The following is a 113,895-nucleotide window of genomic DNA, read 5'->3' as shown; positions in this document are numbered from 1 at the left end:
TGAGCGAATGGTGCGACGCCGAGGTCCTCCGCAAGCTGCGCCGCCGCTCGCTCGCCGCGCTCCGCGCCGAAGTCGAGCCGGTGGACGCCGCCGCGTACGGCCGATTCCTACCCGCGTGGCAGAACGTGCGGACCCCGGGCGGCCGCGGGCAGTCCGCGCTCCGCGGCCTGGACGGCATCATCACGGCCATCGACCAGCTCTCCGGCGTGCCCATTCCGGCCTCGGCATGGGAGCCGCTTGTCCTGGCCAGCCGCGTCTCCAATTACCAGCCGGCCATGCTGGACGAGCTCATGGCCGCCGGCGAGGTCCTCTGGTCCGGTGCCGGCTCGCTGCCCGGCAACGACGGCTGGGTGAGCCTGCACCTCGCCGATTCGGCCGAACTGACGCTGAACCCGTCCATCGACTTCGAGCCCGGCGACGCGCAGCGACGGCTCCTCGAGCACCTGCAAAACAACGGCGGCGGCTACTTCTTCCGGCAGCTGACCGAGGTTGCCGGTGGCATGGATTCGGTGCTGAGCGACCAGGATGTGGTGGCCGCACTCTGGGATCTCGCCTGGGCGGGCCGGATTACCGGCGACACGTTTGCCCCCGTCAGGGCCCTGATCGCCGGCGGCCACACCGCGCACCGGCAGGTGGGGCGCGCCCCGCGGGCCCGCGCGCCGCGGCTCAGCCGGCTCGGACGGGCGCACACCGGCCTGCTCGGATCACCGGGACTCACCGGCGGCCGGTATGGGTCCGTGACCGGCACCGCGCCCGCTCCCCCGCTCGCCGCGGGGCGCTGGTCCGCGCTGCCGTCCCCGGAGCTCGATCCCACCATCCACGCCCGGGCCACCGCGGAGCTGCTCCTGGACCGTTACGGCGTAGTCACCCGCGGCTCGGTCATGGCAGAAAACATCCTCGGCGGCTTCGGCCTCATGTACAAGGTCCTGGCCCGGCTCGAGGAAGCCGGACGCTGCCGCCGCGGCTACTTCATCGAACACCTCGGCGCGGCGCAGTTCGCCGTCCCGGCCACGGTGGACCGGCTGCGGTCCTACGTCGAGGACGCCGAGCTGCACAAGGCCGAGCCGGTGGCCCTGGCCCTCGCCGCCACCGACCCCGCCAACCCGTACGGCGCCGCGCTGCCGTGGCCTGCGCTCAACGTCGACGCCGGCACCGGCCACCGCCCGGGCCGGAAGGCCGGGGCCCTCGTGGTCCTGGTCGACGGCGCCCTGGCGCTGTACGTCGAGCGCGGAGGCAAGACGCTGCTCGCGTTCAGCGACGACCCCGAAGTCCTGGCCGCGGCCGGTTCGGCCCTGGTGGGTGTGGTGACCCGCGGGGCCGTGGACAAGCTGATCATGGAAAAGGTCAACGGCCACGGCATCCTGGACACCCCGGTGGCGGCCGCCCTCGCCCATGCAGGTGCCTACTCCACGCCGAAGGGACTGAGGATCCGTGCCTGAGGGCGATTCGGTCTTCCGCGCCGCCGCACAGCTGCACGCGGCCCTGGCCGGGAAGGAACTGGTCTCGTCCGACTTCCGGGTCCCGCGCTTCGCCACCCTGAAGCTCGGCGGCTGGACCGTGGCCGAGGTGGTGCCCCGCGGCAAACACCTGCTGATGCGCGTCCAGGGCCCGACGCCGAGAGACCGGCTCACCATCCATTCGCACCTGAAGATGGAGGGCAGCTGGCAGGTCTACTCGCCCGGGGGCCGCTGGCGGAAGCCCGGCTTCACGGCCCGCTGTGTGCTGCGCACCGCCACGGCCGACGCCGTCGGGTTCTCCCTGGGCATCCTTGAGGTGGTCCGTACCGACCAGGAAGACACTATTGTGGGGCACCTCGGCCCGGACCTGCTGGGCCCGGACTGGGATGCTGCCGAGGCCGAACGCCGGCTGCTCGCGGCCCCGGACGTTCCGATCGGCGTGGCCCTGCTGGACCAGAGCAAGCTGGCGGGCATCGGAAACATCTACCGGTGCGAGGCCTGCTTCCTCGCGGGCGTCCATCCGGCGTCGCCCGTCTCGGCGGTGCAGGATCTGGCCTCCATCATCACCGATGCCCAGGTTCTGCTCTCCGCCAATCTCGGGCCGGGCCGTCGGACCACCGTGCTGAACTCGCGCGGCGTGCCGGTGGGCCGCACCGCCGGGCGGCCCGGTTACTGGGTTTACCGCCGCGAGCACCAGCCGTGCCTCAAATGTGGCACCCCGATCCGCCGCGGCGTCCTTGGCAAGGACAACGGTACGGGCACCTTCACCGAGGAACGGGACATCTACTACTGCCCCGCCTGCCAGCCCCTGCTGGGCCCGGGAACAGAAGGCGCCAGCTGACGGGGCCCGCTGGAATCAATCGGCCGGTCCGCTGGCCGCCGCCGCAGGGACGGCCGTCCGGGCAACGGCAGCTTCCGTTGCAGCACCGGCCGCTTCAGTTCCGGCCGTTTCAGTTCCGGCCGCTTCAGTTCCGGCCGCTGAGACGGGACGCGCTTCCGGAACGGTGAACCGCGGCAGCAGCAACTGCACCAGGGGGCCGATGGCCAGCGCGTAGAGCACCGTGCCCACACCGACCGAGCCGCCCAGCAGCCAGCCCGCGCCTAGGACCACCACTTCAATGCCGGTGCGGCAGACCCGGACCGGCCAGCCCGTCCGCCGGGCGAGGCCCGTCATGAGCCCGTCCCGTGCGCCGGGACCCAAGCGGGCGCCGATGTAGCAGGCGGAGGCGACGCCGTTGAGCAGCACGGCCCCGACGAGCAGGCCGATCTGGCCGCCCAGATGCGAAAACCGTGGAATCAGGGCCAGCCCGACGTCCGCGAAGACCCCCACCAGCACGGCGTTGCACAGGGTTCCAACGCCGGGCCACTGCCGGAGCGGGATCCACAGCAGCAGCACCAGGAAGCTGACCACGACCACCACCGTACCGAGGCTGAGCCCGGTCCTGGCCGCCAGCCCCTGATGGAGCACGTCCCACGGCGCCGTGCCTAGGCTGGCACGGATGACCATGGCGAGGGAGATGCCGTACAGGGCGAGGCCGATGAGGAGCTGGAGGAGTCTGCGGGTCAACATGGTCTCCATCCTCCACGAAAACTGGCCTTGCAATCCATAGCCAGTTTGAAATACTGGCTCTATGTCCGTCTCACTGACTCCGGGGACGCTGGCCCGCCTGCTGGGCGAGTGGAACGTCGGCGCCGCCCCCGCCTACCGCGAGCTGGCCGACGTCGTCCGCCTCCTCATCCTCGACGGCCGCGTCGGGCTCGACGTCGCCCTGCCGAGCGAGCGCTCGCTGGCGGCGGCCCTTGGCATCAGCCGCACCACGGTGACAGCGGCCTACGCCCTGCTGCGCGAGCAGGGTTTCCTCAGCAGCGGCCAGGGCAGCCGGAGCCGAAGCCGCATCCCGAGCCAGGGGCCCGCGCATTCCGGCGGCCACGACGGCGCCCTGCGGCTGAGCGGCGCGCCCGGACTGGCCGTGCCGGACGGCATCCTGGACCTGGCCTACGCCTCGCTGCCCGCCAGCGGCGAAGTGGTGCACCGGGCCTTTGCGGCGGCCCTGACCGAATTGCCGGCCCTGCTGCCGGGCTTTGGCTACGACGCCCTGGGCGTGGGCCCGCTCCGGGAAGCCATAGCGGCCCGGTACACCGCTGCCGGGGTCCCGACAACGGCCGCACAGATCCTGGTCACCTCCGGCGCCCAGCATGCGCTTAACATTGTGCTCCGCACGTTGGCCGGGCGGTCCGGGACCAAGGTGCTGGTGGAGCATCCGAGCTACCCGAATGCCCTCGACGCGATCCGGGCCGCGGGCTGCCGCCCGGTCCCGGTGGCCATGCCTGCCGCAACCGCCAGCGGCGCAGGCCCCGGCGGCAGAGTCCACGGCGGCCGGGTCCACAGTGGCGCAGGCCGCGGCGCCCCTGCCCGCAGCGGCACGGGCGGCTGGGACCTCGAGGCCATGGAAACGGCGCTGCTGCAGCAGCGGCCCGCGATGGCCTACGTGGTGCCGGACTTCCACAACCCCACCGGCCGGCTGATGCCCGACTCCCAGCGGCGCCGGCTTGTGAAGGCGGCCGCGGCGTCGGGCACTGTGCTGGTGGCGGACGAGACACTGCGGGAACTGAACCTCGACGGCGCCGCCTCGACCCCCATGGCCGCTTTCAGCCCGGCGGTCGTCTCCCTCGGGTCGCTCAGCAAGTCACACTGGGCAGGGCTCCGCACCGGCTGGATCCGCGCCAGCGAGCCCCTCATCCAGCGCTTCGCCGCTGCCCGCACCACCCTGGACCTGGGCGGGCCGGTGGTGGAACAGCTCGCCGCGGCACATCTGGTCAACGCGATGACGGAGCCGCTCCCCGCCCGGCTGGCCGCGCTGCGCGAGAACCGGGACGCACTGATGGAACTGATGCGGACACACCTGCCGGGCTGGGAGCCCGAATGGCCCGACGGCGGCCTGTCCGTCTGGTGCCGACTCCCGGCGCCGATCAGCACGGCACTGGCAGTGGTGGCCCCCGACGTCGGGATACGGCTCGCCGCGGGGCCACGGTTCGGCGTCGGCGGCGCGTTTGAGCAGTACTTGAGGTTGCCGTTCACCCTGCCCCCGGAGCAACTGGAGACGGCCGTGCTGGCATTGCGTTCGGCACAGGACCGGCGGGGCGCCCCCAGGGCAGGTACGCGTCGCCAGACGGGATCCGCGTCGCAGGACCTAGGCGTAGACCTTCGCCAGGAAGCCGGACCAGGCCTGGGCCGTCGCCCCGGCGTCCCCGCTGCCGCTGAAGTCGTGCACGGTCATGCCCACGGGCGCGCCAAAGGCGTTGCGCCCGAAGAAGCGGTACATCGTGTCCGCGGTCCGCAGGCCGAGGAAGTTCTCGTTGGCGAAGTCGATCTCGCCGGTGAGCGGCCCGACGCCGTCGAGCTGCAGCTCCACCGTCTCCCCCTGGGCGGCAGTGTCGACGCCAAGGGCCCTCTTGAGCCGGTCGAAGCCGTCCGGGGTCTGCGAAGCGGCGGGTGCCTGGATGTCCGTGAAGACCACGGGCTTGCCGTCGAAGTACTTCAGGTACTGGCCCAGGGTGTGCAGGTAGAACGCCGTGTGCTTGCTGGCGCCGTCGTACTGTTCATCCCAGTTGTCCGCGAAGATGCCGCTGTGCACATAGTGCAGCCGGGCCCGGCCGCCGTCGAGCGGTTCCAGGACGTGCTCCAGTTGGTTGAACCAGCCGTCCGGACCGTCCATCCGGGACACCAGCTGGGAGGGGTATTCGTCCACGGTCCTGACCGCCGGCCATTGGTCAGTGGGGAACATCCAGGCCGGGGTGTCCTTGGTGACGGCCTCCCATACCCGTTCCGGAGTGCCGGGCAGTTCGGTGTCGTAGACGATTTCGAATTTCCGTTGGTCAGTCATTGTCCTGCTCCTTGGCTTGTCGGTTTGTTTGTGGGTTTGTTTGTGGGCTGGCTGTTTGTGGGTCTGCGTGCGCTTCCTTGCGTTGCGGCGCCTTCAGCGACGGGTGCAGCGCGACGACCAGCCGGTGCTTGCGTCCCTCCGGCCGGCGACCTTGCGGCGCCCCCGGCGAATCTGCCGGGGGACCAGCCGGGAAACTTGCCGGGAGGTCGCGTCCGCCGTCGTGGTACTTGTCCACGAGACGGGTCACGGCGACGCCGAGCTCCTCGGCGAAGGCTGCCCGGTCCGCCGCTGAACGGAAGGTGATCTCGCCGTCGATGGCAAACGTGGCGAGTTTCTGCCTTGCCGCGGCCGCCCCGGCGATCAGTTGCCCCATCTCCTGGACCATGCGGGCGGCGAGCGCCAGCAGCCAGAAGGCGGAAAAGCGGTCCGAGAACCGGTGCGGGTCCGGCGCCACCGAGGCCAGCGCCGTCGGCGAAATCAGGTACGACGCCGCCGTCGCCTGCAGGATGCGTTCGGTCACGTTGCCGCGCCGCCGCTCCTCGACGAGCTCGACGAGCCCATGCCGCTCGAGTGCTTTGAGGTGGTAGTTCACCTTCTGCCGCGGCAGGCCCACCTTCGCGGCGAGCTGCGTTGCGGAGCCGGGCTCGGCCAACTCGCGCAGGATCCGCGTCCGGATCGGATCCAGCGAGGCCTCAGCTGCGGCCGGATCTTCAATCACTCCAATGTCCAACATGCTTCAAGTCTGCCTGCCGACAATTTTATTTGTCAAGAACTTTTTTCTCGTCGGCTCTCTGGGTGGTGGGTGGGTGTCATCCCGCGAGTTCGCCGTAAGCGTGCGAGTTCGCCGGAAGCGTGCGAGTTMGCCGGACGTTTCCGGCGAACTCGGACGTTGGCAGCGAACTCACGCACGGGCCCGCGGCGGGAGAGGGCGGCGGGTAGGCGAGGGACGCGGACACCGGCGGCGCGCGGGTCGCAGCGGTGGGCGCGCGGGTCGCAGCGGTGGCAGGCGGGTGGGCTGGGGTGAGGCCTCGCGAGTTCGCCGGAAGCCTGCGAACTCGCCGGACCTTTCCGGCGATCTGGCACGGGTCCGGCGACCTGGAGCTGCCGGAGTCCGCGGCCCGGGGGTCGGGGCGGGCTCGCGGGCACGGGAGCGGGGGCGGGGGCGCGGGGGGCGGGGCACGGGCTCGGGGGCGGGGCGGAAGAGGCCGGGCCCGTAGAATGGTCGGGTGATGCAATCCCCCCTTCCCGTGCGCGACGGCGTCAACGCGACGCGCCTGCGCCTGCCGGACGAGGGACCCTGGGAAACCGCGCTGGACTACATGATGCACCGCTGGGGTCACATTGATCCGCAGGGCATCGAGGACCGGTTCGACGCCGGCGAGATCGTCGGCGAGGCGGGGATCGCCCTGGACCGCAGCACGCCGATGCAGGACCACACGTTCATCTGGTACTACCGCACCCTGCCGCCGGAGACCCGGATCCCGGTGGAGCTGGACATCCTGCACCAGGACGATCACCTGCTGGTGGTGGACAAGCCGCACTTCCTGCCCACCACCCCCGGCGGGACGTACATCCAGGAATCGGCCCTGGTCCGGCTCCGGAACCAGCTCGGCCTCCCGGACCTGATCCCCATGCATCGCCTGGACCGCATGACCGCCGGCATCCTGCTGCTCTCCACGAACCCCGAAACCCGGGGCAAGTACCAGATGCTCTTCGAAAAGCGCCAGGTCCAGAAGGAATACGAGTGCGTCTCCGCCGCGGAGCCCGCACCGGGCCATCCCGCGGTGGACTTCCCCGTGGTGGTGCGGAACCGGATGACCAAGTCCCGCAGCTACCTGCTGGCCGAGGTGGTCGACGGCGAACCCAACGCGGAAACCCGGATCGAGCGGCTGCGCACGTTTGACGCTTCCGACGTCGACGGCGGCCCCCACCGCCGCGCGCTGTACCGGCTGGAGCCGCACTCCGGGAAGACCCACCAGCTCCGCGTGCACATGGCCTCACTGGGCCTCGGGATCGTCAATGATGCGTTCTACCCGGAACTGCTGGACAAGGCCCCGGACAACTACGCCAAGCCGCTGCAGCTCCTGGCCCGCGGGATCCGCTTCGTGGACCCCATCTCCGGGAGCCCGGTGGAATACCGCAGCAGGCTGGAACTCAGCGAGGCACGCTAGCAGCTGGAAGTGCGGTACCTTGTGCCCATGGACTTCGGAAATGCGGACAGCTGGGGCGCCGCGATCTATTTCTGGATCTTCCCCTTTGTGATCGGCGATGCGATTTTCCCGCCCGTCCCCTCGGAAATGCTGGTCATCACCGGCGGCGCACTGTCCGCGGAGGGCCGCATCAACGGCTTCCTCGTCGTGCTCCTCGCCGCCGCGTCCTCCTGGCTTGGTGACCTTCTCGTCTTCCAGCTCTTCAAGCGCCGGCTGAGCCACGTGCTCGACCGCTGGAAATGGGGCCTGGGGTTCCACGCGGCCGTGCACGCGGCGATCGCGAAAGCCGGCCGGTCCTCCACCTACGGTGCGATCATCGGCCTCCGCTTCATCCCCGGCGGGCGGCTGGCCACGACGGCCGCGGCAGGCATCGCCAACGTCTCCACCCGCGGGTTCAGCCTCTGCGCGGCCCTCGGCGGCCTGCTCTGGGCAGCCTGGTCCGTGGCACTGGGCTATTTCATGGGCTCCGCCACCGGGCTGCCGTTCTGGGCGAGCTCCCTGATCGGCGTCGGCGTCGGGCTGTTGATCGGAGCGGTCGTGGGCGTGATCGTGACGCGGCGCCGGGGCAGCCCCTCCCCCGTGGAGTCCGCCGCGGTCGACCCGGACGAGGAACTGGACTTTTAGACGCCCGACTTTTTAGACAGGCGCCCAGCGGCCGCGGCTGCGGCGCAGCACGGTCAGCGCACCGGTGAGCGCAACGCGTTCGACGGCGTCGCGCATCATGGCTGCCGACTCCAGCGCCTGGCTGTTTTCGGCGCTGTAGGCGGTGGCATCGACCAGGAAGCGCAGGTTCAGCTGGGGTACGCCCCCGGCGAGCTCAAGCTGGTGCGATTCGACGTGGTGCCGCGTCCCAAGCGCCTCGATGGCCGCGGCCATGACGGCTTCAGGAGCGGTGCCCGGCTTGAGCCCGGTGATCTTCAGTCTGGTCTGGAACGACGGCATGGAACAACCCTAGCCGCCGCCACACCCTCCCGTTGCGCTATCACTTTTGGCTGTCAAAAAGCCGAAATGGCCGCCATAGGTGATAGGGCAACAGAGGGGTGGGCAGAGGCTGGGCGCGCGGGAGCCAGGCGCAGGCTACCCGGTGTTGCGCAGCCCGGCGGCGACTCCGTTGACCGTGATCAGCATGGCGCGCTGGAGCCGTTCGTCGATCTCGGCCCCGGTCATGCCCTCCGCGGCCTCGGCCCGGACGCGGCGCAGCAGTTCCACCTGCAGGTAGCTGATCGGGTCGAGGTACTGGTCCCGGATCTCGAGGGAGCGCTTCAGGGTGGGCTGGGCATCGAGGATCACATGCTCGCCGGTGAGGTTCTGGATTTCCTCGACGGTGAGCTCATATTCGGCCCGGATGGCACGGAACAGGTGGTGCAGTTCCGCCGGCACCAGGGTGGAGACGTAGTAGCCGGCAATGTCCATGTCCGTCTTCGCCAGGGTCATCTCAACGTTGGAAAGCACCGAGCGGAAGAAGTGCCAGCCCTCGATCATCTCCTTGAGCTGGGCCGAGTTGCCGGCCTCGCGCGCGGCTTTGAGGCCGGAGCCCACACCGAACCAGCCCGGCACGATCTGCCGCGACTGCGTCCAGCCAAACACCCACGGGATGGCCCGCAGCCCCTCCAGCCCGGCGCCCGAATCGGGCCGCTTGGACGGACGCGACCCGATGTTCAGGGACCCCAGCTGCTCCACCGGGGTGGAAGCCATGAAGTAGGCGGGCAGGTCGGGGTCATCAATCAGGGTGCGGTAGCGCGCAAACGCGGCGTCGGAGACGGTTTCCATGACGTGGCCGTAGCGCACCCGCTGGTCCTCCGAGGTGCGCGGCGTGCGGTGCAGGGCCGAGCCCTGCAGCACCGCGGCCAGGGAGAGTTCGAGGTTTTCCCGGGCCAGTTCCGGCAGGGAGTACTTGTCCGAGATGACCTCGCCCTGCTCGGTGAACTTGATCTCGCCCTCGAGCACGCCGTTGGGCTGGGCCATGATGGCATCGTAGGTCGGCCCGCCGCCGCGGCCCACCGAGCCGCCGCGGCCGTGGAAGAGGCGCACGCGGACGCCGTGCTTGGCGGCCACGTCGCGCAGCTTGCGCTGGGTCTTGTAGATTTCCCACTGGCTCGTCATGACGCCGGATTCCTTGTTGGAGTCCGAGTAGCCGAGCATGATCTCCTGCACGTCGCCGCGGAGCCGGACGAGTTCGCGGTAGGACGCATCAGAGAGCAGCCGGTCCACGATCTCGGCCGAGGCGCGGAGCTCGTCCACGGTCTCCAGCAGCGGCGCGAAGCCGATCTTGGCGTAGGGCGCCTCGCCGAAGAGGCTGACCAGGCCGGCCTCGCGGGCCAGTACGGCCGCGGCCAGGACGTCGTCCGCACCGCGGGTCATGGAGATGATGTAGGTCTCGATCACGTCGGGACCGTAGGTGCGCAGGGCCCGCCGGATCTCCCGGAAGACGTCGTAGGTGCCGTCGGCGACGCCGTCGAGCTTGATCGGGTGGCCGGAGAGCGGGCGCCGGGACGCGAGTTCGGAGCCCAGCACCTCGAGCCGCTCGGCGCGGCTGAGTTCCGCGTACCGGACACCGGGCCCGCCGAGGCGGTCCATGAGCTGCCCGACGGCGTCGTGGTGGTGGTCGGCATGCTCGCGGATGTCGAGGGTGGCCAGGTGCAGGCCGAAGGAGGCGATGGCGCGGCGGACCCGGGACAGGGCGCCGTCGGCGGCGAGGGCCGCGTGGTGGTTCCGCAGCGACCGTTCCAGCAGGCCGAGCTCGGCGAGCAGCTCCGCGGTGGCGGTGTAGTCGCGGCCGGGCTCGTGCGCGGATCCGGCCGCGACCCGCCGGCCGGTGTTGATCAGCTTGGCCTTGATGCAGGTGAGTTTGAGCCGGTAGGGCTCCTGCGCGTTCAGCTCGAGGACGCGGCGGTCCAGGCCAGGCAGGTTCCCCAGGTCGACGTCGATCGAGTCCAGGAGCTCCTGGTCCGCCCCGGCCAGCGCGGTCGAGTTCGACAGGATGGAGATGAGCCCGTCGATCAGGCCGATGCTGATCCGTATGGCGTGCTGGTTCTGGATCTGGAGGATTTCGCGGGTGACGGCGGCGGTGACGTTGGGGTTGCCGTCCCGGTCCCCGCCGATCCAGGAGCCGAAGCGGATCGGGGCCTTCTGCGCCGGAAGCGTGACGCCGTGCTCGGCGAGCAGCTCGGAGAGGTCCGAGAGCATTTCCGGCATGGCGTCGCTGAGGATGCCGGTGAGGTAATAGATGGCGTTCCGGGCCTCGTCCACGGGGGTGGGCCGGACCTGGCGGAGCTCGTCCGTCTGCCACATCTGGTCGATCACTTCGGACAGGTGGCGGTCCTGGCGGCGGCGGGCGGACGTGCCCTCCCCCGTGGACTCGGACAGGATGTCCGAGAGCCGGCGGATCTTATCCAGCACGGAGCGGCGCGAGGCCTCGGTGGGGTGCGCGGTGAAGATGGGGCGGACGTCGAGCTCGTTGACGACTTCCTGCAGCACGGAGCTGCCGGCCTGGTCCGCGATCTCCTCCACGGCCTTGGCGAGCCAGCCGTCCTTCTCCTGCCGGGTGCGCAGCCCGCGGACCCGGTGGACCTGCTCGGCGGCGTTCGCCAGGTGGAAGTAGAACGCGAAGGCGCGGACCAGGTCGGTGGCCTGCTCCAGCGGCAGGGAACCGAGCAGTTCGCGGACCTGGGCGACGACGTCGTACGAGCTCCAGGGCCCGGTGGCGTCGGCGCCGCCGCGGGCGGCTTCCTTGGATTCCTTGGTCAGCAGGCGCACCTGCTCCACCAGGTCCAGGAGTTCGGGGCCGTGCTGGCGGACCAGGGATTCGCCGAGGAGGGTGGAGACCCGGCGGACATCGGCCCGGAGTTCGGCGGCAAGATCGGTGTCGGAATGCATTGCAGTGTCAGCCATGGAAACTATCTTTCGAGGGTTCGACGTGGCTCGTACACTGCGCTGGATACTGTGAGCCTGATTACTTCTTCCCATGGGATGTTACCCGCAGGCACTCCCGGCCGGAATTCCGTCTCAGATAGTGTCAGGCCCCGCCGCGGCGCCCCGACGTCTATTCCCCTGGCCCCCAACCAGCCCGCAGCAGGGGCCGTTCTGAACACTCAGAACGGCCCCTGCTGCGAGCTTGGCGGATGAAGCGGTTAGCGCGCGATCTTGAAGTTGAACTCGCCGGTGGCCAGCGCGCCCCAGATCCGCAGCCAGATCGGCAGGATCATTTCCGCGCCGCGGGCACTCGTGATGTCGCCGAGGTCGATCACGTCGCGGTGGCCGAAGCCCTTGAGGATGTCGGTCACGGCTGCCTTGGCGTCGGCGTCATTCCCGGAGACGAACACCGAGTGCTCGCCGCCGGCCACGCGCGCCGGGTCCACCATCACTGACGCCGTCATGGTGTTCAGCGTCTTCACCACCTTGGCCTCCGGGAAGGTCCGCTGGATCTGCTCGCCCAGGCTGTCCGTGTTTACCGGGTTCAGCGACGGCGGCATCCCCTGCGAGAAGTCCAGCGGGTTGGAGATGTCCATGATGACCTTGCCGGCCAGGTTTTCGGTGCCAGCGGCGGACAGGGCCGCCAGCGAGCCGCCGCCGTTGGTGGCGTTGACGATCAGCTCGGCGCCGGCCGCGGCGTCGGCAAAGGCGGCGACACCGACTCCGGTGTTCGCGGCGTGCCACTGGGCGAACGGCCCGGTGCCCATCATGTCCGGCTCGGTCCGGGCCAGCGTTGCCTGCGGGTCGCGGGTACCGATCACGACGTCGTGACCCAGACCCGCCAGTGCGCCGGCAATTGTGCGCCCGACCATGCCGGTTCCCAGTACTGCAATCTTCATGGTGTCCTCGTTCTGAAGTCGTGGAGTAGACAGGTTCGTCTACGTGTGGCCTCGACGTTATCAGACAGATCTGTCTACGGCAATAAGCGCAGTCCCGCGACCTCTCGGGCACCAACGACTGACAAAGTTTGAAATCTGTCAGTTGATTGTTGTATCGTCATTCCATGACAACTTCTACTCTCGGCACCACCCGCACCCTGGGCTCCACCGGCCCCAGCACCGCCGCCATCGGCCTCGGCCTGATGGGCATGTCCGATCTTTACGGCCCCGCCGACGACGCCGAGAGCGTCGCCACGATCCAGGCCGCCCTCGACGCCGGCGTAACCCTGCTGGACACCGGGGACTTCTACGGCATGGGCCACAATGAAATGCTGCTGCGCGACGCGATCCGCGGCCGGCGGCGCGAGAACGCCCAGATCAGCGTGAAATTCGGGGTCCTGCGCGATGCCCGGGGCGGATGGAACGGCGTGGACACCCGCCCCGCGGCCATCAAGAACTTCCTGGCCTACACCCTCCGGCGCCTCGGCACCGACTACGTGGACATCTACCGGCCGGCCCGCCTGGATCCGTCCGTCCCGGTGGAAGAAACGGTGGGAGCGCTGGCCGAGCTCGTGCAGCAGGGCCTGATCCGCCACATCGGCCTCTCGGAGGTCGGCGCCGACACGCTGCGCCGCGCCAACGCCGTCCACCCGGTCTCGGACCTCCAGATCGAGTACTCCCTCCTCTCCCGTGGCATCGAGCAGGACATCCTGCCGGCGGCCCGCGAACTGGGCATCGGCATCACGGCATACGGCGTGCTGTCGCGCGGCCTGGTGTCCGGCCACTGGCCGGCCGCCGGAACTGGGAACCGGCGCGACTTCCGGGCCCACCTGCCCCGCTTCTCCGGCGAGAACCTGCAGCGGAACCTCGAGCTCGTCGAACGGCTCCGCGAGATTGCCGACCGCAAGGGCGCGACCGTCGCCCAGCTCGCCATCGCCTGGGTCCTGTCCCGCGGCGAGGACATCGTCCCCCTCGTCGGCGCCCGCCGCCGCGAACGGCTTGCCGAGTCCCTGGGCGCGATCGACCTGCTCCTCTCCGCCGAGGACCTGGCAGCAACCGAGGCCGCCGTCCCCGCCGACGCGGCCGCGGGCACCCGCTACGACGCCGGCCAGATGGCCATGCTCGACAGCGAACGCCGGTGACCCCTGTGGCCGTCGTCCTGACCGAGGAGCGCATCCTCGACGCCGCCGAGGACGTGCTGCGGCGCTTCGGACCCGCCAAGGCCACGGTGGTGGACGTCGCGAAGTCCCTGGGCGTCAGCCACGGCAGCGTCTATCGGCACTTCCCCACAAAGGTGGCGCTGCGGGACGCGGTGGCCCGGCGCTGGCTGGACCGCCTCGCGAAGCCGCTGGATCCTGCCCGCGATACGGACGGCCCGGCCGCGGAACGCCTGCTCCGCTGGCTCGAACGCCTCGCGGCCATCAAGCAGGGCATGGCACTGAACGATCCCGAGCTGTTTGCCACGTTCGGCCAGCTGACCGCCGAGGCGCGGGAAGTGGTGGCGGCCCACGTTGACCACCTGGCCGCAGCGCTCACGGAGATCATCGCCGACGGCGTCAGCAGCGGCGAATTCGCCGCCCCGGATCCGGTGCCGGCCGGCCGCGCCGTCCTGCACGCCACGGCGCGGTTCCACCACCCGCTGCACGCCGCGGAATGGGCGGACCCGGCCATCGGGTCCGAGTTGCGGGAGGTCTGGCGGCTGCTCGCGCGGGGCCTGGCCGCCCGCCCGTAGCCGCCTGATCAGCCGGGGGCGGGCCGGAGGTACGTCATTGACGGGGTACCAAGCGAATGACAAAGCGGCATAGACAGACTTGTCTGTGTAGGATTGAGCCATGACCTCGCCAGCAGCCACCGCCGCCCCGGCTGCCCGCACGCCCGCCGGGCACGCCCGGGAGAAGATCCTGGCCACTGCCTTCCGGCTCTTCTACGCGCAGGGCTTCCGGGCGGCCGGCATCGACACCATCATCGCGGAGTCCGGCGTCGCGAAAGCCACGTTCTACAAGTACTTTCCGGCCAAGGACGACCTCATCCTGGCCTACCTGGAGAAGGTGGACGGCGTCTGGACCGGGCAGCTGCACGCCGCCGCCGAGGCAGCCGGCGAGGACCCGGCCGCGCAGCTCGTGGGTCTGTTCGATGCCCTGACAGCCGCCTGCCGGCGCGACGGCTACCGCGGCTGCGCCTTCATCAACGCGGCCGCCGAGTCGGCCGCCGGCACCCGCGTCCACGACCGGACCGTGGCCCACAAGCGGCAGATCCGCGCCTGGATCCGGGACCTGGCCGCACGCGCCGGCGCCCGGGACCCGGACCAGCTCGCCCGCAGCCTGACCCTGCTGCTCGACGGCGGCCTGGCCAGCGGGGTGCTCGACGGCGACCCGGACGCGGCCGCCGCAGCCGGAACTACCGCGGCCCAACTCGTGGCGGCCAGCCTCAAAACACCGCCCGCCCCCAACTGATCCCCTGGAGGTGCCCATGACCACGCCTGAACCCGGCACTGGTTCGAAGCCCACACCCGATACAGCGCAGAACCCGCAGCTGGCCCGCTGGCAGCGCTTCCGGAACAGCCGCAACACGGCCCTCGCCAGCGAGCACGGCTGGCTCACGCTGACCTCCTTCCAGTGGCTCGAAGGCGAGCCGGCCGCCGTCGAGCTCGCCCCCGGCCTCTGGTCCACGGACGGCACCGCGGCGGTCCTCACCGCCGTCGCGTCCGACGGTCTGACCCTCGTGGAAACCGGCGAACCCGTGGACGGGACCATCAGCGCCGTGCTCGCCGACGAGGAATCACTGATGTGGGTCCAGTACGGCGGCGACGACGGCCGCCAGGTGGTGGTGGAGCTCGCCATGCGGGCGGACAAGTACGCCATCCGCACACGCGACTCCCAGTCGCCGGTGTTCACGGAGTTCGACGGCGTGCCCACCTTCGACTTCCGCCCGGACTTGGTCATCGAGGCCCGGTTCATGCCCTATCCCGAGCCCGTGGATGTCCCGATCGGCACGGCCAACCCGCTCGTGGACGGGGTCCACCGCTCGGTCGGCGAGCTGGTCTTCCGGCTGCCCGGCACGGACCACGAGTTCCACCTGCAGGCCGAGGAGGAGCAGCTCGGCGCCCTGACGGTGACGTTCCACGACGAGACCAACGGGGAAAGTACGGATGAGTGGCGGAAGGTCTCCACGGCAAGGCCGCGGCCAGATGGCTCCGTCATCCTGGACTTCAACCGGGCCATCAACTACCCCAGCGCCTTCACCCCGTACGGCACCTGCCCCATGCCGGTGCGGAACAACAGCCTCGATGCGAAGATCGAGGCCGGCGAGAAGGAACCCGGCCTCTTCTAAGCGGTCTTCATAAACGGACTTCTAGACGATCGCGGACACCCCGGTGACGGCGCGTCCCGTGATCAGGGTGTTGATCTCGAACGAGCCCTCGTAGGTGTAGATCGCCTCGGCGTCAGAGAAGATCTTGGCCATCCGGTAGTCGGTGACGATCCCGTTGCCGCCCAGCAGGGACCGGCCCATCGCCACGGTTTCGCGCATCCGGGCGCTGACGTAGGACTTTGCGAGGGCCACCTGCGGCATGTCCGCGGCGCCGGCGTCCTGCAGCTGGGCGATCCGGACCATCATGCCCATGCTGGCCACGGCGTTGCCGAGCATGGTCACCAGCTGCTGCTGGACCAGCTGGAACTTGGCCAGCGGGCGGCCGAACTGCTGGCGTTCGACGGCGTACTGCCGGGCGACGTCGAACGCCGCGAGCTGCTGCCCCACGCTCTGCCAGGCCACCATGATCCGGGAACCGCGCAGGAGCTCGTTGGTGTCCTCGAAGCTGCTGATCCCGGCGAAGCGGTCCGCTTCGGCCACCCGGACGTCGGTGAAGACGATGTCAGCGTTCTGCACCGTGCGCAGGGCAATCTTGTTCTCGATCCGGCTCCGGCTCACGCCCGGCAAGGTGGCGTCCACGATGAAGCCGCGGATGCCGCCGTCGGCCTCGTCCCGGGCCCAGACCAGCATGTAGTCGCAGAACGTCCCGTTGCCGATCCAGCGCTTGGCGCCGTTGAGCACCCAGGCGTCGCCGCCGGCCGCGCCGCCTGGGACCCGCCGGGCCCGGGTTTCCATCCCGCCGGCAACGTCCGAGCCGTGGTCCGGTTCGGTGAGGGCAAAGGCGCCGGTGGTGCGCAGGTTTGCCGCGTCCTCGAGCAGGCGCGCCTTTTGCTCCTCGGAGCCAAAGCCGTAGAGCGATTCCACGAAGAGGTCATGGTGGACCAGGAAGAATGTGGCGAGCGAGGTGTCCACTCGGGTCATCTCGGCGATGACGATCCCGGCGAACAGGTTGCTGTAGCCGCGCTGGGCCGGGGCGCTGAGCTCCAGGGCGGCCAGCTTGGGCAGGATGTGAGCCGGGAATTCGGCCTTGTTCCACCAGTCCGTGGCGAAAGGGGCGACCTCGGCGGCCAGGAACTCGCGCAGCTGCGCCAGTTTGGCCCGCTCCGCCGTGCTGAGCAGGGCCTCGTAATCGAAGAAGTCCGCCGTGGGCAGCCCCGCCGCAGGCGGTGTAGACACTGTCGGTGCGGCCGGCCCTGTCGCGGTCATTTCGGGCCCATCCGGATGGCACCGTCGAGGCGGATCGTCTCGCCGTTGAGCATGGCGTTCTCCACAATGTGCGCGGCGAGGTTCGCGTATTCGGCCGGCCGCCCCAGCCGCGAGGGGTGCGGCACCTGCTGGCCCAGGGAGTCCTGCGCCTCCTGCGGCAGGCCGGCCATCATGGGGGTCTCGAAAATGCCCGGCGCGATGGTGACCACCCGGATCAGCGAGCGCGCGAGTTCGCGGGCAATCGGCAACGTCATGGCGGCGACGGCCCCCTTGGAGGCGGCGTAGGCGGGCTGGCCGATCTGGCCGTCGAACGCGGCAACGGAGGCGGTGTTGATGATGACGCCGCGTTCGGGGCCGCCGAGGTCCGTGGCGGCGGGCTCGCTGGCTGCCATGGCAGCCGCGGCGAGGCGGATCACGTTGAAGGTGCCCACCAGGTTGATCTGGATGACGCGGTTGAAGGCCTCCAGCGGGAGCACGCCGTCGCGGCCCAGGACCTTGCCGGGGGTCGCGATCCCGGCGCAGTTGACCACGATGCGCAGCGCGCCGAGGGCGGCAGCGGCGTCGACGGCGGCCTGTACCTGCGCCTCGTCCGTGACGTCGGCAGGGACAAAGACGGCGCTGCGCCCGTCCCCGGCGGCAGCGCCGGCAGCGGCTGATGCGGTCAGTTCGGCGGCAAAGGCATCCCCGGCGGAACCCGGCAGGTCCACGAGCACCACCGACGCGCCGGCGTCGAACAGGCGCCTGGCCGTGGCCGCTCCGAGACCGGAGGCCCCGCCCGTGATCAGCGCGACAGTACCCTTGATGTCCATCCATCCTCCTTGATGTGGAACCGAACCCCGGCCGCGAAGCCTCGACGCGGGCGGTGCCTGCAGAGGCGGCCCGCGGGGAACATTAGTTAGTGAATGTTAACTGGAATGCGGCCAATGCGCACCTTTGGGCCGCACCCGCCGGAGGCGCGGTCACGGTCGCGGTCCGGACGGGCTCCCGCGATTAGGCTGGAGCCATGACCCGAGCCGACGCCTCCGCCCCCAACTGGTCCTTCCGCGCGGACGAGGCCGCCCGCTCGGTGACCAGGCTCTTCGGGCAGCGGCTCTTCTTCCTGCCCGGCACCCACATCGCCGCGATCCTCCGGCCCTCGGGCCGGCTGGAGAACCTCTCCCGGCCCTGGCACTACTGGTGGCAGGCACACTACCTGGACTGCCTCGTGGACGCCGGCCGCCGGGAACTGGGATCCCCCGGGAATCCGGGGGCCAAGTTCGACGGCGAGAACCGGCCCAGCGCCGGCCGGCTCGCCTCCCGGCTCGTCACGGGCATCCGGCTGCGCAATTTCCTCACGGTGGTCAACAACTACTACGACGACATGGCCTGGCTGGCCCTTGCCACACTCCGGCTGGACAAGCTCGCCGAGGATACCCGCAAGCACACCGGCCGGGGGCGCAACGCCAAGGTCCTGCAGAGCCTGACCCTGCAGTTCGACTCCGCCTCCACGGACGACCTGGGCGGCGGCACGTTTTGGAGCACGAAGCGCGACTTCAAGAACACACCCGCAACCGCACCCGTGGCCCTCTACTACGCGCGGACCGGCAACCGGGCCAAGGCGCAGTCCCTGCTGGACTGGCTGGACGCCAGGCTTTACGAGCCCGAACAGGGCCTCTACCGCGACGGCCTGCGGATTTCCGGGACGGGCGACGCGGTGCTGGAAGAGACGATCTACACCTATAACCAGGGACCTGTCCTCGGCGCCCTGCTCGAACTCGGGGGCGAGTCGAACCTCGGGCGCGCGGCCGCATTGGTCGATGCCGTGGCGCGCAACCTGACGCAGCCGGCACCGCTGCTGGGCCGCACCGCCGCGGTGCTGCGCTGCGAGGGAACCGGCGACGGCGGACTCTTCACCGGGATCCTCGTCCGCTACCTGGCCCTCGCCGCCGTCGACGAACGCCTCCCGGCCGAAACCCGGGCCACGGCGGCGGCACTCGTGAACGATACGGCCGAGGCCCTCTGGGAAGGCCGCCGGATCCTCCCCGCGCACGACCGCCTCGCCCGCCCCGGCAGCCATCTGGTCTTCTCCGACCGCACCGACGCGCCGGCACGCCGCAGCTACCCGGAAGGCGCCGCCGTCGAACTCTCCACGCAGCTCCAGGCCTGGATGGTGCTGGAGGCGGCCGCATCGATCGTCCCTGCGCTCGCCCCGTAACCTGGCGACAATTACGTCACGCAACAGTATCGTAATTCATGTGATCCTCATCACTTAAACCAGCCTCAGGTTGGTCGCTTAGGTTTGGCTAACCTACAGTCTTTCTTAGTGAGCATGCCCTAACTTCCCCGCTCACGGGGGGCAGGGCACTACGACGACTTCCTTGAAGAAAGTAGCCCCATGAAGATCCGCACCAACGCGCTGGCGGGCATCGCCCTGGCCGCCACTGCCGCCCTGGGCCTGGCCGCCTGCGGCTCCGGTTCCTCCGCCCCGGCCGGCAGCAGCGCAGCCGGCAACGGCTCCTCCGCCGGCGAGATCACGGTCTATAACGCCCAGCACGAATCCCTGACCAAAGAGTGGATCGACGCCTTCACCGCCGAAACCGGCATCAAGGTGACGGTGCGCCAGGGCGACGACACCGAGATGTCCAACCAGATCGTCCAGGAAGGCCAGGCCTCACCGGCGGACGTCTTCCTCACCGAGAACTCCCCCGCCATGGCCCAGGTGGAAAACGCCGGCCTCTTCGCGGATGTGGACAAGGCCACCGTGGACCAGGTCCCCGCCGAATTCCGCCCCTCCACCAACAAGTGGACCGGCATCGCGGCCCGTTCCACCGTGCTGGTCTACGACAAGAACAAGATCAGCGACGACAAGCTGCCCAAGTCCATGCTGGACCTGGCCAACCCCGAGTGGAAGGGCAAGTGGGCCGCCTCGCCGTCCGGCGCCGACTTCCAGGCGATCGTCTCGGCCCTGCTGGAACTCAAGGGCGAAGCCGCCACTGAGGCATGGCTCAAGGGCATGAAGGAAAACTCCAAGCCGTACAAGGGCAACAGCACGGCCATGAAGGCCGTCAACGCCGGCGAAGTCGACGCCGCCCTGATCTACCACTACTACTACTACGGCGACCAGGCCAAGACCGGCGAGAACTCCAACAACGTCACGCCGTTCTACTTCAAGAACCAGGACCCGGGCGCCTTCGTCTCCATCTCTGGCGGCGGCGTGCTGAAGTCCTCGAAGAACGCCGCAGCGGCCCAGTCCTTCCTGAAGTTCATCACCGGCAAGAAGGGCCAGGAAGTGCTCCAGAAGGGCACCTCCTTCGAATACGCCGTCGGCTCGGACGTCCCGTCCAACGACAAGCTGGTTCCGCTCAAGGAGTTGCAGGCCCCCACCGTGGATCCCGCCAAACTCAATTCCGCCAAGGTCACCGAACTGATGACCCAGGCAGGACTGCTGTAGCAGCAGTGACTAACAAGCTGGCGGTCCCCGATCCCTCTGCGGATTTGACGACTGACACGACGACGGCGGGCAGGGGCAAACGCCCCCGCCCGCCTTTCGGCGTCTCTGTGGTGTCCATCATCGCGGTCCTGATCGCCCTGTTTTCCCTGGTGCCCCTGGCCTACGTGGTCTTCATGACAGCCTCCACCGGCTGGGACACCGCCATGGCCCTGATCATCCGCCCGCGCGTGGGAGAACTCCTGCTGAACACGGTGCTGCTGACCGTGGTGACCGTGCCGCTGTGCCTGGTCCTGGGCGTCGGCGGCGCGTGGCTCGTCGAACGCACCAGCCTTGTGGGCCGGAAGTGGTGGGCCGTGCTGCTCGCCGCCCCGCTGGCCATCCCCGCGTTCGTCAACAGCTACGCGTGGGTTTCCGCCGTGCCGTCCCTCGGCGGGCTGTGGTCCGGGGTCCTGATCGCCACCCTGTCCTATTTCCCCCTCGTGTACATCCCGGCCGCCGCGACGCTCAGCCGCCTGGATCCGGCGATCGAACAGTCCGCCGCCTCCCTCGGCCTCGGCGCCTGGCGCGCGTTCTTCCGCGTGGTGCTCCCGCAGCTGCGCATCGCCATGACCGGCGGCGGACTGCTGGTCGCCCTGCACCTGCTGGCCGAATACGGGGCCTTCGCGATGATCCGCTTCGACACCTTCACTACCGCGATCATGGTGCAGTACCAGTCCACGTTCAACGGCACCGCCGGGAACATGCTGGCCAGTGTCCTGGTGTTCCTCTGCCTCATCCTGCTGCTCGTGGAGGTCCGCAGCCGCGGCAGCGCCCGGTACGCGAGGATCGGCTCCGGGGCCCAGGCGCGCGCCTTGCGCCTGCCCTTGCACGCCTACCAGCTCCCCGCCCAGCTGTCCCTGATCGCCCTCACCGGGCTGGCTTTCGGGCTGCCGCTGACGTTTGTGCTGCGCTGGATCGTCGCCGGCGGCCCGGAAATCTGGGCTGCCGAAGAATTCATGCCGGCCCTCCTGCAGACCTTGGCCTACGGCCTCGCGGCGGCCGTCGCCACCACCGTGGTCGCGTTCCCCATGGCTTATTTGGCCGTGCGGCGTCCCGGCTGGTTCAGCAAGTCCCTGGAGCTGTCCAACTACATCACCAGCTCCATGCCCGGGATCGTGGTGGGCCTGGCCTTCGTGACCGTGAGCATCCGGATGGTTCCCAGCATGTACCAGACCTCAGCGCTGCTCATCGCGGCCTACGTGCTGCTGTTCCTCCCCCGGGCCCTCGTGAACATCCGCTCGGGGCTGTCCCAGGCACCGAAGGAACTCGACGAGGCCGCCCAGGTGCTCGGCAAGCCGCCGCTGCTGGCCTTCCTGCGCGTGACGCTGCGCCTCACGGCCCCCGCCGCGGCAGGCGGCGCGGCCCTGGTGTTCCTGGGGATTGTCAACGAGCTCACCGCCACCCTCCTGCTCTCGCCCAACGGGACCCGCACCCTCGCCACGGAGTTCTGGAGCAAGAGCAGCGAGATCGACTACGCTGGCGCCGCCCCCTATGCGCTGCTGATGATCCTGATCTCGGCACCCATGACCTATCTCCTCTTCCAGCAGTCCAAGAAAGTAGCCGGACAGTGACCGATATCTACCCGTCGCGTGAGGCCCCCTCCCGTCTCCCCGAGCCGCGGGTCGCGGCTTCCGTGGCCACCAGCACCAACAGCCACCTGGAAATCGACGCGGTCACCAAAAACTTTGGGCCCCAGGCCGTCCTCAAGGGCGTCAACCTCTCCGTCGCCAAGGGCGGGACGACGGCGATCGTGGGACCCTCCGGCTCCGGCAAGACCACGCTCCTGCGCCTGATTGCCGGCTTCGAACACCCGGACACCGGCAGCATCTCGCTCAACGGGATCAAGGTGGCCGGGGAGAACGCCTGGGTCCCGGCCCACAAGCGGCACGTCGGCTACGTCGCCCAGGACGGCGCCTTGTTCCCGCATCTGACGGTCGGGCAGAACATCTCCTTCGGACTGGACGCCGCGCAGCTCCCTGGCGGGCGCCGCGGGGTCAAGGCTCGGGTGGGCGAGTTGCTGGAAATGGTTTCCCTGGACCCGGCGATGGCCAAGCGCCGCCCGCACCAGCTCTCCGGCGGCCAGCAGCAGCGGGTCGCCCTGGCCCGGGCGCTGGCCCGCAAGCCCGCGCTCATGCTGCTGGACGAGCCCTTCTCCGCCCTGGACGCGGGCCTGCGCGTGGCCACCCGCCGCGCCGTGGCCCAGGTCCTGAAGGACGCCGGCGTCACCACGATCCTCGTCACGCATGACCAGGCCGAGGCGCTGTCCTTCGCCGACCAGGTGGCCGTGATGCGCGGCGGCAAGCTGGCCCAGATCGGCAACCCGTTCGTCGTCTACACGCGCCCGGCGGACCGTGCCACCGCCGAGTTCCTGGGCGACGCCGTGATCCTGGATGCATGGATGGAAGGTTCCCTGGCCACGTGTTCGCTCGGCGGGATCCCCGTGCGCCGCCCGCCGGCCCAGGGCCGGGTCCAGCTGATGCTGCGGCCTGAGCAGATCCGCATTTCCGAGGACGGCCCCATCCGCGGCACGGTGGTGGACACGGACTACTTCGGCCCCGAGACCACGGTGCGGCTCCAACTCCCCGTCCCGCCGGTCCTCGCCGCCGGCGCCATCCCGGACCACCGCTACCCCGGCGGCGGGGAAATCATCACCATCCGGCACTGGAACGCCTCGATCGCCCGCCCCGGCACGGAGCTGCGGCTTCGCGTGGTGGGCGAGGCCGTCGCGTTTCCGATGGATGAGCAGCAGTCCCAATAGTCCGCTGCTTTAGGGAGTCGTGGTCGTACAGGTCAACGAGCCTGGCATCGTCATCGCTCACAGCTAGGCCCAACCCACGAGCGACATACATCCGGAGCTTGCGTCCGATAGTCGATCCGCCTGCACATTACGTGCGCGGCGCCGCCCTCGGCGGTCCCCGCCTCCGGCAATAGACGTGCATGGAAGAATCGCAGCATGAATGCGGAGCAGCGGAGGCGTGCGGAGGACACCCTGAGAATCGTGGGCGCCATCGTGAAGGCGATGGATCGGCGGGAGGAAGTCTTCCACGTGGTCGAGGATTCAGAGGACCCAGACGAAGCGATCCGTCGTCTGATGGAACTCTTGGAGCTGGACGAAATGTCCTGCCGGGCAATCCTGGACACGCAAGTCAGCAGGTTCACTCGCGAACAGCGCCGGGCTTTGGCTGCTCAAGCGGAAGACATCAGATCGAGCCTGTCGTCTGGCGGGGAGCCATAGAGCGTTGTTATGCAGGGTTGTCTCACAACCCTAGGGATACGAGGCGTCTCGTCGCCCCGGCGGACATGGCGGCCCGTGCCGTGCGAGGGGCGGGGCTGAGGCCCCGCGGGAATAAGAACCGCCGCCACCATGTTCGTTTCCGGTGTGAAGAACATCGGATTCCTGTCCTTCGGCCATTGGACCGACCACCCGGATTCCGGCACGCGCACCGCGTCGGACGCGCTGTTGCAGGCGATCGACCTCGCGGTCGCGGCCGAGGAGCTGGGTGCGGACGGCGCCTACTTCCGAGTCCACCATTTCGCGCAGCAATACGCCTCACCGTTCCCGCTGCTCGCTGCGATCGGGGCCCGTACAAGCCGCATCGAGATCGGCACCGGCGTGATCGACATGCGCTACGAGAACCCGCTCTACATGGCGGAGGACGCCGGCGCGGCCGACCTGATCTCGGGCGGCCGGCTGCAGCTGGGCATCAGCAGGGGTTCCCCCGAGCAGGTCATCGACGGGTGGCGTTACTTCGGCTTCGCCCCCGCCGAGGGCGAGTCGGACGCCGACATGGGCCGCAGGCACACCGAACGTCTGCTCGAGGTGCTCACTGGCAAGGGCTTCGCGGCGCCGAGCCCCCGCCCGATGTTCCCGAACCCTCCGGGCCTGCTGCGCGTGGAGCCGCACGCGGAGGGCCTGCGCGAGCGCATCTGGTGGGGGTCCGGCTCGAACGCCACGGCCATCTGGGCGGCGAAGCTCGGCATGAACCTGCAGAGCTCCACGCTTAAGGATGATGAGAGCGGCAAGCCCTTCCACGTCCAGCAGGCCGAGCAGATCGAGCACTACCGGCAGGCCTGGAAGGAGGCGGGGCACGAGCGGGAGCCGCGCGTCTCGGTCAGCCGCAGCATCTTCGCGCTGACGGACGAGCGCGACTGGCAATACTTCGCCCGCGACCGCCACAGCTCCGACCAGGTGGGCAACATCGACGAGAAAACGCGCGCGATCTTTGGCCGCTCCTACGCCGGTGCCCCGGACGAGCTGGCCGCGAAGCTGGCCGAGGACGAGGCGATCGCCGCGGCAGACACCCTGCTGCTCACCGTCCCGAACCAGCTCGGTGTCGACTACAACGCCCACGTCATCGAGTCGATCCTGAAGTATGTGGCGCCGCAGCTGGGCTGGCGCTGACCCCTCGCGACAGATTCCCCGGGCACTGCGGTCGCGGTTAATTTCGGCCGCCCGGCAGCAGGCGGACCTTCTGGCCGCCGGCGGCCGACGCCATGACCTCTTAGGCGGTCGGCAGCGGGCTGTGGCGCATTGAGACCGCCCAGTGCCCGGCATAGGGTAGGCGGATGACTGTTCAGCCAGGCCTGCACCGCCAACACTGCTCCGTTGCCGCCCCCACCCAGCTGTGGCTCGATCCTGACGGCCGCCTGGCCGGCGAGGTCAAACCGCCCGGCGCCGGCGACCCTGCTGAGCCGGCCGGGTTCACCGGGCTGCTCCACGGCGACACCCGGATGCTCTGCCGGGCGCTCGTCCGCGTCAACGGCCTGGAACCCGAACCAGCGGCCGTCGAGACCGAGCCCGGCGGCGTCCTGCGCGTCCGGGGACTGGTCCGGGGCATCCCGGGACCCACGGAGGATCCCGCCGTCGAGCTCCTCCAGACCTGGACTGTGACACCGGGTCTGGTGCGGCACACCCTGCAGCTGCGCACCTCCCTGGATTCCCTCGACGTCGAAGTCGACGTCGAGCTCGCCGCCGACTTCACCGACATGGCCCAGATCCGGCTCAGCCGCTTCCGTGACGTGTCCGGGCCGGTCTCCGCCGATGGGTCCACGCTGCGCTGGCAGGAGGGCGGCAAGACCCTGGCGGTCGCGGCCGCCGGCGCCGTCACCCCGCAAGGCCACCTCGCCTGGCGCGGAACCCTAGGCCGGGGCCGGCCGTTCGAGGCCGAATGGCAGGCCGTCCTGACCGACCATGACGACGCCGTGGTGGCTGCCCGCCCGCCCGCGGCCCGGCCCCCGCGGACCGGGCCGGTGGGGGCCCTGGGCCAGCTTCTGGATAACTCCCTCGATGACGTGGCCGGGCTCCGGCTGGCGACCCGCCAGCTGCCGGACGCCCCGTTCATCGCCGCCGGGGCGCCGTGGTACTTCACGCTGTTCGGGCGGGATTCGCTGTGGGCGGCGCGGCTGCTGCTGCCCTTGGACAGCGGCCCGGACAACGGGCTGGCGGCGGGCACCCTGCGCGCGCTGGCGGCTTTCCAGGGCACCCGGACGGACGCGGCGGCCGCCGAGGAACCCGGCAAGATCCTGCACGAGCTGCGGTCCAAGGAACTGGTGCTGGAGAGCCAGAACCTGCGCCTGCCGCCGGTGTACTTCGGGGCCGTGGATTCGACCCCGCTGTGGCTTTGCCTGCTCGGGGAACTCTGGCGCACCGGCCGGGACGAGGACGCCATCCGTGCGCTGCTGCCGAACGCGGCACGCGCCGCGGAATGGCTGCTCGCCGCCGGCGCCACCGGAACGGACGGCGCAGCGAACGGTTCAGCGGACGGCGCAGCCGGCAACGGCGGGTTCCTCAGCTACCGTGACTCCACGGGCCACGGCCTGAGCAACCAGGGCTGGAAGGATTCCCGCGACGCCATGCAGTTCCGCGACGGCCGGCAGGCCGAGGGGCCGATCGCCCTGTCCGAGGTGCAGGCCTACGCGTACCAGGCAGCCATGGAGACGGCCGAACTGTTCGACGCGTTCGGGGAACCGGGCGCTCAGGCGCTGCGCGACTTCGCCGCGGCCCTCCGGCTCCGGTTCCGGGAGCGCTTCTGGGTTGAGGACGACGGCGGGCCGTTCCCCGCCATGGCCCTGGACGGGCACGGGGTCCCCTTGGACATCCCGGGCTCGAACATGGGACACCTGCTGGGTACGGGCATCCTGGACGAGGCCGAAGCCCGGATCGTCGCGGACCGGCTGGTGAGCCCCGAGCTGTTCTCCGGCTACGGCGTGCACACGATTTCGCGGCGGGCCGCAGGGTTTTGGCCCTTCAGCTACCACTGCGGCTCGGTCTGGAGCCACGACACCGCCATCGCGATCCGCGGCCTCCTGGCCGACGGTTTCATCGCCGAGGCACGCACCCTCGCCGACGGCCTTCTCGTGGCGGCGGCCTCCTTCGGGCACCGGTTGCCGGAGGTCTTCGCCGGGGTGCGGGCCGAAGACTCGGGCGTCGCGGTACCGTATCCGGCGTCCTGCCACCCGCAGGCGTGGTCTTCAGCTTCGGCGGTGGTGATCGCCCAGGCGATGGGCGTCGGGCTCTGACGCTCCCGCTGCCGCTGCGGGTTCCCCGGACGGGGCCGCGGCGGCGCGCAGCCCGTCGGCCAGGATGACGGCGCCGGTTACGGCGAGCGCCAGGCCCATGGAGGCGAGCACGTCGGTCAACCAGTGGTACCCCAGGTACAGGCAGCTGAAGGCGACCACCAGTGTCCCGGCAGTCGCTGCCGCGAGGCCGGGCACCGACGTCGACCGTTTGCCCGTCCGCGTGCCGCGGGCCGCCAGCAGCAGGTAACTGAGGACGCACAGGAAGACGCCGGCCCCGAAAGTATGGCCGGAGGGAAAGGACAGGGCGTCGTCCGGTCCCAGCATGAAGCCGCTGGCGGCGGGCCGGCTCCGGCCGACGTCGTGCTTGACCAGCGTGGACACCGCGAAGGTCGCCGCCATGGCGCCGACCAGCAGGGCGGGCCGCCAGACTTCACGCTTGAAGACCGCCCAGGCCAGTGCCACGGCGCAGCCGATCACCGTCATCCACAGCGGCGACGTCACCGTGGTGACGGCCGCCAGGACGGCGGTGGCCAGGGGGTCCCGGGACGCCACGAGCCCGTCGTGCACTGGCGCGTCCAGGTCGGCCACGCCGCTGTTCGACTGCACGGCGGCGAGCACGGTCCAGAAGATCGCCTCCCCGGCGATCAGCATGCCCGCAGCCACGAAGAAAAGTTGCCGCTGGGATGGAAGCGGCAGGCGGGCAGGGGGTCGCGGAGCACGCTGGGCAAGGAGCATCGCCTCATTCTGCCACCGGCAGCTACCTGCAGCCCGGAGGGCCGCTGGGAATTCTCTGGGATGCGCGCCGGGGCGGCCGCTACGGCTCTCTGCTACGGTTTTCCGGGCCGCCTGGTCTGCGGGTACGGCGTTTCGAACCGGGCCAGCATCTCCACGAACCCGGCGATCTTCCGCTCCCGGGTCGAGGCCTGCTTGACCGAGTTGGTGCGGTAGATCAGGGCAAACCGGTTCACGGACGTCAGGACCTCGAACATCGCCTGCGCCCGCGGGTCCGCCGCGATGGCGGCGGCGAGGTCATCCGGGACCTCCGCCGTCGCCGCGCCCGAATAGGCGGCCTCCCAGCGCCCGTCCGCCTTGGCGGCGGCGACGGCCGCCTGCCCGGCGGGGGCCATCCGCCCCGCCGCCTCCAGGCGGTCAATCCGTTCCACGTTCCGGGCCGACCACACGCTCTTAGGTCCCCGCCGGGTCATCCGCTGGAAGGAGCTTTCCTCGTCCCGGCGCCGCCCCTGCCCGTCGATCCAGCCGAAACACAGCGCCTCCTGCAGCGCGGCCTCGTAGTCCAGCTCCGTCACCGATCCGCCCTTCTTGTGCAGCACGAGCCACACGCCGGGACTCTGCGCGTGGTGCTGCTCCAGCCAGGCGCGCCACTCGGCGGCGTCCTTCACCAGCAGTTCCTCCAGTTCAACAGCCATGGGCCCATTGTGCCCTGCTGGGCTGACCGGAGGGGTGCTTTGGTGGCACCATGTCAGGAGGAGCCAAAAACCGTCCCTCGCAAGGAGATCCCATGCTGCGCGTCCGCCCGATCCACTACACCTCCCGCATGGACCAGTGGGAGGGCCTGCTGTCCGCCCTCGGCATGGTACGGACGGTCGACGACGGCGACTGGCAGGAGTTCGACGCCGGCTCGGGCCGCCTCGCGCTGCACCGGGTAGCGGCGGTCGCCGCCGGGCCGGATGCCGGAGACGGAGCTGTTCAGGACGGCACTGCCCTCGATGGAAAGACGGACTTCGGCGTCGAGGTCGGGGACCTGGCGGAGTTCGCGCGCCGCACCAACGCCGGCGCTGGGGAGGACGGGACCGCCCCGGCCGAGCTGGTCAGCGCCCGCCACGGCGATACCTGCCGCATCACGGGCGCGGACGGGTTCGCTTTCTTCGCGGACAAGGCCGCCCACGGCGCGCAGTGCGCGGACGCGGACCCTGCCCTCGCCGTCGTCGAAGTCTGGTTCACGCCCGACGCGGCCGCCGCCGCGCAAACCCTGCGGAACATGGGCGCCCGGCTGCGGCCGGCCCCGGACGATGACGAAACGGCGGATTTCACGGCGAAGAACGGCGGCGTGCTGATGGTCCGGCCCGCCAGCGGCGCCGCCCGGACCGGCCTGGGGTTTGAATACACCGGCGACCTCGCCGGCCTGCGGGACCGCCTGGCGGCCGCCGGCCACCGGGTCAGCCTGACGGAGGAGGCCTTCGGGCGGACCCTGCACGTGGCCAACCCGGACGCGGCCGACCTGCCGGAGAACCCCCACGGGGCGATGCTCTGGATCTCGCAGAAGCCGGAAGGCGCCTGAGGCTATGGCATCCAGATCATTGCCGTTAGAGTGGCGCTTTGAGGGACAGGATGCTGCTGATCATGTGCGGGACAACAGAGGTTCCCGCGCCGTGCTCGTCTAAGAGCTGGAGACCGACTGACGGAAGGCTGGCGCCATGCGGAAACTGATCTACGGCATGAACCTGACCCTGGACGGCTACATCGCCGCGGCCGGCGACGACATCGGCTGGAGCGGGCCGAGCGACGAACTGTTCCAGTGGTGGCTCGAGCAGGAGCGGGCTAGCAGCCTGTCGCTGTACGGCCGGAAGCTCTGGGAGACCATGAGTTCCTACTGGCCGACCGGCGACCAGCAGCCCAACGCCACCCCGGCGGAGATCGAGTTCGCGCGGAACTGGCGGGACACGCCGAAGGTGGTGTTCTCCTCGACGATCGACAAGGTCGACTGGAACACCCGCCTGGTCACCGGCGACGCGATCGCCGAGATCACGCGGCTCAAGGCCGGGGACGGCGGACCGATGAGCATCGGCGGCGCAACGCTCGCCGGGGCGGCCATGCGGGCCAGGCTGATCGACGAATACGTGCTAGCCACCCATCCGGTCCTGGTGGGCCGCGGCACTCCGTTCTTCACCTCGCTGGACAGCTGGGTCAACCTGAACCTGGTGGAGACGCGGACGTTTCCCGGCGGCGTGGTCCTGACCCGGTACGAGACCCGGCGCTGAGAGCGATTCCTCCGCACGGTCGGGGCACCACCAGCCACCCCACGGCGGTGGCCAGCAGATAGTCCGGCACTGTCGTGAACGAACTGGTCGATCCGGGCGAGAAGACCTACGTGATGCAGGCCTACAGCCAGATCGTGAACTCAAAGTTGACGATCGACGATCTGCCCAACCTGGCCTACAGCCTGAAGCTGCCAAGCGGGTGGAAGTACCAGACCCTAGTTCTGGCGCAGAATCTGACCACCAAGACCGACCCAGACGGAATCGCTCACGTGATCCAGGATGACCTGCAGAACAGCTACCAGGTGATACAGACGGGCTGACCCCGCGATGGCGGCCAGTGGATGTTGGACCACGCTGAAGCCGCCACGGCCGCGGTCATGCCCCTGCGATCAGGCTGTTTCCTACGGGGGCTTCCACTCCCGCTTTCCGGTTACTCCACAGCTGGCGGGAGGGCGCGGGCGCACTGGGCCGTGCCGCTCCTTCGAACGGGATGAGGCGGCCGGGACCCCGTCCCTGCAAGGTCAACGGGGTGATACCTGATTTGACCAGTACGTTCTAGCGGTCCCGGGCGGAGGGCGGGTGGCCGCACAGCGGAGGGATGCTGCAGATGTCCACGACGAACAAGCGACCAGTGCCCGGGCCCACGAGCAGCGCTTCAAGTAGATCGTTCGTTGGGGATGAGCCGGATATCCAGAAGCGGCTGCCATGCTTGTCCCATGGATGACCAGGTTGGTGCCGGGCAGCCGCAACCTCGGCCGTCTGCCTATCGGACCGGGCGGATGGAAGCATTCAGCGACGGCGTGTTCGCCATCGCGATAACGCTCCTCATTTTAGAGATCTCGGTCCCTGCCGGCTCCCACGAGAACCTGGTCGGCGCGCTGGTTGACCTGTGGCCGTCGTACTTAGCCTATTTGGTCAGCTTCTCGACGATTGGGGCGGTCTGGTTTGCCCACACGGTTATCACCGAATACCTCGACCATGCCGACTCGGTGTTCGTGCGGCTGAACCTGTTGCTGCTCCTGGTGGTGTCGTTCCTGCCGTTTCCGACGAAGTTGCTCGCCGAATTCATCCATGAAGCCGGGCCCGAGCGGATCGCGGCGACCGTCTACGGCATCAATCTGCTCCTGTCGATGATCATGATTTCGGTGACCTGGCGATATGCGGTCCGCGCGCATCTCGTGCGCCCGGATCTGGCTGATGAGGATGTGAAGACCCTCACCAAACGGCTCACGCCCACGCTGGGCGTGTACGTCGCAATGATCCTGATTGGGCTGGTCCAGCCAGTCGTCGCCGTGTTCGGCTACCTGGCACTCGCCCTGTTTATCCTCCTGCCGTTCAGCGCCATCCGGCGCCGGTCCCGTTCCGTTTGACCGGCGGGTCTGCAGATTTGGGGGCTTCGCATTCAAGATTCCTGCCGATGCGCTACGGTGCCACGGCGGGCTGGGCATCGGTTCATCCCATGGGGGTGATGTCGTCCTCCGCTTTCGCGGGTTACGTTGATGTCGAGTCGCAGCGACCGGTCCTGGTCGCGCCACTCGGCACACAATCCCCGCAACCAGATGGAGACATGGCCATGGCCGAAGAAGAAACCCCGATCCTGGACGCCCTCGCCGACATCACCGCGGTATCGGTTGAACGCTCGACCCTTGACCCTCGCGAGTTGATGCTGGCCCGGATCGCTGCCCTCGCCGCCGTCGACGCCCCGGCCGCGTCCTACTTTTTCAATGCCAGCACCGCGATGGATGTCGGCATCACCAGTGAGGACGTCCAAGGCATCCTGATCGCTGTTGCCCCCATCGTCGGCACCCCCCGAATCGTGGCGGCAACCGGCAACCTCGCCAGCGCGCTGGGCTTCGCCCTCGAATTGACCGAGGCTATGGCCGAGGCGGAAGCAGAGTCCGAGGGCTAAACCAGGCCGGACCGCGGCGCGGTGGCGCACGGGCTCGTGGACCTGAACAGGCGGCATAGCGCCTTCGCCACAGGGGTCACCGAAGTTGCGTTGGCCGATCAGGACGAAGCGGCTTCGATGATCTTCTCGTCGCCCTTGTTCACGGCCTTGACCGCTGCGTCGTCGTCACCACTGTCGATGGCTTTGCTGACCTTCTTGGCGCCCTTGCCGACCGCCTTGTCGACGCGGTCCAGGTAGAGGTCCTCGACGACGGCAACCATAGCCGAGGAGCCCGGCGGCAGCCACCCGTCCGCGTTGACGCCGGGGATGCCCCGGCTAGGTTGGCTCGGTGAGCAACTTTCTGATCTCGGTGAGCTTGGCTTCGGACTCTTCCAGGCGCAGGCGGAGTACTTCGACCGTCGCGCTGGTGTCGGCCGCGTCGACGGGCGGTGCGGGTTCCTTCTTGTGGGGAGCCAGGAAGAAGTTGGCCAGGTAACCGGTGAAGGTGCCGAAGATGCCGACACCGACGACGATGATGCCTGCCCCGATGCCACGTCCGGCGCCGGTCACCGGATATTGGTCACCGTATCCAACTGTCGATATCGTGACGATCGTGTACCAGATGGCGTCCGAGGCGGTCGTGATGTTGGCCCCCGGGGCGTACTGCTCGACACCGAGCATGACGAGGCTTCCGAATTCCAGCACGAGAATTCCCATGAGCAGCAGGACGTACAGGGAGCTGCCGGCCCGGTCCTTGCTCAGCGCGCGGCCGATTGTGCGGATGCCGATATCGCGGAGCAGGCGGTAGACCCGGATCAGCCGGAAGATGCGCAGGAACTTGAGTTGCGCAAAGGGCATGCTGGCCAGCAGGTCGGCCCAGCCGAAGTGCTTGAAGAAATAGGTGCCGGCCGAGGGCGCGGTGAGGATCCGGTAGAGGAAGTCGGCGAGGAAGATCACGCTGAAAATGGCGTTCATCACCTCGAGCACGGTGTCGAGCGACTGCTCCTGGGCGGCATACACGAGCACGAGATTGACGATCGACAGGAGCGAAAGGATACCGATGAAGATCTCGTATCCGATACTCTTCAGTTCATTGCGTTCCTTGGTCATGTGTGGATTCTGGCATATCAGCAGCTAAGTGGCCGGACACTTTTTCACCCCGGTCTGACCGGACTGCAGCCCCCGGTTCACTCAAATGAACCCGCAGGGAAGGGGTGCCTTCTGGTTGAATCCGTGTATTCACCGTTAATTATGAGACACATCGGAGCAACCCATGACCGGCGTCCGAGGCGATGACCTCTACGAACACCGCCAAAGAGCCAACCGAATCCGCGGAAGTACAGCCGGGTCCGCGGTCAGTCCTCCAGCGCCCCGTTGCAGAGCCGGTTCACTACCTCGGTGAGCATCGTCAGGCCGGCCACGATGTCCTCGTCCGTGGTGTATTCGTGCTCGTTGTGGGAGATCCCGTCCACGCTGGGCACAAACAGCATCACCGTCGGGACGAGGTCCTTCATATTGGTCGAATCGTGCCCGGCCAGGGTCATGACCTGCTTGTTCGCCAGGCCCAGGTCCGCCGCCACCTTGGCCGCGAGTTCCACGCCCTCGGGCTGGTAGGGGGTCACGGGCCAGGTGTGGGCGTGGTTGCGCTCCACCGTGACGTTCGCCAGCCGTTCGATCCCGGCGATCCGCTCGTCCAGCAGGGCGTCGGCCTCGGCAAGGACAGCTTCGTCGGCGCTGCGCAGGTCCAGCAGCAGGCTCACCCGGGACGGCACCACCACGGGCGAGTTGGGGTAGACGTTCAGTTGCCCCACGGAGGTGTGCAGCACACCGGGGAAGGTGTCGGCGAGTTCCCGGGCGGCGACCACCATCATGGACGCCCCCAGCAGTGCGTCCTTCCGGTCGGCAATCACGGTGGAGCCGGTGTGGGCCTGCTCGCCGTGGACCACGAACTCGTACTTGTTGGCCGCCCAGTTGGAGTTCACCAGGCCGATGGTGATGCCTTCGCGTTCCATGCTCCGGCCCTGTTCAATGTGGATTTCGGCGCAGTACGCGGCTTCGGGGCCCTCGTAGCTGCCCCGGCAGCCGACAGCGTCCAGGGCCTCGCGGACCGTGACTCCGGCCGCGTCCGTGGTGGCCAGCGCGGTTTCGAGTTCGAGCTTTCCGGTGTAGACGGAGGAGCCCATCATGGACGGCTTGAACCGCGAGCCCTCCTCGTTGAACCAGTTGACCACCGCGATGTTGAACCGGGGCTGCCCGGCGTCTCCGGCCGCGGCCCACTGCTCCACGAGCCGGAACGCCGCGTGGGCTGCCGCGAGCACGCCGTACGCGCCGTCGTAGCGTCCCGCCGTCGGCTGGGAATCCATGTGGGAACCCACCACGACGAACGGGGCACCCGGCACGGCCTCGTACAGGCCCCACTGGTTGCCGGCCCGGTCGAACCGGACGGTGAAGCCGTTGGCCTCCAGCAGGCCGGTGAGCCATTGCCGCTGCTGGCCGTCCGGCACGCTGGCGGCCTGGCGTTCCACGCCGCCGTTCTCGGTGGCGCCGAATTCGCTCATGATGTGGAAGTCCCGCACGAACGCGGCGTCGCGGGTGCTGAAAGAGGGCTGAGTGGTCACGGTGTTCCCCTATGAACGGTTGGTGGCTGTGCTGAAGAATGGACCGGTTGCGGCCGAATCGACCGCAACCGGGGACGTGAGGCCGGGGCTCCGGAACGTGAAGTTCCCCCCGACGGCGGTGGCCAGCACCTGGAGTTCGGCGATGCTGGCCGCGGTGAGCGGGGACCCGGACAGGACGGTGAAGTCGGCGAGCTTCCCGGCGGTCAGTGAACCCTTGGCGCCGGAGGCGCCAGTGGCTGCTGCGGCTCCGGTGGTGTAGGCCGCCAGGGCCTGGAGCGGGCCCAGCCGCTCGTCCGGGTTCCCGAACACGGCCCCGGAGGCGGTGCGCCGGTCCACGAAGGCCTGCATCCCGCGGAGCACGTTTCCGTCCGCCACGGGCCGGTCGGAGCTGCCGGCGAGGGTCACCCCCGCGGCGAGGAACGACGCCGCACGGTAGGCCCAGCCGAGCCGTTCCGGGCCGAGGGACAGCGTCATGCCGTCCCCGCCGTCGGCGAAGAAGCTCGCCTGCGGGGTGACGGCGATGTCCGCGGCGGCCAGCCGTTGAAGCTGTTCCGGCCGGGTCATCGAGGCGTGTTCGATCCTGTTGGGCACGGCCCGGGGGCCGTATTTGGCGGCGCAGGCGGTGATGATGTCGATCGCGAGGTCAACGGCGCGGTCGCCGATGGCGTGCGCCGCGATCGACCAGCCGGCCGCGTAGGCGGCCTCGATCTTTGTCCGCAGCGCGTCCGGCTCGGCCTGGAAGTAGCCGGTGTTCCCGGTGTTGTCCGTCCCGCCGTGGCTGCAGTAGTCCTGGCTGACCGCCGCTGTTTCGCCCAGCAGTGACCCGTCCAGGAACACCTTCGCCGGGCCCAGGGACAGGAAGTCGCCGCCGAAGCCGCTGGCGATGCCCAGGTCCAGTCCGGCCGGCGCCGCGTCCTGTGGGTGCCGCCCGCCGAGCGGGTGGAGCACATCAAGGACGGGCATCAGCTGGGCCCGGGCGTGGAGCCTGCCCGCGGCCGCCGCCCGCTGGTAGGCGGCCAGCTCGACGGGGCTGTGGCCGATCCAGCCGCCGCCGATCCCGGCCTCGGTGAAGCTCGTGATGCCCTCTGCGGCGTAGTGGCTGGTGGCCCGGTCCAGTGCGGCTTCGATCGCCTCGGACGAGTACGGCAGGATCAGCTGCTGGATCAGCTGTTGCGCGGTTTCCTGGACCAGCCCGGTGGGGCGGCCGTCGGCGTCGCGGACAATCACGCCGCCGTCGGGGTCCGGAAACGACGCCGGTTCGGCGCCGGCCAGCCGGAGCGCGGCAGTGTTGACCAAGGCCATGTGGCCGGAGTTGTGCCGCATGAACAGCGGCCGGCTCCCCGTGATCCGGTCCAGGACGGCGATGTCCGGAAACTCGCCGCCGTGCTGCTGCTGGCTGAAGCCGGTGGCCAGCAGCCAGCCCGGCGCCGGTCCGGTCCCGGGCTCCGACTCTGGCCCTGGCTCTGCATTGCTGTCTGCCGCCATGCCGGCCTCCAGCAGGGCGTAGAGCTGGTTCAGTCCGCGCGCGCCGGAGACGTCCAGTTCACCCAGGCCCGCCGAGGTCCAGGACCTCGGCGGCCTCCAGCCCGTCCAGGTCATCGTCGAGGCCCACAATCCGGCCCTGCCAGACCCCCAGTGACGTGGCATGCGGGCGGCGGGCGTCCATGGTGATGATGTACGCGTTGCGCAGCAGCAGATCGAGTTTCATTGGTTACCTAGCGTGGTTCTTTAGCGGTGGGAGGTGGTGACCGACTTGATCCGGGTGTAGTCCTCCAGGCCGAAGACTGAGAGGTCCTTGCCGGTGCCGGAGTGCTTGAAACCGCCGTGCGGGGCCTCGGCCGGGATCACTTGGTGGCAGTTGATCCAGACGGCGCCGAAGTCCAGTTCGTTGGAGACCCGGGTGACCACTCCGTGGTTGTTCGACCAGACGCTGGAGGCCAGCGCGTACTTGGTCCCGTTGGCGAGTTCCACGGCTTCGGTCTCGTCCCGGAAGGGCTGGATGGTGACGACGGGTCCGAAGATTTCCTCGCAGACCACCTCGTCGGCCTGGAACACGCCGTCGATCACGGTGGGTTCGAAGTGGAAGCCGGCGCCCGTCCGCTTGCCTCCGGCCAGGACCCTGGCGTTCGCGGGCAGCCGGGACATGAAGCCCTCCACCCGGTCCAGCTGGGCGGCGCTGTTCAGCGGACCCAGGTCCGCGGCGTCGCCGCCGACCTGCAGCGCTGCGGCCGCCGCGGCGAGCGTGGCACCGAATTCCTGGTGGATGGATTCCTCCACGAGCACACGGGTCACGGCGGTGCAGTCCTGCCCGGCGTTGAAGAACGCACCGAGCGCAATCTCCCTGGCGGCCAGGTCAATGTCCGTGTCGGCGAACACGATTGCCGGCGCCTTGCCGCCGAGTTCCAGGTGGACGTCCTTGAGGGTCTTCGACGCCGCGGACATCACCTGCGCCCCGGCCCGGGTGGAGCCGGTGATGGACACCATTTCCGGGATCTCGTGATCCACCATGGCGGCGCCGGTCCCCCGGCCGCCGCAGATGACGTTGACGACGCCGGCGGGGTAGGCCTCCTGCGCCAGTTCGCCCAGCACCAGGGTGGACCAAGGCGTGGTGTCGGCCGGTTTCAGGACCAGCGTGTTGCCGGCGGCGAGCGCCGGTCCGATCTTCCAGATGGCCATCATGAACGGGTAGTTCCACGGGGTGATCTGGGCGACCACGCCGAGGGGTTCGCGCCGGACCGTGGAGGAAAAGCCGCGGACGTATTCGGTTTGGGCGGTCCCGGACACCACGCGGCAGGCGCCGGCGAAGAAGCGCAGCTGGTCGGCGCCGCGGAGGATCTCGATCTCGCGGGTGATCTGGCGGGGCTTGCCGGTGCAGGCCACCTCGGCGTCCAGGAGCCTGTCGACGTTGGCCTCGATGAGGTCGGCGAGTTTGAGCATCATGGCCTGGCGTTCGGCCGGGGTGGTCCGCTTGTAGCTCTGGAAGGCGGTGTGGGCGGCCTGGAAGGCGCGGTCCACGGTGGCGGCGTCGCTGTCCGGGGCGGTGCCGAGCTGGACTCCGGTGGCGGGGTCGAAGAACGGCAGGGTGGCCGCGTCCGACCCGTCGGCGGCACTGCCGGGGACGATCTCACCGTTGATGATGTTGTGCAGGGTGATCATGACGGGCTCCGGTCAGTTGCTGGCGGTCTTGGGTGAGCGGGTGGCGGGGTCCTGCGGGAGGTGTAGGACTGCCGGCAGCCCGGAGTCGACGGCACGGCGGAAAGCGGCACCGAAGTCCTCTGCCTTCTCGACGCGTTCGCCGTAGCCGCCGTAGGACCGGGCCAGTGCGGCGAAGTCCGGGTTGGTCATGTGGGTGCCCGAGGGCCGGCCCGGGTAGTGGCCTTCCTGGTGCTCACGGATCGTGGCGAAGATGCCGTTGTCCACCACGAGGGCGATGAACTTCCCGCCGTGGCCCATGGCCGTGGCCATTTCCTGGCCGTTCATCATGAAGCAGCCGTCGCCGGCCACGGAAATCACCTGGCGGCCGGGGTAGGCCAGTGAGGCAGCCACCGCCGCCGGGATCCCCATGCCCATGGCCCCGTTGCGGGGTGCGGCGAGTGAGTTCGCGGTGTTGTGCTTCAGGTAGCGGGCCGGCCACAGCGAGTGGTTCCCGGCCCCGTAGGTGATGACGGCGTCGTCGTCCATTTCCTGTTTGAGGATTTCCATGACGACGTCGAGGTCCACATATTTTGAGTCCACTCCGTTGCCGCTGTCCGGCTGCGCGGTGGAAAACTTCTCGTAATCGGCGCGGGCCCCGGCCAGCCAGCCGGCCTCGGGATCCACCGCGGAATCGGCGGCGGCGAGTGCCGTGGCGAAGGACGCGACGTGGGCCGGGATGTGCTGGTCCAGCCGGCCGTAGTGGCCGAGCAGATCGGCGCCGGGGTGGACGACGACGGTGACGGCATCCAGTCCGCGCTTGTAGCCGTCGGAGAGCACGTCGGCGCGGACGCAGCCGACGAAGATCAGCAGGTCGGCCGCGTCGAGGCGGCGGGCGTTGGCGTCGCTGCGGGCGTAGCCGAGGTAGCCGGCGTAGGCGTCGCTGTTGTGCGGGACCGCGTCGTAGGCGCGGAAATCCGCGAGGACGGGGACGCCGTGGCGGGCGGCCCAGCCGGCCAGCGCGTCGGAGGATGCCTGGTCCCAGCCTTCGCCGCCCACCACGATCAGCGGCTTGCTGGCGGCGGCGAGCCGGGTTCCGAGTTCGGCCAGGGCCGCGGCCGCAGGTGCCGGTCGGGAGACGATGCGCGGTTCCACGGTGCCGGATTCAATGGCGTGGACCAGCACGTCCTCGGGGAGGCCGATCACCACGGGACCCGGCCGGCCGCTGAGGGCTGTGAAGATGGCGTCGTCCACCACGCGGGCGGCGGAGGCGGCGTCGTCGAGCGTCACGACCTTCTTGGCGGTGCTGCCGAACCAGGCGTTGATGTCGAATTCCTGGAACGACTCCCGGCCGCGGTCCGCGACCGGGATGAGGCCCACGAACAGGATCATCGGGGTGGCGTCCTGGTGCGCGGTGTGGATGGCGATGAAGGCGTTGGCCGCACCCGGGCCCCGGGTCACCATGGCCACGCCCGGAAGCTCCGTGAGCCGGCCTTCGGCGAGGGCCATGAATCCGGCGCCGCCCTCGTGGCGGGTCACCACCGTTTCAATTGAGGATCCGTGCAGGCCGTCCAGCACATCGAGGAAGCTCTCCCCGGGGACGCCGTAGACGCGCTGGATACCGGCTCGTTCCAGCTGGGCAACAATCAGGTGCCCGGCGGTGGTTGTGGTGCTCAATGCTTCATTCCCTTTTCTTCGATGCTCAGTGCGGGGAGGAATAGGCCGGACAGCGCGGTCAGTGCGGAGACCACCAGCAAGATGATGGCGCCGGGCCAGAACGAATTGCCGTTGGCGGCCACGAGGGCCGTCGCGATCAGCGGCACGAAACCGGAGATGACGCCGGCGCTGTTGGAGGTGATGGCGACGCCGGTGTACCGGACCTTAGTGGCGAAGAGTGCGGTCAGGGCCGTTCCGGAGACGGCGTACGGGACGGACAGGGTGGACACTCCGACGATCATGGCCAGGATGACCAGGACGGGGTTGGCGGTGTCGATGGCCAGGAAGACGGGCACGGCGATGACGGCGGAGGCGATGCCACCCCAGAGGATGACCTTGCTGGCGCCGAATTTCTCGCCCATGCGTCCGGCCCAGACCAGCGCGAAGATTTCCACGACGGCGGCCAGCAGCGAGCCGAGCAGCAGCGTTTCGTAGGGCATCTTGAGCACCTTGGTGCCGTAGAAGACCACGAAGCTGGTGATGAGGTAGAAACCGCCGATGCCGAGCAGCGCGGAGCACATGCCCACCAGGATCTGGCGCCAGCTCTTCGTCAGGACGCCGCGGATGGGGGCGTGCTCGGTCTCGCCGGACTCCATGAGGGCTTCGAACTCCGGGGACTCGCTGAGCTTGCTGCGGATCCACATCGAGACGGCCAGCAGCGGGATCGCCGCGATGAACGGTATGCGCCAGCCCCACGCGTCGAAGTTGGCCTGGCCCACCAGGTACAGCATTCCGAAGAACCCGCCGGAGGACAGGATGGTGCCGATCGGCGAGCCGAGCTGCGGGAGGGCAGCGTAGCGGGCGCGTTTGGCGACCGGGGCGTTTTCGACGGCGATAATCACCGCGCCGCTCCACTCGCCGCCGACGGCGAGGCCCTGCAGGATGCGCAGCGCGACCAGCAGGATGGGGGCTGCGACGCCGATCGTCATGTAGTTCGGCAGCAGGCCGATGAGACCGGTCACGAGGCCGATGCCCACGATGGTGACCATCAGGATCTTCTTGCGCCCCACCTTGTCGCCCAGGGCGCCGAAGATGAAGCCGCCGATCGGGCGGGCCACGAAGCCCACGGCCAGGGTGGCGAAGGAGCTCATGGCCGAGACGAAGGGGTCCTGGGACACGAAGTACTGGGCGTTGAACACGAGCGCCGCGGCGGTGGTGAACAGGAAGAAGTCGTACCACTCCAGTGCGGTCCCGACGAGGGCCGCGAGGGCGACTTTCTTGGCCACGCTCTCATCGACAACCCCGGGCAACTGCGGACTGGCGGTGGTAGTGGCGTTGCTTGCGCTGCTTGCCATGATTACTCCAAAGAAATGTGACTGGTCTTGACGGTGGCCCCTGTGCGGTCACCCCCATCCGGGGACAGTTCCGTTCGTGACGATTCGGGCCGAGACGATTCGGGAGCCGACGCTTCCGGCGGGTGTGAGTGGGCTCACGCCTGGTGCTTCATTCCATTCTGCCAGTAGCTTTTTCCAAAATAACTAGCAGTGCGCCACGCTTTGCAGACCCTAGAATGTGAGAATGCACAATTTTGAATCGCCGGACGACGCTTTCCGCTGGAGTGAGCTGGTGGACCAGCTCGAAGGCCGGCTGGACCTCCTGGCCCAGGCGTTCACCGCCCGGGTCCGGCAAATCCCGGAATACGGCGACAGCCAGGTGACTGTCCTGGAAATCCGGGACACTGCGCGGGAAACTTTCCGCCGGCTCATCCATGGGCTCCGGGGCGGCCCGGCGGACACTGCACGGGACGGGCTGCTCGCCTTTGCCTCGGATCTCGGGTCCAAACGGGCGAGGGCCGGGATACCGCCAGAGTCCCTGACGTCGGCCGTGCGGCTGGACTTCAGCATCCTGTGGGCAGACCTCTTGGAGATCGCCGCACCGGAGGATGCCGGGCTGCTGGCCTCCCGGGTGGACCAGGTCTGGCGGGTCGTCGACGAGTTCGCCACCCGCACCCACATGAGCTACCTGACCGAGCGCGTGCGGATGGCCCAGGAAGAGTCCAGCATCCAGCACGAATTCATCGCCCGGCTGTTCAACCAGAGCACGCCCTCGGCCGAGACGTCCGCGCAGGTTGGCTCCGCCCTGGGCATCGGGCCGGATGCCCGCTGCGGCCTCGTGGCTGCCAGCGGCGACGCCGGCGCACGCCTCCGTGCGGCCGCAACCCAGTTCGGCGCCGCCCAACGCCGCCAAAAGATCTTCCTGCACGAATCCGGCGGAAACACGTACCTGTTCTGGCCGCTCCTGTCGTGGACACCGTCGGGGAGGTCCGGAGAAGCGCGGAACGTGCCGCAGCCGCCGCCGCTCGTGGCGGATATTCCCTCCGGCTATGTCCCGGAGGTGCACGGGCTGCGCGGCCTGCCCGCCGCCGCCCGGACCGCAGAGAGCCTTGCGGCCCTGTTGCGCCCGAGCGACGCCGGCCCCCTGTCCGCGGATGCCGCGTGGGCCCGGTTTGCCCAGCAAAGCCTCCAGGACGCCGGGCTCGACCTCGCCGCCCAACTGGAGGATGCCATGGAGGAATGCCGCGGCGGGGAACGGGAGCGCCTCCGGGAAACGGTGCAGCACTATCTCTCCACCGGCAACATCACGGCCACGGCGGAACAGCTGTTCTGCCACCGGAACACCATCCTGAACCGGCTCAACCGCTTCCAGGAACTGACCGGGATCGACCTGACCATTCCGGCCCAGGCCGCGCGGCTGGTGGTCGCCTGGGCCTGATAGTTGTGTGAACACACACTGCGGGGCCATTTTTGGTGGGGTTTTCGCCATTGAGCTGTGATCCCGAACACAGAATAGTGGGCTACTACCTTGCACTGGACATTCGTCCCCGCACCCCCATCTGGAGATATTGATGGCTCAATCGGTAGAAACCACCTCACACGCGGCTGCCCGTCTGGACTTGGCCAAGATGCGTAAAATCGCCCTTGCCAGCGTCATCGGCACCACCGTCGAGTGGTACGACCTCTTTGTTTTCGGCACAGCGTCCGCGCTGGTGTTCAATAAGATCTTCTTCCCCAGCTTCGACCCCATCGTGGGCACCATGCTCGCCTTCGGAACCTTCGCCTCCGCGTACATTGCACGCATGGTCGGCGCCATCATCTTCGGCCACTTCGGGGACCGCCTGGGCCGAAAATCCATGCTCCTGATTTCACTGCTGACCATGGGCGCCGCCACCTTCGCCATCGGCCTGCTGCCGGACTACAACAGCATCGGGATCATGGCGCCGCTGCTGCTGCTCTTCCTGCGCGTCATCCAGGGCCTGGCCCTGGGCGGCGAATGGGGCGGCGCCGTCCTGATGACGGTGGAGCACGCTCCCGCGTCCAAGCGCGGGTTCTACGGCTCGCTGGTCCAGGTGGGCGTGCCCGCCGGAACCCTGATCGCCAACGTGGCGTTCCTCATTGTCGCCTCGACGGTCAGCACCGAAGAACTCCTCGCCTGGGGCTGGCGCATCCCGTTCCTGGCCTCCGCGCTGCTCGTGGCCGTGGGCATCTACATCCGGCTGCACATCGAAGAAACCCCGTCCTTCCAGGCGGTCAAGGACGCCGGCGCCAAGGCCAAGCTGCCGTTCGCCGCCCTCATGGCCAAGTACTGGAAGCAGGTCATCCTCGGCGGCGTTGCCACCCTGTCCACCGGCAGCACCTTCACCCTGCTCGTGGCATCCGGCGTCTCCTACGGCAAAAAGGAACTGGGCCACTCGGAGGCCCTGATGCTGTGGGTCGTGCTGGCCGCCTGCGCCCTGTGCTTTGTCCTGATCCCCTTCTTCGGCCGGCTCTCTGACAAGCACGGCCGCAAGCCGATCATCTACGCAGGTGTTGCCGCCGAGGCAGCCCTGGCGTTCCCGATGTTCTGGCTCATGGACACCAAGTCCGTGCCGCTGCTCTTCGTCGCGTACCTCGCCATGATGACAGCCTTCGCCGCGAACTACGGCCCGATCGCCACGTTCCTCGCCGAGCTCTTCGGTTCCAAGGTCCGCTACTCGGGACTGTCCGTGGCCTACATGCTCTCCGGGCTCCTCGGCAGCGCCGCGACGCCGTTCATCACCACCTGGCTGCTGGGCATGACCCACCAGAGTTCCTCCATCGCGTGGTACATCATGGCCGCCGCCCTCGTCTCGCTCGGTGCCTTGTTCGTCCTGACCGAGACCCGCCACGGCAACATCGACGCCGTCGACTCCGCCCCGACTGACGCAGTCACCGACGCGGCTACCGACGCTAGCACCGGCCCGTCCGCCGAAGCGGTGGCTGCCAAATGACAGCGCCGCAGGCCGTGCTCCCCACTGTCGATCCCACGGTTCATCCTGTAACCGGGGCGGTCCGCCGGATCGCTCAGATCCCGGGCGGCGCGGCCGCCGTCGGCCCCTTCTCCCAGGCGGTCGTCGCCAACGGGTTTGTGTTCACCGCCGGCCAGATCCCCGCGATCAGCGGGCTGGATGACCAGCCGGACACGTTCGAGGACCAAGTCCGCCAAACCATCATCAACCTCCGGTCCGTGCTTGAGGCGGCCGGGTCCGGCCTGGAGCACGTGGTCAAGGTCAACGGCTACCTCACGGATCCCAGCCAGCTCGAGGCTTACAACCGGGTCTACTCGGAGTTCTTTGGCGCGGCCAAGCCGGCGCGGACCACCGTCTGCGTGAGCCTGTGGGGCGTCGCACTGGAGATCGAGTGCGTGGCCGTGGTTGCCGGCGCCACGGCGCCGGACGCTCCGTGAACGCGGTGAACGCCGGGCTTGCCGGCGCGCTCCGCGAGCGGCTCGCCGCCGTCAGTTATCCCACGATCGGGCACTTCCTGGAGGACGGGTTCGTGGAGCCTGCCATCCGGTCGCTGCTCGACGGCGTCAAGGTGGCCGGACCCGCGGTCACGGTTCGCGTCGCGGACCACGACGCCTACGCCATGAACCGTGCCCTGCTGGAGCTGTACCCCGGCGCGGTGCTGGTGGTGGACATGTCCGGTGACCACCGGCACGCGCCGGTGGGCGCAGTCACCGCGGCAGCGGCCACCGCGCAAGGCGCCGCCGGCGTCGTCGTCGACGGCGTGGCCACCGACATCCTGGAGCTCCGCGCGACCGGCCTGCCGGTCTTTGCCCGCGGGACCTCGTGCCTGACCACCAAACGGGTCCGCAGCGCCGGCTCCGCCGTCAATGTCCCGGTGCGGTGCGGCGGCGTCCAGGTCAATCCGGGCGACTGGGTGCTCGGTGACGACAACGGCGTGATCGTCCTATCCGCGGAGGCGGCAGCCGCCGTCCTGGGCCTGGCCCTGGACTCGGACGCCGCCGAGCCGGCGCTGCTGGCACGGATTGCCGCCGGCGAACCGCTGGAATCGGTGCTGGCGATCTGAGTGACGGCGCGGGGTTCGGGGACGGGATGGGGTAGAACTTAACCATGAATGTGCGCACCCCTGACCCGAATCCCGGCTGGCTCTCCGACGACGACCTGTTCGAAGCGCGGGGCAGGCTGCCGATGGTCTACGTCGAGGCCGTTCCGGTCCGGCTGGACCCCCTCGGGTTCGTGAACGAGGTCGGCACCCTCCTGCAGGCCGACGAGGACGGCACCATGGTCCGGTCCCTGGTCTCCGGCCGCGTGCTCTACCGCGAGACCATCCGCGCCGCCCTGCTCCGCCACATGGAGAAGGACCTGGGCCCGCTCGCCTTCCCGCAGCTCCCGGTCAGCCCGGTCCCGTTCACCGTGGCCGAGTACTTCCCGTCTCCGTCCCATACCGGCTTCACGGACGACCGCCAGCACGCCGTTGCCCTGGCGTACATCATTCCTGTCACCGGCGAATGCTCCCCGCGGCAGGATGCCCTCGAGCTGACCTGGATGACCCCGCAGGAGGTCATGAGCACGGACGTGCAGCTGGAATTCAGCGGCGGCCGGGGGGCCCTGATCCGGCAGGCGCTGGCCTTCGCGGGAGTTGGCAACTAGCCGGTCCCCTTGGGCCAGGTTCCGGCCGGGGACTCTCGGGGCCTCCCCTGCGTCCCCGACTTCACGCAACCGATTTTGTAGACTGTTGGGCGGACCGCAAGAGAACTCTAAGGACTCCCGATGACCCACCCCCCAGCCTCCCGGAACTACAGTGAACAGCAGGCTGGATCTCTGCGGGCCGGCGACCACCTGATTCTGCCCGACGGAAACCGCTCCGCCGAGATCCATCGCGTGGATGTCGAAACCGACGATTTTGGTACTCCCGCCATGGTCCTGGCGACCCTCAGCGGCGGCGGTGTGCTGCGGATCGCGGCGGGGTCACTGGTCCGCGTCACCGACGACGCCGGGCCCGGCACTCCAGTTTCCGACGGCGGCGCGCCCGGCACGCCAACGCCTTCCGCCGCGGACGCCCCCGAACCCACGGCGCTTGGCGCCCCCGAACTTCCGGCCTCCGAACCGGACGAGGCCGCCCCCGAACCGGACGAGGCCGCCCCCGACGCAGCCAGGGCCGACGCACCCGGGCCCGACGCAACTGGGCCCGACACAACTGGGTCCGCAAAAACTGAGCCCGACAACACGGCGGCCGCCGCCGTCGTCGTCCCTCCCCAGCCTGTTGCGCCGCCCGCGGTGAGTGGACCCAGCGAAGCGGACCTGGCGCTCATCCCGGCACCCGACGGCACGCCGGAGTCTGTGGTGGAGGCCGCGGCCGAGGCTCATCCGGGCGCCGTCGGGGTGCTCCTGCTCAGTGAACGGCTCGCCAAGGGCATCAACACCAAGTCCGGGAGCTGCCTGAAGGATCTCAGCGACCTCGCACATGAACTCTTCGTCACCCTCAAGGACCCCGACAACGCCCTGGCGGTCGCGGACCTGCTCAACGTCCTGCCGTTCGACGGCAACCCAGACCGCTGGGCTTCGGTGGAGGCAGCCCTGGCGCTCTCCAGCTACATCTGCCGCCAGCTGGGGCAGGACCAGCGCGCCGGGATCTACGAGAAACTGCTGCGGGCGCCCGAGGCCATGGAAACGGACCCGTTCAAGGCCAGGATCAACGCCAAAGTGCGCCAGCGCTCGCTCAACGAGCCCAACCTGTACGACAAGGAAATCTTCCGCTCGATCGACAACGCGAACCCGGACGCGGAACGCGACTGGCGCCTGCTGCGGCTCGAGGCGCTCCTGTTCCTGCGCGCGCACGGCGGCTCCGAAACGATTGGTGCGGCCGAGCTGGAACGCCGGATCGGCAACGAACTCGAATCAGTCCGCGCCTGAGGTCTTGCGTTGGGCCCTACCCGTGGCGGGCACGGAGTTGTAGATTCACCCCATGACGAACAATCTGAGCGTTGTGATCAATTCCGACGCGCAGCAAGTTTGGACCATGCTGCGCGAACCCGCCAAGATCGCCCAATGGCACGGCTGGGTGGCCGATGACCAAGAGGCCGAAATCAACGAAATCTACTTCGGCCCCAATGTGGTCGAAGGCGCCGACCACACCTCCCTGGTGGTCGACGGCGGCGACGTCTTCACCTTGAAACCTGTCCCCACGGGCACCGAGGTCAGCGTCACCCGGGCGGCAATCGACCACAATTCCGAGTGGGCGGCCTGGGACGAGGACATCACCCAGGGCTGGCTGACGTTCCTCCACCAGTTGCGCTTCGCCCTGGAACGGCACCCGCACGGCAAGCGCCGGACCTTCTTCTTCTCCGTGCCCGGCTCCGGCGGGTCCGCGATAGAGAAACTGGGGCTCAGCGATGTCCCGTCGCAGGGGGACCCGTATTCGCTCACCCTGCCCACCGGCGAGGAAATCTCCGGCAAAGTGTGGTTCCGCAGCAACCACCAGGTGGGTCTGACGCTCCACAACTACGCCGAGCACGGGGACGGCCTGCTGATCGTGGCGGACCAGCCCGCCATCGCCGACGTCCGGCCCGACGGCGGATCACTTGCGATCGTCTCCACCTACGACCTCGGAGCCCACCAGCTGGAGGCAGTCCGCAATTACTGGGACAAGTGGCGGGCTGAGAACTACCCCACATCGGATCCCGTCCACTGAGTCTTGGGCAGCGTTAGCTGGCACACTTGAACCGTGCCAGCCAATCCTGACTTCGCGTCTTCGTCCCCCGCGCCTGCCCGGCAGTCCGAGTTCTCCTTCCGCGTGGGCAAACGCCTGAGCGAGGCGTGCCCGCCGTCGGCCGGGCAGATTGCCGCCAACGGCGGTGAGTTCCTGGGCCGGACCGGCACCATCGCCACCCCGCACGGTGAGATCCAGACCCCGGCGTTCATCGCCGTCGGCACCAAGGCCACGGTCAAATCCGTGCTGCCGGAATCCGTCGCCGAACTCGGTGCGCAGGCGGTGCTGGCCAACGCGTACCACCTGTACCTGCAGCCGGGCGCAGACATCCTGGACGAGGCCGGGGGCCTGGGTGCCTTCATGAACTGGCGCGGTCCCACGTTCACCGATTCCGGCGGTTTCCAGGTGATGAGCCTGGGCTCCGGGTTCAAGAAGGTCATCGACATGAAGTCGGTCGACAATTCGGGGCCGGACGACGCCGTCGCCCCCGGCAAAGAACGCCTGGCCCACGTGGACGAGGAAGGCGTGTGGTTCAAGAGCCACCTCAACGGCGACCGGCACCGCTTCAGCCCCGAGATCTCCATGAACGTCCAGCACCAGATCGGCGCGGACATCATGTTTGCGTTTGACGAACTCACCACACTGCAGAACTCCCGCGGTTACCAGGAGGAGTCCCTGGAGCGGACCCGGCGCTGGGCCGAACGGTGCATCACCGAGCACTTCCGGCTCACGGACGAGCGCGCCGGCAAGCCCTACCAGGCCCTGTTCGGGGTGATCCAGGGCGCCCAGTACGAGGACCTGCGTCGCAAGGCCTGCCGCGACCTCGGCGCCATGAACTTCGACGGCTTCGGCATCGGCGGAGCGCTGGAGAAAGAGAACCTCGGCACGATCGTGCGCTGGTGCAACGAGGAGCTGCCGGAGAACAAGCCGCGGCACCTGCTGGGCATCTCCGAACCGGACGACATCTTCACGGCCATTGAGAACGGCGCGGACACCTTCGACTGCGTCTCCCCCACCCGGGTGGCCCGGAACTCGGCGTTCTACCACCCCACCGGCCGGTACAACCTCTCCGGCGCCAAGTACAAACGCGACTTCGGCCCGCTGCAGGAAGGCTGCGACTGCTACGCCTGCTTGAACTATTCGCGGGCCTACATCCATCACCTGTTCAAGGCCAAGGAGATGGTCTCGGCCACCCTGATCTCGATCCACAACGAACGCTTCGTGGTGAAGATGGTCGACGACGCCCGGCTCGCCATCGACCCCCCCCCCCCCCACTTTTCCGGCGACCTCGAGTTTTCCAGAGTACGACGGCGCAGAAGTCGGTTGCCGGGCCGGCGGGCCGTCAGGTGGTGAGGTGCAGCGACGCCGCGAGTGCCGAATCGGCGTCGCGCAGGACCTTGGCCGCCACCTGGAGGCCCTCGATCCGGCCCAGGGAGACGTCCTCGTGCTCGATGTTGACCAGCATGTCCGGGTCCACCTCGTAGAGCGCGCGCAGGAACTCGGTCCAGTAGGCGGTGTCATGCCCTCGGCCCAGGGCCACAAAGTCCCAGGCGGAGTCCTTGGGCCATTCATTGGCCCACTCGTCGCCGCCGAGGTTCGTGCGGTTTTCGTCCGGGGAGAGCCGCCGGAAGCTGTTGTCGAGGACACCGTAGAGCGCTGCGTTCGCGGTGTTGACGCGGACGTCCTTCGCGGCCGCCTGGAAGACCAGCGGGCCGAGTTCGCGGACCACCGCGACCGGATCCATCTGCTGCCAGAACAGGTGCGAGGCGTCCAGCTCGACGCCGACGTGGGTCGCGCCGGTGAGCTCGATGAGCTTGCGGACATCGGCGGTGTTGAACACGATGTTCTGCGGGTGCAGCTCGAGGGCCACCTTCACGCCATGGTCGGCGGCCAGGCGGTCGGTCTCCTTCCAGAAGTCGGCCGCGATGCCCCACTGGTAGTCGAGTACGTCCAGGGCCGCCGAGTTCCAGGCGTTGACGACCCAGTTGACCGTGGTGGCCCCGGGTTCGCCGCCGGGCAGGCCGGACATGGTCACCACACGGTCCTGTCCCAGCCGCTGCGCCAGCCGGATGGAGCGGCGGATGTCCTCGGCATGCTTCTCGCCGATCTCACGCTTGGGGTGCAGCGGGTTGCCATTGCAGTTCAGGCCGGCAATCGAGACGCCGGTGCCCTCGAAAATCGCGAGGTAGTCATCGCGGGCCGCATCGCTTTCCAGGATCTGGTCCATGGTGGGGACGTGGACGGCCGGCAAGAACCCGCCCGTGTTGATTTCGATGCCGGTCAGTCCCAGGTTGGCGATGACCTTGAGGGCCTCGGGAAGGGGCCGGTCGTGCAGGATTGCGTTGTAGACGCCGAGTTTCATAGCGTGATTTTCTTTCCGTTGTTGAGGGCGGATTCGGTGACTGCGCCGAGCAGCTCCATGTTGCGCACGCCCTCGTCGAACGTGGCGCAGCGGGGCAGGGAGTCCGCCTCACTGAGGCCTGCAATTTCCTCGAGGAAGGCCCGGGCCTGGTAGCCGAAAGCGTCGTTCTGGCCGAAGCCGACGCTGGGCGCGTCCATGGCCAGCCCGCCCGCGATGTAAGGGTGTCCGGGGCCGAGGATGACCTGGCGGTAGCCGTTTTCGTTGGCCGGGCCGTCGTTGAGGAACAGCTCGATCTCCGCGGGGCGGCGCTGGTCGAACCGGGCGGCGCCGTTCTCGCAGAAGACCTCGAAGATGAGGCTGTTGGCGTGCCCTGCCGCGACCCGCGAGACCTCGAAGCCGCCGGCGCCGTTCTCGAATTCGGCGGAGAACACCGCGTAGTCGTCGTTTTCGACCGGCTCGAACGTGTCGCTGACCGCGGCGTGGTCGTGGCCCATGACGGCGCCCAGCGGCAGCGGGCGCTTGCCGATCACGGTGCTGAGCCGTCCGCCGCTGATGGACTTGATGTCGCCGCAGAGGAACTCGGCGACGTACGTCAGGTGGCTGCCGACGTCGGCCAGCGCACCGGAACCGGGGCCGCCCTTGTAGCGCCAGCTCATGGGCGCCGAGGGGCTGAATCCGTAGTCGGTCCAGTAGCGGCCACTGAAGTGCAGGACGTTGCCCAGGACCCCGGTACGGATGAGGTCGCGGATGTAGGCGATGCCCGGCGTGCGGCGGAAGGTGAACCCGATGCGGGCAATCGAGCTGGCGTTGCGGGCCGCCTCGGCCATGGCGCGGGCATCCTCGATCGAGTCGCTCAGCGGCTTCTCACACAGCACATGCTTGCCGGCGGCCAGCAGGCCTTCCACGACTTCGCGGTGGAGGGAGTTCGCGATCACGACGCTCACGACGTCGATGTCATCGGCCTCGGCGATCGCCTGCCACGAGGTGTCATTGCGTTCGTAGCCAAAACGCTTCGCGGCCAGGGAACCGAACTCGGCGTTGACGTCGCCGATGGAGACCAGCCGGATAGGAGGAAGAACCGGGCTGTAGAGCGCGGACGCCGTACGGTATGCGGCCGCATGCGCTTTTCCTGCCATTCCGGCGCCGATTACGGCAACTCCCAAACTGTCAGCCATCGATTTCTCCTTTGAAATTCGGCCAGGCCGACGGCCCGACGCTAGAAAATTGGAGCGCTACAAAAACTGGCGCTGAAGAAAAGCGTAGCTATGTGCATATGTCCTGTCAATGGTTGACCGGTTATCCTCGGATGAGACGTGAAAGGCTCTGCAGATGTCGTTGAATACCCCTCGAACCCGCCGCCCGACGATCTACGACGTCGCCAGGAGCGCCGGCGTCTCGCCGTCGCTGGTCTCGCTCGTGCTCCAAAACCCCTCAAAGGTCAGCGAGAAACGTCGGGAAGCCGTCCGGGCGGCAATGTCGGAGCTGGGGTACCGACCCAGCCGGGCGGCGACCACGCTTGCCAGCAGCCATACGAAAAGCATCGGGCTGGTCATTGACGACTTCCGGAACCCCTGGTTCGTGGACCTCCTGCGGGGCATGGAATCCGTGCTCGCGGCCCACGGTTACCAGGTCACCCTGGCCGATTCCCGCCCGGGCGAGAACCGCATCACGGAGGCCGTGGACGGCCTGCTGTCCATGCACGTGGAGGGCCTGGTCATCGCCGCCGAGCCGAGCGAGTCGATGATGGCCGGGACCTGGGTTCCCGCCGTCGTTGCAGGCTGGCGGAATGGGGTTCCCGCCGGCGCCGGGCTCATCACGAACGACGACGACGACGGCGGCCGCATGGCGGCGGAGCACCTGCTGGGGCTCGGCCACACGCGCATCGGACACCTCTCGGGCTCCGGCGGCGCCGCTGCCCACCGGCGGGAGGGCTTCCGCGGCCGCATCCTGGAGGCCGGCGTCGAGGTCCGGGTCGCCGGCGAGTCCCACGGGACCTCCGAGGAGGACGGCTACGCGGCAGCCTGCTGGGTCCTTGACCACCACCCCGACACGACCGCCCTGTTCGCCGCCAATGACACCATGGCCCTGGGTGCCTTAGCCGCAGCCAAGGCCCGGGGCCTGTCCGTCCCGGAAGAGTTCTCCGTGATCGGCTACGACAACTCCCCGCTGGCCAAGTCGCGATACCTGGACATGACCTCGGTGGACAACCGGAGCGACATTGTGGGGTCCGGCGTCGCAAGCGCCCTGCTGGCACGGATCCAGGACCCCACCCTCGAACCTGAGCGCAAGCTGATCGAGCCGGATCTCATCGTCCGCGGCACCACGGCCCGCGTTTCCGGCTGACGCCCCGCCCCCTCCTACCGTCGAAATCGCGGGAAACCACCGAGTTCGCCGTAAATTTGCGGCGCTTCCGCCGCGTTCCGGCGAAATGGGCGCTGTCCAGGGCAGCCGTCCCCCAAAAACCCAAGGTGCGGCCTCGTGTTTTCCACATAGCGACGGCGGGGCCTCCCGCCCGCTCCTACGGGGGCCGAAGCTGGTGGCATGACGCATAACCCCCTGCTGGATCTGCCGCCGACCGGCAACCTCTGGCGCACCGAACAGCTCCTGGATCTCGGCTTCGGCTCGCGCGCCATCCGCTCGCTCCTCGATTCAGGCACCCTCGTCCGGCTCCGGCACGGCTGCTACATCCGCGCCAGCCTCTGGAACGCCCAGTCCCCTCCTGTCCGGAGCAGGCAGCTCATCTACGCGCATGCCCACGGCACACTTACGACGTCGACAGGCGCCTTCCTGTACAGCCACACCTCCGCAGCGCGCCTCCGCCTCCTGTACCTGTGGGATGTGGATGACAGGATCCATGTCCGCCAGAAGGTGCGCCCGTCGAGCGAGCGTCACGGCAGGGACGTCCGCTGCCACACGCGTCCCTTCGCCGACCACGACGTCGCCGTGGTGAACGGTCTCCGGACCACTTCCCTGGAGCGCACGACGGCCGACTGCGCCATGCTGCTGCCCTACCGGCAGGCGTTGATCCTCACCGACCACGCGCTTCGACTCGGCGCGGACCCGGGCGCCCTGCAGGTCCTGGCAGATGGTCTGGACGGCCGCCGGGGCATTCGGACTTTCCGCCGCGTCCTTGCCGCGGCCGATCCGCGCTCCGAATCTCCCGGCGAGACCTTGGCACGCGACCTGATCCTGCGGCTGCGGATCCGACCCCCTGAGCCGCAGGTGGAGGTGTCGAGCCGCGCCGGGCGCCATCGCCTGGACTTTGCATGGAAGGAGGAGAAGGTCGCCCTCGAGTTCGACGGCAAAATCAAGTACTTCGACTACAGTCCCACGGCCGAGGTGCTCTTCGAGGAACGGCGCCGGGAGAAGGCCTTGGTTGAAGAGGGCTGGCGGTTCGTCCGCGTGGAGTGGAAGGACCTCTTCCGCGAGCAGGAATTCAAGAGCCGCCTGCTTCGTGCGCTGGCCGGCCGCCGGCACCCCTGAGCGTTGATTGCGCTGCGGCGGCCGGCACCCCGCACCCCACACCCCCGACCCCGCGCCTCCTGCGTCGAATTCGCCGGGAGGCTGCCACGTCGTCTGAAACTTACGGCGACCCCGCAGGTTTCCGGCGAATTGGGCGGCTGCTGGCTCCGAAGCCGACGGCGGCAGGAGGAGGCGGAGGAGGAGGAGTCCTAGGCGCCGTAGCTTGGTTCGCGCTTCTTGACCCAGCCGATGGCGAGCGTGGTCAGCGGCACGAAGGCGAACTCCACGAGGGTCTTGTAGAGGAAGCCGACGAGGACGTAGTTCACGAACATCGCGGCGTCGGTAATTCCGATCACGGATGCGGCGATGCTGCAGAAAATCAGGGTGTCCACGAACTCACCCGCCACGGAGGAGCCCATGATACGCGCCCACAGGGACCTTTCCCCGGTCCGCGCCTTCATCTTCACGAGGATCCACGAGTTGATGGTCTGGCCGGCGAGGAAGGCCAGCAGCGATGCCAGCACAATCTGCGGGACCGGTCCCAGTGCGCCTTCCAGGGCTGCCTGCTTGGAGGAACCGTATTCGTCATTGAATCCCGGCAGGGCGATGATGACCCAGTAGCAGAGCGACGCGAAGACGGACAGCGCAAAGCTAGTGATGATGGCCTTGCGGGCCACCCTGAAGCCGTAGACCTCGCTGATGACATCGCCCAGGATGTAGGCCAGCGGGAAGAGGAAGAAGCCGCCGTCGGTGATGACGGGGCCGATCGCCACGCCCTTGGACGCACCGATGTTGGACAGGATCAGCACCACGGCCATGACAGCGAGCATGATGCCGAAATATGGGGAGCCGATCGAGGCGAACCTCGGCGCGGCTGACGCCGGGAAGGTCTTGGCGGAAGTCATGGGCATTCCATTCATAGTGGTTCGCTCGGCGGCCCGCACGCGCAAGGGGAGCACGCTGGGCGGCCGGCTGTATTAGCACTGGACGGCCCCGGTGACACAAGCCGCCGGAACCGTCTCCATTCTCGCACCCGACGGTGCGGGCACGGCGGTCTGGGGTGGCGGCACGGGCTGAACGGAGGGGATGCCGGCCCGGCGGAGCGTGCCCGGCGGCCAGGAGCCGCGAGTTCGCGGCAAGCCCTCGAGCTCGCCGAAAATGTACGGCGACCCGGCGCGCTTCCGGCGAATTCGAAGTCGCAGGGCTTCCGCACTGCCCATCCTATGAAGCTTGCCCGCACCCTGTGAACGCTCCGGGCGTGGTGGCAGGATGGGGCCATGGTGGAGCACATGCCTGATACCGCGGTTTCCACGCGCGACCTCGTCAAGTTGTACCGCGACGTCACCGCCGTCGACTCGCTCAACCTCGACGTCCGCCGGGGCGAGATCTACGGGTTCCTCGGCAGGAACGGGGCGGGCAAAACGACCACCATCCGCATGATGCTCGGCCTGATCCGGCCGAGCAGCGGGGAGGTGACCGTCCTTGGCCGGCGCATCATCCCTGGCGAGACCGGTGTCTTCGCCCGCGTCGGGTTCCTCGTCGAGACCGCGACCGCATACCCCAATCTCACCGTGCGTGAGAATCTGGACATCCAGCGCCGGCTCACCGGTTCGCCGCCGCGGTCGGTCGCCGACTCGATCACGCTGCTGCGTCTGGATCCTTATGCCGATCGGCGTGCCGGGCAGCTCTCGCTCGGCAACAAGCAGCGCCTCGCCCTCGCCCGCGCACTGCTCCATTCCCCCGAACTGCTCGTGCTCGACGAGCCCGCCAACGGCCTTGATCCGGCCGGCATTGTCGAGATCCGCGAGCTGCTCCGTTCGCTCGCCGACGAGCGCGGCACCACCGTCTTCATGTCCAGCCACATCCTCGCCGAGGTGGCTCACCTGGCCGACCGCATCGGCATCGTCCACGACGGCCGGCTCATCGAGGAGTCGTCCCGCGACGAACTCGCTGCGAAGGCACGTGCGTTCGCGGCCGACGCCTACACCCCGGAAGAGCGCGAGCAGGCGCTGCTGACACTGGATCTGGAGCGCTACTTCCTGGCGCGCACAGGCGATGCGCGCAGTGGCGATGGCCGGACGAGCGACGCTTCGTCCGAGGGCGGCGCGGCTTGATGTTCGGTCAGGTCCTTGCCACCGAGTTCATGAAACTCCACCGTGCCAAGGCGACGTGGGCCACGCTGGCGGTGCTCGCGATCACGCCGCTCGGTATTGCGCTTTTCATGTGGATCGTGCGCGAACCGGGGCGGGCGGCCCAGCTGGGACTTCTGGGCACCAAAGCGAACCTCGCCGGGCTTGAGGCGACGTGGCCTCAATACTTTTACATGCTCACGCTGGTCTTCGGTGTCGGCGGGATGCTGCTGCTGGCGTTCATCGTCGCCTACCTGTTTGGCCGGGAATACGGTGATGCCACCGCCAAGAACATGCTCGCGCTGCCCGTGGCCCGTCATTGGTTCGCCGTCGCCAAGCTGGCGGTTGCAGCGGTGTGGTGGATGGCGCTCATCGTCATAGTCGTCCTCGAGGCCATGGCGATCGGACTAGCCTTGGGGCTGCCGGGGTTCTCGGCAGAGTTGGCCGCGACCGGAATCGCACATGTGCTGCTCGCCGCGACGATCTCGTTCCTGCTCGCGCCCGTGGTCGCCTGGATCGCCGTGTGGAGCCGTGGCGAAGTGGCCCCCATCGCCTTCTCGCTCGTGATGCTGGCCCTGGGCAATCTGTTCGGCAAGACCGGCTGGGCGGACTGGTTCCCTTATTCGATCGTCCCGCTGCTGATCGGCATGGTGGCCGATCCTGTCGGCTCGCTCCCGGCAGGCAGCTACGTGGTGCTCGCGGGAACGTTCGTAGCGGGCACCGCCGCCACGATCCTGCAACTGCGGTTCGCAGACAACGCCCAATAGCCCGGGCCCGGCGCCAGCGCCAGCAGCACCACCAGCCTTAACGACGACGGCGGGTCGCCGGCCCCGGAACGCACTTTCCCTAGCCGGCCACCCGCCGTCGCTCTCCTCCGCGGTATTCACCGCGGTGGCCCTACCGGCGCGAGGCGTCGATGAGGTCCTTGTCCTCGTCCCTGCCGGCGTCGCCCGGACGAGCAGCCGCGCCCGCATCCGGCGCCCAGGCGTGGCCCTGTTCGTGGTCCAGGTGCGTGGACTTCTTGTTCTTCAGGGCGAAGATGTAGACCAGCAGGGAGATGCCGATGGCCACGGTGACGTAGGTGAAGAACAGCTCTTCCTGCCCGGCCTTCTGCAGCGCCGCGCCGATGAGCGGGACGGTGCCGCCGAAGAGCGAGTTGGCGATCGCGTAGCCCAGGCCCACGCCGAGCGCGCGGATGGATGCGGGAAAGAGCTCGGCCTTCACCAGGGCGTTGATGGAGGTGTAGCCGCCCACGATCAGCAGACCGCCCATCATGAGCAGGAACGCGGTCATCGGATCCTTGGTCCCGGCAAGGGCGGAAAGGAGCGGCCAGGTGAACAGGACGCCGGTGATGCCGAACCACAGCAGCAATGGTTTGCGGCCCACCTTGTCCGAGATGATGCCGTAGACCGGCTGGAGCAGCATGAAGATGAACAGCGCCCAGAAGTTGATCACCGACGTGTCGGTCTTGGCGATGCCCGAGGTGTCATTCATGAACTTCAGGATGAAGTTGGTGTACGTGTAGAACGCCACCGTGCCGCCAAGGGTGATCCCGATGCAGATCATGAGCGGCTTCCAGTAACTGGTGAACAGCAACTTCATGGTCCCGGGCTGAGCCTGGCCCGCAACGGCAGGGGCCTTTGCGGCCTCGATCTGTTCGGTCGAGACGGTTTCTTCCATGGAACGACGCAGCCACAGGACCACAAGGGCCGCGACGCCGCCGATCGCGAACGGGATCCGCCAGCCCCATTCGCCCAGGTCTGCCTTGGGCATGACGTTCTGCAGGATGACCAGGACCAGCAGCGCCAGCATCTGGCCGCCGATCAGCGTGACGTACTGGAAGCTGGAGAAGAAGCCGCGGCGCTTGGTGGTGGCAGCCTCGGACATGTAGGTGGCGCTTGTGCCGTACTCGCCGCCCACCGAGAAACCCTGGATCACGCGGATGAGCACCAGCAGGATCATCGCCCACAGGCCGATCACGTCCTGGGTGGGGAGCACCGCAATGGCGAAGGAACCGGCGGACATCATGGTCACGCTCAGCGTCAGCGCGGCCTTGCGGCCCTTGCGGTCCGCGTAACGGCCGAAGAACCAGGCGCCGATCGGGCGCATCAGGAACGAGGTCGAGAAGACTGCCATCGCCTCAAGGCCGGCCTGGAGCTCGTCCTTGGAGTTGAAGAAGTGCGCCTGGAAATACGCCGCGAAGACGGTGTAGACGTAGAGGTCGTACCACTCGACAAGGTTGCCGGCCGAGCCTTTGAGGATGTTGCCGACGGCTTTCCGGGTCTGGGCCGCTTCGGTCAGTTGGGTGCTCATCAATGAACCTTCCTGGATCCGGCGCCGCCTGTAAGCAACACCGTCCGCCACCCTAGTCCGCGTGATCCGGAACACTCAGGTTTTGTTCATACTGTTCATGGAATGCTTGTTCACGAGCACAATGCGGGCGGTTTCGACGGAATGGCAGGATGGGACCATGACTTCTACCGCATTCGATTCCGCCGCCTTGATTGCTTCCGATACAGTTGCCGACCCCGCCTCCGACGCCGTCTCCTCCCCCGCCGTCGCGCTGACCATCGCAGGCTCCGAAGCGACCGGCGGCGCCGGCGCGCAGGCTGACCTGAAGACGTTCCAGGAACTCGGCGTCTTCGGGATCGCGAACCTGACCTGCATCGTGTCCTTCGACCCCAAGGACAACTGGAACCACCGTTTCGTCCCGGTGGCCCAGCAGGTTATCGCGGACCAGCTGGAAGCAACGACGGCGGCCTACGGTGCCGCGTCCGGCGCGGCCGCTGTGCTGGACACCGTCAAGATCGGCATGCTGGGCAGCCCCGCGACGATTTCGACCGTGGCCGCGGCGCTGGCGGACGGGCAGTTCGCCAACGTGGTGCTGGATCCGGTGCTGATCTGCAAGGGCCAGGAGCCGGGCCACGCCCTGGACACCGACCAGGCGCTGAAGGCCCACATCCTGCCGTTGGCCACCTTCGTCACGCCGAACCACTTCGAGGCCGAGTCGCTCTCCGGGCTGGAGATCACCGACGTCGAGTCCCTCAAGGCGGCCGCGGTCCGCATCCATGAGATCAGCGGCGCCGCGGTGCTCGCCAAGGGCGGCGTGCGCCTGGTTGGCCCCGACGCCGTCGACGTCTACTACGACGGCGAAACCCTGGAAGTCCTCTCAGCCCCGAAGGTGGGCGAGGTGGCCGTCTCGGGCGCCGGGTGCTCGCTGGCCGCGGCGGTGACGGCCGAACTCGCCAAGGGTGCGACGCCGCTGGCCGCCGCCCGGACAGCGAAGGCGTTTGTGACCGCCGGCATCCGGAACCGCGTGGCCTCGGGCGCCCCGTTCGATGCCCTGTGGCAGGGCGGCCCGCGCTAACTCGTTGCTGGGATCGTTGGAGGGAAAAGCAATGGCACAGCACTTTGAGTCCGTGGAGGAATACATCGCCTCGTTTCCTGCTGACGTGCAGGAGGCGCTGCAAGAGATCCGGCGGCATTGCCATGCCGCGGTACCCGGATCAGGGGAGATGATCAGTTACGGCATCCCGACGATCACGCTCGGGGGCAAATACGTCGTATATTTTGCCGGCTGGGCGCACCACATCTCCGTCTACCCCGTGCCCGACGGCGACGAATCGCTGAGCACGGAACTCGCCCCCTACCGTGCAGCGAAGGGCACCCTGAAGTTCCCGTTGCGGAAGCCTGTCCCGTACGAGCTGATTGGAAAAGTGGCGGCGGCCCTGGCCCGGGAACGCAGGGCTTCCTGACCTCAAGGTCGCCGGAGCGGCACGCTAAGGCGCCGAGTTCGCCGGAGTCCCTCCAATTCGCCGGAATATTGCGGCGAGTTGGAGGGCTTCCGGCGATGTGGATCCCGGTGGGCCACCCGTCAGCGCGGGTCCGAGACCTTCCCCATGAAGAGCGGGAGCCCGGTCTCGGTGTGCACGATCTGATAGTGGAACGGCCGGTCGAAGTCGATGGTCTGTTCCGGGAGCGGCGGTGCGCCGGTCACGGCACCGTTAATCTGCGTCACTGCCGCGGCCACCGTTCCCTTCTCCGCAACGGTGATGTTGGCGGCCTGCGCGGCCTGGGTGATTCTGAGCCTGCTCTGGATGGCGTCGAAGTCTTGGGTGGTGTCCAGGGTCTTGGCCAGCGCCAGCGATTCGAATACCTTCCGAAGCTCGAAGCTGCTCGTGTGGTCCCATCTGGGCAAGGAGATCGATGCGGAGACCTCCGGGGCCGTGTCCAGGGCCGCCGCAATCTCCGCCAGCTGTGCGGCTGTCAGGGTCTCCGGCCCTTCGCCGGGCGCGGGCAGCACCAGCCGCATGGCAAAACCTTCTGCGTACGGCAGCTCCACCGCCCGCCAGCCGGTACCCTCCGCATAGGCCAGCTCCAGCATCTGGTGCATCGTTGGCACGCTGATTTCCTCGCCGCCTGGCGTGGAGAAGGGTCCGTCCGAGGTGTTGTTCGGATCGAAGGGCGACTGCCACGCCGCGGCGAAGTACAGGGCGTTGAGGAGGCTGAACGTGTTGTCGCGATCGTACTTCGCGGGTGCTTTCTTGATCCGGCCGCCGGTGTTCCTGTCCACCCAGGCATCCAGGGCAGGCCGCGTGGCGTCCTCATCCCGGAAGTCCACGGGGTACACGCCGGTGCCATAGTGCCTGGCCAGGGTTTCCAGGTACCCCTTCCCCGTCGTTACGTCCTTGTCCACAAACAAGCCGTTGGCCGCATGCATGACCGGCTTCCGGGGCGGATTGCTTTCGTCGACCGAGCCGGGATCACCGTCGTACGCCGCCAGCGACTCGAGCAGGGCGTTCATGGCCTCGTCTCTGTTGCGGTCCGGGAGACCCAGCACCTGGTCCATTTCGACGGCGGTCTCCCCGGAGGCCCCCGCCCGCAGCATGGCGAGCGCGATCAGCAGGCTGCCGGGGGATGAAACCACGTTCCCTTCGGAACCTTCGCCGCCGTCGGCCAGCAGGGCGGAGCCCAGCGTCAGGGCGGATGCCCGGAATGCCCTCAGTTCGGCAGCGTAAGCGGCGCGGTCCACCGCGACCCGTTCAACGCCGTCGGCCTTCAAGAGCCCTGGTTCCGGGGGCGAACAGGCCGTGAGCGCCACGATGGTCCCCGCCGCCACGATTTTCGCCATGCGGTGATTTTTCATGGCCACTCCCTTCGCCTCATTTGGTGTGCAGTTCGCCGGAATGTCTCCGGTTCGCCGGAAATGTCCGGCGAACCGGGAAGCTTCCGGAGACTTCGCCGGGTTTCAGCGCCAGCCCCTAGCGCCGGGGGACGTTCCGCAGGTTGCTCCGTGCCATGCTGACGGCCTCGCCGGCGCCCCGGTTCAGGACCACTTTGGACATGGCCGTGGCGAAGCCCAGGACCTGGGCGCCCTTGATCTTCGGCGGCAGGGACAGCGCCTTGGGGTCCGTGATGAGTTCCACGAGCGACGGGCCGGGGTGGGCGAAGGCTTCCCGGTACGCGGCCTCGATGCGGGACGGATCCGTGACGCGCTCGGCGTGGAAGCCCAAGGCCCGGGCAACGTCCGCGTAGTTGGCGTCCGGGACGTCGACGCCGAAGTCGGGGAGCCCGTCCACCAGCATTTCGAGTTTCACCATGCCCAGGGTGGAGTTGTTGAAGACCACCACGTTTACGGGCAGCCGGTGCGCGGCGACGGTGATGAGCTCGCCCAGCAGCATGGACAGGCCGCCGTCGCCGGAGACCGAGACCACCTGCCGGCCGGGGTAGGCCAGTTGGGCGCCGATCGCGTGCGGCAGCGCGTTGGCCATGGACCCGTGCAGGTATGAGCCGATCAGCCGGCGGGTGCCCAGCGGGTTGATGTACCGGGCGGTCCAGACATTGCACATGCCGGTGTCCGCCGTGAAGATCGCGTCCCTCGCCGCCACCTGGTCCAGCAGCGAGGCCGCGTATTCCGGGTGGATCGGCTGTTTCGTCCCGACGTTGCGGGTGTACGCCCCCACGGCCTTGTTCATGAGCCGGTCGTGCTTCTTCAGCATGGCATCCAGGAAACGGCGGCTCTTCTTGGCCTTGACCAACGGCATGAGGGCGGAAAGGGTGGGGAGGACGTCGCCGTGCACGGCAATGTCGACGTCGGTCCGCCGCCCGAGTTTGTGCGCGGCCCGGTCCACCTGCGCCGTCCGGGTTCCGGGGAGGAACTGGTCGTACGGGAAGTCGGTGCCCAACAGGATCAGCAGGTCCGCGTCCTCGATGCCCTCGGCCGCGGCGCCGTAGCCCAGCAGCCCGGTCATGCCGATGTCGTAGGCGTTGTCGTATTGCATGAAGTCTTTGCCGCGGAGGCTGTGGCCGATCGGCGCCGCGATCAGCCCGGCGAGCGCAATCACCTCGTCGTGCGCGCCCTCGACGCCGGCACCGGCAAAGATGGCCACCTTGCCGGCGGCGTTGATGGCGTCGGCCAGTTCCTGCACACTCGCGGGGTCCGGCATCAGAGTCGCCGGCCGGAAGGTAGCCGGGGCCGGCGTTGCCGCCGTCGCCTCCAGGCCCGCGATGTCGCCCGGAAGGGTCACGACGGCGACTCCGCGGAGTCCGACGGCGTGCTGGATGGCGCTGTGCATGACCCGGGGCGCCTGCTCCGCCGTGCTGATCAGCTCGGAATAGACCGAGCATTCATTGAAGAGCCGGTCCGGGTGGGTTTCCTGGAAGAAACTGCTGCCGATCTGCTTGCTGGGGATGTGCGAGGCGATGGCCAGCACCGGCGCCCCGGAACGGTTGGCGTCGTACAGGCCGTTGATCAGGTGAAGGTTGCCCGGCCCGCAGGATCCGGCGCACACCGCGAGCCGGCCGGTCAGCTGGGCTTCCGCCGCCGCGGCAAACGCGGCCGCCTCCTCATGCCGGACATGGATCCAGTCAATACCGCCCTGTTGCGAGCCGCCGGTCTTGCGGACGGCGTCGACGATCGGGTTGAGGCTGTCCCCCACAATCCCGTAGATCCGCTGCACGCCGGCAGCCTGGAGTTGTTCGATGAGCTGGGTGGCAAGTTCCTTGGCCATGGGCGCACGCTCCCGCGAGATGGATCGATGAGCTGACACAGGCCAATATAGTCCGCCCTGCGCTCAGCCACGCCCATGGAACGCCCAGGGAACGCCGCCTCAACTCCGGCAACGGATCCCGGGCAGGCCCTAAGGGAGGTCAGTTCCCCGAGTGCGCCTGCAGGAAGGAGTAGACCTCGGTCTCGTCCACGCCCGGGAAAGCGCCCGGCGGCATGGCGGCCAGCAGGTGGGAGTGTGCCCGGGCCGAGGGCCAGGCGTTCCCGGCCCATTCGGCGGTCAGCGACGCCGGCGGCCGGCGGCAGCAGCTTTCGTCCGGGCAGGTGGACTTGGACCGCTCCGTCGTGTCCCGGCCGCGGAACCACTTCACATGCGCATACGGGACACCCACGGAGAGCGAGAACTCCCCGTTCGCGGAGCGTTCCGTCCGGGCCGTGCACCAGTACGTCCCGGCCGGGGTATCGGTGTACTGGTTGTAGGCGCTGAACTTGTCCGCCACGTCGAACACCACCCGGGACGTCCAGTTCCGGCACGAGAACTGGCCCTCGATCGCGCCGGTGTGGTCCTGCGGGAACGTCACGCCATCGTTCTCGTAGGCCTTGTAGATGATGCCGCTCTTGTGCGTCTTCTGGAAGTGGGTGCGGATGCCCAGATGCTGCGTGGCGAGGTTGGTGAACCGGTGGGCGGCGGTCTCGTAGGACACGGCAAAGGCGTCCCGGATGTCCTCGACCGCGATTTGCTTGGCCTGCTTGGCCTCCTGCAGGAATGCCACGGTGGCCTGCTCGGGCAGCATCAGTGCCGCGGCGAAGTAGTTTGTGGCCACCCGCTGCATCAGGAAGTCCCCGTAGTTGTTGGGGGTCTGGTGGCCCAGGACGTAGTGGCCCAGCGCCTGCAGCAGCACCGAACGGGGGTCGTGGTCGCTGCGTGCGTTCTGCGTGAGATAAATTCGGCGGTTCTTAAGATCCGTCACCGAACGCGTGGAATGGGGGAGGTCACCCACATGGTGGAGGCTGAATCCGAGGTGCCCGGCAATGTCCGAGATGACATGATGCGACAGCGGACCGCTCGTGTGGCCCACCGAGGCCAGGACCTTCTGCGCTTCAGCCTCGTACTCAGGGAAATAGTTGTTCCGCTCACGCATCATCGCCCGCAGTTCACCGTTCGCGCGGCGGGCCTCCTCCGGCGTCGCCACCTGCTCGTTGAGCCGGCGTTCAAGCTCATGCTGCAGCCCCACCATCGACTCCAGCACATCCATCGGAAGCCGCGAGCTGATGCGGATTTTCGGCAGGTTCAGGGACTCGTAAATGGGGCTGCGCTGGTACCGTTCCAGCTCGATTTCCAGCGCCGCGCGGCGGTTGGGCGGCTCGGCGCCGAGGAGCTCGTCGATGCTGACCCCAAGGGCCGCGGCGAGCTGCTGGAGCAGACCGAGCTTGGGCTCCCGCTTGCCGTTTTCGATCAGGCTCAGCTGGCTCGGGGCGGTCCCGACGGCGGCGCTCAGGTCATCGAGGGTGAGGCCTGCCGCCTTGCGCAGGTGGCGGACGCGGCGGCCCATGCTGATGACATCCACCTCCGGCGCTGCGGGCGCGGACGGAGAGAGAGCTTGGCGGTTCCAGCTGGTTGAGTGCATTTCTTGAGAATACGCGAAGAAGTGCGTTTCTTTCCATAGCTTTGGTCTAGTAACCCCTTGGAAAGTGAAGAAAAGTAGATCTCACGGAAAGATTCACCATCCGGGAACAACCGGCCAGGCTCTGCAGAGACGCAGACTGGCCGGGCCCGGCCCCCACCAAGGAGACAAAGATGACTGCAGCATTTGAGCCCACCCAGCAGACGCCCGAGCAGCAGGCCGCCGCACTGGAGCTCGAGTGGGCCGCCAACCCGCGCTGGGAAGGTGTGACCCGGGACTACAAAGCAACGGATGTCATCCGCCTCCGCGGCCGCGTCTCCGAAGAACACACCCTCGCCCGCCGAGGCTCCGAAAAGCTGTGGAAGCAGCTCACCGAAGAGCACAAGACCGGCGGCTACACCAACGCCCTGGGCGCCCTGACCGGCAACCAGGCCGTGCAGCAGGTCAAGGCCGGTCTCCGCGCCATCTACCTCTCCGGCTGGCAGGTCGCCGCCGACGCCAACAACTCCGGCCACACCTACCCGGACCAGTCGCTCTACCCCGCTAACTCGGTCCCCACCGTGGTCCGCCGCATCAACAACGCCCTGCTCCGCGCCGACCAGATCGAGTTCTCCGAGGGCATCCAGACGGTCGAGGACTGGATGGTTCCGATCGTGGCCGACGCCGAGGCTGGCTTCGGCGGCCCGCTGAACGCCTACGAGCTGATGAAGTCCATGATCCAGGCCGGCGCCGCGGGCGTGCACTGGGAGGACCAGCTCGCTTCGGAAAAGAAGTGCGGCCACCTCGGCGGCAAGGTCCTGATCCCCACCCAGCAGCACGTCCGGACGCTGAACGCCGCCCGGCTCGCCGCCGACGTCGCCGGTACCCCGTCCGTCATCATCGCCCGGACCGACGCCGAGGCCGCCACCCTGATCACCTCCGACGTCGATGAGCGTGACCAGGAATTCATCCTCCGCGAAGGCGGCCAGCCGGTCCGCACTCCGGAAGGCTTCTACAAGGTCCGCAACGGGATCGAACCCTGCATCGCCCGCGCCAAGGCCTACGCCCCGTACTCCGACCTCATCTGGATGGAGACCGGCACCCCGGACCTCGAGCTGGCCCGCAAGTTCGCCGAATCCGTCAAGGCCGAGTTCCCGGACCAGATGCTCTCCTACAACTGCTCGCCGTCGTTCAACTGGCGCAAGCACCTGGACGACGCCACGATCGCGAAGTTCCAGCGCGAACTCGGCGCCATGGGCTTCACGTTCCAGTTCATCACCCTGGCCGGCTTCCACGCCCTGAACTACTCGATGTTCGACCTCGCCCACGGCTACGCCCGGGAAGGCATGAGCGCGTACGTCGAGCTGCAGGAGAAGGAATTCGCCTCCGAGTCCCGCGGCTACACCGCAACCAAGCACCAGCGCGAAGTCGGCACCGGCTACTTCGACGACATCGCCACCGCGCTCAACCCGAACGCGTCCACCCTGGCCCTGGTGGGATCCACCGAAGAAGGCCAGTTCCACTAGACATCCGACGCCGGCAACTCCGCCAGCGGACCGAACACTCCTCCGCGTGCTAATCCCCATTGCCGCCTTCGCCGCTACCCATCTCAGCGAGGCGGCAATGGGGCCCCTTTTACGCACGCTTCCGGAGCATCCGTCCCGCCGTCTCCAGCGCACGTCGCCAACCGCCGTCGAACCCGCTTCTTCCTGATTAGGAGAGATTGAAATGAACAGCTTCACTGACAACTTCACTATCAACGGGATCACGTTGACCGCGCAGCCGATTTGCCGGCAGAGCGAGGTCCTGACGCCGGACGCGCTGGCGTTTATTGCCAAGCTGCACAAGGCCACGGCCGGGCGCCGTCGGGAACTGCTGCAGGCACGGCAGGAACGCCGCCAGCAGATCTCCAAGGGCCAGGACCCTCGGTTCCTGCGCGAGACCGAGTCCGTCCGCAACGACCCGAACTGGCGCGTCGCTCCCCCGGCCCCGGGTCTGGAGGACCGCCGCGTGGAAATCACCGGGCCGGTCGATAAGAAGATGACCATCAACGCGCTGAACTCAGGCGCCAAGGTGTGGCTCGCGGACATGGAGGACTCCTCCACCCCGTCCTGGCGCAACGTGATCCAGGGCCAGCTGAACCTGACGGACGCGCTGGAACGCCGGATCGACTTCACTTCACCGGAGGGCAAGGAGTACAAGCTGCGCGCCGCAGAAGACCTTCCGACGATTGTGGTCCGCCCGCGCGGCTGGCACCTGCCGGAAAAGCACATGCTCATCGACGGCACGCCCGTTGCCGGCGGGATCGTGGACTTCGGGCTGTACTTCTTCCACAACGCCCGCCGGCTGATCGCCCAGGGCAAGGGACCGTACTTCTACCTGCCGAAGATCGAGAACCACCTCGAGGCCCGGCTGTGGAACGACATCTTCATCCTGGCCCAGGACCTGCTGGGCATCCCGCAGGGCACCATCCGCGCCACCGTGCTGATCGAGACCATCACCGCGGCGTTCGAGATGGAGGAGATCCTCTACGAACTCCGCGACCACGCCGCGGGCCTGAACGCCGGCCGCTGGGACTACATCTTCTCCCTGATCAAGAACTTCCGCACCCGGGGACCGCGCTTCGTGCTCCCGGACCGCGGCCAGGTGACCATGACCCAGCCGTTCATGCGCGCCTACACCGAACAGCTCGTCCGGGCCTGCCACAAGCGCGGTGCCATGGCGATCGGCGGCATGGCCGCGGCTGTCCCCAACCGCAAAGACCAGGCTGCCAACGCGATCGCCTTCGAGAAGGTCCGCGCGGATAAGACCCGCGAGGCCGGCGACGGCTTCGACGGCTCCTGGGTGGCGCACCCGGACCTGGTGCCGGTCTGCCGCGAGGTGTTCGACGCCGTCCTCGGCGAGCGTCCGAACCAGCTCGAGCGCCTCCGCGAGGACGTCACGCCGGACGACCGCGCGCTCCTGGACATCTCCGCTACCACCGGAACCATCACCGAACAGGGCATCCGGAACAACATCGAAGTGGGGATCCGCTACATCGAGTCGTGGCTGCGCGGGAACGGCGCGGTGGCCATCCACAATCTGATGGAGGACGCCGCCACCGCGGAGATCTCCCGCTCGCAGCTGTGGCAGTGGATCTTCGCCCGGGCCATCACGGACCACGGCGATGTGGTCACCCGGGAGTGGGTGGAGGACATGCTGGACGAGGAATTCGCCAAGCTGGAGCGCTTCGAGGGGGACCGTTTCGCCGACGCGCGGGACATCTTCGAGGAAGTTACCCTCAGCAGCGAGTTCCCGGCGTTCCTGACGCTGCCGGCCTACGACCGCTTCCTGCATGAAGGGCGCGACGGCGCCGACGTCGCCGCTGGGGACACCGCGCTGGTTCCGGCGTAGGACTCCGCGTCCCGGGCAACCGGGTCCGCAAAGATTTCCGTTGGCTGGGCTGCCAGGCCCTTCGCAACAGGCACCCCGAAATCCGGGTGGCAGCCCAGCAACGGAAAACCCCCACGTACTCGACAACGGCGTCGAGACGACAGGTAAGGCCCATGTTCCTCGCGAACATGGGCCTTACCTGTCGTCTCGATTGAAATCATCCCGACGCGCGCGACAGCGAATCAATGTGGCTTCGGTACCCGGCGCAGGGACAGCGCGGTGCCCAGGATGAACGCGGCCACGGAGCACAGGATCATCAGCAGCGGTCCGGTCCAGGCACCGGTGGTCCCGTGGACGTAGCCCAGCAGGGTCGGTGCCACTGCCCCGAAGGAGTATCCCGTGCCCTGGACGACCGCGGACATCCGGGCCGCCGAGGCCTGGTCCCGCGCCAGCCGGATAATGGCCAGGAAGATCAGGGTGATGCCGCCGCCCTGGGCCACACCTCCGAAGGAGCACCACAGCCACCACAGCTCCGGTGCGAGCAGCAGGCCCACGGGTACGGTGAGCCACAGCAGCCCAAGGGTGAGGCCCACCGCCGTCGTACTGGCGAACCGGGCCGCCAGCGGCACGCCCAGTCCGCCCACGATGGCCAGGATCTGGAAGAGCGATGACCCTGCCCCGGCGGCCGCGGGCGCCATGCCGAGTTCGTCCGAGAGCAGGCTCGGCAGCCAGGCGGTCACTCCGTAGTAGGAGAACGCCTGCCCGGCGAACCCGAAGGTCAGCGCCGCCGTGATCCACCGGGAGGTGAGCTTGCCGGGACGCCGCGGGTCCGCCGCGGGGACGGCGGCAGGAATGAAGGCCCGCCGGCCAACCGCGATCACCCAGACGGCGGCGGCCGCCACCGCGAAGAGGCCACTCGCGGCAATCGCGGGCCGCCAGCCCAGGAGTTCAGCCAGCGGCGCCGACACCATGGAGGTCAGGAACGAGCCGATATTCAGCGCCGCAGTGTAGGTGCCCATTGCCGCGCCCTGCCGGGCGGGGGTGAAGTCACGCCGGATGATCAGCGGGACCACGATGTTGCCGATCGTGATGGCGACGCCGAGGATCACGGTGCCCAGCATGACCAGGGCTCCCCCGCCGGCCGAGCGGACCACGACGCCGAAAAGCACGCCGAGCAGGGTCAGGGTGATGGCGAACTCGGGCCCCAGCTTGCGCCCGGCCAGCGAGGCCAGCGGCGCGGCCAGGGCAAAGCACAGCACCGGGATGCCGGTCAGGAATCCCAATTCCACCGGGGTGAACCCGAGATCGTCCTCCAGTTGGGCGATCACCGGGGCGACGGCCACCAACGGGCCGCGCATGTTCAGCGCGATCAGCCCGATCGCGAGCATGAGGAGCCAGCCGCGCGGCGCCCGGGTCACGCCACTCACGGGATGGGCCGTCGCTCGGCGGGCGGGCTGAAATATGATTTCATCAGTCCCATTGCTATCACGGGCCCCCGCCGCGGCCGCGGAATGTGACGCTGCCGGGGCGGCTATTGGCGTGGTTATTGGCCCGTGAAATAGATCTTGCGCAGCGTCTCGGTGACGGTCCACGACGTCCGTTGCCCCTGGCGCAGCCGTACGACGTCGCCAGTGGCGACGTCCAAGGTGCTTCCGTCGTCGAGGAACACGATCCGGGCCTTCCCGCTCAGGACTACAAAGACCTCCTCGGTCTCCGTATCAATGGCAGTGCCCGGGGTCATTTCCCATACACCGACGCCGCATCCCGCCAGGTCCTCCAGCTCGTGAACCGCGGTGCGGGGATTCCCCAGGACAACCTGGTCGGCGGGTAGCGGCTGGTGCTTCAGGTCGAGGCCGAGTGCCGCGGTGTGTGCCGATGTGTCCGTCATTGATGCTGCGCCTCCTCTGTTGGGGTGAACCGGGGTGTCTAGGAGTCGAAACCCAGCCCCACGGCGTCGAGCGTTTTGAGGATCAGGTTCCGTTTGCCCGCGTTGTGATCGGCCCGGTCCATCGACCAGCGGGTCAGGTTGATCCCAATCGAGGCGAAGGGCTCGGGCGGGAACGGGAGCGGGCGTTTGCGCACCATCTCAAGGCGCGTGCGCTCGGTTTCCTGGCCGGCCAGCAGATCCAGCATGACGTCCGCGGCAAAGCGGGTGGATCCGACACCCAGACCCGTGAAGCCTGCGGCATAGGCCACCCGGCCCTTTCGTGCCGTACCGAAAAAGGTGCAGAACTGCGTGCTGGAGTCGATGGCGCCGCCCCACTTGTGGCTGAACCTCAAGCCCTCCAGCTGGGGAAAGGTCGTGAAGAAGTGGCTGGCCAGCTTCCTGAACGTTTCCTCGCGGTCCTCGTACGCCTCCTTGACCTCCCGCCCTGCGTAATAGATGGCGTCGTAGCCGCCGAACAGAATGCGGTTGTCCTTGCTGAGGCGGTAGTAGTGGAATTGGTTGGCCATGTCGCCGATGCCTTGGCGTTCCTTCCAGCCAATGGCTTCGAGCTGTTCGTCCGTGAGCGGCTCGGTCATGAGTGCGTAGTCGTAGACCGGCACGGTCATGAAGCTGTTCCGTTTCAGGAGGGAGGGGAAGACGTTGGTGGCCAGGGCTACTCGCTTGGCACGCACGCCGCCCGATCCCGTGTGCACGCGGACGCCGTCGGATAGCTCCTCCAGCCCGCTGACGCGGGACTCTTCAAAGATTTGCACGCCCAGCTCTGTCACTGCACGGGCCAGTCCCGCGGCCAGTTTGGCGGGATGGAGCATCGCGGCCCCGTCCTTGTGCCACCGGCCGGCGAGGTAGGTTGGCGAATTCACCGACGCGCGCATGGCATCCGTGTCGAGGAACACCCCACCCCCGCCTTCGCCCTTGAGCCATTCAACGTGGTGCGGCTCCACGGCCACGTTGAACTCGCCTGTGCGCTCGAAGTCGCAATCGATCTGATAGCGCTCCACGGTCTCTTGGATCCCGTCCAGGTTTTCCATTCCCAGTCGCTCCAACTGGTCCAGTTCCTTGGGCCAGCGGTTTTTGCCGTTCTCATAGCCATGCGTCAGACTCGCAACGCAGAACCCGCCATTGCGGCCGGACGCCGCCCAGCCAACGCGTTGCGCCTCGACGACGATCACGTCCAGTTCCGGGTTGCGTTCTTTGGCCCGCAGGGCCGTCCACAGGCCGGTGTAGCCCGCGCCCACTACTACCAGATCGGCCTGAAGCTCACCATCAAGCTGGGGGTACCGGACTACGTCAGCGCCCAGGTCGTCGATCCAGAATGGTCGGTGCACGGTGTCCGCCAAAGCCTGCTCAACAATTGCCGAACCCGGGAAGTTCCGCTCAAAAACGGTTGTATGCACTTGAATCTCTCCTATATGTGGGTGCCCGGGGCACCCTGTTGTGGGTGCCCCGGGCACCGCCTGCGGCGCAGGGCGCCGGGCATTGATGTCGAATTAAACGGGTTGCTCTTCCCAGAGGGCCCGCGGCCTTGAGCCGATGAGCGTGCGGGTGTAGTCGTGGGCGGGCGCCGACAAGATCTTCGCCGTGGACCCTTGCTCCACGATCTGACCTTGCTGCAGCACGAGAAGCTCCGCGCACAGCCTGGAGACCACGGCAAGATCATGGGTCACGAAGAGAATGGTCAGGCCCAGCTGCGCACGCACCTCCTCCACGAGCTCCAGCACTTGCGCCTGGACCGAGACGTCCAGGGCACTGGTGGCCTCGTCCAGGACCAGCAGCTTGGGCCGCGCAGCGAGGGCCTTGGCAATCGCCACGCGCTGCCGCTGCCCGCCCGAAAGTGCCCGCGGTTTGGAGTCGAAGCGCTCCGGGCCGATGCCCACGCGTTCGAGAAGCTCCCGGGCGCTCTGCACGGCGTCTGCCCGCCCCTGTCCCTGGTGGAGCCGGAAAACATCCGCCACCGCCTTACCCACGGCAATCCTCGGATCCAGGGAAAGGTAGGGATCCTGGAAGACAATCTGAACGTCTTTGGCCAGGAGCTTGCGTTCACCCGCCCGGAGGGGGCGTTGCGGACGGACCCGGCCGTTGATCACGAGTTCGCCCTCATCGGCCGTCTCGAGCGCAACAATCATCCGAGCCAACGTGGATTTGCCCGAACCTGACTCGCCCACAACGCCCACGGAACCGCCACGGGCAAGGGTGAACGTGGCATCGTTCAGGGCGGTCAGCATTTCACCGCCCGGCAACTCATAGTGCCGGCCCAGGCCCTTGACCGAGAGCAGCGGCATGGTGCCGTCGGCCGCGGGCGCTGTCGGGACCTTGTCGATCTCGATGCGCGGCGTGGCGCCGACCAACTGGCGGGTGTAGTCCGCCTGCGGGCTCAAGAACACGTCGCATGCCGCGCCATGCTCCACAACTTCGCCCTTGCGCAACACGTAGACCCGATCGCACAGGGAGGCGGCGAGGTTCAGGTCGTGCGTGATGAACAGCATGCCCATGCCCCGCGCCTGTTGCTGTTCGCGCAGCAATTCGAGAATCCCGGCCTGAGTGGTGACGTCCAGGGCCGTGGTCGGCTCGTCGCACAAGAGCAGTTCGGGCGAATCGAGCAGCGCGGCCGCAATCATGACACGCTGGAGCATGCCCCCGGACAGCTGGTGCGGATACTGCCGCATCATCTCTTTGGTCCGCCGCAGGCCCACCTGTTCCAGCTGCGTGATGGCCCGCTCGACCGATTCTTCCCGGCTCAGGCCACGCCATCTCACCAGCGTCTCGGTGAGGAAATCCCCCACCGTGCGTACCGGGTTGATGCCGGCGCGCGGGTCCTGGAAGATCATGGAGGCGTGGTTGCGGCGCAGTTGCAGCAACTTGGCCGCCGGGGCACTCGTCGTGTCCAGGCCCTGTACCTTCACGGACCCGGAAAGCCTGGAGGTTTCCGGAAAGAGCCCCAGAGCGGCCCGGGTGGTGAGCGATTTCCCGGAACCAGATTCGCCCACCAGGGCGACGGCCTCGCCGTCGTCGACGTGCAGTGAGACCTCGTTCAGGAGCGCCCCGCGGCCGGGGAAGTGCAGCGTGAACTGGTCAATTTCAAGGAGCTTGCTCATGAAAGCTTGCCTCCAATCCGGTCGGAGAGTTCCTCACCGATGACGTTGATGGACACGACAATAAGAACGACGACGAGCGCGGGCAGAAGGGCCGGCAGCACATGGCCGCCGAGCAGTGCGCCCCGGGCCTCCTCGATCATGGCTCCCCAGTCGGAGGTTGGCGGCTGGATGCCGAGGCCAATAAAGGACAGTGCCGCGAGGTCGGCGAGCACATAGCCGAAGTTGAGCGTGGACTGGGCGCCAACGGTGGGCACCAGGTTTGGCATCACCCGTCCCAGCACCACCCAGGGAGTCCGGAATCCCAGCACCCGGTAGGCCTGGACATATGGCCGGCTCCGTTCGGCGACCACCAACTGCTGCGTCAAACGCGCTACGTACGGGATGTAGCTGATGGTCATGGCCAGGATCGGCGCCATGAGGCCCTTGCCGAAGATGGCAATGGCCAGCATGGCGAGCAGCAGTGCGGGGAAGGCGAAGAGCAGGTCGAAGACGCGGGTCAGGATCCTGCTGATCCAGCCGTCCGTCCATCCGGCTGCCAGGCCCAAGAGCAGGCCCAGGACCGTGGACGCTGCCACCACAATCAACGGGCCGACGAGCGAGGTACGCCCCCCGAACATGAGGCGGCTGAGCAGGTCGCGGCCCAGGGCATCGGTGCCGAGCAAGTGGGCGCTGCTCGGCCCGCTCAGCACGCTGGAAAGATCGACGAAGTCCGGATCGTACGGGGCCAGGACCGGGGCGAGCAGGGAGAGAAGCACGACGACGAGCGTTACCGTCACTGCCACCCAACCCGTGACCGACAGGAGGCTTCCGTAGCGGCGGGTCCTCAGGAGGGGAAGCGTTCCTGTGAGAGTCATCGGGACTCCGTTCCTGCGGCGATCCGCGGGTCAATGAGGGGTTGGATGAGATCGACTACCGTGTTGGCCAGGACGAATGCCGTGACAATGATCATGACGATCGCCTGAACCACCGCGAAGTCGAGCCGGTCGATCGACTGGACCAGAAGCTGGCCGATCCCGGTCAGGCCGAATGTCTGTTCCACGATGGCGCTGGAGACCAGAAGGCCGGCGATCAGTACACCGCTCACTGTCAGGATGGGGCCGAGGGCGTTGCGGAGCACGTGCCGGAACACCACGGAACTGCGTGTGAGGCCGCGGCTGGTGGCCACCTCCACGTGTTCGCGGGTGAGTTGTTCGTTCATTGAGGAACGCGTCACCCGGGCCATGAAGGCAATGAAGGTCACGCCCAGCGCCAGGGCAGGGAGTGTCAGGTGCCAAAGCCGGCTCGGCCCTTCATCACCGCTGCCGAAGGAAGGAAACCACCCCAACTGGACCGCGAAGAGGGCGGTCAGGGCAATCGCCGCAACGAACGGGGGTATGGCACCGGCTGCCGTGACCGTGATGAGGATGAAGCGGTCCCAGCCGCCCTTGTTCAAGCTTGCGAGCATGCCGGCAATGAGGCCCAGGACTGTGATGAAGACGGCGGCCAGGGCCACGAGTTCCAGCGTCACAGGCAGGCGGTTGAGCAGCACATCGCTCACGCTCTGGCGGTAGGTCAGCGAGCGGCCCCAGTCACCGTGGAGGATGCCTCCGATCCACGTGAAATACTGCTCGATCGGAGGCTTGTCCAGGCCGAACTGCTTGGTGATCTCCGCGAGGGCCTCCGGTTTGGGGCTCCGGCCGCGCAGGAGGAAGCGCGCCGGGTCGCCCGGCAGGACAAAGCGTGAGAAGAACACGATCAGTGAGGCGAAGAACATGGTGATCAGCAGCGTTCCTACCTTGCGGAGCACCAGGGCTAATGGTGCCGCCGTCGGGCTTTTCTTCGTTGCGGGGGTCGGCGGGGCGGGTGGTGCTGCCAGTTGGGTCACAGCCACGGCTACCGGCCTCCAATCGTTGCTGCCCAGGGGTAGTACATGTAGTTGATCGACGGCGTCACGCCCGTGATGCGCTTGCCGAGCCACAGTGCGGTGACGGTCTCATAGAGCGGGGACCAGACCACGTCCTGGCTGGCGATTTTCGCCGCCTGGGCCGTGAGCCGGTTTCGCTCGGCGTCGTCTTCGGTGCCGACCGCGCTGTTGATGAGTTGGTCATACTCGGCGTTGGACCAGCCACCGTAATTGCTGAAATCGCCGGTACGCAGCACGGAGTACATTTCAAGGGGTTCGGCGCTGGAGAGGTACCAGGACGTCTCGAAGAGATCGACACCCTTGCGGGCCTCGGGGTCGGAGAACAGCGTCGTGTACTTGTCATTTGACATGGTCTGAATCTCCGGTGCCAGGCCGATTTCCCGGGCAGCCGAAGCAACGGCACGCGAGGTGATGTCGAAGGCCGCGGTGAGGGACGCCGTCGCGTAGACGAACTTCTTGCCTGTAGCGCCGGCTTCCTTGATGAGGCGCCTGGCCTCATCAAGGTTGTATTCCTGTTTGTCGAGCGATTCGAAGGCCGAATTGACCGTGGAAGGCTGGGCACCCACCCATACGTTCTTGGTGGTCAGCGCATCGGTCGTCGTTCCGTAGCCCTGTTCTGCCGCCTGTAGGAGCGCTTCACGGTTGATGGCCATCATGAGGGCCTTGCGGACCCGGACGTCACCGAAGACGCCGTTGAGATTTGATGTGACCAGGCTTTGCACCGAAGTGTCGTTGCCAAAGTAGACGTTTCCGGCGTCTGTGTTGGCTTTGAGGATGTCCAGTGCGTTGGAGGGAACCTGCCAACTGCCATCGATCTCGCCGGTCTGCAGGGCGTTAACCCGTGCGTTGGCGTCGGGGAGGATCTTAAAGGTCATCTCCTTCGCCTTGGCCCTGAGGCTTTGGTCCCAGTAGTCGTCGAAGCGCTTGAGCGTGATGCCCTCCCCGGCGTCCCAGTGGTCAAATTCAAAGGGGCCCGTGCAATTCACGCCTGTGGTGGCGTTGCCGTAGTCCGCGCCGTCCTTGGCGAGGGTCTTGGCGGATTCCACGACGCCGGGCGCCCCGACCAGCGCGGAGTTCAAGGCGTAATCCGGGACACTGGTGGTGATGGTGACCTCGTAGTCGCCGGTCTTCTGGATGTCGGCCACTCGTTCAAAGGAGGAAGCCCAGAAGGAACCGACCTTCTCATCGACATGCCGCTTGAGCGAGGCCACCACGTCCGCGGCCGTCAGGAGGCTGCCGTCGTGGAAGTGGACTCCCTGCCGGATGGTGTACACCCAAGTCAGGTCGTCAGGGTGCTCAAATTTGGTTGCCAGCCCCGGCGCAGAGGTCAGGTCGGGGTTCCAACGGAAGAGCGATTCGCACATGTTTGCGAGGACCTGGTTGTCCGGGTAGTCGAACGCGTAGGCGTAGTCGAGCGAAAACGGCTCGGCGTAGAGCGCCCAGCTGAACTGGTCAATTTCCTTGTTGGGTTTGGGCGTCGAATTGCTCAGGGTGAATTTGGCGGCGACGGTGCCGCCCGCAGTTGTGCCGCACCCGCTGAGCATGAGGCCAATGGCCGAGCAACCAGCGACGACGGCGCCCAGCCGTCGACGCGATGTGCGTGTGGGAGCCATGCGCTTCCTTCCTCTAATCATGAATGGCGTCCCGGTTCTATGACGGATCCAGCCGGGCAAAGACGCGCTCGCCGGCAATCCAGGTTTCGTCCACTTGGGCGGTGTGCAGTTCCTCCGCGGGGATGTCGAAGAGGTTCCGGTCAAGGATCGCCAGGTCGGCGAGGGCCCCGGGGCGGATGATGCCGGTGTCGGAGTCCAGGTGGTTGATCCATGCGGTGCCCTGGGTGTAGGCATCAAGGATCTGCTTGAGGGAGAGTTTGTGGTGTTCCGGGCCGAGCGGTTGCTGCGCGCCACCTGGCTCCACTCTGTTTACGGCAACGTGGATGGCCAGGACGGGGTTGGGCGACGAGACTGCCCAATCACTTCCCGCGGCAAGATGTGCCCCTGCCGCCGCGAGTTCGCCGAAGGGGTAGTGCCTTTCCTCAGCATCGGCCTCCAGGAAAGGCAGCGTCAGTACGTCCAATTGTTCTTCGTGGCAGGCCCAGAGTGCTTGGAGGTTGGCTGCTGCCCCGAGGGCCGCGAAACGCGGCACGTCCGCCGTGCGGACCACCTGAAGGTGGGCGAGATGGTGGCGGTTAGTGCCGGGGCCATTGACAGTGCGTGCCTGCTCGACGGCGTCGAGCGCATTGGTGACGGCGCGGTCGCCCAGTGCGTGGAAGTGGACCTGGAACCCGTTGGCGTCGAGGTCTGTGACGAACTCCCGCAACTGCGCAGGGTCAAAGAACTCGATGCCGTGGTTGTCCGTGTGGTGTCCGTGGCGATCGCGGTACGGCGTGTGCATGGCGGCTGTGAAGTTCTCCGCCACCCCATCCACCATGACCTTCACCGTTGCCGCGGACAACCGCAGCGGATCGCAGGCGTCGGCGACACGATCGCGGCGCGCCAGGATTTCCGCGAGCTGTCCCCGGCCGGCTGAGCGATCCCACCACTGCGCTGCCCGGACGCGGACCCGGAGATCATCGGCGTCGAGCGCCTTGAGGTAAGTCTCCAGGGTGTCCCCGAATGGGCTCTGGGAGGTACCCACCCAGGCATCCTGCCACGCCGTGATGCCATAGGAGAGCATGAGCTCCTGCGCCCAGAGCAACCCTTCGTAGGCCTGTTCCGGGGAGATGCCCGGGTGCACGTGGTCAAAGAGTCCCATCGCACCCTCATGGATGGTGCCTGCGGGGTAGCCGTCGGCCTCACGTTCGAGACGGCCGCCGTCGGGGTCCGGCGTCCCGGCGTCGATCCCCGCCAGTTCGAAGGCCTTTGTGTTGGCCCAGGCCCCGTGGTGGTCCCGGTTCTGGACCAGCACCGGGCGGTCAGATACCACCGCGTCCAGCATCTGCCGGGTGGGCGTCCCACCGGGAAAGCAGTCCATCGACCAGCCCGCGCCGATGATCCACGGCTCGTCTGGATGTGACTCGGCGTAGCGGCGCACCGCGGCCACTGCGTCCTCGGCACTGGTGGTCTGGGTGAGGTCGCACTGCAGGTGTTCGACGCCGGCCATGATCGGGTGGACGTGGGCATCTTGAAACCCGGGGACGAGGAGGCGTCCGCGCAGGTCCACGCGGTTTGTGGCGCTGGTGACCAGCGAGGCTAATTCCGCGCCGTCCCCTACTGCCAGTACACGCCCGCCGGCAACAGCCAGGGCGGCGCGGACAGGGCGCTCGTCCTCGCCCGTGTATATCCAACCGTTCTCAAAAATCGTCTCAGCGCAGGCCATGGGTTCCCTTCCTCGCAAACGTCTGGTGTCCTGCGTCACACTATGTGGCTAAAAACAGTATGTCAACGGCGTTGACAACGGCAATGACAATACCTTTGACTAGGAGTGCCGGGACTCGTGTACCGTGGGGATCGCACGCAGGGAAGAGAACTTCAGGAGAGGCGGTGATACGTGGCCCAGCCCAGGCCCGGTCGAGTCGAGGAACAACCCACGGACCGTCGAGTACGTCTCGATGCAGACATGATCGTCGACGCCGTGCTGGAACTTGCACGGGACGAACCCCAGTCCCGCTTCACGTTCAAAAGCCTCGGCGAGGCACTCGATGTGAACCCCACCGCCATGTACCGCCACTTCCGCAACCGGGACGCGATCCTGCGCGCGGCGCTGGACAGGCTCTTCTCCATGGCGCTTGAAGAAGCAACCGCTTCAGACGCGCCCCTGGACTGGCGGCCCCGCCTGGAGCGCTACCTCCACACCCTGATCGAAGTCTTCATCAAGTACCCGTCGATTGGCTGCGATGCCTTTGCCACCGACACCTTCGGCCAGGGCGAACTTCACTGCATCGAATTCGTCCTCGGTTGCCTGCGGGACGCCGGTCTATCCGGGGACCGGCTGGTGCACTACTACGGCGCGCTGGAGAGCTACACCCTGGGGCACGGATCCGGCATCGCCCAGGAAGTGCTGGCCAAACCGAGCTCGGACGGCCACGAGCCCTGGCTCCAGGCGGTTGCAGTCGCTTCGGTCAGCGGCTTCCCGCTGATCGAGGAACACCGCGATCGCCTCCTGGGGCTTGACGGCCTGAACGTCTTCTCCGCGGGCCTCAGCGCCATTCTCGATTCCGCCGAGCGCGAGGGCACCCGCTAGCCGGGAACCCGCCAACAGGGGGTCCGGTAGTAGGGAGCCGCGTCACGGGCGTCGCCCCGGCATCAACTACCCATCCATCCCCCGAGGGAGCATCATGTACCAATTCATCAACGGCCGCACCGAGCAGGGCACTTCCACCCACACGCACGACGTCGTGAACCCCGCCACCGGCGGGGTTGTGGCCACCGTGGACCTTGCCAGTGCGGCCGACGTTGACCGCGCTGTCGCGGCAGCCCGCGCGGCCTTCGCCACGTGGGCCCGCACGACACCGGGCGAACGGTCCGCGATACTGCACCGTTTCGCGTCGATCCTGACGGAGCGGGCCGAGGAATTCGCCCGTGTGGAGAGCAGCCAGACCGGCAAACCCCTGCGGTTGACCAGGGGTTTTGACGTCCCGGGCACGATCGACAACATTGAGTTCTTCGCTGGCGCCGCGCGCCACCTTGAAGGCAAGGCAACGGCCGAGTATTCGCCCGGGCACACGTCCAGCATTCGTCGCGAACCCATCGGCGTGGTGGGCTCAATTGCACCCTGGAACTATCCGCTGCAGATGGCGGCATGGAAGATTCTTCCGGCCATCGCTGCGGGCAACACGATCGTCCTCAAGCCGGCCGAGATCACGCCCCTGACATCGGTAATGTTCGCCCAAGTGCTCAGCGACGCCGGGCTGCCGCCCGGCGTCGTCAACGTCCTGGTGGGCACCGGTCCCGAAGTGGGCGCGGCACTGATGCGCCACGAAGGCGTAGACATGGTTTCCTTCACCGGATCCACCGCGATCGGCCGCACCGTGCTGGAAGCCGCGGCCCTCAACACCAAGCGGGTTCATCTCGAGCTGGGCGGCAAGGCGCCGTTCGTGGTCTTCGAGGACGCCGACGTGGACGCCGCAGTGCACGGCGCGGTCGCCGGGAGCCTGATCAACTCGGGCCAGGACTGCACGGCGGCCACACGGGCCATTGTGCACCGTTCCATCTATCAGGAATTCGTGGACAAGCTCGCGACGCGTTTCCGGGACATCCGCCTGGGCTTGCAGGACGACGAGGGCGCGGACCTCGGTTCTTTGGTCTCGCTCAAGCACCGCGAGCACGTCGCCGGAATGGTTGAGCGTGCCCGCGGCTATGCGAAGGTGCTCACCGGCGGCGAAATCCCCAGCGAAGGCGTCTTGGCCCGGGGTGCCTTCTACCCGCCAACGCTCATCATTGACGCCGCCCCGGACAGCGAGATCGTCAAGGATGAAGTGTTCGGCCCGGTGCTGGTGGTATTGCCTTTCGACGACGATGACGAGGCCATCCGCCTGGCCAACGACACTGTCTACGGGCTGGCGGCCTCCGCTTGGACCAGCAATGTGCACCGGGCCATGCGCGCGACCCGGGAGATCAACGCGGGCTGCGTGTGGGTCAATGACCACATCCCGATCATCTCCGAGATGCCCCACGGCGGCTTCAAGCAGTCCGGCTTCGGCAAGGACATGTCCGCCTACTCCTTCGAGGAGTACACCCAGGTCAAGCACGTGATGTTCGAGCTGAGCGGCAGCGCGGAAAAGGACTGGCACCGCACCATTTTCAAGCTGCGCTGAAAATTCCGGGCGAGGGCCGGGGCCGGCGGACCCTAGCCCGTGGCCTGCAGGGTCGCCTCAATGACGGCGGGTGAGAGCACGTGCTGCGTGACCATCTGGCTGGCGCCGAGGATGGCGGCCTGGTCGCCGGCCCGGGACACGCCGATCCGCAGATGCGTCGTGGCCAGCGGCAGCGAGCGCCGGTAAACCACTTCGCGGACGCCGGCCATCAGATGCTCTCCGGCTTGGCCGAGGCTGCCGCCGATCACAATCACCGAGGGGTTCAGGAGGTTCACGACCGTGGAGAGGACGTCGCCGAGGTCCCGGCCGGCCTGCCGCAGCGCCTGGATGGCCTGCAGGTTGCCCTCCGCGACGAGGCGCAGCACGTCGCCGCCGTCGTGCGCCGGCAAGCCCTGCTGCGTCAGCGTCTTGGCGACGGCGGGCCCGGACGCCAGTGCTTCGAGGCACCCGTAGTTCCCGCAACGGCACAGCACGTCATCGCCACGCGGAACCCGGACGTGTCCGAGGTCGCCGGCCGTCCCGTTGGCTCCGCGCTGGAGCTGGCCGCTGCTGATGATGCCCGCCCCAATGCCGGTGGCCACCTTGATGAACAGGAAGTTTTCGTCGTCGGGCCAGTGCGCCGTGCGCTCCCCCAGCGCCATGATGTTCACGTCGTTGTCCACCAGGACCGGCACCGGAAGGGACCGCTGGACATGGCGGACGACGTCGAACCCGTCCCAGCCGGGCATGATCGGCGGCTTCACCGGCATGCCGGTGGCGTGTTCCACGGGTCCGGGCAGCCCGATCCCGGCGCCGGCCAGGTCCGCGGTGCCGCGGCCGGCCCCGCCGAGCAGCCGTAGCCCTTCCTCGATCACTCGGTCCAAGACAACCACCGGGCCGTCGGCGACGTCCTGTGCCAGGCGGCGCTCCGCGAGCACTTTTCCGTTGAGATCGGTGACGGCGATGATCACATGGGTGGCGCCGACGTCGACCGCCAGGACGACGCGGGCGGCGGGGTTGAAGGCAAAGCGCGACGGCGGGCGGCCGCCGCTGGAGCTCGCCTCCCCAGCGGGGCCAACCAGCCCGGAGACCATCAGCGCGTCGATACGGGACGCAACAGTGGACCGGGCCAGCCCGGTGGTCAGGGCCAGTTCCGCGCGGGTCCGGGCCTTGCCGTCGCGCAGGAGTTGGAAGAGGTCTCCGGCGCGGGACAGGCTGCCGCCGGCTTCGGGGGCTGGGGGTTCGGTGCCGGGGGGCGTACTCATGAGTAAGTGATAGCACGAAGACCTTCTGCATGTCACGCTTCACAAAGTTTGACACGTAGTTTCCAACTTTTGCTTGACGTCCGGCAAAAGTGTCTCTAGCTTTGGCTGTGAGCCAGATCACCGGCCTGGGCAGCCTGGCTGTCAGTGGACGGTTCCGGGACTACGAAGGGGTATGAACGAACTTGTCGAGCCAAGAACATGCGTCGCCGGCGCCGCTGGGCGTGGGGATCCTGGGTGCCGGCCCCGTCACGCAGGCGATCCACCTCCCGTCCCTCGCCAGGCTGCGGGACATCCTGGAAGTCCGTCACATCATGGACGTCGACCCGGCGGTCGCCGAATCCGTGGCCGCCCGGGTCGGGGCCCGCTTCAGTACCAGCACGGAGGAGCTTCTGGCGGATCCCGCGGTCGAAATCGTCGCGATCTGCAGCCCGCACCAGTTCCACGCCGTCCAGGTGATCGCCGCCTGCCGCGCCGGCAAGAAGGCTGTCCTGTGTGAAAAGCCCTTTGCCATGAACGGCGAGGAAGCCGCGGCCATCGCCGCCGTGTCCGCCGAAACGGGGGTGCCGATCGTCGTCGGCGCCATGCACACCTTTGACCCGGGCTGGCTGGCGGCGGAAGCTGCCTGGGGCAGCCTGCCGGAACAGGTCCACACCGTCCGGTCCTCGATCGTCCTGCCGCCCAACCCCCGCTTCGAGGACTTTGCGACCGAGATCGTGGGCCGCGCCCCCGCCGCGCCCTCCGCCGCCGCCGGCAAGGCTTCCGGCCCTGATTTCGCCGCCGTGAAAGCCATGCTCACCGGCGGCGTCATGGGCCTGGCCATCCACGACCTGCCTCTGGTCCGCCGGTTCGCCCCGGATTTCCGGGATGTCGAGGTCCTGCACGCGCAGACCGTCCTGCCATTCGGCTACGTCATCTCGCTGCGGGCAGGCGCGGTGACCATCGAACTCCGCGCCGCGATGAACGGTACCTGGGAGCCGTCCTGGACGTTCGAGGCCATCGGCGACGACGCCTCCCTGTCTATCGATTTCACTCCGTCCTACGTCCACGCCGGGTCGGCGACCGCCCGGATCCGGACCGCCGCCAGCACGACGGTCCTGGGCCCCTTCGGCCACAACGGTTACGAGGGCGAATGGCGCAAACTCGCCGAAATCGCCAACGGCACCGGAACGGCCCCCCGCCCGGAGACGCTGATCCACGATCTGGAATTCGCCCTCGCGATCGCCGACGCCGCCGCCGCTTGCGTCGATGCCGGCGACGCCGCCTACGAGGAGGCCCGCGCATGAGCACCCCGCTCTTGGTCCAGGCCAACCCGGACGCCGAACAGGGCGGCACCGTCGGCGCCGTCGTCGCATCCCTGCCGGTTTCCTTCGCCCCGGCCGACGGCGGGCCGGACGTCGTCGCCCTCGCCGGCACAGCCGGCTGGACCGCTGCCGCCACCGAAGCGGTCCGCAGCGGAGTCCGCGGCGTCGTCGTCGTTGATCCTGTGGCGGAAGACCCCGCGGCGCTGGCCGCGGCAGCCGCCAGGGCGGGCACCGCGGTGGTCCTTGACCAGACATGGGCGTCAAACCCCATCCTCGCGGAGTCCCAGGCCGCGGTCCGGACGGCCATCGCCGACGCCCTGGCCGACGCCGTGCTGCTGGACTCCGTGGCGTGGGGCGTCCCCGGAACCGACCCGGAGGTGCTGCTCACCCGGCATCTTGGCACGGTCCTGGCCGTCGGTGTGGAGCTGAAAGACCTTCGGGTCATCCAGCGCAACGCCAACGGCTACACCGTGATCGGCAGCCTCCCGGGCGGGGCGCCGGCGGCCCTGCAGGGCATCACCACGTCCTCGCTCCCCGCAACGGCCACAGTTTCGGTCCTGACCTCGACCGGAAGGGCGGACATCACCCTCCCGGACGCCTCTGCAGGCTGGCCGGCGGAGGTCCGGTCGGTCACCGCCGCCGGGGCCGCCACGTTCCCCACCATCTACGAATCGGCCCACCGGCACAGCTGGAGGCGGCTCCGCGCCGCCGTCGACTCCGGCGCCCCGGAGGCCGACCTGGAACGGTTTGCCGCCTTGACGGAACTCGTCGGGCAGCTCCACGACTCACCGCGTTCACCGCAACAACCGCACTAACTCCCTTATCTGTCTTATCTGTCTTATCTGCCCTAACTGCACTGCCAGCAAGTCCTTCCGCATCAACTCACTGTCGAGAAGACCGTCCGCGACGCCGCGGCCCGGTCATGAAAGGAAATCATCGTGACGATCAAGTCCTCTGTTACCTCCACCGCATTCTCCCGCCGGGGATTCCTGGGCTTTGCCGCAGCCGCGGCCAGCGCACCGCTCCTCGCAGCGTGCGGCGGCGGCTCCGCATCCCAGTCCGGGGGCGGCAGCGGCGTCATCAAGTTCTGGGACATGCCGTGGGCCACGCCGGCCTACAACGACGCCGCCAAGAAGATCGCAGAGGGCTACGCGCCGGCCTCGGGCAACCTCAAGGCCAGCTACCAGACCATCCAGTGGAACAACTTCTACCAGACGTTCTCCTCGGCCATCGCCTCCAAGACCGGACCGGCGGTGTCCACCGGCGGCGGCTTCCAGGCCTTCCAGTTTGAGCAGCAGGGCCAGATCGCCTACGCGGACAAGGTAGTGGAGGAACTGAAGAAGAACGGCATGTACGACGACTTCCTGCCGGGCGTCCTGGATCCCTTCAAGTCGGACAAGGGCTACGTGGCAGTCCCATGGCAGCTGGACATGCGCGTGTTCTGGTACCGGAAGTCGCTGTTCGAGAAGGCCGGAGTGGCCCTCCCCACCGACTGGCCGACCCTGCTGGAGGCGGGCAAGGCACTGAAGAAGATCGGCGCCTTCGGCTTCACCACCGGCTCCGGTGCCGGCAACAATTACGGCAACCACTCCATGATCATGATGATGGTGAACAACGGCGGCGGTGTGTTCAATAAGGACGGCGAACTGGACGTCATGAACGACCGCAACGTCGAGGCCATCGAGTTCGTCTCGGAACTCGTCTCCAACGGCATCGTGGACCCCGCCGCGGTCAGCTACACCACCGACAACATGTCCGCCCAGTGGAAGGACAAAAAGGCAGGCTTCGGCCTGTTCCAGGTCAACGTCCCGCAGCGCGTCGGCGACACCTCGGGAGACCTTCTTGTCGCGGACCCCATCACGGGCCCGCACGGGGACAAGGCCACGATTGTCTTCCCCAACAACATCATGATGTACACAAACACGCCCTCGCAGGCATCGTCCGAGGCCTTCCTGGTCGCCTACCTGGGGCAGTTGAAGCAGCTGTGGCAGCAGAAGCTGATGTCCGCCCTGCCTGTGTTCAAGTCCATCACCGAGCTCCCCGAGTTTGCCAACGACCCCAACAACGTCAAGATCGTCAAGGAATGGCAGCCCATCGCCAAGACGTTCGCCTCGCAGGGCAACACGCTCAATGCCAACCTTGCCGTGCTCGACGGCGGCCAGGCCCTTAACCAGTTCACGCAGACCATCCTCACGGGCAAGACCGACGCCAAGTCCGCACTGCAGACGTTCCAGTCCGGACTGCAATCCGTCCTGAAGAAGTAAGCGGACCTTCCATGGCATTGACCACAGCCCAGACCGGCCTGAGCCGGGGCCCCCCCGGCGGGCCCGGCAAGCCCGCAAACCGCAAGAGCAAGCTCAGCTCGCAGACCCGCAAGACCTTCTTCTGGCTCCTGCTGCCCTCCGTCATCCTGCTCGTGCTGATCCACGGCTACCCGCTCGTGTACGCCGGGGTGCAGGCCACGCATGACGGGTCCCTGATCGAGACCGGCGAATTCGTCGGCCTGGAAAACTTCGCCAACGTCCTGGCCTCCGACGCCTTCTGGAAGGCCGCCCGCTTCACGCTCCTGTTCACGATCGTGGGAGTCTTCGGCTCCTGGCTCCTCGGTCTGGGCCTGGCCCTGCTGCTGCGCACCAAGATCCCGGCCGGCGGACTCTTCAAGATCCTCCTGCTCCTGCCGTGGGTGGTCCCGATCGTGGTGTCCTCCACCGCCTGGAACTGGCTGGTGGGCACACCGGACAGCCTCGTCCCGAGCATTTTCCGGAACCTCGGCCTGGGAACCCCGCTGTTCCTGGCGGATCCGACCCTCGCGGCCATCACCGTCATGGTGTTCAAGGTCTGGATCAGCTTCCCGTTCATGATGATGATGACCTCGGCGGCCCTGGCGTCCGTGGACACCACCGTCTACGAGGCCGCCAGCATGGACGGCGCCAGCCGCTGGCAGCAGTTCAGCCAGATCACGCTGCCCCTGATCGCCCGGTCCACGTACATCAGCTGGATCCTCATGACGATCTTCTGTGTGAACGACTTCCCCACCATCTATCTGCTCACCGGCGGCGGACCCGTGGACGCCACCACTTCCCTCGTGGTGCTGGCCTACCGGACCGTGTTCCAGGACTTCCAGACCGGACCCGGCGTCGCGATCGCCTTCCTTATGACAATTACCCTCGTGGTGGTCTCGGTCATGCTGTACCGCCAGATCCGAAAGTCGAGCGTCGAATAATGAGCGCAGTAGTCCACGCCCACCCCCAGTCCGGCCCTGTCCTCGGCGTCGCCGACACCGGCAAGCCCAACCGTTCCTTGTCCGACGCCGGCCTGCGCGGCCGCTGGTGGCGCTTCGCCCTGATCCTGGCCATCACCGCCGTCGTGCTCGTTCCCATCATGGTCACGGTCGTACTCGCCTTCACCCCCGGACCCACCAGCACAGCCACAGGCTTCACGCTGGAGAACTTCGGCTCCGTATTCTCCGAGACGCTCGCCTCGACCTGGCTGCAGAACAGCCTCATCACCACGCTCAGCACGGTGGTGGTCGCGGTAGCCGTCGCTGCCCCGGCAGGCTATGTCCTCTCCCGCGGCCGCAGCAAGGCAGTCTCCGGCTACTCGCTGCTCCTGTTCGTCATGCAGTCGCTGCCCATCATCACCTCGGTGGTGCCGCTGTTCATCCTGTTCGCCGGGATGGGCCTGGTGGACAACCTGATGGGCCTGACCATCATCTACGTCGGTTCGACCATGACCGTGGCCACCTGGATGATGGCCGCCTACTTCGATTCCATCCCCATCAGCCTGGAGGAAGCCTCCTGGATCGACGGCTGCTCGGTCTTCGGCAGCTTCACGAAGGTGGTGCTGCGGAACTCGCTCCCGGGCGTTCTCTCCACCGCGATCTTCGCCTTCCTGCTGGCCTGGAACGACTACCTGGTTGCCATCGTGTTCCTGCGCTCCACAGAAATCTTCACCCTGCCCATGGGCGTGCAGTCCTTCTTCCAGCAGAATCAAACTGACTGGACATCCGTAATGGCCTTGGCTGTGATCATGATGCTCCCGCCCATCATCGTCTTCGCCGCCCTGAACAAGTACTTCAGCGTCGGCGGCATCGGCGGATCCCTCGCCGGCCGCTAGGCACTGAACCCCGACGCCGGCCGGCTAACCGCCGGGCGGCCCACCTCCTTGAGAACCACCGACTCCCCGCAAAGGAACGCAATTTCCTACTCAATCCAGCTGTACACCCTCCGCAACGCCCTCCAGGAAGACTTGCCCGGCACCATCAGGCGAGTCGCCGAGCTCGGCTTCACCCAGGTTGAGCCCTACAACTTCGTGGCCACGACCGCTGAGCTCGGCGCCGCGCTGAAGGAGAACGGCCTGACCGCGCCGTCCGGCCACGCCCCGCTGCTGAGCCAGGACCAGGACGAAATCTTCGCCGCGGCCAAGGAGCTGGGCATCACCACGGTGATCGATCCCTACCTCCCGGCCGAGCACTGGCAGTCGGCCGAGGACATCCAGGCCACCGCCGCGAAGCTCAACGCCGCCGCCAAGAAGGGCGCCGGGTACGGCATCCGCGTCGGCTACCACAACCACGCCTGGGAGCTGGAGTCCAGCATCGAGGGCCAGACGGCGCTGGAGTACTTCGCCGGGCTGCTGGACCCGGAACTCGTCCTGGAAGTGGACACCTACTGGGCAGCAGTCGGCGGCCAGGACCCGGTGCAGCTGCTGCAGCGCCTGGGCGACCGGGTCAGGTTCATCCACATCAAGGACGGCCCCGTCTCCACGGACACCAAGGCGCAGCAGCCGGCCGGGCAGGGCAAGATCGCCGTGTGGGACGTCATCGCCGCGGCGCAGTCCCTCGAAGTCGGCGTCGTGGAATTCGACGACTACTCCGGCGACATCTTCGAGGGCATCGCCCAGTCCCTGGGCTACCTGCAGAGCGGTTCCGCCAGCGCGCAGGGCGTGAACGCATGAGCGCCGCAGCGAACCGTGTACCGGCAACCCGTGTGACCGGCCGCGGTCCGGTGGGCGTCGCCGTCATCGGCGCCGGCAACATCAGCAAGCAGTACCTGGACAACCTGACCGTCTTCCCCGACCTTAAGGTCCACGTGATCGCCGATCTCTTCGAAGAGGCGGCCGAGGCGCGGGCCAAGGAATACGGCATTGCCGAATGGGGCGGGGTGGACGCCGCCCTGAACCACCCCGACGTCGAAATCATCGTCAACCTGACCATCCCTGCCGCGCACGTGGAAGTGGCCACGGCCGCCGTCAATGCCGGCAAACACGTCTGGACGGAAAAGCCGTTCTCGCTGGACCGCGAATCGGGCCTGGGCCTGCTGAAAACGGCCGACGCCGCCGGGCTGCGGCTGGGCTGCGCCCCGGACACGTTCCTGGGCTCCGGGCTGCAGACCGCGCGGCGGCTGATCGAACGCGGCGACATCGGCACCCCGCTGACGGCCATGACCACGTTCCAGACGCCCGGGCCGGAATCCTGGCACCCCAACCCCGCGTTCCTCTTCCAGCACGGCGCCGGGCCCCTGTTCGACATGGGCCCGTACTACCTCACGGCCCTGGTGCAGACGTTCGGCTCTGTGCGCCGCGTGGCCGCGACCGGTTCCAAGGCCAAGGCGGTCCGGGTCATCGGTACCGGGCCCAAGGCGGGCGAGGAATTCACGGTCGAGGTCCCCACCCACGTCTCCGCCATGGCCCAGTTCGAGTCCGGCGCGTCCTCCCACAGCGTGTTCAGCTTCGAGTCCCCGCGGCTGCGGATGGGCTTCGTGGAGATCACCGGGACCGAGGCCACCATTTCGCTGCCGGATCCGAACTACTTCGACGGCGACATCAGGCTTTGGCGCGCCGGCGACGAGGAATGGACCGTTATTCCGGCCTCCGGCCCCAGCCAGGGCCGCGGCATGGGCGTGCTGGACATGGCCCGCTCCATCCGCGCCGGCGTCCCGCACCGCGCCACCGGCAACCTCGCCTACCACGTCCTGGACACCATGGTCTCGATCTCCGAGTCGGTCGATTCCGGCACGTTCATCGATGTGGAAAGCTCCGCCCCCACCTCCGCAGCCCTCCCCGAGGACTGGGACCCCACCGCTTCCACACTCTAGGAACCAGCAATGAACTCCCAAGAAACCAGCCCCGGCCCTCCCCCTTTGGGCGTGGCCATGATCGGGTACGCGTTCATGGGCAAAGCCCACTCCAACGCCTGGCGCAATGTTGCCAGCTACTTCGATGTCCCGGCCTTCGAACGGCGCGTCCTGGTCGGCCGCGACCGGGACGGCGTCGCCGAGGCGGCCGCAAAGTACGGCTGGGCCGAGTCCGCCACGGACTGGCGCGCGGTGATCGCCCGCGATGACATCCAGATCGTGGACATCTGCGCGCCGGGGTTCATGCACGCGGAAATCGCCATCGCAGCGCTGGCCGCCGGCAAGCACGTCCTCGTCGAAAAGCCGCTGGCGAATACCCTGGCCGAGGCCGAGGCCATGGCGGCGGCGGCCCGTGCTGCACGGGACATCGGGGTGCAGTCCATGATCGGCTTCAACTACCGGCGGGTCCCGGCCCTGGCGCTGGCCCGGGAGCTGATCGCGGAGGGCCGGCTCGGCACCGTCCGGCACGTCCGCGCGGCCTACCTGCAGGACTGGCTCGTGGACCCGAACTCGCCCATGACCTGGCGGCTGAACAAGGAAACCGCCGGGTCCGGGGCCCTCGGGGACATCGCCTCCCACGCGATCGATCAGGTGCTGTTCCTCCTGGGCGAGCAGGTCACCGAGGTCTCCGGACGCCTGCACACCTTCACCCCTCAGCGTCCCGGCGCTGCCGGGCTGGAGGACGTGACGGTCGACGACGCCGCCTGGGCCACGCTGACCCTCGCCTCCGGGGCCATCGCCTCCGTCGAGGTCTCCCGGGTGGCCACCGGGCGGAAGAACTCGCTCACGCTGGAGATCTATGGCGACAAGGGAGCTCTGCTGTTCGACCTGGAGGATCTGAACGAGCTCGGCTTCCTGGACGCCACACTGCCGGTCCGCGAACAGGGCTTCCGCCGGATCCTCGTCAACGAACCCGAGCACCCCTACCTGGAAGCATGGTGGCCGCAGGGCCACGTGATCGGCTGGGAACACACGTTCACGCACGAGATCCGCGACTTCCTCGTCGCGGTGGGCACCGGGACCCAGCCCTCGCCGTCGTTCGAGGACGGCCTGGCCGTCCAGCGGATCCTCGCCGCCGTGGAGGAAAGCGCCGCGGCCAAAAGTTCGCTCATCCAGCTCACCCCGTCTGCACGGACTTCCCAAACGATTACCGAAGGAGCCTGACATGCCCCGCCCGTACACCCTGTTCACCGGCCAGTGGGCCGACCTGCCCTTCGAGGAAGTCGCCCGCCTGGCCTCCGGCTGGGGCTACGACGGCCTGGAAATCGCCGTCTCCGGCGACCACCTGGATGCCTGGCGCTGGGACGAACCCGGCTACGTCGAGTCCAAGCTGGCCGTCCTGGAGAAGTACAACCTCAAGGTCTGGGCCATCTCCAACCACCTCAAGGGCCAGGCCGTGTGCGATGACCCGATCGACTTCCGGCACGAGGCCATCGTCGGGGCGCGCGTGTGGGGCGACGGCGAGCCTGAGGGCGTCCGCCAGCGCGCGGCTGAGGAAATGAAACACACCGCCCGGCTCGCCAAGGCCCTCGGCGTGGACACCGTGGTCGGGTTCACCGGATCCTCCATCTGGCAGTACGTCGCGATGTTCCCGCCCGTGCCGGAGAAGGTCATCGAAGCCGGCTACCAGGACTTCGCGGACCGCTGGAACCCCATCCTGGACGTCTTCGACGAAAACGGTGTCCGCTTCGCCCACGAGGTCCACCCCTCCGAGATCGCCTACGACTACTGGACCACCGTCCGGACCCTCGAGGCGATCGGGCACCGCGAGGCCTTCGGGCTGAACTGGGACCCGTCCCACTTCATGTGGCAGGGCATCGACCCGGTCTCCTTCATCTGGGACTTCAAGGACCGGATCTACCACGTGGACTGCAAGGACACCAAGCTCCGCCCCACCGGCCGGAACACCGTCATGGGCTCGCACCTGCCCTGGGGCGACCCGCGCCGCGGCTGGGACTTCGTCTCGGCCGGCCGCGGGGACGTGCCCTGGGAATCGTCCTTCCGCGCCCTGACCGCAATCGGCTACGACGGCCCCATCTCGATCGAATGGGAGGACGCGGGCATGGACCGGCTCCACGGCGCCCCCGAAGCCCTCGCCGCGCTCAAGAAGTTCGACTTCCCGGCCTCGAACACCTCCTTCGACGCCGCCTTCAAGCAGTAGCGGGGCGCCGCAGGTCAGGATTCGCTACGTTTCCGGACAGCCGCGGCGAAACCGGTCCGGTGCGCCGCGGATCCGCGCTGCGCCGGACCGATTGCGTGGCCCTGGTCCGATGTCGTAGCGAAAACTCAACCGTCCACAAAGTTGTCATCGTCAGGAGCTTCGAGTGCCGGAAATCCCGGAAAACACCAACGCACCGCGGGAACTGCGGCCGGGCCAGCGCTGCGAGGTGTGGATCGCGTCCGTCACAGGTGAGCGCGAGCTCGTGTTCACCACCCGGGACGTGCTCCTGGAGGCGCCGAACTGGACACGTGACGGCGCGGCATTCATCCTGAACGGCGCCGGGAAGCTGTGGCGCTTCGACGTCGGGAGCCGGGCGATCAGTCAGGTGCCCCTCACCGGGGTCCCTGACCTGAACAACGACCACGTGCTGACGCCGGACGGCACCGGCATCTACCTCTCGGCGAACGATGGCCACATTTACCGTGCGGCGCTTGGCGGCGGCGCGGCAACCCGCCTTACCGCAGACGACGGGTACTTCCACTTCCTCCACGGTGTGAGCCCGGACGGCGACGAACTGGCCTACGTGGGCATCGAGGCCGGCGATTTCACGCAGCCAGGCAGGCTCATGACCATCCCGGCCGGCGGTGGCGCCGCCACCCTGCTGAACGTGGACGGTCATTGCGACGGGCCGGAGTACGCTCCGGACGGCGACTGGCTCTACTTCAACACCGAAGCCTTCACCGGTTCATCCGGCCACGCCCAACTTGCCCGTGTGCGCGTTGACGGAAGCGCCATCGAGCGCTTGGCCGAGAGCGACACCGTCGACTGGTTCCCGCACCTGTCACCCAACGGGCGCTTGGCCAGCTACATCCGGTTCCCCGGCGGCGCGGTGGGCCACCCCGCGGACCTGCCGGTCGACGTCGTGCTGGTCTCAACCGGAGACTGGACCACACCGCTGCACTGCTGGCCCCTGTTTGGCGGCCAGGGCACCCGCAACGTCAACAGCTGGTCCCCGGACTCCACCCGGTTCGCCTACGTCGCCTACCCGTTTAACTGACCTCCCGGCGCCGAACACCTCCCTAGTGCAAGTTCCGCCGACTGTTGACATGGGACTCCGAGCGGTCGGATGCTGAGCTGATCCGGTATTGCTGACCCCTCGGTGCGGCTCTGCGCATCGAGCAGGTGCAGGAAAATTCCCCCTCCTCGTGCGACCGAGCGGAGAGATAGTAAAAAGGAGCACCCCCATGCACATCGATATGCCGACCCGGGACGACGTGGAACGGCTGGCCGCCGCGCGCGATCCACACAGCGTCACCGTGTATCTTTCGACGAGCAGCGTCCCGGCCCATTCGGAGGACAATCAGTCCCGAGCCCGGTCCTTGTTCAGTTCCGCCGTCGAACAGCTCCGCGAAGCGGGAAGCAACGACGCGGTCGTCGCGATAGAAACGTTTCTCGACGAGCTGCTGGGATCCCCGGAATTCTGGTTTGAGATGGGGCGGAGCCTGGCCATCTTCGTGACGCCGACTTCGATTCTCGAGTTCCGTTTGCCCAACGATCTCGAAGACCACGTGAGCGTCGCCGATCGCTTCGCCATCACACCGCTGCTCCGTGCCCTCACCTTCCCCAACGCGGCGCTCGTGCTCGCCATCTCACAGAACGGGGCACGGCTCATCGAGGTCACGGCGGACCGACCGGCCGAAGAGGTCACGGTACCGGGCATGCCACAGGATGCAGCCAGTGCCGTCGGGCTCGAATCGATCGGCGGCCGCTCCCACTTCGGGCGGCTGCATGGCGACGAGGGACGAAAGGTACGGCTGGCCCAGTACGCCCGTTCCGTCGACCACGTGCTTCGTCCCTTGTTGAACGGGCAGTCCCTGCCGCTGGTGATCGCTGCGACGGAGCCGCTCGCGAGCATCTACCGCAACCTCGCAGGATACGCCCACCTCGCGTCCGAGGGCATCGAGGGGAACCCCGATGAACTGACCCCGGCCCAATTGGCGGAAGCGGCGCGTGGCGTACTCGACCGGATCTATGCGGCCGATCTTATTGCCCTGCAAACGACGTTTGAAGAGCGCCGCCCCAGCGGCCGCGGCACCGCCGACCTCAGCGACTTGGCGCGGGCCGCCGCCTTCGGCGCCATTGCGACGCTCGCCGTGGACATGGATGCCAGAGTCAACGGTGCTGTCGGAGACGACGGCGCGCTCACCCTGGACGGGGACACCGGACAGGACGTGGTCGAGGAAATCGCCCGCCGGGCCCTCGGCTCGGGCGCCCGGGTCCTCGCTGTGCGCCGATCCGACATGCCGGAAAATGTGGAGGCCGTCGGAATCCTCCGCTACGCCATCTGATATGTAGCCCTGCCCCCCCAAACCACGCCATTCCTTATTGATGCCCGGGCCCCGCCGCGGACTAGGGTTTTAGCTATGACGCACCAGATCCGGACAGCCACCGCGGACGACGCCGGGAGGCTGGCTGCGCTCGCGGCCGTCACCTTCCCGCTGGCGTGCCCGCCGGAGTCCCGACCGGAGGACATCGCGGCCCACCTGGCCAGCACCCTGAGCGAGGCCAATTTCCGTGCCTATCTGGCCGATCCCGAGGTAACCGTGCTGGTGATCGACGCCGACGGCGAGCTCCGCGGCTACAGCCTGCTGGTGGCCCGCCCCGCCCAGGACCCGGAGGTGGCCGCTGTCCTGAGCGAACTGCCGTGCACCGAGCTCAGCAAGTGCTACGTCCACCCGGAGCACCACGGGCTCGGCGCCTCGGCCGAACTGATGCACGCCAGCATCGGCTCGGCAGCGGCGGCCGGCGCCCGCGGGATCTGGCTCGGCGTGAACAGCCAAAACGCCCGGGCCATCCGGTTCTACGAGAAGTCCGGTTTCCGCAAGGTCGGCACCAAGTCCTTCCGGCTGGGCGACACCGTCGAACACGACTTCGTGATGGAGCGCCCGGTCACACCGTGACGAAGCCGACAGCCCGCCGGGGAATGGACCCGGCGGCGGCGCGGTTGTCGCGGGCATGAAGATTGAGATCTGGTCCGACGTCGCCTGCCCCTGGTGCTACATCGGCAAACGCCGATTCGAAACCGCCCTCGCGGCCTTCCCGCACCGCGATTCCGTGGAGGTGCAGTGGCGCAGCTACCAGCTGGACCCCACGCTCCCGGAGCATTACGACGGCACCGAACTGGACTACCTCAGCACCCGCAAGGGGATGGCTCCGGCGCAGGTATCGCAGATGTTCGAGCACGTGGCGGCCCAGGCCAAGGGCGAGGGGCTGAACTACCGGTTCGACGCCGTCGTGGTGGCCAACAGCTTCACGGCCCACCGGCTGATCCACCTCGCCGCCGCCCACGGCCAGCAGGACGCCGCGAAGGAACGCCTGCTCAGCGACCACTTCGAGCACGGCCAAGACATCGGCAGCCAGGACTACCTGACCGCCTTGGGCCTGGACCTCGGACTCGACGCCGGCGACCTGGCGGAACTGTTCAGCACCGACGCCTACGCCGACGACGTCCGCCACGACATCGCCGAGGCCCGCGCCCTGGGCATCAGCGGCGTCCCGTTCTTCGTGATTGACCGGAAGTTCGGGCTCTCCGGCGCCCAGCCCGCGGAGACCTTCAGCGCGGCCCTCGAGCAGGCGTGGCAGGACAGCCACCCGCTGGTCATGGTGAGCGCCGCCGGGGGATCCGATGCGGGTGCCGCCGGCGCGGATGCCGCCGGAACGGATAGTGCCGCGGGTGCGTGCGGCCCGGACGGCTGCCCCATCTGAGCCCGGCATCGTCGAAGTCGCCGGAAACTCCCGGATTCGCCGGAAATTTCCGGCGACTCGGGGCGATTCCGGCGAACTCCCGGCACTGGCGGCATCCTGCGGCTTCGGGCGGCCCGGCCTAGAGTGAATCATGAACACTTCGGCCGGACCGGACGGGCCCCGGACCTCCCTGTTTACGGACCACTATGAGCTGACGATGTTCCAGGCGGCGCTGCACTCCGGTGCGGCACACCGCCGGTCCGTGTTCCAGGCCTTCGCCCGGGGGCTGCCGGACGGGCGCAGGTACGGGATCGTGGCCGGCACCGGCCGGCTCCTGGAGGGTATCGCGGGCTTCCGTTTCGACCAGGACGACCTCGATTTTCTGGCCGGAACCGGGGTGGTCCATGAGGACACGCTGGAGCACCTGGCCGCCTTCCGGTTCTCCGGCGACATCTGGGGCTATCCGGAAGGGGAAGCCTTTTTCCCGCACTCCCCCGTCCTGATCGTCGAATCGACGTTCGCCGAGGCCTGCGTCCTGGAGACCTACGTTCTGTCGGTGCTGAACCATGACAGCGCCATCGCCTCGGCCGCTTCCCGGATGATCAGTGCCGCCGGCGGCAGGCCCTGCATTGAGATGGGCTCCCGTCGCACGCATGAGGAAGCGGCCGCCGCGGCGGCCCGCGCGGCCGTGATCGCCGGCTTTTCCGGCACGTCCAACCTGGCCGCCGGGCGGCGCTACGGCCTGCGGACCATCGGCACCGCGGCCCATTCCTTTACGCTGGTCCACGATTCCGAGCGCGAGGCCTTCGCAGCGCAGCTGGCCTCCCTTGGGGCCGGCACCACGTTTCTCGTGGACACGTACGACGTCGAAGCGGCGGTCCGCACCGCCGTCGACCTCGCCGGAGACAAACTCGGCGCCATCCGGCTGGACTCCGGAGACCTCTTGGCCCAGGCGCGGTGGGTCCGCGAACTCCTGGACAGCCTCGGCAACGTACACACCAGAATCGTGGTGACCTCGGACCTGGACGAATTCTCCGTCGCCGCGCTCCGCTCTGCCCCGGCCGATTCTTATGGCATCGGCACGTCGCTGGTGACCGGATCCGGGGCGCCCACGGCCGGGATGGTCTACAAGCTGGTGAGCCGGGCCGGGGACTCCGGTGAGCTGACTGCCGTGGCGAAGACCTCGAAGGACAAGATCAACGTGGGCGGGCGCAAGTTTGCCGTGCGCCGCCTCGACGACCGCGGGACCGCCACCCACGAGGTCCTCGGTGTGGGCCACCCGCCGGCCGCAGGAAGAAAGGGACGTCCCCTCCTGCAGCAGTTCATGAAAGACGGCGAAATCCTGCCCGGCTGGACCGGCCCGGACGCGGTGGGGCGGGCGCGGGACCGGCACACGGCCTCCATGGCGGAGCTGCCCCGGGTGGTGGACAGACTGCAGCCCGGCGAGCCGGCCATCCCCACCGTCTACGAATAAAGCCCGCCAAGGCGACGCAATACCCGCGTCTCCTTCTTGGGGGCCGAAACCTAGTCTGACGTCCGGTGCAGGACAAAGATGCCGCCGTATGCGGGCTGGTCCGATCGCTGCCGATCGCTGCCGGTGTATTCGCTCAGCACAGCGTGGATACGCGTGGTGAGGTCTTCAACATCTTCCTCGGAGAGGTGCAGGACGAAGCGTGAGAGGCTGGCGAGTGCATCCGGCCCTGCTTCCGTCAGCTCTTCCCGGAACGCCTCGAGCGGTGCCAGCGGACCGGCGGGACCGGCTTCACCCAGTGCGGTGTCCAGCTTCCAAGACCGCCCCGTGGAACGATACGGCTTCTCCAGCGCGCCGCTCTCTCCCGTGCGGACCCCGGCGGGTTCAAGGAATCCCGTTGAGAGCAACTGCCGCACGTGATAGAGCACCGTCCCCGGATCCTGGCCCAGCCGGTCTGCGAGTTGTTTGTTGGTCAGTTCGTGAAGCCCGCACAGGCGCAGGATCCTCAGGCGCAGCGGATGGGCCAACGCCTTGATCTCCCGGGCGCTCGCGACGGGTCTTTGCTGGTCCGCGCTCGCCTGCTCTGCGTCCGTCATGCCCCAATCCTACAATCCGATGTACTAGATTCAACCACCTTGAATTTTCTCAATCGCTATGGAATGGTCCACCTATGACCAATCACGCTGTGCAGGAACGGCATCGTGCGCCGCTGGGTGCGTCCTACTGGAAGCTGTGGACCTCATCCGGGCTCTCCAACCTCGCGGACGGCGTCTTTAAGATCGCGCTGCCGCTGCTGGCCATTCAGTTCACCCAGTCACCCACCCTCGTTGCCGGACTGAGCGTCGCAGCGACGCTTCCCTGGCTCCTCTTCGCCCTCACTGCCGGCGCGCTGGCCGACCGGCTGGACCGGCGCAAGCTCATGTTGTGGGCCAACCTCAGCCGGGCGATGCTGCCCGCCTTGCTGGCCGCCGTCGTTGTGCTGGATTTGGGCTCCATGTGGGCTCTGTACGTTGTCGCACTGATGGTGGGTGTGGCTGAAACGCTCTACGACACCTCCGCGCAGTCGATCATGCCCCAGCTGGTGCACAGGGATCAGCTGTCGCGCGCCAACGGCCGGCTCTACGCCGTCGAGCTCACCACCAACCAGTTCATTGGTCCCCCGCTGGGCGGGCTGCTGGTGGCCGTCGGCGTCGTTGCGGGCGTCGCCGTGCCGGCGGCATTGTGGCTTGCCGCTCTCGGCGGACTGCTCCTAGTCCCGGGGGCTTTTCGCACAGAACGTGAGCGGAAGACGACACTGCGATTCGACATTGGTGAGGGTCTGCGGTTCCTCTGGAACCAGAAGATCCTGCGCACACTCGCGGTGATGACCGGGGTGTTCAACTTCGCATCCAGCGCGGCATTCGCGGTCTTGGTGCTGTTTGCCGTGGGCCCGGCTTCACAGATGGGGCTGTCCGAAGTGGGGTTCGGCCTGCTCTTGACCACCTCCGCGCTCGGCGCCTTCGTTGGCTCGTTCATCTCCGAACGGGTGGAGGCCAGGCTGGGCCGGTCGAAGTCCCTGATGCTCACGATCTTCGGGGCCGCGCTGTTCGTTGGTGCGCCCGCCATGACCGACAATCCCTATGTTCTTGGCTCAATTTTCTTTGTGGGCGGCATGCTGATCGTGCTTTGGAACGTCATCACGGTATCCCTGCGCCAGCGCATTACTCCCAACCGCTTGCTGGGCAGAGTCAACAGCGCCTACCGCTTGCTGGCCTGGGGCACCATGCCGCTCGGTGCAGCAGCCGGCGGCGTCCTGGCCCAATGGCTGGGCCTGCAGGTCATGTTCGGCATCATGGGAGTGCTGACCCTAGCGCTGCTGGGGATGATGCCCGTCCTCACGGACAAGGCAATTGCCGCGGCCGACGTCGAATCCTAGGTTACTGCCTTCCGGAGAGGTCTGGGGCAGGACGGTTCCTGCCCCAGCAGCTTGTGAAGGCGAGTTGCGGGTGGTGTTTCGAAGTGGTGTTTCGAAGTGTTGTTGCGATGATGATCGACCCGACGACGAAGGCGAGGCCGACCAGGGGGATGGTGGCGACGCCGAAGGAGTCAAGGGTGACGCCTCCGACGGTCGCACCGGCGGCGAAGCCGGCCTGGGCGAGGAGCACGCCGATGCTGGTTGCTGTTTGGGGGGAGCGGCGGGATCGGTGAGGGGCGCGGCGGATTTGGTCATGGTCTTCCTGCTTCTTGGGAAGGGGGCGGGACTCCGGCCCGGAGGCGGACGGGGAGGGGCGCGGGTCGGGCATCCGCGCCCCTTGCTCGGTGTTGAGTCGCTGTCAGCTGTCGATCGATGCCATGTTGGCCTCGTCGTGGCGTTCCCCCGCAGCGGGCCGGAGCGTGTCCAGCCGCTCGAGCTGGTCACGGGTGAGTTCGATGCCGTCGGCCGCGGTGTTCTCCTCGACCCGGGAGACCCGGCGGGTGCCGGGGATCGGGGCGATGTCGATCCCGCGGGTCAGCAGCCACGCGAGGGCGGTCTGCGCGGGGGTCGCGCCGATCTCGGCGCCGATGGCCTTTACCTCGTCGACGATCGCGAGGTTGCGGCGGAAGTTCTCGCCCGTGAACCGCGGGTTGGTTTTGCGCCAGTCGTCATCGGCGAAGTCGTCGACGGAGCGGATCTGGCCGGTCAGCAGCCCGTGTCCGAGCGGCGAATACGGCACGAAACCAATTCCGAGGTCGCGCAGCAGCGGCAGGATCTCCGCCTCCACGTCCCGGGTCCACAGCGAGTACTCCGTCTGCAATGCCGAGACCGGCTGCACGGCGTGTGCCCGGCGGATGGTCTCCGGCGAGGCCTCGGACAGCCCGAAGTGCAGCACCTTGCCCTCGGCGATCAGGTCCGAAACCGCGCCGGCAGTCTCCTCGATCGGGGTGTTCCGGTCGATCCGGTGCTGGTAGTACAGGTCGATGTGGTCGGTGCCGAGGCGCCTGAGGGAGCCATCGACGGCGGCCTTCACGTTCGCCGCGCTGCTGTCGACCACGCCGGGGCCGCCGCCGGCATGGGAGACCAGGCCGAACTTCGTTGCGATCTTGACCTGGTCGCGGCGTCCCTTGACGGCCTGGCCGACGATCTCCTCGCTCAGGAACGGCCCGTAGATCTCCGCGGTGTCGATGTGGGTGACCCCGAGGTCGAGGGCCCGGTGGACGGTGCGGATCGACTCCGCGTTATCCAGGGCGCCCTCGCTGGTGTAGGTGCCGGCCATGGTCATGGCGCCGAGCCCGATGCGGGAGACTTCCAGGCCTCCGAGGCGTGCGTTCTTCATGTTGTGCTTCCTTTGGGTGTGGTTCCCGAGACTGGGACGTGGGCATGGCCCACAGCCCGGCAAGGGGTTTTGGGCAGCCGGCAGCCATTGGCGTCCAGCGGGTATGTGCGGACCTGGTGGACGACGGCGGGAGGCTCCCGCCGTCGTCCGCTTGCGTAGGTGTCAGGCGTCGGTGTCAGGCGTCGTTGTGGGCGAGGTTGCCGGAGAGTTCGCGGTGGGCGTCGGCCTGGGCCTGGAGGTCCTTGGCCCGGGTCTCGAAGAGTCCGACGGCGTCGGCGCCGGCGGCGAAGCGCAGCGGCGGTTCATCCAGTTCGGCCAGTTGAATGAGGGCGTTGGCGAGTTTGGCCGGGTCCCCGCCCTGCTGGCCGTTCATGCCTTTCCACGCGGTGACCGTCTGCTCGGTCCTTTCGGCGTAGTCCTCGATGGTGGATGCTGCGTAGCTGGTGGATTCGGGGGTGAGGAGCTCGGTGCGGAAGAATCCCGGTTCCACGATCATGGTGCGGATCCCGAACGGGGCGACTTCGGGGGCGAGGGACTCGGCCCAGCCTTCGACGCCGAACTTCGAGGCGGCGTAGGCAGAAAGGAACTCCCCGCCGGCGATGCCGGCGGTGGAGGAGATCGTGACGACCAGCCCGGAGCGCTGGGCCCGCAGGACGGGCAGGGCCGCGCGGGTGACGTTCATGGGCCCGAACATGGTGGTTTCGATCTGTTTCCGGAAGTCTTCCGGGGTGATTTCTTCGAAGAACCCGGCGTAGAAGTTGCCGGCGTTGTTCACGAGGACGTCGATCCGGCCGAACCGGTCGACGGCGGCCTGGATGGCTGCGGTGGCGTCGGCGGGGTCGGTGACGTCGAGTTTCACGGCCAGCAGGTCCTCGCTGTCGCCGATGGCCCGGATCACCTTGTCGGGGTTGCGGCCGGTGGCGACCACCGCGTGGCCGGCGGCCAGGGCCGCCTTGGCGATGTCGGTGCCCATACCGCGACCTGCCCCGGTGATGAACCAGACCTTCTGCTCGGTTTTGGCGTCGTTTTGCTCAGTCATGTTCTGTCTTTCCTGGGTTAAGAGTTCCGGGCCGCGCGGGGGAGCGCAGATCCGGAACGGAAGAGTCGCTGGTGGTGGTTGGCGATGCCGCCCAGCTGGCAAGGAACGCCAGCGCGTTTTCGGACGCGGAGCCGGGCTCCGCGGTGAAGGTGAACAGGGTCTGTCCCTCATCGCCGGGAAGGTGAAGCGTCTCAAACTGCAGCGACACGTCCCCTGCGACCGGATGGTGGAAGCGCTTGGTTCCCGTGGTGTGGATCCGTACGTCATGGCCGGCCCACAATGCGGCGAAGTGCCCGCTGCGTGTGCTCAGCTCGCCGACCAGCTCGTTCAATGCGCGGTCATGGGGATTCCGGCCCGCTTCCGAGCGGAGCATCGCCACTGTGGTGGCGGCGATTGCGCGCCAATCGGGGTAAAAGTCCCCGGCGCCCGGATCGAGGAAGAGATAACGTGCCTGGTTCGGCAACTGGCCCGGGACCTCCGGACGGGCGGCTGCTGTGGACGCGAACACCGGCCCGTACAGCGCGCGGCCCAAGGCATTGGCGGCCAGCACGTCCGAGCGTCCGTTTTGCACCAGGGCGACCGCGCCGGTCATCCCCTCCAGCAAACGCAGAACTCCCGGACGGACCCGCTGCTGCGGTGGCCGGCGCGCCGGACGCCGCGATGATGGCGTGTTGGCCGTCCTGGCCAGGTCCATCAGATGCGTCCGCTCCGCCTCATCCAGCTGAAGGGCGGAGGCCACAGCGTCGAGGACCGAGTCCGAGACGCCGCGGATGCTGCCGCGTTCCAGCCGCGTGTAGTAGTCCGTGCTTACCCCGGCGAGCTGTGCCACTTCCTCCCGACGCAGTCCCGGCACGCGGCGCAGCTCGCTGTAGTTGGGCAGGCCGGCCAGCTCTGGGGTGATCTTCGCCCGTCGCGAGATCAGGAAGTCTCGGATTTCGTCTTTTCTTTCCACATCCACCACGCTACGCAGGCCGGACGGGCGGTGGCAGTGTCTGTCAGACACCCCCAGTTGAGGTGGTGGATACAGACGTGGCCCCTCGGAATCGGCCGATGTTTGTAGCTGGCCGTGTCATAGTCCGCCACCCGGCTGCTTTGGTGACAGATCGCGCTAAAGTGTCCGTATGCCTAGGATTTCGGCCGCGAGCAACGCCGCCCAACGTGCCGAGACCCAGCGCCGCATTCTGACCGCATTCGGGGAACTCCTTTTCACCCACGGGCTCCCCGGCCTGACCATGACGGACGTCGCGCGCCACGCCCAGATCGGCCGGACCGCCGTCTACAACTACTATGCGGACATCGAAGAGCTCCTCATCGCCTACGCCCTGGATGAGACCGAGCGGTTCCTGCTCGATCTGCGCGAATCCCTCGATGCACTGGAGAACCCGGTGGAGCGCCTGGCCGTCTACGTCCGTGCCCAGGTGGAGGACCTGAGCCGGCGCCACCTGCCGCCGGGGCCGGCCATGGCGGCGGTGCTCTCGCCGTCGTCGTTCGCCAAACTCGCCGACCACGTGGGTGAGCTCAGCGTGCTCCTGCGGGGCATCCTGCGCGACGGCATGGCCCAGGGGTACCTGCCCGAGTCGGACATTGCCCAGCTGGCCCAGCTCATCCACGGCACGCTCTCCTCCAGCGCGGCGCGGGGCGACGGTGCGGGCCAGGACGCCGAGGCCGAGGCACGGCTCGCCCGGACGGTGCGGTTTGTCCAGCTGGGAGCCGGGGCCAGGTTCGACGACGCCGGCCGGCCGGTCCGCACCATCCGCTAGGCTGCGGCGCCGGGAGTGCGCCCGCTGCGTGGCCTGGACGGCGTGACCCGGACTGCGCCCGCGGCGCCCGAAGTCCGTGCCTAGCCCGTGCCGGGCGTCGCAGTGGGTACGGCGGGCAACGTGGCCTCATCCACGATGCGCCGGTTCTCGCGGGGGCAGCTGAGCTGGCCCGGCGTCTGGTCCACGAGTTCCGGCTTGGCCAGTTCCTTGAAGTCGCCCGTAATGATCACGTCCACGCTCGGGTCCGCGCGGCCGTCCTGGACATAGTCCGAGCCGGGCACGTGGCGCTGGACACTGAAGGCGGCCGACTGGCCGGCAGCACCGGAGACCACCAGCGCCACGCCGCGGTAGCTCGACGTCGTGTTCCCCACGGCACCCACCAGGAATTTCCGGGCGGCAAGCTGGTCGGCCACGTTTCGGGCCAGTCCCGGCCGGCTCGTGGAATTGTAGATGTTGACGTGGACCTTCTCCGGCGGCGTGTAGTCGTAGGTGGCCGCCGGGCATACCGACACAGCCGCCTTGCTCCGCTCCGCCCCGGGGATCTTGATCTGGCCATTCATGATGGCCAGGGCCACCACGATCGCGGCCACGATCAGGCCGACAAGCATCACCAGGACAACGCCGTGCAGGATCCTGCGCCGCAGCCGAATGGGGTTCTCTGCCGTATTGTCCTGCTCCACGAACGTGGCCCGCAGCTCGGAGCCACTGATGACGCGGTGCCCGTGCAGGACTTTGACGTCTGGCGGCTTCCTAGCCATTTATCACGAGGACCCGCGCGTGGATTGCGGTGCGCTGGTGCAACGCGGTGCGGACTGCCCGGTGCAGGCCGTCTTCAAGGTAGAGGACGCCACGGTATTCCACGACGTGCGGAAAGAGGTCACCGAAAAACGTGGAGTCCTCGGCCAGCAGGGCTTCAAGGTCCAGTGTGCGCTTCGTGGTCACCAGCTCATCAAGCCGCACAGGACGCGGCGGCAGGGCCGCCCAGTCCTTGGGCGTGGTGTAACCATGGTCGGGGTAAGGGCGTCCCTCGCCCACAGCTTTGAATATCACCATGCCAGCCTAGGGAACTTCGACGCCCGAAGGAATGAATGTCCCCGGGCGGCGTGAGGTTGTGGCCAAACGGTAACCATTTGTCACACGACGCATTGACACGACAGCGCCTGCCGCCTCTCACATCCGGCGCCGGGCCGTCGATCTGCTGCACGGTTCACCCAAACGTCCCGTACGGCTGACAGAATGGCCGTATGACTTCACCCGAGACTGTCCCTGTTCCGTCGCCGTCGGCCCCCGTGCTGGCGCTGCTGCTCGACGTCGACGGTCCGGTCGCGAGCCCGGTCACCCGCGAGGTGCAGCCCGGCATCATCGCCGACCTGGTGGCCCTGGCCGCCGCCGGCGTGCCGGTCATCTTCAACACCGGCCGGTCGGACGCGTTCATCCGCGAGCAGGTCATGGAACCGATGATCGCCGCGGGGATGCCCGCCGGCACCCTGATCCACGCCATTTGCGAGAAGGGCGCCGTCTGGTTCAGCTACACCGCGGAAGGACCCGGCCCCGTCCACGTGGACCACGAGCTCGCCATTCCGCAGGCCTTCGGCGACGACGTCCGCCGCCTGGTGGCCGAGGACTACTCCGCCCACATGTTCTACGACGAAACCAAGCGGGCCATGGTCTCCGTGGAGCAGCACATTGCCGTCGCCAACCCGGACTACCGGGCCGAGCAGGAACTCTTCGACGCCGACGCCATGGGCATCATGGCCCGGCACGGGCTCGGCGTGGTGCGGCTGGACCACCACGTCCCCGATTCGGATGACCAGATCGACTTCCGCGTCGATCCGACCATCATTTCCACCGACATCGAATCGGTCCGGCTGGGCAAGGACCTGGGCGCGAGCCGGGCCGTGGAGTTCCTGGCCGCGCAGGGCATCACGCCGCAGGCATGGCGCACGGTGGGCGATTCCCGTACGGACTACGCCATGGCCGACTGGCTGCACCATAACGACCACGCCGTGAAGCACGTCGACGTCCGGCCCGCGGACGGCATCCCGGTCAAACCCTACGAGGTTCTCACCGCCGCCGATCTGGGGCTCGGCGAAGACGTGATCCACGACGACGCCGGTGCCGCCTTCCTCCACCATTGGCTGGCCGTCGTCACCGGCTGAGGCCCCGATCCGCCGTTTGGCCCGTCGCGCTTCGCCGGCACGTCCGCCGCGTGGCGGCCGGTTTTCCGCGGCAATTTTGAGGCCCGCGTTATCATGCAAGTAGACACCAACGCACTGATAGAAGCGGGAGCTCAGACATTACCGAAGCAGCGATCCAAGACGAGATTTACTATGGCAGCCAGGCATCTGTGGACGCCCACGCCGAGGTCACGTCGGCGGCCGCGGTCGCCAGATTCCGGACCCGCTCCGACGTTGTCCGCCACCGCGGCCGCTATGCGCTGATCAACGAAAACCGCACGCCGTACCAGGCCATGGTCGAGGACCTGATGTTCCTGCGTTCCGTCCTGGCCGGCGCCGGCATCGGCTACCTGCTGGTCCGCGGCAACAACCACCGCCCGGTCGTCGCCGTCGACTGGAAAGACCGCAAGGAACTCCGCGACGCCCTCGTGGAGGCGTGCCGCGACGAGCCGTTGTATTCCATGAGCGTGGACGCCAAGAAGAAGTCCTCCGTGCTCGTGGCCGACGGCGAGCTGTCGCCGAACCGCCAGGCCCGGATCTTCCGGCTCTACCGGCCCCGGGTGGAACCCGAAGGCGGTTTTGAATTCGGGGCGTCCGCCGGCGTCCAGCTGGAGCTGTGGAGCTTCGAAGGCGATCAGCTGATCCTGCCGATCGAGAACTCCCTGACGCGCCGCACCATGCTGGCCCAGGACGCAGTGCGCGGCACCGTGGAACGCTACGGCCACACGTGGCCCACCATCGAGAACATGTTCGCCGACCACGCCAGCGACATCAGCTTCGACATCGACCTGGTGTTCTCATGGGTGGACGGCAGCTCCCCCGAGTACATCGCGGCCCGCCGCGCCCGCATGGCCGGCGTGGTGGTGGGCGAGGGGGATGACCACGAGGCCCGCTTCCGCCAGATCGATGAGCTCAAGTACGCCCTGCGCTCGGTGTACATGTTTGCGCCGTGGATCCGCCGGATCTTCATCGCCACGGACTCCCCCGCACCGTCATGGCTGGCCGACCACCCGAGTGTGACGATCGTCCGGAGCGAAGAGTTTTTCGCCGACACGTCGGTTCTGCCCACGCACAATTCGCAGGCCGTGGAGTGTCAGCTGCACCACATCGAGGGGCTCTCCGAGCACTTCCTCTATTCGAACGACGACATGTTCTTCGGCCGTGCCGTGGGCCCGGACATGTTCTTCACCCCGGGCGGCATCACGAAGTTCATCGAGGCCGAGACCCGGATCGGGCTGGGCGACAACGACGCCGAACGCAGCGGCTTTGAGAACGCCGCCCGGGTGAACCGCAAGCTGCTCTGGAACCGCTTCGGCCGCATCACCACACGTCACCTGGAGCACACGGCGGCCCCGCTGCGCCGCAGCGTGGTCGAGCAGATGGAGCAGGAGTTCCCGGCCGAGTTTGCCAAGACCGCCGCGAGCACCTTCCGGGCAGCGGACAACATCTCCGTGACCAACTCGTTCTACCACTACTACGCGCTGCTCACTGGCCGGGCCGTGACCCAGACGGCCGCCAAGGTGAGATATGTGGACACGACGGCGCGGGCCGGCCTGAACTACCTGCCCAAGCTCCTGGCCAAGCGGAACATGGACTTCTTCTGCCTCAACGACGGCAGTTTCCCCGAGGTCCCGGCGGAAGAGCGGGCCGAACTGGTCACGGACTTCCTGGAGAAGTACTACCCCATCAAGGCACCCTGGGAGAAGTAACGAACCGTGACCAAAGCGGGCGCCGCGTCAGCCAGTGAGTGAATCAGTTCAGGGTGGTGTACCTGCGGTGCGCCGGCGTCCGGGACGGGGCCTCGAGCTTGGCCTTCTCAGGAATATCGATCCCTGCGGCCGCGAGCCGGCGCTGGACTTCCTCGGGAGAGACCAGCTCCCCCACCGCCGGGGTGTCGCCGAGCAGCACCACGGAGTGCACGATCGTGTGTTCGTAGACGTGGACCAGGTTGAACGCCTGCCCGCCGTCGCGGCCTCGGGTGCCGCCGACAGGAACGTTCAGGTCCTGGGTGTAGCAGGTGGCTGAAGCCACGGACACGGGGATGCCCGCGAACGTTGCCGTGGTCGAATAGTGCAGGTGGCCGCCCAGGATGGCGCGGACATCGGAGTTGCGCAGGACTCCGGCAAGCGCCGACTGGCCCCGGAGCTCCACGAGCACGGCAAGATCCAGCACGGACGGTACCGGCGGGTGGTGCAGGGCAAGGATGGTCCCGTCCGGGGCCGGCGTGGCCAGCTCAGCAGCGAGCCAGTCCAGCTGGTCGTGGCTCAATTCGCCATGGTGGAAGCCGGGCACCGAGGTGTCCAGGGTGATGATGCGCAGCCCGTTGACGAAGTAGCTGTGGTCCAGTGGCGCGTCATTGTCGGCCTGGTCCAGGAGCCCGGCCCGGAAATTGGCCCGGTCGTCGTGGTTGCCCATCGCCCAAATGACCTTGGCCCCCAAGGCCTCGCACGCCGGATCCACGATGGCGCGGAGCTTGGCATACGCTTCGGGTTCCCCCAGGTCAGCCAGGTCGCCCGTGAAGATCACGGCTTCGGGGCGTGCCCCCGAGGCGTGGACCTCCTCGAAGAGTTGCCTGAGCAGGGCTTCGCTGTCCACGACGCCGTGCAGGGGTTGCGGACCCCCCAGCAAGTGGGGGTCGCTCAGGTGAAGTAGGAAATGACGTGGCCGGGGGTGCTCGGCCTCGATGCGCTCCATTGCTGCCTTCTTGGTTGGGTGGAAGCGGTGCCTCCAGTGTCCCTCTCAGTAACAACTATCCAACCAGACATTAGGCAAACAATGTAAAAACTGCGACAGGCATATTGGAAAAGTGGGCGTTAACAGGTGGCCCACCCTCACATGCACTTGCCGGCATATACGAGGCGCGGCCGCCCGGCGGCACTCCCCATTCCCCGGGTCAACGGGGCGGGACGGACAGTGCCGCAGGGTTCACGGTTTCCGCTAGCTCAGGTACCCGTTGGGGTTAAGCACGAACTTCGTCGCCGCGCCGGCGTCGAATTCCGCGTAGCCCTTCGGCGCGTCCTCCAGGGAAATCGCCTTCGCGTTGACGTTCTTGGCGATGTGCACCTTGTCGTGCAGGATCGCCATCATCAGCTGCCGGTTGTATTTCATGACCGGACACTGTCCCGTAGTGAAGCTGAGCGACTTTGCCCAGCCCGTTCCGAGGCTGAGCGAGAGCGAGCCCTTCTTCGCGGCCTCGTCCACGCCGCCCGGGTCGCCGGTGACGTAGAGCCCGGGGATGCCCAGGGCACCGCCGGCGGCCGTTACTTCCATCAGCGAGTTCAGGACAGTAGCGGGGGCTTCGTGGGCTCCGGCCCCGTGGCCCTTGGCCTCAAATCCCACCGCGTCCACGCCGCAATCGACTTCCGGGACGCCGAGGAGCTGCTCGATTTGCTCGGCAGGGCCGCCCTTACTCAGGTCGATGGTCTCGCAGCCGAAGCTGCGTGCCTGCGCCAGGCGGTCCGCGTTCATGTCACCCACAATCACGACGGCGGCACCCAGGAGCTGGGCACTGGTCGCCGCGGCCAGGCCCACAGGCCCTGCCCCTGCCACGTAGACGGTGGACCCGACGCCGACGCCTGCGGTGACCGCACCATGGAATCCGGTCGGGAAGATGTCCGAGAGCATCGTCAGGTCCATCATCTTTTCGAGGGCCTGGTCTTTGTCCGGGAACTTCAACAGGTTCCAGTCGGCATACGGCACCAGGACGTAGTTGGCCTGGCCGCCTACCCAGCCGCCCATGTCCACATAGCCGTAGGCGCTGCCCGGCCGGTCGGGGTTGACGTTCAGGCAGATGCCGGTCTTGCGCTCCTTGCAGTTCCGGCAGCGCCCGCAGGCGATATTGAAGGGGACGGAACAGATGTCCCCCACTTTGATGAATTCAACATCCGGGCCCACTTCGACCACCTCGCCGGTGATCTCGTGGCCGAGCACCAGGTCGGCGGGAGCCGTGGTGCGCCCCCGGACCATGTGCTGGTCCGAGCCGCAAATATTCGTGGCCACGGTTTTGAGGATTACGCCGTGGCGCACCTGCCGGCCCACGTTGGCGGGGTTGACCCCCGGACCGTCCTTGAGTTCGAAGGTGGGGTAGTCAATGTCGATCAGTTCGACCTTGCCCGGCCCCTTGTAGGCAACGGCTTTGTTCCCTGTCATCTATTTCCTCCTGCTTTCACGGGCCCCGTGGTGGGCGCCCTAGTGTGATTCACGAAGTTCTTTGATGCGCCCTCCGCAGGAACACCCGGCCACACTGCCGACGGCTGCCAGAGTTGATTGCGCCGTGGGGATGCCCGGAATGTTTGGAGGGTCCGGCCAGTCTAGGCGCTAAGCATGCTTAGGGATAGGGCTGAGTTCCTCTGGACCCCGGGCCGGTCGAGTCAGTCGAGGGCGGACTGAACAGCTTCGATGATCTCCGGCGCGTCTGGCTCAACGGTGGGCGCAAAGCGGGCGATGACCTCGCCGTCGCGGTTCACGAGGAACTTCTCGAAGTTCCACTTCACCAGGCCGGGCAGGATGCCGGTCTTGAACTTGGTGAGCTCGGTGTAGAGCGGGTGCTGGTTCTTTCCCCGGACGTTGGCCTTGACCGTCAGCGGGAAGGTCACGCCGAAATTGCGCTGGCAGAACTCGGCAATCTCGGCGTCGCCGCCGGGCTCCTGCCCGGCGAACTGGTTGCAGGGGACGCCGAGGACCTGGAAGCCTTGGCCTCGGAACTTGTTGTGCAGCGCCTCGAGTCCAGCGTACTGGGGTGTGAAACCGCACTCGGACGCCACGTTGACCACCAGAACCACCTCGCCCTTGAAACGGCCAAAATCGGTCTCGGTCCCGTCGATGAGGGTCAGGGGAATGGAATGCAGAGCTGTCATGGGGCGCGTCCTTGCGGTGTCGATGGTCCGGAGCAGGGAATCTGAACTGGTCCCTCCATTATTCGGCACCGGGGCGTGCGGGTATGGGTGTGCCTCCCGGACAAGGCGCCGGAATGGCGGCCTGGGGCGCGGCGGGGGCTAGCCGCTGGGCGTCGTCGAGGGCGTCGCTGAGGGTTTTGTTGTCACTGCCGTGGTGGCCGACTGCGTGGCCGTCTTTGGCGTCGGCGTTTCGGCCGGCGCGGTGACCGGGTCCGGCTCCACAGTGATCGGGGCCGGCACCGGGGTGGCCGTCTTGGCGGCAGCCTCCGTCGCGGTTGCGGAGGCCGACGCAGGCGCGGAGGGCGGCGGTGCCACCGGCGGCGGGACCGACAACGGTGCTGATGGCTTGGCGGAGGCCGTTCCCGTCGGCGTTGGCGTCGGGGTGGCGGTTGCCGTTGGCGTCGGGGTGGCGGTTGCCGTTGGCGTCGGGGTGGCGGTTGCCGACGGCGTCGGGGCGGGTGCGGCGGGTGTCGTCGGTGTGCTCCCGGTCGGCGGGGCAGGTGTCGTCGTCGTGGCAGTCCCGGTCGGCGTCGGGGTTGGGGTCGGGGTTGGGGACGCAGTCGCCGGCGGCGTCGGGGTCGCGGATGCACTCCCGGTCGGCGTCGGGGTCGGGGTGGCGGAAGGCGTCGCCGACGGTTTGTCGGCGGCGGCTTCGGTAGCCGCAGGTGAGGCACTCGCCGGTGGCTTGGCGGCCACCGCGGCAGGCTGTTCCTGAACACCGCCGGCCACCACGTGGGTCAGGTCCTCCCGGACAGGAATCGCCCAGCCAATCCCCGCATTGGTTGCCTTACCGGCGTCGGGTGCGTAGCTGGTCATTTGGATGGGGCCGAGTTGATCCACCTGCTTGATGGGGAGCAATGTCCAATCGCGCGGATCAGTGTGGGAGCCGTTGAGGATGGTTTCGAAGTGAAGGTGGCAGCCGGTGGAGGATCCGGTGGTACCTACCCGGGCAATAATTTCCCCCACCCGTACGGAGTCGCCCTTCTTGACCGCGATCGCCTCCAGATGGTTGTACGTGGTGATGAGACCGTTGCCGTGGTCGATTTCCACCCGGTTTCCGCCGCCCCACGGGTGCCACCCAACGGCCCGCACCACACCGGCGTCGGCGGAGTAGACGCGGGTGCCGCAGGGGGCCGCGAAGTCCTGGCCCCAGTGGAATTCGCCCGCGAATCCCGTCAGGGGGCTGGTGCGCAGCCCGAACGGGGACGATGGCACCAGCGATTCCAGCGGAGCCATGAGGAAACCCGGCGCGGGCCGGCTCAGGGCCGCCGAGGCCACATTGAGCTCGCCACGCACCCCTTCCCGGGTGGCCGTGTCCACCGTGCTCCGGCTGAAGGCCACGAGCGCCTGGGCGTCGGCGGTGACGGTGCCGGGAGTCCCCGCAGGCGCGGTCACCGCGGAGTGGGCCAGAGGGTCCAGGGCTTCCGGTCCCACGTCCCCGACGGGCGGCATGGCGGCCGTCGGGACGGCGGTGGGCGCACCGTAGGACGCAAAGGCGCTCAGTCCCTGAAAGCCACCGAATGCCAGTACGGCCAGGGACAGGCACAGGCCTCCGGACACGCAGCGCACGGCAATGGTCCGTGCCCTCGCTGACTGCTCACTCGATGAGTTTCCCCAGTGTTTTCCCACGACGTGACTCCCGCAATATGTCCGCCAGACCCCAATCTTCACGGACTTACCTCCCTATGTGACCACAGACGGCCGGGTCTGTGAACCGTCAGCGCGTTCCTTTTGCGGGACCAATCGGCGATCCGCGGATGTCCCCAGTAGCTTGCCGGTGGCGGCCCAGTAGTTCTCCGCACCATTGCAGGTGCCGCGCGCCGCCGGGCCGGGTAAGAATAGAGGATGCGCAATGTCCTCAGGGAATGGCAGGCCGAACTCAAGCAAACGTTCACGGGGACGCGCGATTCCGTGCCCGAGTGGGTGCCAAGCCTGGCCGAGAGGGACGACGCCGGTTACCACTTACCCGGCTCTGCCGTCTGGGCCGTGCACGGGGACATGCCCACCATTGTGGCGGGAATCCGGGCACTGCTGATGCAGGCGCTCCATCCCGGCGCGCTGGCCGGAGTCCACGATCACTCCCGATTCCGCGAAGACCCGCTGGGCCGGCTGGCCGGCACGATCCGCTGGATTTTCACCGTGACCTATGGCTCCACCGATACGGCCAAGGCGGCGTCGGACTGGGTCCTTCGGCTGCACCGGACGGTACGGGGAGAATTCGTGGACGGCCACGGCATCAGGCGCAGTTACGCGGCCAACGATCCCGAACTGCTCCGGTGGGTTCACATTGCCTTCACGGACGCTTTCCTCTCTGCCCACAAGCTGTGGGGGCGGCCGATTCCTGGCGGACCGGATGCCTACGTCCGTGAGTGGGCCCAGGCCGGCCGGCTGATGGGCGTCGAGACCCCGCCGCTAAGCGAAGCGGAAATGCGGCAGCAGTTGGACCGCTGGTACGACGACGGCGAGCTCCGCTGTGACGAACGGGTCACCGAGACGGTGGCGTTCATTCGCGACCCACCCCTGCACCCCGCGCTCAGGCCTGGCTACCGGGTGCTGTTCGCGGCCGCCGTGGCAAGCCTCGAGCCCAAGTACCGCGAGCTTCTGGGCCTGCGGACCGCGCGGCTGGGCCCGATTCCGCTGCCGGTAACCCTGGCCACCCGGGTCACGCTCGGCGTGGTGCATGTGGCGCTGGGCCGGATGGGTCCGAGCGAGCAAGCTGCCCGGGCCCGGCTCCGCCGGCTGGGCTACCGGGCCTGAGCCTGCTGCGGGAAGCGACTCCGGTGGTCCGGTAGCGCGGGCGGCAGGTGCGTTGGGCGGTAGGTGCACTGGGCGGGCTCCAAAGCCGACTTCCCCGGCCGGGCCGGGGCATGGCTGGGGCTGCCTAGAGGACCGGGGCCGCCGCGCCGGGCCTGCCACGAGGGCCGGGGCTGCCGCGAGGACCGGGGCCGCCGCGCCGGGGCCGCCTGGCCAACCTCACGAGGAAACAAATGCAGGGGGAAACGAAAAGGCCCGGGAACGCAAAAAGGCCCCGGTCCGAGGACCGGGGCCAACCGCGGAGAATGGGGGATTTGAACCCCCGAGGGCGTTAACCCAACACGCGTTCCAGGCGTGCGCCATAGGCCGCTAGGCGAATTCTCCAGTTGCTTCTGAATCAAAAGCAGATACTAGAATACCTGAACTTTCCAGCTTCGCCCAATTGGCCCTCCCCGCCCCGGCCTGCGGCTCCTCCACGGGACATGCCCCACGGCCCGTTCGAGGGCTGGACATAGCCCCAACCAGCCCACTCCTTCGCGCGAAAAATGGGCATGCCCCGCGCTTGCCCCCTCCCGCCACTGGACATGCCCCACAGCTCCCTCCAGGGCTGGACATGGCCCCAACCAGCCCACACCTGCCCGCCCTGCCCTGTCCCATCCCCGTTCCTGCCCGCCAAGAATGGGCATGCCCCTCGCTGCCCACTCCTAACCACCTGACATGCCCCACAGCTCCCTCCAGCGCTGGACATAGCCCCAACCAGCCCACTCCTGCCCACAAAAAATGGGCATGCCCTGCGCTGCCCACTCCTCACCACCGGACATGCCCCACAGCTCCCTCGAGGGCTGGACATGGCCCCAACCAGCCCACTCCTGCCCACGAAAAATGGGCATGCCCTGCGCTGCCCACTCCTCACCACCGGACATGTCCACCGGCCAGCCCGAGCGCTGGACATGGCACCAACCAGCCCACTCCTGCCCGCGAAAATTGGGCATGTCCCGCCGGGATGGGGGGCCAAACCGGGCCAATTCGGGGCACACCCAATCGTCAGGTAATATTGCTGACGGCCCCTCATGTGGCGTCATCCTGTTGAACTCCCCCAGGACCGGAAGGTAGCAAGGGTAAACGGGCTCTGGCGGGTGCATGAGGGGTCTTTTATGTCTGTGCCGATTGGTAGGGTTTATCTGTGACTGTTACTACCGCCCTCTACCGTCGATACCGCCCCGATTCGTTCGCGGACGTTATCGGGCAGGAGCACGTCACTGACCCCCTCATGACGGCCCTGCGCAAGAACCGCGTCAACCACGCCTACCTCTTTTCCGGCCCCCGCGGCTGTGGCAAAACCACCTCGGCCCGCATCCTGGCCCGCTGCCTGAACTGCGCCGAGGGCCCCACGGACACCCCCTGCGGCAAGTGCCCCAGCTGCGTGGAACTCGCCCGCGGCGGCTCGGGCTCCCTGGACGTCATCGAGATCGACGCCGCCAGCCACGGCGGCGTGGACGACGCCCGCGACCTCCGGGAACGGGCCACCTACGCCCCCGTCCGGGACCGCTACAAGATCTTCATCATTGACGAAGCCCACATGGTCACGTCGGCCGGATTCAACGCCCTGCTCAAGATCGTCGAAGAACCGCCGGAACACATCAAGTTCATCTTCGCCACCACGGAGCCGGACAAGGTCATCGGCACCATCCGCTCCCGCACGCACCACTACCCCTTCCGGCTGGTGCCGCCGGAGCCACTCATGGCATATCTGGAGCTGCTCTGCACCCAGGAGAACGTCCCCGTGGCGCCCGGCGTGCTCTCGCTCGTCATCCGCGCGGGCGGCGGTTCGGTTCGCGACTCCCTCTCCGTGCTGGACCAGCTCATGGCCGGCGCCGGACCAAACGGACTGGACTACGAACTTGCGGTCGCCCTCCTGGGCTACACGCACGCCTCCTTGCTGGATGACGTCGTGGAGGCCGTCGCCGCGTCGGATTCCGCCACGGTGTTCCGCGCCGTGGACCGC

103 protein-coding genes, 1 tRNA gene, 1 other RNA gene and 1 pseudogene (2 of these 106 cut by a window edge) are annotated in these 113,895 nt (G+C 67.8%); 60 read left to right on the top strand and 46 right to left on the bottom strand.

The genetic code is table 11. From position 1 onward, the window contains the following. Nucleotides 1–1,439, top strand: the 3' portion of a protein-coding gene (locus AC1DXI_RS14100; RefSeq protein WP_476939161.1) for an Lhr family helicase. Its footprint begins 3,721 nt before the window's first position; 1,439 of the gene's 5,160 nt are visible here — the last part of the coding sequence; its start codon lies off the left edge, out of view; the stop codon is at nt 1,437–1,439. Further along, nucleotides 1,432–2,298 (top strand): DNA-formamidopyrimidine glycosylase family protein, encoded by an 867-nt coding sequence (locus tag AC1DXI_RS14095; RefSeq protein ID WP_476939160.1) that lies wholly within the window; start codon nt 1,432–1,434, stop codon nt 2,296–2,298. The genes AC1DXI_RS14100 and AC1DXI_RS14095 overlap by 8 nt, the downstream gene beginning before the upstream one ends. A gap of 15 nt (nt 2,299–2,313) precedes the next feature. Here the strand turns inward: AC1DXI_RS14095 and yczE are convergent, their stop codons facing one another. Next, the gene (gene yczE / locus AC1DXI_RS14090) at nt 2,314–3,027 is read right to left on the bottom strand and encodes a membrane protein YczE (protein ID WP_476939159.1); all 714 of its coding nucleotides are present in this window, start codon (nt 3,025–3,027) and stop codon (nt 2,314–2,316) included. 61 nt (nt 3,028–3,088) lie between these two features. Here yczE and yczR point away from each other — a divergent pair. Further along, nucleotides 3,089–4,603: pseudogene (gene yczR / locus AC1DXI_RS14085) on the top strand (MocR-like transcription factor YczR); the annotation flags it as partial. 45 nt (nt 4,604–4,648) lie between these two features. Here the strand turns inward: yczR and AC1DXI_RS14080 are convergent. Together AC1DXI_RS14080 and AC1DXI_RS14075 are read right to left on the bottom strand one after the other, a co-directional pair. Continuing rightward, entirely contained in the window at nt 4,649–5,341 is a 693-nt protein-coding gene (locus tag AC1DXI_RS14080; RefSeq protein WP_476939158.1) for an SRPBCC family protein, read from the bottom strand. Continuing rightward, nucleotides 5,334–6,074 carry a helix-turn-helix domain-containing protein gene (locus AC1DXI_RS14075; RefSeq protein WP_476939157.1) on the bottom strand — a complete coding sequence of 247 codons (741 nt, stop codon included), beginning with the start codon at nt 6,072–6,074 and terminating at the stop codon, nt 5,334–5,336. The genes AC1DXI_RS14080 and AC1DXI_RS14075 overlap by 8 nt, the downstream gene beginning before the upstream one ends. A gap of 496 nt (nt 6,075–6,570) precedes the next feature. Between AC1DXI_RS14075 and AC1DXI_RS14070 the strand changes: the two genes are divergently transcribed. Beyond that, the gene (locus AC1DXI_RS14070; RefSeq protein WP_476939190.1) at nt 6,571–7,512 is read left to right on the top strand and encodes an RluA family pseudouridine synthase; all 942 of its coding nucleotides are present in this window, start codon (nt 6,571–6,573) and stop codon (nt 7,510–7,512) included. A gap of 27 nt (nt 7,513–7,539) precedes the next feature. After that, nucleotides 7,540–8,175 (top strand): DedA family protein, encoded by a 636-nt coding sequence (locus AC1DXI_RS14065; RefSeq protein WP_476939156.1) that lies wholly within the window; start codon nt 7,540–7,542, stop codon nt 8,173–8,175. Nucleotides 8,176–8,187: 12 nt separating this feature from the next. Here AC1DXI_RS14065 and AC1DXI_RS14060 read toward each other — a convergent pair whose 3' ends face one another. The 3 genes from AC1DXI_RS14060 to AC1DXI_RS14050 all read right to left on the bottom strand — a co-directional run bounded on the left by AC1DXI_RS14060 (nt 8,188) and on the right by AC1DXI_RS14050 (nt 12,362). After that, a complete protein-coding gene (locus tag AC1DXI_RS14060; protein WP_018774310.1) occupies nt 8,188–8,493 on the bottom strand; it encodes a hypothetical protein in 306 nt (101 codons plus the stop codon). A 135-nt stretch (nt 8,494–8,628) separates the two neighbouring features. Continuing rightward, nucleotides 8,629–11,442, bottom strand: coding sequence for a phosphoenolpyruvate carboxylase (gene ppc / locus AC1DXI_RS14055; protein ID WP_476939155.1), 2,814 nt, complete (start codon nt 11,440–11,442; stop codon nt 8,629–8,631). Between the two features lie 239 nt (nt 11,443–11,681). After that, nucleotides 11,682–12,362: an NADPH-dependent F420 reductase gene (locus AC1DXI_RS14050; RefSeq protein ID WP_476939154.1), complete on the bottom strand. Its 681-nt coding sequence runs from the start codon at nt 12,360–12,362 to the stop codon at nt 11,682–11,684. 164 nt (nt 12,363–12,526) lie between these two features. Here AC1DXI_RS14050 and AC1DXI_RS14045 point away from each other — a divergent pair, with 164 nt between their 5' ends. From AC1DXI_RS14045 to AC1DXI_RS14030, 4 genes are all read left to right on the top strand, one after another. Continuing rightward, a complete protein-coding gene (locus tag AC1DXI_RS14045) occupies nt 12,527–13,543 on the top strand; it encodes an aldo/keto reductase (protein WP_476939153.1) in 1,017 nt (338 codons plus the stop codon). Further along, nucleotides 13,540–14,133 carry a TetR/AcrR family transcriptional regulator gene (locus AC1DXI_RS14040; RefSeq protein WP_476939152.1) on the top strand — a complete coding sequence of 198 codons (594 nt, stop codon included), beginning with the start codon at nt 13,540–13,542 and terminating at the stop codon, nt 14,131–14,133. The genes AC1DXI_RS14045 and AC1DXI_RS14040 overlap by 4 nt, the downstream gene beginning before the upstream one ends. 100 nt (nt 14,134–14,233) lie before the next feature. After that, on the top strand, nt 14,234–14,854 hold the full coding sequence (locus AC1DXI_RS14035) for a TetR/AcrR family transcriptional regulator (protein WP_476939151.1): 621 nt from the start codon (nt 14,234–14,236) through the stop codon (nt 14,852–14,854). Between the two features lie 16 nt (nt 14,855–14,870). After that, complete coding sequence (locus tag AC1DXI_RS14030; RefSeq protein ID WP_476939150.1) at nt 14,871–15,731, top strand: DUF1684 domain-containing protein; 861 nt, start codon at nt 14,871–14,873, stop codon at nt 15,729–15,731. Between the two features lie 21 nt (nt 15,732–15,752). Here the strand turns inward: AC1DXI_RS14030 and AC1DXI_RS14025 are convergent, their stop codons facing one another. Beyond that, on the bottom strand, nt 15,753–16,946 hold the full coding sequence (locus AC1DXI_RS14025; RefSeq protein WP_476939149.1) for an acyl-CoA dehydrogenase family protein: 1,194 nt from the start codon (nt 16,944–16,946) through the stop codon (nt 15,753–15,755). 26 nt (nt 16,947–16,972) lie between these two features. Further along, nucleotides 16,973–17,785 carry an SDR family NAD(P)-dependent oxidoreductase gene (locus AC1DXI_RS14020; protein WP_476939148.1) on the bottom strand — a complete coding sequence of 271 codons (813 nt, stop codon included), beginning with the start codon at nt 17,783–17,785 and terminating at the stop codon, nt 16,973–16,975. A 194-nt stretch (nt 17,786–17,979) separates the two neighbouring features. On the opposite strand from AC1DXI_RS14020, the gene AC1DXI_RS14015 reads away from it, so the two are divergent. The 7 genes from AC1DXI_RS14015 (at nt 17,980) to AC1DXI_RS13985 (ending at nt 26,964) form a co-directional block, all read left to right on the top strand. After that, nucleotides 17,980–19,170, top strand: coding sequence for a glycoside hydrolase family 76 protein (locus AC1DXI_RS14015; protein WP_476939147.1), 1,191 nt, complete (start codon nt 17,980–17,982; stop codon nt 19,168–19,170). A 180-nt stretch (nt 19,171–19,350) separates the two neighbouring features. Continuing rightward, nucleotides 19,351–20,406: an iron ABC transporter substrate-binding protein gene (locus tag AC1DXI_RS14010; protein WP_026539258.1), complete on the top strand. Its 1,056-nt coding sequence runs from the start codon at nt 19,351–19,353 to the stop codon at nt 20,404–20,406. Nucleotides 20,407–20,516: 110 nt separating this feature from the next. Next, nucleotides 20,517–22,016 (top strand): ABC transporter permease, encoded by a 1,500-nt coding sequence (locus AC1DXI_RS14005; RefSeq protein ID WP_026539259.1) that lies wholly within the window; start codon nt 20,517–20,519, stop codon nt 22,014–22,016. Continuing rightward, nucleotides 22,013–23,203, top strand: coding sequence for an ABC transporter ATP-binding protein (locus tag AC1DXI_RS14000; protein ID WP_476939146.1), 1,191 nt, complete (start codon nt 22,013–22,015; stop codon nt 23,201–23,203). Before AC1DXI_RS14005 ends, AC1DXI_RS14000 begins: the two co-directional genes overlap by 4 nt. A gap of 195 nt (nt 23,204–23,398) precedes the next feature. Further along, nucleotides 23,399–23,680: a DNA gyrase subunit A gene (locus AC1DXI_RS13995; protein ID WP_476939145.1), complete on the top strand. Its 282-nt coding sequence runs from the start codon at nt 23,399–23,401 to the stop codon at nt 23,678–23,680. Between the two features lie 129 nt (nt 23,681–23,809). Further along, on the top strand, nt 23,810–24,847 hold the full coding sequence (locus AC1DXI_RS13990; RefSeq protein ID WP_476939144.1) for an LLM class flavin-dependent oxidoreductase: 1,038 nt from the start codon (nt 23,810–23,812) through the stop codon (nt 24,845–24,847). Between the two features lie 164 nt (nt 24,848–25,011). Further along, nucleotides 25,012–26,964, top strand: coding sequence for a glycogen debranching N-terminal domain-containing protein (locus AC1DXI_RS13985; protein WP_476939143.1), 1,953 nt, complete (start codon nt 25,012–25,014; stop codon nt 26,962–26,964). Here AC1DXI_RS13985 and AC1DXI_RS13980 read toward each other — a convergent pair. Together AC1DXI_RS13980 and AC1DXI_RS13975 are read right to left on the bottom strand one after the other, a co-directional pair. Then, nucleotides 26,917–27,627 (bottom strand): phosphatase PAP2 family protein, encoded by a 711-nt coding sequence (locus tag AC1DXI_RS13980; RefSeq protein WP_476939142.1) that lies wholly within the window; start codon nt 27,625–27,627, stop codon nt 26,917–26,919. The genes AC1DXI_RS13985 and AC1DXI_RS13980 overlap by 48 nt on opposite strands. A gap of 164 nt (nt 27,628–27,791) precedes the next feature. Further along, nucleotides 27,792–28,391 carry a YdeI/OmpD-associated family protein gene (locus tag AC1DXI_RS13975; protein ID WP_476939141.1) on the bottom strand — a complete coding sequence of 200 codons (600 nt, stop codon included), beginning with the start codon at nt 28,389–28,391 and terminating at the stop codon, nt 27,792–27,794. A 92-nt stretch (nt 28,392–28,483) separates the two neighbouring features. On the opposite strand from AC1DXI_RS13975, the gene AC1DXI_RS13970 reads away from it, so the two are divergent. The 5 genes from AC1DXI_RS13970 to AC1DXI_RS13950 all read left to right on the top strand — a co-directional run bounded on the left by AC1DXI_RS13970 (nt 28,484) and on the right by AC1DXI_RS13950 (nt 31,872). Further along, nucleotides 28,484–29,263 (top strand): VOC family protein, encoded by a 780-nt coding sequence (locus AC1DXI_RS13970; RefSeq protein WP_476939140.1) that lies wholly within the window; start codon nt 28,484–28,486, stop codon nt 29,261–29,263. 136 nt (nt 29,264–29,399) lie between these two features. Then, complete coding sequence (locus AC1DXI_RS13965) at nt 29,400–29,963, top strand: dihydrofolate reductase family protein (protein ID WP_476939139.1); 564 nt, start codon at nt 29,400–29,402, stop codon at nt 29,961–29,963. Between the two features lie 74 nt (nt 29,964–30,037). After that, on the top strand, nt 30,038–30,283 hold the full coding sequence (locus AC1DXI_RS13960) for a hypothetical protein (RefSeq protein ID WP_476939138.1): 246 nt from the start codon (nt 30,038–30,040) through the stop codon (nt 30,281–30,283). Nucleotides 30,284–30,679: 396 nt separating this feature from the next. After that, the gene (locus AC1DXI_RS13955; RefSeq protein WP_476939137.1) at nt 30,680–31,333 is read left to right on the top strand and encodes a TMEM175 family protein; all 654 of its coding nucleotides are present in this window, start codon (nt 30,680–30,682) and stop codon (nt 31,331–31,333) included. Nucleotides 31,334–31,536: 203 nt separating this feature from the next. Further along, entirely contained in the window at nt 31,537–31,872 is a 336-nt protein-coding gene (locus AC1DXI_RS13950; protein WP_476939136.1) for a carboxymuconolactone decarboxylase family protein, read from the top strand. Nucleotides 31,873–31,970: 98 nt separating this feature from the next. Here the strand turns inward: AC1DXI_RS13950 and AC1DXI_RS13945 are convergent, their stop codons facing one another. From AC1DXI_RS13945 to AC1DXI_RS13910, 8 genes are all read right to left on the bottom strand, one after another. After that, the gene (locus AC1DXI_RS13945; RefSeq protein WP_476939135.1) at nt 31,971–32,132 is read right to left on the bottom strand and encodes a hypothetical protein; all 162 of its coding nucleotides are present in this window, start codon (nt 32,130–32,132) and stop codon (nt 31,971–31,973) included. A gap of 55 nt (nt 32,133–32,187) precedes the next feature. Continuing rightward, nucleotides 32,188–32,961, bottom strand: a complete 774-nt coding sequence (locus AC1DXI_RS13940; protein WP_476939134.1) for an ion transporter — start codon at nt 32,959–32,961, stop codon at nt 32,188–32,190. A gap of 245 nt (nt 32,962–33,206) precedes the next feature. Then, the gene (locus AC1DXI_RS13935; RefSeq protein ID WP_476939133.1) at nt 33,207–34,469 is read right to left on the bottom strand and encodes a M20 family metallo-hydrolase; all 1,263 of its coding nucleotides are present in this window, start codon (nt 34,467–34,469) and stop codon (nt 33,207–33,209) included. 9 nt (nt 34,470–34,478) lie between these two features. Then, nucleotides 34,479–36,068 (bottom strand): amidohydrolase, encoded by a 1,590-nt coding sequence (locus AC1DXI_RS13930; RefSeq protein WP_476939132.1) that lies wholly within the window; start codon nt 36,066–36,068, stop codon nt 34,479–34,481. Further along, a complete protein-coding gene (locus AC1DXI_RS13925) occupies nt 36,013–36,177 on the bottom strand; it encodes a hypothetical protein (protein ID WP_476939131.1) in 165 nt (54 codons plus the stop codon). Before AC1DXI_RS13925 ends, AC1DXI_RS13930 begins: the two co-directional genes overlap by 56 nt. Nucleotides 36,178–36,197: 20 nt before the next feature. Continuing rightward, the gene (locus AC1DXI_RS13920) at nt 36,198–37,625 is read right to left on the bottom strand and encodes a gamma-aminobutyraldehyde dehydrogenase (RefSeq protein WP_476939130.1); all 1,428 of its coding nucleotides are present in this window, start codon (nt 37,623–37,625) and stop codon (nt 36,198–36,200) included. A 12-nt stretch (nt 37,626–37,637) separates the two neighbouring features. Next, nucleotides 37,638–39,278 carry a thiamine pyrophosphate-dependent enzyme gene (locus tag AC1DXI_RS13915; RefSeq protein WP_476939129.1) on the bottom strand — a complete coding sequence of 547 codons (1,641 nt, stop codon included), beginning with the start codon at nt 39,276–39,278 and terminating at the stop codon, nt 37,638–37,640. Next, entirely contained in the window at nt 39,275–40,612 is a 1,338-nt protein-coding gene (locus AC1DXI_RS13910; RefSeq protein WP_018774339.1) for an MFS transporter, read from the bottom strand. The genes AC1DXI_RS13915 and AC1DXI_RS13910 overlap by 4 nt, the downstream gene beginning before the upstream one ends. A 223-nt stretch (nt 40,613–40,835) precedes the next feature. On the opposite strand from AC1DXI_RS13910, the gene AC1DXI_RS13905 reads away from it, so the two are divergent. The 8 genes from AC1DXI_RS13905 to tgt all read left to right on the top strand — a co-directional run bounded on the left by AC1DXI_RS13905 (nt 40,836) and on the right by tgt (nt 48,640). Next, nucleotides 40,836–42,029 carry a PucR family transcriptional regulator gene (locus AC1DXI_RS13905; RefSeq protein WP_476939128.1) on the top strand — a complete coding sequence of 398 codons (1,194 nt, stop codon included), beginning with the start codon at nt 40,836–40,838 and terminating at the stop codon, nt 42,027–42,029. Between the two features lie 133 nt (nt 42,030–42,162). Continuing rightward, the gene (locus AC1DXI_RS13900; protein WP_476939127.1) at nt 42,163–43,563 is read left to right on the top strand and encodes an MFS transporter; all 1,401 of its coding nucleotides are present in this window, start codon (nt 42,163–42,165) and stop codon (nt 43,561–43,563) included. Further along, the gene (locus AC1DXI_RS13895) at nt 43,560–44,018 is read left to right on the top strand and encodes a RidA family protein (RefSeq protein WP_476939126.1); all 459 of its coding nucleotides are present in this window, start codon (nt 43,560–43,562) and stop codon (nt 44,016–44,018) included. The genes AC1DXI_RS13900 and AC1DXI_RS13895 overlap by 4 nt, the downstream gene beginning before the upstream one ends. After that, on the top strand, nt 44,015–44,644 hold the full coding sequence (locus AC1DXI_RS13890) for an RraA family protein (RefSeq protein ID WP_476939125.1): 630 nt from the start codon (nt 44,015–44,017) through the stop codon (nt 44,642–44,644). The genes AC1DXI_RS13895 and AC1DXI_RS13890 overlap by 4 nt, the downstream gene beginning before the upstream one ends. A gap of 44 nt (nt 44,645–44,688) precedes the next feature. Continuing rightward, nucleotides 44,689–45,228 carry an NUDIX hydrolase family protein gene (locus AC1DXI_RS13885; RefSeq protein ID WP_018774344.1) on the top strand — a complete coding sequence of 180 codons (540 nt, stop codon included), beginning with the start codon at nt 44,689–44,691 and terminating at the stop codon, nt 45,226–45,228. Nucleotides 45,229–45,348: 120 nt separating this feature from the next. After that, entirely contained in the window at nt 45,349–46,491 is a 1,143-nt protein-coding gene (locus AC1DXI_RS13880) for a DUF6707 family protein (protein ID WP_476939124.1), read from the top strand. Nucleotides 46,492–46,543: 52 nt separating this feature from the next. After that, nucleotides 46,544–47,269 (top strand): SRPBCC family protein, encoded by a 726-nt coding sequence (locus AC1DXI_RS13875; RefSeq protein ID WP_476939123.1) that lies wholly within the window; start codon nt 46,544–46,546, stop codon nt 47,267–47,269. 33 nt (nt 47,270–47,302) lie between these two features. Continuing rightward, nucleotides 47,303–48,640, top strand: a complete 1,338-nt coding sequence (gene tgt / locus AC1DXI_RS13870) for a tRNA guanosine(34) transglycosylase Tgt (RefSeq protein ID WP_476939122.1) — start codon at nt 47,303–47,305, stop codon at nt 48,638–48,640. On the opposite strand, the gene AC1DXI_RS13865 is transcribed toward tgt, so the two are convergent. Then, on the bottom strand, nt 48,630–49,649 hold the full coding sequence (locus AC1DXI_RS13865) for a sugar phosphate isomerase/epimerase family protein (RefSeq protein WP_476939121.1): 1,020 nt from the start codon (nt 49,647–49,649) through the stop codon (nt 48,630–48,632). The genes tgt and AC1DXI_RS13865 overlap by 11 nt on opposite strands. Further along, entirely contained in the window at nt 49,646–50,824 is a 1,179-nt protein-coding gene (locus AC1DXI_RS13860; RefSeq protein ID WP_476939120.1) for a Gfo/Idh/MocA family protein, read from the bottom strand. The genes AC1DXI_RS13865 and AC1DXI_RS13860 overlap by 4 nt, the downstream gene beginning before the upstream one ends. A 154-nt stretch (nt 50,825–50,978) precedes the next feature. Between AC1DXI_RS13860 and AC1DXI_RS13855 the strand changes: the two genes are divergently transcribed. After that, on the top strand, nt 50,979–51,992 hold the full coding sequence (locus tag AC1DXI_RS13855) for a LacI family DNA-binding transcriptional regulator (protein ID WP_476939119.1): 1,014 nt from the start codon (nt 50,979–50,981) through the stop codon (nt 51,990–51,992). A 198-nt stretch (nt 51,993–52,190) separates the two neighbouring features. Beyond that, nucleotides 52,191–53,132 (top strand): type IV toxin-antitoxin system AbiEi family antitoxin domain-containing protein, encoded by a 942-nt coding sequence (locus tag AC1DXI_RS13850; RefSeq protein ID WP_476939118.1) that lies wholly within the window; start codon nt 52,191–52,193, stop codon nt 53,130–53,132. Nucleotides 53,133–53,320: 188 nt separating this feature from the next. Here AC1DXI_RS13850 and AC1DXI_RS13845 read toward each other — a convergent pair whose 3' ends face one another. Continuing rightward, the gene (locus tag AC1DXI_RS13845; protein ID WP_476939117.1) at nt 53,321–54,016 is read right to left on the bottom strand and encodes a queuosine precursor transporter; all 696 of its coding nucleotides are present in this window, start codon (nt 54,014–54,016) and stop codon (nt 53,321–53,323) included. 372 nt (nt 54,017–54,388) lie between these two features. Here AC1DXI_RS13845 and AC1DXI_RS13840 point away from each other — a divergent pair, with 372 nt between their 5' ends. Both AC1DXI_RS13840 and AC1DXI_RS13835 read left to right on the top strand, forming a co-directional pair. Further along, nucleotides 54,389–55,225, top strand: coding sequence for an ABC transporter ATP-binding protein (locus AC1DXI_RS13840; protein ID WP_476939116.1), 837 nt, complete (start codon nt 54,389–54,391; stop codon nt 55,223–55,225). Continuing rightward, nucleotides 55,225–56,007, top strand: coding sequence for an ABC transporter permease (locus AC1DXI_RS13835; RefSeq protein WP_476939189.1), 783 nt, complete (start codon nt 55,225–55,227; stop codon nt 56,005–56,007). Before AC1DXI_RS13840 ends, AC1DXI_RS13835 begins: the two co-directional genes overlap by 1 nt. A gap of 130 nt (nt 56,008–56,137) precedes the next feature. Here the strand turns inward: AC1DXI_RS13835 and AC1DXI_RS13830 are convergent, their stop codons facing one another. Continuing rightward, on the bottom strand, nt 56,138–57,553 hold the full coding sequence (locus tag AC1DXI_RS13830; RefSeq protein WP_476939115.1) for an MFS transporter: 1,416 nt from the start codon (nt 57,551–57,553) through the stop codon (nt 56,138–56,140). A gap of 157 nt (nt 57,554–57,710) precedes the next feature. Between AC1DXI_RS13830 and AC1DXI_RS13825 the strand changes: the two genes are divergently transcribed. Continuing rightward, nucleotides 57,711–58,607 (top strand): hydroxymethylpyrimidine/phosphomethylpyrimidine kinase, encoded by an 897-nt coding sequence (locus AC1DXI_RS13825; protein WP_476939114.1) that lies wholly within the window; start codon nt 57,711–57,713, stop codon nt 58,605–58,607. A 31-nt stretch (nt 58,608–58,638) separates the two neighbouring features. Continuing rightward, nucleotides 58,639–58,995 (top strand): iron chaperone, encoded by a 357-nt coding sequence (locus tag AC1DXI_RS13820; RefSeq protein ID WP_476939113.1) that lies wholly within the window; start codon nt 58,639–58,641, stop codon nt 58,993–58,995. A gap of 119 nt (nt 58,996–59,114) precedes the next feature. On the opposite strand, the gene AC1DXI_RS13815 is transcribed toward AC1DXI_RS13820, so the two are convergent. The 3 genes from AC1DXI_RS13815 to AC1DXI_RS13805 form a co-directional block, all read right to left on the bottom strand. Continuing rightward, nucleotides 59,115–60,386, bottom strand: a complete 1,272-nt coding sequence (locus AC1DXI_RS13815; protein WP_476939112.1) for a serpin family protein — start codon at nt 60,384–60,386, stop codon at nt 59,115–59,117. Between the two features lie 115 nt (nt 60,387–60,501). Next, a complete protein-coding gene (locus tag AC1DXI_RS13810; RefSeq protein WP_476939111.1) occupies nt 60,502–62,250 on the bottom strand; it encodes a pyruvate dehydrogenase in 1,749 nt (582 codons plus the stop codon). A 139-nt stretch (nt 62,251–62,389) separates the two neighbouring features. Beyond that, the gene (locus AC1DXI_RS13805) at nt 62,390–63,874 is read right to left on the bottom strand and encodes a helix-turn-helix domain-containing protein (protein WP_476939110.1); all 1,485 of its coding nucleotides are present in this window, start codon (nt 63,872–63,874) and stop codon (nt 62,390–62,392) included. Between the two features lie 170 nt (nt 63,875–64,044). Here AC1DXI_RS13805 and aceA point away from each other — a divergent pair, with 170 nt between their 5' ends. Both aceA and aceB read left to right on the top strand, forming a co-directional pair. Beyond that, nucleotides 64,045–65,376: an isocitrate lyase gene (gene aceA / locus AC1DXI_RS13800; RefSeq protein ID WP_018774359.1), complete on the top strand. Its 1,332-nt coding sequence runs from the start codon at nt 64,045–64,047 to the stop codon at nt 65,374–65,376. A 202-nt stretch (nt 65,377–65,578) separates the two neighbouring features. Further along, nucleotides 65,579–67,243, top strand: coding sequence for a malate synthase A (gene aceB, locus AC1DXI_RS13795; RefSeq protein WP_476939109.1), 1,665 nt, complete (start codon nt 65,579–65,581; stop codon nt 67,241–67,243). A gap of 221 nt (nt 67,244–67,464) precedes the next feature. Here the strand turns inward: aceB and AC1DXI_RS13790 are convergent, their stop codons facing one another. The 8 genes from AC1DXI_RS13790 to AC1DXI_RS13755 form a co-directional block, all read right to left on the bottom strand. Then, nucleotides 67,465–68,610, bottom strand: coding sequence for an MFS transporter (locus tag AC1DXI_RS13790; RefSeq protein WP_476939188.1), 1,146 nt, complete (start codon nt 68,608–68,610; stop codon nt 67,465–67,467). Nucleotides 68,611–68,765: 155 nt separating this feature from the next. Beyond that, complete coding sequence (locus AC1DXI_RS13785; RefSeq protein WP_476939108.1) at nt 68,766–69,110, bottom strand: cupin domain-containing protein; 345 nt, start codon at nt 69,108–69,110, stop codon at nt 68,766–68,768. Nucleotides 69,111–69,148: 38 nt separating this feature from the next. Next, on the bottom strand, nt 69,149–70,564 hold the full coding sequence (locus tag AC1DXI_RS13780; protein ID WP_476939107.1) for an NAD(P)/FAD-dependent oxidoreductase: 1,416 nt from the start codon (nt 70,562–70,564) through the stop codon (nt 69,149–69,151). A 93-nt stretch (nt 70,565–70,657) separates the two neighbouring features. Next, nucleotides 70,658–72,262 carry a dipeptide ABC transporter ATP-binding protein gene (locus tag AC1DXI_RS13775; RefSeq protein ID WP_476939106.1) on the bottom strand — a complete coding sequence of 535 codons (1,605 nt, stop codon included), beginning with the start codon at nt 72,260–72,262 and terminating at the stop codon, nt 70,658–70,660. Then, entirely contained in the window at nt 72,259–73,116 is an 858-nt protein-coding gene (locus AC1DXI_RS13770) for an ABC transporter permease (RefSeq protein ID WP_476939105.1), read from the bottom strand. Before AC1DXI_RS13770 ends, AC1DXI_RS13775 begins: the two co-directional genes overlap by 4 nt. Then, complete coding sequence (locus tag AC1DXI_RS13765) at nt 73,113–74,132, bottom strand: ABC transporter permease (protein ID WP_476939104.1); 1,020 nt, start codon at nt 74,130–74,132, stop codon at nt 73,113–73,115. The genes AC1DXI_RS13770 and AC1DXI_RS13765 overlap by 4 nt, the downstream gene beginning before the upstream one ends. 2 nt (nt 74,133–74,134) lie before the next feature. After that, on the bottom strand, nt 74,135–75,778 hold the full coding sequence (locus AC1DXI_RS13760; RefSeq protein ID WP_476939103.1) for an ABC transporter substrate-binding protein: 1,644 nt from the start codon (nt 75,776–75,778) through the stop codon (nt 74,135–74,137). 37 nt (nt 75,779–75,815) lie between these two features. Continuing rightward, on the bottom strand, nt 75,816–77,483 hold the full coding sequence (locus AC1DXI_RS13755) for an amidohydrolase (RefSeq protein WP_476939102.1): 1,668 nt from the start codon (nt 77,481–77,483) through the stop codon (nt 75,816–75,818). 240 nt (nt 77,484–77,723) lie between these two features. Here AC1DXI_RS13755 and AC1DXI_RS13750 point away from each other — a divergent pair, with 240 nt between their 5' ends. Beyond that, nucleotides 77,724–78,347, top strand: coding sequence for a TetR/AcrR family transcriptional regulator (locus tag AC1DXI_RS13750; RefSeq protein ID WP_476939101.1), 624 nt, complete (start codon nt 77,724–77,726; stop codon nt 78,345–78,347). A gap of 94 nt (nt 78,348–78,441) precedes the next feature. Beyond that, nucleotides 78,442–79,920 carry a gamma-aminobutyraldehyde dehydrogenase gene (locus tag AC1DXI_RS13745; protein ID WP_476939100.1) on the top strand — a complete coding sequence of 493 codons (1,479 nt, stop codon included), beginning with the start codon at nt 78,442–78,444 and terminating at the stop codon, nt 79,918–79,920. Nucleotides 79,921–79,952: 32 nt separating this feature from the next. On the opposite strand, the gene AC1DXI_RS13740 is transcribed toward AC1DXI_RS13745, so the two are convergent. Beyond that, nucleotides 79,953–81,164 (bottom strand): ROK family transcriptional regulator, encoded by a 1,212-nt coding sequence (locus AC1DXI_RS13740; protein WP_476939099.1) that lies wholly within the window; start codon nt 81,162–81,164, stop codon nt 79,953–79,955. Nucleotides 81,165–81,346: 182 nt separating this feature from the next. On the opposite strand from AC1DXI_RS13740, the gene AC1DXI_RS13735 reads away from it, so the two are divergent. From AC1DXI_RS13735 to AC1DXI_RS13670, 14 genes are all read left to right on the top strand, one after another. Then, nucleotides 81,347–82,447 carry a Gfo/Idh/MocA family protein gene (locus AC1DXI_RS13735; RefSeq protein WP_476939098.1) on the top strand — a complete coding sequence of 367 codons (1,101 nt, stop codon included), beginning with the start codon at nt 81,347–81,349 and terminating at the stop codon, nt 82,445–82,447. Continuing rightward, a complete protein-coding gene (locus tag AC1DXI_RS13730; RefSeq protein ID WP_476939097.1) occupies nt 82,444–83,280 on the top strand; it encodes a hypothetical protein in 837 nt (278 codons plus the stop codon). Before AC1DXI_RS13735 ends, AC1DXI_RS13730 begins: the two co-directional genes overlap by 4 nt. A gap of 123 nt (nt 83,281–83,403) precedes the next feature. Beyond that, complete coding sequence (locus tag AC1DXI_RS13725) at nt 83,404–84,729, top strand: ABC transporter substrate-binding protein (protein ID WP_018774365.1); 1,326 nt, start codon at nt 83,404–83,406, stop codon at nt 84,727–84,729. 11 nt (nt 84,730–84,740) lie between these two features. Further along, nucleotides 84,741–85,688, top strand: a complete 948-nt coding sequence (locus tag AC1DXI_RS13720) for a carbohydrate ABC transporter permease (protein ID WP_476939096.1) — start codon at nt 84,741–84,743, stop codon at nt 85,686–85,688. Next, on the top strand, nt 85,688–86,581 hold the full coding sequence (locus AC1DXI_RS13715; RefSeq protein WP_018774367.1) for a carbohydrate ABC transporter permease: 894 nt from the start codon (nt 85,688–85,690) through the stop codon (nt 86,579–86,581). The genes AC1DXI_RS13720 and AC1DXI_RS13715 overlap by 1 nt, the downstream gene beginning before the upstream one ends. 81 nt (nt 86,582–86,662) lie before the next feature. After that, the gene (locus AC1DXI_RS13710) at nt 86,663–87,418 is read left to right on the top strand and encodes a sugar phosphate isomerase/epimerase family protein (protein ID WP_476939187.1); all 756 of its coding nucleotides are present in this window, start codon (nt 86,663–86,665) and stop codon (nt 87,416–87,418) included. Then, nucleotides 87,415–88,557 carry a Gfo/Idh/MocA family protein gene (locus AC1DXI_RS13705; RefSeq protein ID WP_476939095.1) on the top strand — a complete coding sequence of 381 codons (1,143 nt, stop codon included), beginning with the start codon at nt 87,415–87,417 and terminating at the stop codon, nt 88,555–88,557. Before AC1DXI_RS13710 ends, AC1DXI_RS13705 begins: the two co-directional genes overlap by 4 nt. A gap of 9 nt (nt 88,558–88,566) precedes the next feature. Continuing rightward, nucleotides 88,567–89,760 (top strand): Gfo/Idh/MocA family protein, encoded by a 1,194-nt coding sequence (locus AC1DXI_RS13700; RefSeq protein ID WP_476939094.1) that lies wholly within the window; start codon nt 88,567–88,569, stop codon nt 89,758–89,760. A gap of 1 nt (nt 89,761) precedes the next feature. Then, nucleotides 89,762–90,757: a sugar phosphate isomerase/epimerase family protein gene (locus tag AC1DXI_RS13695; RefSeq protein ID WP_476939093.1), complete on the top strand. Its 996-nt coding sequence runs from the start codon at nt 89,762–89,764 to the stop codon at nt 90,755–90,757. A 163-nt stretch (nt 90,758–90,920) separates the two neighbouring features. Further along, nucleotides 90,921–91,814: a TolB family protein gene (locus tag AC1DXI_RS13690; RefSeq protein ID WP_476939092.1), complete on the top strand. Its 894-nt coding sequence runs from the start codon at nt 90,921–90,923 to the stop codon at nt 91,812–91,814. Between the two features lie 187 nt (nt 91,815–92,001). Beyond that, nucleotides 92,002–93,105, top strand: a complete 1,104-nt coding sequence (locus tag AC1DXI_RS13685) for a baeRF11 domain-containing protein (RefSeq protein WP_476939091.1) — start codon at nt 92,002–92,004, stop codon at nt 93,103–93,105. Nucleotides 93,106–93,180: 75 nt separating this feature from the next. Then, nucleotides 93,181–93,717 (top strand): N-acetyltransferase family protein, encoded by a 537-nt coding sequence (locus AC1DXI_RS13680; protein ID WP_476939090.1) that lies wholly within the window; start codon nt 93,181–93,183, stop codon nt 93,715–93,717. A 55-nt stretch (nt 93,718–93,772) separates the two neighbouring features. Beyond that, on the top strand, nt 93,773–94,522 hold the full coding sequence (locus AC1DXI_RS13675) for a DsbA family oxidoreductase (RefSeq protein ID WP_476939089.1): 750 nt from the start codon (nt 93,773–93,775) through the stop codon (nt 94,520–94,522). A gap of 130 nt (nt 94,523–94,652) precedes the next feature. Then, complete coding sequence (locus AC1DXI_RS13670) at nt 94,653–95,975, top strand: nicotinate phosphoribosyltransferase (RefSeq protein WP_476939088.1); 1,323 nt, start codon at nt 94,653–94,655, stop codon at nt 95,973–95,975. A gap of 50 nt (nt 95,976–96,025) precedes the next feature. Here AC1DXI_RS13670 and AC1DXI_RS13665 read toward each other — a convergent pair whose 3' ends face one another. After that, entirely contained in the window at nt 96,026–96,568 is a 543-nt protein-coding gene (locus AC1DXI_RS13665; RefSeq protein ID WP_476939087.1) for an ArsR/SmtB family transcription factor, read from the bottom strand. Between the two features lie 74 nt (nt 96,569–96,642). Between AC1DXI_RS13665 and AC1DXI_RS13660 the strand changes: the two genes are divergently transcribed. After that, nucleotides 96,643–97,887 carry an MFS transporter gene (locus AC1DXI_RS13660; protein ID WP_476939086.1) on the top strand — a complete coding sequence of 415 codons (1,245 nt, stop codon included), beginning with the start codon at nt 96,643–96,645 and terminating at the stop codon, nt 97,885–97,887. A gap of 1 nt (nt 97,888) precedes the next feature. Here AC1DXI_RS13660 and AC1DXI_RS13655 read toward each other — a convergent pair whose 3' ends face one another. From AC1DXI_RS13655 to AC1DXI_RS13640, 4 genes are all read right to left on the bottom strand, one after another. Continuing rightward, nucleotides 97,889–98,254, bottom strand: coding sequence for a hypothetical protein (locus AC1DXI_RS13655; protein ID WP_476939085.1), 366 nt, complete (start codon nt 98,252–98,254; stop codon nt 97,889–97,891). A gap of 30 nt (nt 98,255–98,284) precedes the next feature. Beyond that, nucleotides 98,285–99,265 (bottom strand): aldo/keto reductase, encoded by a 981-nt coding sequence (locus AC1DXI_RS13650; protein ID WP_476939084.1) that lies wholly within the window; start codon nt 99,263–99,265, stop codon nt 98,285–98,287. 175 nt (nt 99,266–99,440) lie between these two features. Further along, nucleotides 99,441–100,304, bottom strand: coding sequence for an SDR family oxidoreductase (locus AC1DXI_RS13645; protein WP_476939083.1), 864 nt, complete (start codon nt 100,302–100,304; stop codon nt 99,441–99,443). Continuing rightward, on the bottom strand, nt 100,297–101,256 hold the full coding sequence (locus tag AC1DXI_RS13640; RefSeq protein WP_476939082.1) for a helix-turn-helix transcriptional regulator: 960 nt from the start codon (nt 101,254–101,256) through the stop codon (nt 100,297–100,299). Before AC1DXI_RS13640 ends, AC1DXI_RS13645 begins: the two co-directional genes overlap by 8 nt. A 169-nt stretch (nt 101,257–101,425) precedes the next feature. On the opposite strand from AC1DXI_RS13640, the gene AC1DXI_RS13635 reads away from it, so the two are divergent. After that, nucleotides 101,426–102,064, top strand: coding sequence for a TetR/AcrR family transcriptional regulator (locus AC1DXI_RS13635; RefSeq protein WP_018774380.1), 639 nt, complete (start codon nt 101,426–101,428; stop codon nt 102,062–102,064). Between the two features lie 80 nt (nt 102,065–102,144). Here the strand turns inward: AC1DXI_RS13635 and AC1DXI_RS13630 are convergent, their stop codons facing one another. Then, nucleotides 102,145–102,822, bottom strand: a complete 678-nt coding sequence (locus tag AC1DXI_RS13630) for a LytR C-terminal domain-containing protein (RefSeq protein ID WP_476939081.1) — start codon at nt 102,820–102,822, stop codon at nt 102,145–102,147. Next, nucleotides 102,815–103,114 carry a type II toxin-antitoxin system VapB family antitoxin gene (locus AC1DXI_RS13625; protein WP_026266597.1) on the bottom strand — a complete coding sequence of 100 codons (300 nt, stop codon included), beginning with the start codon at nt 103,112–103,114 and terminating at the stop codon, nt 102,815–102,817. The genes AC1DXI_RS13630 and AC1DXI_RS13625 overlap by 8 nt, the downstream gene beginning before the upstream one ends. Before the next feature lie 194 nt (nt 103,115–103,308). Between AC1DXI_RS13625 and AC1DXI_RS13620 the strand changes: the two genes are divergently transcribed. Both AC1DXI_RS13620 and AC1DXI_RS13615 read left to right on the top strand, forming a co-directional pair. Next, entirely contained in the window at nt 103,309–104,223 is a 915-nt protein-coding gene (locus AC1DXI_RS13620; protein WP_476939080.1) for a Cof-type HAD-IIB family hydrolase, read from the top strand. 188 nt (nt 104,224–104,411) lie between these two features. Continuing rightward, complete coding sequence (locus tag AC1DXI_RS13615; RefSeq protein ID WP_476939079.1) at nt 104,412–105,950, top strand: stealth family protein; 1,539 nt, start codon at nt 104,412–104,414, stop codon at nt 105,948–105,950. 43 nt (nt 105,951–105,993) lie between these two features. Here the strand turns inward: AC1DXI_RS13615 and AC1DXI_RS13610 are convergent, their stop codons facing one another. The 4 genes from AC1DXI_RS13610 to AC1DXI_RS13595 form a co-directional block, all read right to left on the bottom strand. Then, on the bottom strand, nt 105,994–106,935 hold the full coding sequence (locus AC1DXI_RS13610) for a phosphodiesterase (protein WP_476939078.1): 942 nt from the start codon (nt 106,933–106,935) through the stop codon (nt 105,994–105,996). A gap of 243 nt (nt 106,936–107,178) precedes the next feature. Beyond that, nucleotides 107,179–108,390: a formaldehyde dehydrogenase, glutathione-independent gene (gene fdhA / locus AC1DXI_RS13605; protein ID WP_476939077.1), complete on the bottom strand. Its 1,212-nt coding sequence runs from the start codon at nt 108,388–108,390 to the stop codon at nt 107,179–107,181. A 221-nt stretch (nt 108,391–108,611) separates the two neighbouring features. Beyond that, the gene (locus AC1DXI_RS13600) at nt 108,612–109,097 is read right to left on the bottom strand and encodes a glutathione peroxidase (protein ID WP_476939076.1); all 486 of its coding nucleotides are present in this window, start codon (nt 109,095–109,097) and stop codon (nt 108,612–108,614) included. A 138-nt stretch (nt 109,098–109,235) separates the two neighbouring features. Next, a complete protein-coding gene (locus AC1DXI_RS13595) occupies nt 109,236–110,696 on the bottom strand; it encodes a M23 family metallopeptidase (protein WP_476939075.1) in 1,461 nt (486 codons plus the stop codon). A gap of 285 nt (nt 110,697–110,981) precedes the next feature. On the opposite strand from AC1DXI_RS13595, the gene AC1DXI_RS13590 reads away from it, so the two are divergent. Further along, a complete protein-coding gene (locus AC1DXI_RS13590; protein WP_476939074.1) occupies nt 110,982–111,893 on the top strand; it encodes an oxygenase MpaB family protein in 912 nt (303 codons plus the stop codon). Between the two features lie 296 nt (nt 111,894–112,189). Here AC1DXI_RS13590 and AC1DXI_RS13585 read toward each other — a convergent pair. After that, a tRNA-Ser gene (locus tag AC1DXI_RS13585) sits at nt 112,190–112,274 on the bottom strand. Between the two features lie 675 nt (nt 112,275–112,949). On the opposite strand from AC1DXI_RS13585, the gene ffs reads away from it, so the two are divergent. Both ffs and AC1DXI_RS13575 read left to right on the top strand, forming a co-directional pair. After that, nucleotides 112,950–113,046, top strand: an RNA gene (ffs, locus tag AC1DXI_RS13580) — signal recognition particle sRNA small type. 27 nt (nt 113,047–113,073) lie between these two features. Then, nucleotides 113,074–113,895: the start of a DNA polymerase III subunit gamma and tau gene (locus tag AC1DXI_RS13575; RefSeq protein ID WP_476939073.1), read on the top strand. 2,340 nt of this gene lie beyond the right edge of the window; the window shows 822 of its 3,162 coding nt (coding positions 1–822); the start codon lies at nt 113,074–113,076; the stop codon falls past the right edge of the window.

This window comes from Arthrobacter sp. P1_H7, from assembly GCF_056405215.1.
Note: the sequence above shows the minus strand (reverse complement) of the source record. Positions and strands in the feature narration are given on the sequence as shown.

Coding starts and splice junctions, on each gene's coding strand:
- AC1DXI_RS14075 (WP_476939157.1), bottom strand. CDS start 6,074: ATGTTGGACATTGGAGTGATTGAAGATCCGGCCGCAGCTGAGGCCTCG.
- AC1DXI_RS13655 (WP_476939085.1), bottom strand. CDS start 98,254: ATGCCCGACCCGCGCCCCTCCCCGTCCGCCTCCGGGCCGGAGTCCCGC.
- AC1DXI_RS13905 (WP_476939128.1), top strand. CDS start 40,836: ATGCACAATTTTGAATCGCCGGACGACGCTTTCCGCTGGAGTGAGCTG.
- AC1DXI_RS13770 (WP_476939105.1), bottom strand. CDS start 73,116: ATGACTCTCACAGGAACGCTTCCCCTCCTGAGGACCCGCCGCTACGGA.
- AC1DXI_RS13645 (WP_476939083.1), bottom strand. CDS start 100,304: ATGACTGAGCAAAACGACGCCAAAACCGAGCAGAAGGTCTGGTTCATC.
- AC1DXI_RS13610 (WP_476939078.1), bottom strand. CDS start 106,935: ATGGAGCGCATCGAGGCCGAGCACCCCCGGCCACGTCATTTCCTACTT.
- AC1DXI_RS13965 (WP_476939139.1), top strand. CDS start 29,400: ATGCGGAAACTGATCTACGGCATGAACCTGACCCTGGACGGCTACATC.
- AC1DXI_RS13730 (WP_476939097.1), top strand. CDS start 82,444: ATGAGCACCCCGCTCTTGGTCCAGGCCAACCCGGACGCCGAACAGGGC.
- AC1DXI_RS13620 (WP_476939080.1), top strand. CDS start 103,309: ATGACTTCACCCGAGACTGTCCCTGTTCCGTCGCCGTCGGCCCCCGTG.
- AC1DXI_RS13825 (WP_476939114.1), top strand. CDS start 57,711: ATGACTTCTACCGCATTCGATTCCGCCGCCTTGATTGCTTCCGATACA.
- AC1DXI_RS13635 (WP_018774380.1), top strand. CDS start 101,426: ATGCCTAGGATTTCGGCCGCGAGCAACGCCGCCCAACGTGCCGAGACC.
- AC1DXI_RS13845 (WP_476939117.1), bottom strand. CDS start 54,016: ATGACTTCCGCCAAGACCTTCCCGGCGTCAGCCGCGCCGAGGTTCGCC.
- AC1DXI_RS13855 (WP_476939119.1), top strand. CDS start 50,979: ATGTCGTTGAATACCCCTCGAACCCGCCGCCCGACGATCTACGACGTC.
- AC1DXI_RS13955 (WP_476939137.1), top strand. CDS start 30,680: ATGGATGACCAGGTTGGTGCCGGGCAGCCGCAACCTCGGCCGTCTGCC.
- AC1DXI_RS14020 (WP_476939148.1), bottom strand. CDS start 17,785: ATGGACATCAAGGGTACTGTCGCGCTGATCACGGGCGGGGCCTCCGGT.
- AC1DXI_RS13885 (WP_018774344.1), top strand. CDS start 44,689: ATGAATGTGCGCACCCCTGACCCGAATCCCGGCTGGCTCTCCGACGAC.
- AC1DXI_RS13820 (WP_476939113.1), top strand. CDS start 58,639: ATGGCACAGCACTTTGAGTCCGTGGAGGAATACATCGCCTCGTTTCCT.
- AC1DXI_RS13630 (WP_476939081.1), bottom strand. CDS start 102,822: ATGGCTAGGAAGCCGCCAGACGTCAAAGTCCTGCACGGGCACCGCGTC.
- AC1DXI_RS13880 (WP_476939124.1), top strand. CDS start 45,349: ATGACCCACCCCCCAGCCTCCCGGAACTACAGTGAACAGCAGGCTGGA.
- AC1DXI_RS13950 (WP_476939136.1), top strand. CDS start 31,537: ATGGCCGAAGAAGAAACCCCGATCCTGGACGCCCTCGCCGACATCACC.
- AC1DXI_RS13650 (WP_476939084.1), bottom strand. CDS start 99,265: ATGAAGAACGCACGCCTCGGAGGCCTGGAAGTCTCCCGCATCGGGCTC.
- AC1DXI_RS13895 (WP_476939126.1), top strand. CDS start 43,560: ATGACAGCGCCGCAGGCCGTGCTCCCCACTGTCGATCCCACGGTTCAT.
- AC1DXI_RS13670 (WP_476939088.1), top strand. CDS start 94,653: ATGAACACTTCGGCCGGACCGGACGGGCCCCGGACCTCCCTGTTTACG.
- AC1DXI_RS13910 (WP_018774339.1), bottom strand. CDS start 40,612: ATGGCAAGCAGCGCAAGCAACGCCACTACCACCGCCAGTCCGCAGTTG.
- AC1DXI_RS13830 (WP_476939115.1), bottom strand. CDS start 57,553: ATGAGCACCCAACTGACCGAAGCGGCCCAGACCCGGAAAGCCGTCGGC.
- AC1DXI_RS13715 (WP_018774367.1), top strand. CDS start 85,688: ATGAGCGCAGTAGTCCACGCCCACCCCCAGTCCGGCCCTGTCCTCGGC.
- ppc (WP_476939155.1), bottom strand. CDS start 11,442: ATGGCTGACACTGCAATGCATTCCGACACCGATCTTGCCGCCGAACTC.
- AC1DXI_RS14035 (WP_476939151.1), top strand. CDS start 14,234: ATGACCTCGCCAGCAGCCACCGCCGCCCCGGCTGCCCGCACGCCCGCC.
- AC1DXI_RS13680 (WP_476939090.1), top strand. CDS start 93,181: ATGACGCACCAGATCCGGACAGCCACCGCGGACGACGCCGGGAGGCTG.
- AC1DXI_RS13945 (WP_476939135.1), bottom strand. CDS start 32,132: ATGGTTGCCGTCGTCGAGGACCTCTACCTGGACCGCGTCGACAAGGCG.
- AC1DXI_RS14080 (WP_476939158.1), bottom strand. CDS start 5,341: ATGACTGACCAACGGAAATTCGAAATCGTCTACGACACCGAACTGCCC.
- AC1DXI_RS13865 (WP_476939121.1), bottom strand. CDS start 49,649: ATGAAACTCGGCGTCTACAACGCAATCCTGCACGACCGGCCCCTTCCC.
- aceA (WP_018774359.1), top strand. CDS start 64,045: ATGACTGCAGCATTTGAGCCCACCCAGCAGACGCCCGAGCAGCAGGCC.
- AC1DXI_RS13900 (WP_476939127.1), top strand. CDS start 42,163: ATGGCTCAATCGGTAGAAACCACCTCACACGCGGCTGCCCGTCTGGAC.
- AC1DXI_RS13790 (WP_476939188.1), bottom strand. CDS start 68,610: ATGCTCGCGATCGGGCTGATCGCGCTGAACATGCGCGGCCCGTTGGTG.
- AC1DXI_RS13925 (WP_476939131.1), bottom strand. CDS start 36,177: ATGAAACTCGATCTGCTGCTGCGCAACGCGTACATCATCACCATGGAC.
- AC1DXI_RS13990 (WP_476939144.1), top strand. CDS start 23,810: ATGTTCGTTTCCGGTGTGAAGAACATCGGATTCCTGTCCTTCGGCCAT.
- AC1DXI_RS13740 (WP_476939099.1), bottom strand. CDS start 81,164: ATGAGTACGCCCCCCGGCACCGAACCCCCAGCCCCCGAAGCCGGCGGC.
- AC1DXI_RS13840 (WP_476939116.1), top strand. CDS start 54,389: ATGGTGGAGCACATGCCTGATACCGCGGTTTCCACGCGCGACCTCGTC.
- AC1DXI_RS13705 (WP_476939095.1), top strand. CDS start 87,415: ATGAGCGCCGCAGCGAACCGTGTACCGGCAACCCGTGTGACCGGCCGC.
- AC1DXI_RS13810 (WP_476939111.1), bottom strand. CDS start 62,250: ATGGCCAAGGAACTTGCCACCCAGCTCATCGAACAACTCCAGGCTGCC.
- AC1DXI_RS13755 (WP_476939102.1), bottom strand. CDS start 77,483: ATGGCCTGCGCTGAGACGATTTTTGAGAACGGTTGGATATACACGGGC.
- yczE (WP_476939159.1), bottom strand. CDS start 3,027: ATGTTGACCCGCAGACTCCTCCAGCTCCTCATCGGCCTCGCCCTGTAC.
- AC1DXI_RS13805 (WP_476939110.1), bottom strand. CDS start 63,874: ATGCACTCAACCAGCTGGAACCGCCAAGCTCTCTCTCCGTCCGCGCCC.
- AC1DXI_RS13940 (WP_476939134.1), bottom strand. CDS start 32,961: ATGACCAAGGAACGCAATGAACTGAAGAGTATCGGATACGAGATCTTC.
- AC1DXI_RS13985 (WP_476939143.1), top strand. CDS start 25,012: ATGACTGTTCAGCCAGGCCTGCACCGCCAACACTGCTCCGTTGCCGCC.
- AC1DXI_RS13975 (WP_476939141.1), bottom strand. CDS start 28,391: ATGGCTGTTGAACTGGAGGAACTGCTGGTGAAGGACGCCGCCGAGTGG.
- AC1DXI_RS14050 (WP_476939154.1), bottom strand. CDS start 12,362: ATGAAGATTGCAGTACTGGGAACCGGCATGGTCGGGCGCACAATTGCC.
- AC1DXI_RS14015 (WP_476939147.1), top strand. CDS start 17,980: ATGACCCGAGCCGACGCCTCCGCCCCCAACTGGTCCTTCCGCGCGGAC.
- AC1DXI_RS13850 (WP_476939118.1), top strand. CDS start 52,191: ATGACGCATAACCCCCTGCTGGATCTGCCGCCGACCGGCAACCTCTGG.
- AC1DXI_RS13675 (WP_476939089.1), top strand. CDS start 93,773: ATGAAGATTGAGATCTGGTCCGACGTCGCCTGCCCCTGGTGCTACATC.
- AC1DXI_RS13930 (WP_476939132.1), bottom strand. CDS start 36,068: ATGACCTGGACGGGCTGGAGGCCGCCGAGGTCCTGGACCTCGGCGGGC.
- AC1DXI_RS13920 (WP_476939130.1), bottom strand. CDS start 37,625: ATGATCACCCTGCACAACATCATCAACGGTGAGATCGTCCCCGGCAGT.
- AC1DXI_RS13815 (WP_476939112.1), bottom strand. CDS start 60,386: ATGAAAAATCACCGCATGGCGAAAATCGTGGCGGCGGGGACCATCGTG.
- AC1DXI_RS14045 (WP_476939153.1), top strand. CDS start 12,527: ATGACAACTTCTACTCTCGGCACCACCCGCACCCTGGGCTCCACCGGC.
- AC1DXI_RS14070 (WP_476939190.1), top strand. CDS start 6,571: ATGCAATCCCCCCTTCCCGTGCGCGACGGCGTCAACGCGACGCGCCTG.
- AC1DXI_RS13785 (WP_476939108.1), bottom strand. CDS start 69,110: ATGACGGACACATCGGCACACACCGCGGCACTCGGCCTCGACCTGAAG.
- AC1DXI_RS14010 (WP_026539258.1), top strand. CDS start 19,351: ATGAAGATCCGCACCAACGCGCTGGCGGGCATCGCCCTGGCCGCCACT.
- AC1DXI_RS13995 (WP_476939145.1), top strand. CDS start 23,399: ATGAATGCGGAGCAGCGGAGGCGTGCGGAGGACACCCTGAGAATCGTG.
- AC1DXI_RS13665 (WP_476939087.1), bottom strand. CDS start 96,568: ATGACGGACGCAGAGCAGGCGAGCGCGGACCAGCAAAGACCCGTCGCG.
- AC1DXI_RS14065 (WP_476939156.1), top strand. CDS start 7,540: ATGGACTTCGGAAATGCGGACAGCTGGGGCGCCGCGATCTATTTCTGG.
- AC1DXI_RS13970 (WP_476939140.1), top strand. CDS start 28,484: ATGCTGCGCGTCCGCCCGATCCACTACACCTCCCGCATGGACCAGTGG.
- AC1DXI_RS13835 (WP_476939189.1), top strand. CDS start 55,225: ATGTTCGGTCAGGTCCTTGCCACCGAGTTCATGAAACTCCACCGTGCC.
- AC1DXI_RS13860 (WP_476939120.1), bottom strand. CDS start 50,824: ATGGCTGACAGTTTGGGAGTTGCCGTAATCGGCGCCGGAATGGCAGGA.
- AC1DXI_RS13750 (WP_476939101.1), top strand. CDS start 77,724: ATGATCGTCGACGCCGTGCTGGAACTTGCACGGGACGAACCCCAGTCC.
- AC1DXI_RS13600 (WP_476939076.1), bottom strand. CDS start 109,097: ATGACAGCTCTGCATTCCATTCCCCTGACCCTCATCGACGGGACCGAG.
- AC1DXI_RS13700 (WP_476939094.1), top strand. CDS start 88,567: ATGAACTCCCAAGAAACCAGCCCCGGCCCTCCCCCTTTGGGCGTGGCC.
- AC1DXI_RS13760 (WP_476939103.1), bottom strand. CDS start 75,778: ATGGCTCCCACACGCACATCGCGTCGACGGCTGGGCGCCGTCGTCGCT.
- fdhA (WP_476939077.1), bottom strand. CDS start 108,390: ATGACAGGGAACAAAGCCGTTGCCTACAAGGGGCCGGGCAAGGTCGAA.
- AC1DXI_RS13745 (WP_476939100.1), top strand. CDS start 78,442: ATGTACCAATTCATCAACGGCCGCACCGAGCAGGGCACTTCCACCCAC.
- AC1DXI_RS13775 (WP_476939106.1), bottom strand. CDS start 72,262: ATGAGCAAGCTCCTTGAAATTGACCAGTTCACGCTGCACTTCCCCGGC.
- AC1DXI_RS13685 (WP_476939091.1), top strand. CDS start 92,002: ATGCACATCGATATGCCGACCCGGGACGACGTGGAACGGCTGGCCGCC.
- AC1DXI_RS13695 (WP_476939093.1), top strand. CDS start 89,762: ATGCCCCGCCCGTACACCCTGTTCACCGGCCAGTGGGCCGACCTGCCC.
- AC1DXI_RS13660 (WP_476939086.1), top strand. CDS start 96,643: ATGACCAATCACGCTGTGCAGGAACGGCATCGTGCGCCGCTGGGTGCG.
- AC1DXI_RS14060 (WP_018774310.1), bottom strand. CDS start 8,493: ATGCCGTCGTTCCAGACCAGACTGAAGATCACCGGGCTCAAGCCGGGC.
- AC1DXI_RS13720 (WP_476939096.1), top strand. CDS start 84,741: ATGGCATTGACCACAGCCCAGACCGGCCTGAGCCGGGGCCCCCCCGGC.
- AC1DXI_RS14030 (WP_476939150.1), top strand. CDS start 14,871: ATGACCACGCCTGAACCCGGCACTGGTTCGAAGCCCACACCCGATACA.
- AC1DXI_RS13875 (WP_476939123.1), top strand. CDS start 46,544: ATGACGAACAATCTGAGCGTTGTGATCAATTCCGACGCGCAGCAAGTT.
- AC1DXI_RS13590 (WP_476939074.1), top strand. CDS start 110,982: ATGCGCAATGTCCTCAGGGAATGGCAGGCCGAACTCAAGCAAACGTTC.
- aceB (WP_476939109.1), top strand. CDS start 65,579: ATGAACAGCTTCACTGACAACTTCACTATCAACGGGATCACGTTGACC.